The 82,905-nt window shown below is 41.9% G+C and carries 60 protein-coding genes and 1 pseudogene; 43 read left to right on the top strand and 18 right to left on the bottom strand.

Translation table 11 applies throughout. The features are described from left to right. Positions 1-467: 467 nt before the first annotated feature. Together AAEY97_RS17855 and AAEY97_RS17850 are read left to right on the top strand one after the other, a co-directional pair. Positions 468-1,484, top strand: coding sequence for a ComEC/Rec2 family competence protein (locus AAEY97_RS17855; protein WP_351000508.1), 1,017 nt, complete (start codon positions 468-470; stop codon positions 1,482-1,484). After that, on the top strand, positions 1,481-5,548 hold the full coding sequence (locus AAEY97_RS17850; RefSeq protein WP_351000506.1) for a hypothetical protein: 4,068 nt from the start codon (positions 1,481-1,483) through the stop codon (positions 5,546-5,548). Before AAEY97_RS17855 ends, AAEY97_RS17850 begins: the two co-directional genes overlap by 4 nt. Before the next feature lie 68 nt (positions 5,549-5,616). Here AAEY97_RS17850 and AAEY97_RS17845 read toward each other — a convergent pair. Further along, a protein-coding gene (locus tag AAEY97_RS17845; RefSeq protein ID WP_502959473.1) for an IS3 family transposase occupies positions 5,617-6,776 on the bottom strand; the annotation gives its coding sequence in 2 pieces (ribosomal slippage) (positions 5,617-6,503 and positions 6,503-6,776; 1,161 coding nt in all). 337 nt (positions 6,777-7,113) lie between these two features. Between AAEY97_RS17845 and yddG the strand changes: the two genes are divergently transcribed. Together yddG and AAEY97_RS17835 are read left to right on the top strand one after the other, a co-directional pair. Beyond that, positions 7,114-8,016, top strand: coding sequence for an aromatic amino acid DMT transporter YddG (gene yddG, locus AAEY97_RS17840; RefSeq protein WP_351000500.1), 903 nt, complete (start codon positions 7,114-7,116; stop codon positions 8,014-8,016). A gap of 176 nt (positions 8,017-8,192) precedes the next feature. Further along, positions 8,193-8,741 carry an HPP family protein gene (locus AAEY97_RS17835; RefSeq protein ID WP_101088546.1) on the top strand — a complete coding sequence of 183 codons (549 nt, stop codon included), beginning with the start codon at positions 8,193-8,195 and terminating at the stop codon, positions 8,739-8,741. Positions 8,742-8,925: 184 nt separating this feature from the next. Here the strand turns inward: AAEY97_RS17835 and AAEY97_RS17830 are convergent, their stop codons facing one another. Further along, positions 8,926-10,134, bottom strand: a complete 1,209-nt coding sequence (locus AAEY97_RS17830; protein ID WP_182744062.1) for an MFS transporter — start codon at positions 10,132-10,134, stop codon at positions 8,926-8,928. A 103-nt stretch (positions 10,135-10,237) separates the two neighbouring features. Between AAEY97_RS17830 and AAEY97_RS17825 the strand changes: the two genes are divergently transcribed. Together AAEY97_RS17825 and AAEY97_RS17820 are read left to right on the top strand one after the other, a co-directional pair. Further along, on the top strand, positions 10,238-11,026 hold the full coding sequence (locus AAEY97_RS17825; protein ID WP_350978372.1) for an AraC family transcriptional regulator: 789 nt from the start codon (positions 10,238-10,240) through the stop codon (positions 11,024-11,026). 365 nt (positions 11,027-11,391) lie between these two features. After that, positions 11,392-12,795: a methyl-accepting chemotaxis protein gene (locus tag AAEY97_RS17820; protein ID WP_351000496.1), complete on the top strand. Its 1,404-nt coding sequence runs from the start codon at positions 11,392-11,394 to the stop codon at positions 12,793-12,795. 294 nt (positions 12,796-13,089) lie between these two features. On the opposite strand, the gene AAEY97_RS17815 is transcribed toward AAEY97_RS17820, so the two are convergent. After that, entirely contained in the window at positions 13,090-15,225 is a 2,136-nt protein-coding gene (locus AAEY97_RS17815; protein WP_351000493.1) for a TonB-dependent receptor family protein, read from the bottom strand. Positions 15,226-16,126: 901 nt separating this feature from the next. Between AAEY97_RS17815 and AAEY97_RS17810 the strand changes: the two genes are divergently transcribed. From AAEY97_RS17810 to AAEY97_RS17800, 3 genes are all read left to right on the top strand, one after another. Next, positions 16,127-17,806 carry a glucan biosynthesis protein G gene (locus tag AAEY97_RS17810; protein ID WP_059746860.1) on the top strand — a complete coding sequence of 560 codons (1,680 nt, stop codon included), beginning with the start codon at positions 16,127-16,129 and terminating at the stop codon, positions 17,804-17,806. A gap of 11 nt (positions 17,807-17,817) precedes the next feature. Continuing rightward, positions 17,818-20,001: a glucans biosynthesis glucosyltransferase MdoH gene (gene mdoH, locus AAEY97_RS17805; protein WP_351000526.1), complete on the top strand. Its 2,184-nt coding sequence runs from the start codon at positions 17,818-17,820 to the stop codon at positions 19,999-20,001. A 272-nt stretch (positions 20,002-20,273) separates the two neighbouring features. Further along, positions 20,274-21,707 (top strand): MFS transporter, encoded by a 1,434-nt coding sequence (locus AAEY97_RS17800; RefSeq protein WP_351000489.1) that lies wholly within the window; start codon positions 20,274-20,276, stop codon positions 21,705-21,707. A gap of 19 nt (positions 21,708-21,726) precedes the next feature. On the opposite strand, the gene AAEY97_RS17795 is transcribed toward AAEY97_RS17800, so the two are convergent. Next, the gene (locus tag AAEY97_RS17795; protein ID WP_502959472.1) at positions 21,727-22,527 is read right to left on the bottom strand and encodes a sulfotransferase family protein; all 801 of its coding nucleotides are present in this window, start codon (positions 22,525-22,527) and stop codon (positions 21,727-21,729) included. A 233-nt stretch (positions 22,528-22,760) separates the two neighbouring features. Here AAEY97_RS17795 and AAEY97_RS17790 point away from each other — a divergent pair, with 233 nt between their 5' ends. From AAEY97_RS17790 to AAEY97_RS17775, 4 genes are all read left to right on the top strand, one after another. Further along, the gene (locus tag AAEY97_RS17790) at positions 22,761-23,867 is read left to right on the top strand and encodes a Fic family protein (RefSeq protein ID WP_351000486.1); all 1,107 of its coding nucleotides are present in this window, start codon (positions 22,761-22,763) and stop codon (positions 23,865-23,867) included. A gap of 115 nt (positions 23,868-23,982) precedes the next feature. Continuing rightward, positions 23,983-27,138, top strand: a complete 3,156-nt coding sequence (locus tag AAEY97_RS17785) for a DUF3427 domain-containing protein (RefSeq protein ID WP_351000520.1) — start codon at positions 23,983-23,985, stop codon at positions 27,136-27,138. Between the two features lie 305 nt (positions 27,139-27,443). Then, positions 27,444-28,178, top strand: coding sequence for a glycoside hydrolase family 19 protein (locus AAEY97_RS17780; protein WP_351000484.1), 735 nt, complete (start codon positions 27,444-27,446; stop codon positions 28,176-28,178). Continuing rightward, a complete protein-coding gene (locus AAEY97_RS17775; protein WP_162024103.1) occupies positions 28,168-28,644 on the top strand; it encodes a hypothetical protein in 477 nt (158 codons plus the stop codon). Before AAEY97_RS17780 ends, AAEY97_RS17775 begins: the two co-directional genes overlap by 11 nt. Before the next feature lie 413 nt (positions 28,645-29,057). Here AAEY97_RS17775 and AAEY97_RS17770 read toward each other — a convergent pair whose 3' ends face one another. The 3 genes and pseudogenes from AAEY97_RS17770 to AAEY97_RS17760 form a co-directional block, all read right to left on the bottom strand. Continuing rightward, a complete protein-coding gene (locus AAEY97_RS17770) occupies positions 29,058-30,374 on the bottom strand; it encodes an anaerobic C4-dicarboxylate transporter (RefSeq protein ID WP_351000481.1) in 1,317 nt (438 codons plus the stop codon). Between the two features lie 222 nt (positions 30,375-30,596). Beyond that, positions 30,597-31,804: pseudogene (locus AAEY97_RS17765) on the bottom strand (winged helix-turn-helix domain-containing protein). A 329-nt stretch (positions 31,805-32,133) separates the two neighbouring features. Then, entirely contained in the window at positions 32,134-32,997 is an 864-nt protein-coding gene (locus tag AAEY97_RS17760; protein WP_162024101.1) for a YicC/YloC family endoribonuclease, read from the bottom strand. Positions 32,998-33,174: 177 nt separating this feature from the next. On the opposite strand from AAEY97_RS17760, the gene rph reads away from it, so the two are divergent. Together rph and pyrE are read left to right on the top strand one after the other, a co-directional pair. Beyond that, on the top strand, positions 33,175-33,888 hold the full coding sequence (gene rph, locus AAEY97_RS17755) for a ribonuclease PH (RefSeq protein WP_011639245.1): 714 nt from the start codon (positions 33,175-33,177) through the stop codon (positions 33,886-33,888). A gap of 72 nt (positions 33,889-33,960) precedes the next feature. Further along, on the top strand, positions 33,961-34,602 hold the full coding sequence (pyrE, locus tag AAEY97_RS17750; protein WP_101088525.1) for an orotate phosphoribosyltransferase: 642 nt from the start codon (positions 33,961-33,963) through the stop codon (positions 34,600-34,602). Between the two features lie 84 nt (positions 34,603-34,686). Here the strand turns inward: pyrE and folE are convergent, their stop codons facing one another. The 6 genes from folE to coaBC all read right to left on the bottom strand — a co-directional run bounded on the left by folE (position 34,687) and on the right by coaBC (position 42,346). Then, positions 34,687-35,337, bottom strand: a complete 651-nt coding sequence (gene folE, locus AAEY97_RS17745) for a GTP cyclohydrolase I FolE (RefSeq protein WP_101088524.1) — start codon at positions 35,335-35,337, stop codon at positions 34,687-34,689. A gap of 178 nt (positions 35,338-35,515) precedes the next feature. Continuing rightward, positions 35,516-37,492, bottom strand: a complete 1,977-nt coding sequence (locus AAEY97_RS17740; protein ID WP_351000476.1) for an alpha/beta hydrolase family protein — start codon at positions 37,490-37,492, stop codon at positions 35,516-35,518. Between the two features lie 452 nt (positions 37,493-37,944). Then, complete coding sequence (locus AAEY97_RS17735; RefSeq protein WP_351000517.1) at positions 37,945-39,897, bottom strand: alpha/beta hydrolase family protein; 1,953 nt, start codon at positions 39,895-39,897, stop codon at positions 37,945-37,947. Between the two features lie 168 nt (positions 39,898-40,065). Beyond that, positions 40,066-40,659, bottom strand: coding sequence for a nucleoid occlusion factor SlmA (gene slmA / locus AAEY97_RS17730; RefSeq protein WP_011639240.1), 594 nt, complete (start codon positions 40,657-40,659; stop codon positions 40,066-40,068). Positions 40,660-40,694: 35 nt separating this feature from the next. Then, positions 40,695-41,153, bottom strand: coding sequence for a dUTP diphosphatase (dut, locus tag AAEY97_RS17725; RefSeq protein ID WP_351000473.1), 459 nt, complete (start codon positions 41,151-41,153; stop codon positions 40,695-40,697). Continuing rightward, the gene (coaBC, locus tag AAEY97_RS17720; protein ID WP_351000514.1) at positions 41,150-42,346 is read right to left on the bottom strand and encodes a bifunctional phosphopantothenoylcysteine decarboxylase/phosphopantothenate--cysteine ligase CoaBC; all 1,197 of its coding nucleotides are present in this window, start codon (positions 42,344-42,346) and stop codon (positions 41,150-41,152) included. Before coaBC ends, dut begins: the two co-directional genes overlap by 4 nt. Before the next feature lie 235 nt (positions 42,347-42,581). On the opposite strand from coaBC, the gene radC reads away from it, so the two are divergent. The 4 genes from radC (at position 42,582) to argA (ending at position 45,595) form a co-directional block, all read left to right on the top strand. Then, positions 42,582-43,259 (top strand): RadC family protein, encoded by a 678-nt coding sequence (radC, locus tag AAEY97_RS17715; RefSeq protein ID WP_101088520.1) that lies wholly within the window; start codon positions 42,582-42,584, stop codon positions 43,257-43,259. Between the two features lie 121 nt (positions 43,260-43,380). Next, entirely contained in the window at positions 43,381-43,617 is a 237-nt protein-coding gene (rpmB, locus tag AAEY97_RS17710) for a 50S ribosomal protein L28 (RefSeq protein ID WP_011639236.1), read from the top strand. Positions 43,618-43,623: 6 nt separating this feature from the next. Further along, positions 43,624-43,797 (top strand): 50S ribosomal protein L33, encoded by a 174-nt coding sequence (rpmG, locus tag AAEY97_RS17705; protein WP_011494790.1) that lies wholly within the window; start codon positions 43,624-43,626, stop codon positions 43,795-43,797. Between the two features lie 478 nt (positions 43,798-44,275). Then, positions 44,276-45,595 carry an amino-acid N-acetyltransferase gene (gene argA, locus AAEY97_RS17700; RefSeq protein WP_011639235.1) on the top strand — a complete coding sequence of 440 codons (1,320 nt, stop codon included), beginning with the start codon at positions 44,276-44,278 and terminating at the stop codon, positions 45,593-45,595. A gap of 114 nt (positions 45,596-45,709) precedes the next feature. Here argA and rarD read toward each other — a convergent pair whose 3' ends face one another. Continuing rightward, the gene (rarD, locus tag AAEY97_RS17695) at positions 45,710-46,618 is read right to left on the bottom strand and encodes an EamA family transporter RarD (RefSeq protein ID WP_101088519.1); all 909 of its coding nucleotides are present in this window, start codon (positions 46,616-46,618) and stop codon (positions 45,710-45,712) included. Between the two features lie 125 nt (positions 46,619-46,743). Further along, positions 46,744-47,208 (bottom strand): thioesterase family protein, encoded by a 465-nt coding sequence (locus AAEY97_RS17690; RefSeq protein WP_162024097.1) that lies wholly within the window; start codon positions 47,206-47,208, stop codon positions 46,744-46,746. A gap of 199 nt (positions 47,209-47,407) precedes the next feature. On the opposite strand from AAEY97_RS17690, the gene recQ reads away from it, so the two are divergent. Next, positions 47,408-49,255: a DNA helicase RecQ gene (gene recQ / locus AAEY97_RS17685; protein ID WP_162024426.1), complete on the top strand. Its 1,848-nt coding sequence runs from the start codon at positions 47,408-47,410 to the stop codon at positions 49,253-49,255. A 4-nt stretch (positions 49,256-49,259) separates the two neighbouring features. On the opposite strand, the gene AAEY97_RS17680 is transcribed toward recQ, so the two are convergent. After that, positions 49,260-51,107 (bottom strand): hypothetical protein, encoded by a 1,848-nt coding sequence (locus AAEY97_RS17680; RefSeq protein WP_351000468.1) that lies wholly within the window; start codon positions 51,105-51,107, stop codon positions 49,260-49,262. A gap of 521 nt (positions 51,108-51,628) precedes the next feature. Between AAEY97_RS17680 and leuA the strand changes: the two genes are divergently transcribed. From leuA to glpK, 6 genes are all read left to right on the top strand, one after another. Then, on the top strand, positions 51,629-53,197 hold the full coding sequence (gene leuA / locus AAEY97_RS17675; protein ID WP_351000465.1) for a 2-isopropylmalate synthase: 1,569 nt from the start codon (positions 51,629-51,631) through the stop codon (positions 53,195-53,197). Continuing rightward, positions 53,194-54,288, top strand: a complete 1,095-nt coding sequence (leuB, locus tag AAEY97_RS17670; protein WP_162024094.1) for a 3-isopropylmalate dehydrogenase — start codon at positions 53,194-53,196, stop codon at positions 54,286-54,288. The genes leuA and leuB overlap by 4 nt, the downstream gene beginning before the upstream one ends. Continuing rightward, entirely contained in the window at positions 54,288-55,700 is a 1,413-nt protein-coding gene (leuC, locus tag AAEY97_RS17665; protein WP_351000462.1) for a 3-isopropylmalate dehydratase large subunit, read from the top strand. Before leuB ends, leuC begins: the two co-directional genes overlap by 1 nt. 19 nt (positions 55,701-55,719) lie before the next feature. Next, the gene (gene leuD, locus AAEY97_RS17660) at positions 55,720-56,325 is read left to right on the top strand and encodes a 3-isopropylmalate dehydratase small subunit (RefSeq protein WP_351000459.1); all 606 of its coding nucleotides are present in this window, start codon (positions 55,720-55,722) and stop codon (positions 56,323-56,325) included. Positions 56,326-56,805: 480 nt separating this feature from the next. After that, positions 56,806-58,158, top strand: coding sequence for an outer membrane protein transport protein (locus tag AAEY97_RS17655; protein ID WP_101088512.1), 1,353 nt, complete (start codon positions 56,806-56,808; stop codon positions 58,156-58,158). Positions 58,159-58,360: 202 nt separating this feature from the next. Further along, positions 58,361-59,857, top strand: a complete 1,497-nt coding sequence (glpK, locus tag AAEY97_RS17650; RefSeq protein WP_101088511.1) for a glycerol kinase GlpK — start codon at positions 58,361-58,363, stop codon at positions 59,855-59,857. Between the two features lie 12 nt (positions 59,858-59,869). Here glpK and AAEY97_RS17645 read toward each other — a convergent pair whose 3' ends face one another. Then, positions 59,870-60,190 (bottom strand): hypothetical protein, encoded by a 321-nt coding sequence (locus AAEY97_RS17645; protein ID WP_101088510.1) that lies wholly within the window; start codon positions 60,188-60,190, stop codon positions 59,870-59,872. Positions 60,191-61,330: 1,140 nt separating this feature from the next. On the opposite strand from AAEY97_RS17645, the gene mraZ reads away from it, so the two are divergent. From mraZ to lpxC, 15 genes are all read left to right on the top strand, one after another. Beyond that, the gene (gene mraZ, locus AAEY97_RS17640) at positions 61,331-61,789 is read left to right on the top strand and encodes a division/cell wall cluster transcriptional repressor MraZ (protein WP_059746825.1); all 459 of its coding nucleotides are present in this window, start codon (positions 61,331-61,333) and stop codon (positions 61,787-61,789) included. Between the two features lie 25 nt (positions 61,790-61,814). Continuing rightward, positions 61,815-62,756, top strand: coding sequence for a 16S rRNA (cytosine(1402)-N(4))-methyltransferase RsmH (rsmH, locus tag AAEY97_RS17635; protein WP_101088509.1), 942 nt, complete (start codon positions 61,815-61,817; stop codon positions 62,754-62,756). Positions 62,757-62,770: 14 nt separating this feature from the next. After that, on the top strand, positions 62,771-63,085 hold the full coding sequence (ftsL, locus tag AAEY97_RS17630; protein ID WP_101088508.1) for a cell division protein FtsL: 315 nt from the start codon (positions 62,771-62,773) through the stop codon (positions 63,083-63,085). 11 nt (positions 63,086-63,096) lie between these two features. Next, the gene (locus AAEY97_RS17625; RefSeq protein WP_101088507.1) at positions 63,097-64,845 is read left to right on the top strand and encodes a penicillin-binding transpeptidase domain-containing protein; all 1,749 of its coding nucleotides are present in this window, start codon (positions 63,097-63,099) and stop codon (positions 64,843-64,845) included. Then, positions 64,829-66,322 carry a UDP-N-acetylmuramoyl-L-alanyl-D-glutamate--2,6-diaminopimelate ligase gene (gene murE / locus AAEY97_RS17620; RefSeq protein ID WP_351000511.1) on the top strand — a complete coding sequence of 498 codons (1,494 nt, stop codon included), beginning with the start codon at positions 64,829-64,831 and terminating at the stop codon, positions 66,320-66,322. Before AAEY97_RS17625 ends, murE begins: the two co-directional genes overlap by 17 nt. Then, entirely contained in the window at positions 66,319-67,707 is a 1,389-nt protein-coding gene (locus AAEY97_RS17615; protein ID WP_351000453.1) for a UDP-N-acetylmuramoyl-tripeptide--D-alanyl-D-alanine ligase, read from the top strand. Before murE ends, AAEY97_RS17615 begins: the two co-directional genes overlap by 4 nt. Beyond that, on the top strand, positions 67,708-68,790 hold the full coding sequence (mraY, locus tag AAEY97_RS17610; RefSeq protein ID WP_011639217.1) for a phospho-N-acetylmuramoyl-pentapeptide-transferase: 1,083 nt from the start codon (positions 67,708-67,710) through the stop codon (positions 68,788-68,790). 22 nt (positions 68,791-68,812) lie between these two features. Further along, positions 68,813-70,135 (top strand): UDP-N-acetylmuramoyl-L-alanine--D-glutamate ligase, encoded by a 1,323-nt coding sequence (gene murD, locus AAEY97_RS17605; RefSeq protein WP_351000450.1) that lies wholly within the window; start codon positions 68,813-68,815, stop codon positions 70,133-70,135. Further along, positions 70,125-71,339 carry a cell division protein FtsW gene (gene ftsW / locus AAEY97_RS17600; RefSeq protein ID WP_162024089.1) on the top strand — a complete coding sequence of 405 codons (1,215 nt, stop codon included), beginning with the start codon at positions 70,125-70,127 and terminating at the stop codon, positions 71,337-71,339. Before murD ends, ftsW begins: the two co-directional genes overlap by 11 nt. Continuing rightward, positions 71,339-72,442, top strand: a complete 1,104-nt coding sequence (murG, locus tag AAEY97_RS17595; RefSeq protein ID WP_335691877.1) for an undecaprenyldiphospho-muramoylpentapeptide beta-N-acetylglucosaminyltransferase — start codon at positions 71,339-71,341, stop codon at positions 72,440-72,442. Before ftsW ends, murG begins: the two co-directional genes overlap by 1 nt. Position 72,443: 1 nt before the next feature. Continuing rightward, complete coding sequence (gene murC / locus AAEY97_RS17590; RefSeq protein ID WP_101088501.1) at positions 72,444-73,901, top strand: UDP-N-acetylmuramate--L-alanine ligase; 1,458 nt, start codon at positions 72,444-72,446, stop codon at positions 73,899-73,901. Positions 73,902-74,022: 121 nt separating this feature from the next. Further along, complete coding sequence (locus tag AAEY97_RS17585) at positions 74,023-74,793, top strand: cell division protein FtsQ/DivIB (RefSeq protein ID WP_351000447.1); 771 nt, start codon at positions 74,023-74,025, stop codon at positions 74,791-74,793. Continuing rightward, a complete protein-coding gene (gene ftsA / locus AAEY97_RS17580; protein WP_101088499.1) occupies positions 74,790-76,025 on the top strand; it encodes a cell division protein FtsA in 1,236 nt (411 codons plus the stop codon). The genes AAEY97_RS17585 and ftsA overlap by 4 nt, the downstream gene beginning before the upstream one ends. 26 nt (positions 76,026-76,051) lie before the next feature. After that, positions 76,052-77,218 (top strand): cell division protein FtsZ, encoded by a 1,167-nt coding sequence (ftsZ, locus tag AAEY97_RS17575; RefSeq protein ID WP_101088498.1) that lies wholly within the window; start codon positions 76,052-76,054, stop codon positions 77,216-77,218. A gap of 210 nt (positions 77,219-77,428) precedes the next feature. Further along, positions 77,429-78,349 carry a UDP-3-O-acyl-N-acetylglucosamine deacetylase gene (lpxC, locus tag AAEY97_RS17570; RefSeq protein ID WP_351000444.1) on the top strand — a complete coding sequence of 307 codons (921 nt, stop codon included), beginning with the start codon at positions 77,429-77,431 and terminating at the stop codon, positions 78,347-78,349. Between the two features lie 4 nt (positions 78,350-78,353). On the opposite strand, the gene AAEY97_RS17565 is transcribed toward lpxC, so the two are convergent. Further along, the gene (locus tag AAEY97_RS17565; RefSeq protein ID WP_101088497.1) at positions 78,354-78,806 is read right to left on the bottom strand and encodes a DUF721 domain-containing protein; all 453 of its coding nucleotides are present in this window, start codon (positions 78,804-78,806) and stop codon (positions 78,354-78,356) included. Positions 78,807-78,833: 27 nt separating this feature from the next. On the opposite strand from AAEY97_RS17565, the gene AAEY97_RS17560 reads away from it, so the two are divergent. After that, a complete protein-coding gene (locus tag AAEY97_RS17560) occupies positions 78,834-79,733 on the top strand; it encodes a M23 family metallopeptidase (protein WP_101088496.1) in 900 nt (299 codons plus the stop codon). A 58-nt stretch (positions 79,734-79,791) separates the two neighbouring features. Next, positions 79,792-82,512, top strand: a complete 2,721-nt coding sequence (gene secA, locus AAEY97_RS17555) for a preprotein translocase subunit SecA (RefSeq protein WP_351000441.1) — start codon at positions 79,792-79,794, stop codon at positions 82,510-82,512. Positions 82,513-82,905 lie beyond the last annotated feature (393 nt).

Raw genomic sequence — 82,905 nt, 5'->3', positions numbered from 1 at the left:
TAAGAAGTCTGAAACAGAAACAAGAAATGCAGCTTAAAATTTAAGTAAAGAGTGCCAACTACCTTGAAAAACACCGGCAGTGGAGAAACTCAACTAACTGTCGGTGTGTATTTTAGTAGTCCTTTATGGCATAAGCTAGCATATGCAATATTATAGATTTTAGTCTCTAACGCCGTGGCCAAATTCTGTTGGCCACTACATCCTTACCTGATGATGTTTTATCTATTGGGTATGGGACGAAAATATTTGATACTATTAGTACTAAAAAATGGATTGAATGGATTTCACTTGAAGCGGATGATAAGTAAAAACATTTCTAATTATGATGTTGACTTAAGCTAGGATTAATGTGGGTTGCACTGAAACATCGATGTCAATAATTAGCAACATTCCAATACTTAAATGATCTAAGGCTCAAAAAGCGACCTGAGCAGTTTAATACTAACTAAAGGATTGAATAGGTAAAGATGGGATTGACAATAACTAGTTTTGAAGCACGATATGGGGATGCTTTTCTTATTGAAGAGCATGACAGTGGTATAAAGTTTCTAGTTGATTGCGGGTTCAAATTAACCTACCTGCATCACATAAAGAAGAAAATCAATTCAGCCTACTTCATTATTCTGACGCACTCCGATGAGGATCACATCAATGGCGCTTTTCCATTAATTCATGACTATCCTGAAAAATTTGCCTTAGATAGAATATACGTAAACTCCCCTGAATCTATACCGACTCCCAGAAATAATGGCGTAATATCTATACGACAAGCAAAAGATTTAGTTAATTTGCTACAAGAGAAAAAACTACCATTTGAAGGTCTAATTCAAGGACGGACTATTGAGGTCTCTAATAACCTATCGCTAGATATTATCTCTCCAACTCAAACTGAGCTAGATAGCTATTACGAGAAATATAATGACCATTTAGCTACAGTAAAAAAGAATACTAAGGGAATAAGCATATCCCTAAACTCAGTCACTAAGCCAATTCTTGAGTGGGCAAAAAAACCAGATTCATTCCCTAAAAAATCTGATGATATTGCTAATGCTAGCTCTATTGCTTTCATTCTCAATTTTAGAGATAAAAAAGTACTTTTTCTAGCGGATTCACATCCTGAAGTTATTTCAGATTATCTATTAAAGGAAGGTTTTAACTCTAAACAAAAAGCAGCATTTGACTTTATTAAGTTGTCGCACCATGGCAGTGCAAAAAGCATCTCAAAACAGCTACTAAACATGATTAGTTGTAATAACTTTATTATTAGTACAAACGGTGGTAAAGCAAGGAGTAAGCACCCTAGTGTTGAAACTATTGCCAAGTTAGCAACTTTGGTTGATAGAAATGGTAATGATGAAATTAATTTTTACTTTAATCACTCTATTTCATCTATTGAAACAAGAAACGGCCCTTTATTAAGTTCCGAAGAGCGCCTTTTATACAAGATAAATTACATTGAACAAAATGAGATTGAACTGTCATGAATCACCTAACATTTCTGCCCCACGCGGCTGTTCAAATTTCTAATGAATCCCACTATCTGGGAAGTGCTGTACTCGTTAGGGTTAAAAATGCATTTTATGTATTAACTTCTGCTCATGTCCCTTTTGGGGAAATGTGTGAGCAATATAGTGATGACCTTAGTTCTACATTAACTTATGAGTCTGAAAAATTTGGGAATTTAACGTTTATTAAAGAACTAGGCGATTTCGAAATATATAAGGCTCATGACATCGTTGCTATTGAAGTTGGTGTAAATAGCGATGACTTTCCAGAAATTCTTTTTACTAGTGATACTGATGAGCCAGCATTGGAATTTATATTTAGAGGCAGAGGTAAGGTTCAAAGCGGCAAGATCTACTCCGTAAAGCCTTGTTTTAAAAACGGAACTGCGGGCGAAGATATTCATATCGAGATACCAGAGAAAGACTATACTGATTTTCAAGGCGAAGCAGGGGCTGAGGTCTTACAGGGTTTGTCGGGTAGTGGCGTATTTATTCATGATAATGATTCAAGCGAAGCCTTTCTAACTTCAATAGTAAAGTCTGTAAGCGAAGATAATTTCGTTGGTGTTAATTGTACTTGTATATCCTTATTTAAGGAGTATTTAATCCCTGAAATAAACCTAACAGATTATGATTATTACGGAAGTGAAAAAAGCACCAGCTCTAAAAATAAATTAATCGCTTCGGCTACCCCAATAAATGTGGAAGAATTGACTCGTTCGATTTCAAAAAATTTGATGTCTCAATTTATACCATCTTCTCTATTAGGGAATTCAGATTTAGTTGTATCACGTATATCTAATTTCAGTGCAATCCAAGGTGTTCCGCTACCTACAGCAATCGCATCAAGAAATAGTTTAATTGACGGAATTACCAATTCCCTTAATAAATATGGCATAGCATGGTTATACGGCTCTGCTGGCGTTGGAAAAACAGTTTCGGCCAAAATGGCTGCAAAGCTTATAGGTGGAAATTGGTTTGGAGTCAATTTAAGAGGGTTAAATTCACAAGAAGTTTGCCAAGTACTAGCTAGCCCTTTAATTAATCTGTACAGCCATGAAATAAGTGGCATTCTAATAGATGACCTCGACTGTGCATGTGATTCGATAGTCTACGAGAAGTTAATTAGCCTTCAAAGCTCCTGTCAAAATGCTAACACCTTCCTGATTTTCACATCTTCAAAATCGATTGATGAAGACTTTATATTCTCAGCTAATCTTCCCCAGGATATTGAACAAAAAGTAGATGATTTTACTGAAGAAGATATTAAAGAAATTTTAAAGGCTCTTGGCGTGACAGAAGATTATTGGGCTCGCTATATATATATGTCATCAGGTGGAGGACACCCTCAATTAGTAATCGCAATGATTCAAAGTATGAAAAGAAGCAAATGGAGTATTGAAGAATTTCGAACCTTAAACTCTTTACGACAAAAAAATGAAACGGTAGAAAAAGTTAAGAAGAAAACAAGGGAACGGTTACTTCGTGAACTACCCGCTAGTGCAAGGGAACTTGTCGAGCGAGTATCTCTAATTACAGGTAGGTTTAACAGGCATCTGGTTCTTGATTTAGCATTATTATCCCCTAAAATAGCTGACGCAGGAATTAGCTTTGACCAACTCATAGGGTCTTGGATAGATCAGCATGAAATAGATCGCTTTTCTTTATCTCCTCTGTTATCAAATTTTGCTGTTGCAACACTAACCAGACAACAACAACAACAAGTTCAAAGTGAAATTGCGGACTCAATCCTCCGTACAAAAGTAATAGATCCAATTACAATGAATACTGCATTCGTAGCTGCATTTGCAGGAAAAAATACTGAAGCACTTGCACTTCTATGTTATCCAATTCTTACAACTGAACTTAGTGAACTTCAAATTATCGCCCCACATTTAATGATGTTTACTTTTTTTACTACAGACAATTCAATTTATATACATGACTCGAATGTAAATATTATGTTGAGAGGGGCTCAACTAATACTTTTAACGTGTTTTGAAGATAAAAAAGAGAGTTACTTAGAAACGTTTAACCGTTTTGAAATCGAAGCAGATAACTCTGATGCTCAAGAGACTGGCAGCTCGGTATTAGTACGTATAATGATCTACACAAAGCTTTTATTGTCCCAGCCTAAATTTGGAAATTTACCGAACTGGAGTTCAATAGTCATGAAGCTTAATGCTCTATTTAAAAATAAAGCAGAATTACTTCCTACTTCAATACCTCATAAAGAAATACCGACTGAAGTTGATGGTGTATCAGCTGTAAGCTTATTGATTGTTAATCAAATCTATCAAATTGAAACGATAGAAGCATTAACTCCATTATTTGAATTTGTTGATACATTGGACTCAGATACTAGAAAAGAGCTGTTCCAAACTATAGATCAAATTGATTTTGGGGTAGATGCTTTTGTGAGGGGGGCATGGTTACATGAGTATAAAAGAGAAACTATTGATTGCGAAAAGCATTCAGCTATATTCTCTGAACTAGAGCTTTTTGCAAATAAGTGGGGGTATGAGGAGCTAGCGTCAGTTTGCGTACAATTTGCCGCTATTATTTGGGATGAATCAGGAGGGCAAAAAGAGAAAGCTCTTGAGGTCATTGATTCTGGTTTGGCGAAGTATGGAGATTCAAATTTTTGCTTAATAAGAGCAAAAGCAAAAGTCCTATTTAGGGCAAAAGAATATGGTAAAAGTCTTTCTCTTTCAAATCAACTGATAGACTCGAATGCCCCACTTAATAATGTCGATAAAATATTTTTTTATCGGGATGCAGCTATTTGTGCAGAAAATGAGAGTAGTTACTCATTAGCAAGAAAGTATTATTTACTTGGCGCTTCCGCTAACAGAGGAAGGGAGTTTCTAGAAAATAAACCTATGCAAGTAGGTTTGAAAGCTGATGCAGCCTTAGCGAGTTGGCATAGTGGCAATAGAAAAGAGTGCATTCAAGATCTTGCAGAGGTGCTGTTTGAACTTAAAGAAATAGACCCTAAAAGCTCGTTACAAGCGGCTCACTGCCACGCAACATCTCGTCACATTTTGTTATGGCTTCAACAAGAAGCAACTAAAGAAAAGCAATTTGTACCTAACGGTGAAGAGGTCAGTATGTTTCCAGGAATCGTAAGTAACCCTGACCCTAGTATAGATATAGACAAGCAAAGGTTAACACCTATCGAAATGGCTTGGTACATGTTAGCTTCGATAGAGAGTTTTTGCTCATTAGATGTAGGTATATCTTCAAAGCTTTTAGTAAGTTTGGTTAATGGACCAATTGTAGAAGGAGAGTTTTTTTTAAGCTCTTCAAGACTTGATACGGCAATCATAAAACCAAATGGAGAGTTATTAGTTAACGCTTTGAAAAGCTTCGTGCCACATTTAAGTGATGTTTTAGCTAATGCAAGCGATAGAAATAAATCAATAGATATTAATTTCACATATCAAACACTACCAAAAGCAACCAAAGCCAATTTTGAACACCTTAGCGCTATAGTAGAGCAATACTTACTTAGCTTTGTTATCAGTTGTGCTCTACAAAATAAGTGGGATGAAGTCGATAAACTAGTTGAGTATATTTCAATAGAACCAGAAGTAGTTATTAGGACAGAATTAATTAGTATATTGGAAGGTAATGATATAGATACAAATAATGCATTATCTCATAACGCTAAATTATTGATGAGGTTTCGATACCAGCAATTTAGAACTCCTATAAATGTAATTGTTGGAGTACTTCACCGTACTCTAGTCGCCATTCAAATGAGTGTTGATATAAAGCAATCGAATTTAATATCTAGGCTGGCTTTTGAGTCATTAAAAGTTAACTGGTTAGCTTTTTGGGGGCAACAAAGACATTTACTAAAAAAACCTGAACATCACTTTGCTAGCATAAACAAAGCTCTTTCAGTGAAAGATTACTCTTGGCCTGAAAATGTTTTGTGTTTGATGAAAGCAATTTTACCTACTTTAGATGTTAGAGATGAGTTGGAAGTTAATAAGACTCTAGATAAATTACTATTAAAAGTTCGAGACAAAAAGTAAGCGGCCAAAGTAATCATCTGATTTGTTAATATAGAATATTGTAATGGTCAAGTATTTCTGGAGAGATTTTAAGCCGCTTTTTTTAACTCATTATATTTTTGATGTGGCGTCTTATAATCTATTGCTGAATGTCTGCGTTTGTAATTGTAGAACTGGATATATTGTTCAACCACACTGACTACAGAACTGTGATTGATAAAGGCTAAATGGTTCAATCTTTCAGTCTTTAAACTCCTAAAGAATCTTTCCATCACGGCATTATCCCAACAATTTCCTCTACGACTCATACTTTGTTCAATGCCTAAGTGCTTTAGCTTTTCTCTGAACACGTTAGCAGAGTACTGGCAACCCTGGTCTGAGTGAAACATCAACTCCTGTGTATTTGGCCTCTGACGTTGTATCGCGTTATTTAATGCCGCTGTCGCTAACGCGGCATTGGGTTGGCTTGATAAGGCATACCCAACGATTTCTTTCGTTCCTAAATCAAGTACGCAGGCTAAATAACTCCATCCTTGGTGTGATTTTATGTAGGTAATGTCACCCACCCAATGAGTGTTATAAGTCGTAGGGTTAAACTGCCGTTTAAGCAAATTGGGTGCGTAAACATGTTCGTCACCAGTGTTAGGATAGTAATGCTTTTTCTTTGGCCTAATCGCTTTTAATCCCAAATTTTTCATTACTGTAGCAATGGCGTAAACCCCGACTTTACACTCTAAATCTAATAAGTCTGCCTGTATTCGACGTTTGCCATACGTCGCATTTGAATCAGAGAAGGCTTGCTCTACAAATTGTATCAGAGTCTGTTTTTCAACGCTTTGTGGTATCGGTTTGTAATAAAAACTACTGCAATTGATCTCGAATACGCGGCACAACTCACTCATTCTAAAGCCTGGGTTTGCTTTCTTTACTTCGCGCATCATTTTAAGTTTTGATTGTCTCGAATGAAGAAAGCTGCAGCCTTTTTTAAGATATCATTATCCCTCATTGCTTGTTTTAGTTGGGCTTCTAGGAGTTGAATTCTTCGTTGGTCTTCAGTTAATGCTTTGGCATTTTCTGGGGTTTTACCGGCTAATTCAGCTTGGTACTGCACTTTCCATCGAGACACAGCAGATTTACCCGCACCTGACATATCTTCAATTTGCTTGTTCGTGTAACCCTGTTCGACCATCAGCTTGGCATATTCTAATTTTTGAAGAGGGCTGACAGTGATTTTCGTTTTTCTAATCATGATAAATACCTTTAAGATTTTGCTTATTTTAAGCTATAAATCTCTACAGTTTCATTAGACCATTACACAGACTCGCGACTTTATTCAGAGTCCTAGGGTCATCTGGTGATACAGATGGTTCACTCAAAGCGTTGAACAGCGCTTTATACGACTTCTCGTCGCACGTCCAAAAGTGAGTTACTAAGAGATACGCTTTCAGTTGTAATAAAATGACAATTCATAATTATAGTATCTAGGTGCAGTTCCGATTTGTCAGACTATGGGTACATTTTATGTCAGAGTATGGTTACATCTTTTCGGTAAGTTATTGAAAGCTGGAAGCTGCCTATGTCAGACTTTGCTTCCAGCGACAAAGTATACGTTTTATGGCGTTATTGCCATTTTGCTGTGGAGTACCGTCACGGCATTAATCCGCGATTTATCCGAATTATTTAGTCCCATTGCTGGTGCTGCAATGATGTATACCGTCAGTGCGTTATTTCTAATGTCGGTTATGGGAATACCCAAAATAAAAGATTACCCTAAACGATATTTATTTATCGGCGGCGGGTTATTTGTCACTTATGAAATCTGCCTCGCATTATCTTTAGGCATGGCCAATAGCCGACTTCAAGCAATGGAAATGTCGATTATTAACTACTTATGGCCTGCGCTGACGATATTGTTAAGCGTTATTATTAGTCGTAACAAAGTGAATGTTTTGGTTTACCCGAGTATTTTGTTGGCATTTACAGGTGTTGCTTGGTGTATTGCTGGCGACCAGGGTATTTCACTTAGTCTGTTGTTAAGTAATATTTCGGACAACCCATTAACCTATTCTATGGCCTTTTCAGCGGCATTTATTTGGGCGATTTATTGCGTAGTCACTCAAAAAATCAGTAACGGAAAAAATGCCATTACACTGTTTTTTAGTGCGACAGCGACAACGTTATGGATACAATATTTTTTAAGTAATGAACCCAGTTTACACTTCACCTTACCATCAACTTTTACACTATTACTTGCTGGTATGGTAATCGGCACCGGTTATGCTTTGTGGAACCAAGCCATTATTGGTGGAAATATTATATTGTTAGGCACCTTGTCATATTTTACCCCAGTGTTTTCGACCATGTTTGCTTCTGTTTATTTGTCGATTTCGCTCACGGGGTCATTTTGGCAGGGCGTAGCATTGGTCACATTAGGCTCTCTTATTTGTTTTTTAGTCACTAGAACCAAAAAACCGTCTTTATCTCATTAATATTCACATCATTAGATCATCACGAGATCACTAAAGTAGCATTACCTTATTTCCAAGAGGATTTTGGTTAGGTGTAATTGCAATTGTGTTTCTTTAGCGCTAATTTGCTGCTCGCAACCGTATTCCGCAGATCACACACTAATAACGCATCACTCTATTTCACTCGGATTAACATAATGAGATTCTATTTTACTCGCATGCGATCAAAGGATATTTGTCCTCCCAGGCAACCGCTTAAGAAAATTATTTGGTCATGGATTGGCGCATTTTGTGGTATATATTTAGTTGCAGGCTTAGCGTTTTATACGGCCGCGAATCCTATGGGGAGCATGTTTGTAATAGGGTCTTTTGGTGCGTCAGCAGTGTTGGTTTACGGTGCCCCCTTAGCGGAGTTTTCTCAGCCCCGTAATTTAATAGGTGGCAGCGTAATATCAGCGTTAATTGGTGTTGCAGTTTATCAAGTCTTTACTGATTATATCGTGCTTGCCTGCGCTTTGGCTGTATCACTATCTATTGCGTTAATGTACTTTACCAGAACCCTTCATCCGCCCGGCGGTGCCACAGCATTGATTGCTGTTATTGGTGGTGAAAACGTGCATCAGCTAGGCTTTCTTTATGCCTTAATGCCAGTTTTTTTAGGTACGGTATTACTCCTGATCGTCGCGTTAGTGGTCAATAACCTTTCCACAGACCCCAAGCGTCACTATCCTGTTTATTGGGTGTAAGCGTCCGGTGCGGTAGATACTCTGTCGTGACCGCAACTCGTTTATCTCAATGATTTATTTTTGAAGTGACCTACAACATTTTCGGCTTGACCTGATGTTGCTCAATATCGTTTTTCTCCAATGAAGTTTGCTTGATCGGGATAGTGATATTAAGTGTATAACTCAGTAATCAAGCCGTGTATTTCTAGTTAACCGACTTATGTAATGTGGTGTTTCTGCCGCCACCTAAACCACATAGTGCACACAGCACACCAGCAATCGCACATAACCATAATGGCGCATCCCAACTGCCTGTTGAAGTGTGCAACGCGCCCGCCACCATAGGCCCAACGGCTGCCAGTAAATAGCCCACACTTTGTGACATACCAGAAAGCGATGCGGCTTGGTGCGGATCATCGGTGCGTAAACTAATAAACGATAGTCCCAAAATAAAACAGGCCCCAGAGCAAAACCCCAGCATTAGTGTCCATACAAAAGCAAAGTGAGGCATGTAAAGCAGCCCAAGTGCACTGCCTGCACTGAGTAGTGCCAAAATAAAACTTAGCGCGCTTTGATCTTTTAATTTAGCCAGTAACGGAATTAATATTAAGCCAGGAAGTGCTGTCGCAATTTGAAAGGCACCATGATACGCCCCCGCTTCAACGGCCGAGTGGCCGGTGTCGGTCAATATGCTTGGTAACCACGTAATGATGATGTAATTCAGAAATGAGTTTAGGCCTAATAACAAGCTAATTTGCCAGGCTAGTAGATAGCGCCATACACTTTTCGAGGGTGCCGATTGATGTGCAGAATAAGTTGGTTTCGTGTGTTTACCCAGCTGAGCGCTCCACACAATTAAGCTGGCAACTGTGATGATGGCTGCCGAGCCCAGTGCCAGTTGCCAGCCTAAGCCATTGAGTTGACTAAGCGGAAATACCAGAGCCGAAAACCCACCTGATACCACTCCCATCGTGAGCACGTAGGCTGAGGTCATGAGCGCAATTTTAGTGGCAAAATCTCGTTTTATCAGACTGGGTAGTAACACGTTTGCAATTGCGATACCGACGCCAATAATGGCAGTACCAATGAGTAACATGGCTGATGAGTCGACAAATCGAGCTCCAATACCGAGCAATATCAGTATTAGCGCGGCAAACAAGGCATGTTCTAATCCTTGTTTTCGGGCAAAAAAAGCCGCCATAGGTGAAACAATCGCAAAGGCAATTAGTGGCAGAGTGGTTAAAAATCCAGCTTGAGATCCGCTTAGGCCAAAGTGACTAATAATTTGCTCCAGCACAGGAGCAATGCCGGTAAAAGGCGCGCGTAAATTAGCTGCAATAAGCAAAATTCCTATTACGAGTAATGCGCCAGAGAATCGAGACTGTGGTTTAGTATTGTCAGTTTGTAACGTCATTAGCTGCTTTAGATTTCACTTAATAATGGTTGCTAGTATAAAGATTTGTCGAACGATATAATTTAGAGATAGTGACATTAAATAACGAAAAACTGACAAAATTATGTTTGAAGCAATTGGCTGGGATGAAATAAAGAATTTTGAATATATGCCGCAACCCATTATTGCCAAGATAGAGCACGCCTGTGCCAGCCATGAGATCCCTTTACACACTCACCCTAAAGGCCAGTTAATTTTAGCTTTGCATGGTTATGTTACCTGTGAGGTATCGGCAAAAATGTGGATGGTGCCAACTCATAGCGCTATCTGGATCCCTGCAAATAAAGTTCACAGTAATCGCGCCTCAGATAATGCTGAGCTCTGTCATGTATTTATTGATGGCAGCATGCAAGGAATGCCGCAAAATACCTGTACATTGGCTATTACGCCTTTAGTTAAAGAGTTGATGTGCGCGCTTGCTGGTAGCGATCAGCATTATCGTGTAGACAGTAAAACCGCACGACTTGCACAGGTACTATTTGAGCAACTCATTGAGATGCCTATTCAACATTTAGACTTTGTTCTGTCTAAAAATGTGGTGATTCAAGCGATGAGCCAGCAATTGATAAATCAGCCTAACGATAGAAAAACACTGCCGCAATGGGCCAAACAATTTGCTTTAACAGAGCGTACATTGGCGCGACTTATCACAAAAGAAACCGGGATGACATTTGGCAAATGGCGCACTCAACTGCATATCATTATTTCACTACAAGCGCTTTCAGATAAACAGAGTGTGCAACAGGTGTCTGAGTTATTAGGCTATGAGTCGGTAAGCGCATTTATTACCATGTTTAAAAAAGTAATGAAAATATCACCGATGAAATACATGAACGAGTTAAATGCTTACTGATAATAAGTATGCACAAGTTGGCTAGGTGATTGTTATTTTGTGTTTAGCTATGTCGGTATTTATCTACATCTACATCTACATTTACTCCTTAACCAACAACGGTCGTCATACGACAACTTCAGCCGATTTTTTGAGCAAGGTTATCAATGTGTGATTTTTCAGTTGCATTAAGTGTCTTTTTTTCCGTTTTTTGCGTGATCTAGATGCCAGTTTTGTCATTTAGAAATACCTGCTAACGACAGTCATATATTATTTCTGATAATTGACCGAATGACGTGTTCTCTTATATCAATATTACCTGCTGAATAAGATAGGTGATGCGCCACTCTCGGTAATCACTGATCATTTTTATTGGAGATATCATCGTGAAACAAGTTGCATTTCGTTGGATAGATAAGTATTTAATTAACGTAAAATTACATGAAAATTTTCTTGTTCTTTTTTTTACGGCTGTGCTTGCCGTTGTTGTCATGGGCGTTTGTTTCGTCGATGCGGCATCTTCACAAAGAACAGTAGAAGCACAAAAACAAGTGGATGTGATTGCCAAATTGGCATCGGCGACTCAGCTATCTGCATCTGATTTGGCGCCCTTACTGCAAAATACAGCGATTAATATTGGCCGTAATACAGATATATCCGCACAGGTTTCAGGGCTGGACTATTCATTGAGTTATGTTGATGACACTAGTTTTCTGACTGGGTTAGGTTTATGGCACATCACTGCCATTAGCTTGAGTTTATTGTTGATGTTTGTTTGCTCTTATTATGTAAATACCTTCATCGGTGGCAGTCTATTCGATATTTATGGAGCATTGAGAAGGTTAGCCGAGGGTGACCTTGCGTCTCGCATTGGTTACACACCTGCTCGTAATGAATTTAATTTGATTGCAAGAACCGTTGATAGGGTCACAGAACGTGAACATCTGTTGGTGAAAACCACCCAGGAAGCGGTTGCTTTGATCCAACAAATTAGTGCTCAGTTACGTGTTCGTAGTGATGAAAATACTCAGTTAGCCAGCGTGCAGCAAGACCGTATTGATTCGTTAGCGAGCGCAACGGAAGAGATGGCGGTATCGATTCGAGAAGTGGCTAGCCACGCGCAAGAATCATCTACACAAATATCGCGCGCCACTGAGAAAACCACACAAGGCCAAGCTCAGATTAAAAAAACCTTGGTTGAGATTAATCAATTAGCAGGGGAAGTACGTGGTACCTCAGTTGCTGTTGCAGAACTTGATTCTAGCGCGACTGAAATTGGTGAGGTAATAGCAACAATTAATGCCATCTCTGATCAAACCAACTTGCTCGCCCTTAATGCCGCGATTGAAGCGGCAAGAGCCGGTGAGCAGGGGCGTGGATTCTCAGTGGTTGCAGATGAAGTAAGAACCTTAGCGGGTAGAACTCAAGCTGCTACGGTTGAAATTCAAAAAATTATTGAAACGCTGCAGACCAATAGTCGTGGTGTGATGAACGTAATGGCTAAAACGGTAAAAGAAGCTGAATCAAGTGAACAGCTAATGACAAGTGCAAGTCAAAATATTAATGAAATCGCAGAGCAAAACCAGCATATTTCGGACAGAAGCTTGGAAATTGCAGCGGCTGCCGAGGAACAAGGGGCTGTGGCTGATAATATTGCCAATGATGTCGATTCTGTTAGAAGTAGCTCTATTCGAGTGATGGAGCTAGTGAATATGACGGCAAAGGAAATCGAGAGTTTGAGCCGTCAGGCTGATGTGCTGGAAGAGTTGATGAAGGATTTGATTGTTTAACGTTTATTGGGCGGTGTTATTTAGATTGGCTGCATGCATGTGTGTTGCTAATCTTAAAGTGGCTGTAGTGGCCATCTAAATCTGCTCGGCGGCAATTCCGTTTCTATTTATCATTGATGAAAGAGCTGGATGTCCTCGTTTCGATAACCATTAAGACCATCAATACGACCATCAATACGATCATCAATAAAATAAAGCCTCAACATTTGTGTTAAGGCTTTATTTATATAACAGTTTTGTATGCGATGAATATGCTAGTCGAGATAACAATACTCATCTTAGCAACGTTGTCTATTAGAAGGTGTAACCGACATCTAAGCTCAGTGATCGTCCTGATGCAGGCACTCGTCCTGCAGGAGACACATCTAAGCCTCTAAAGTAGTATTCGTTATCAAATAGATTATTGACGGATAATCCCACTTTTAGGCCGTGATTATCTTGTTTGAAAAACTCAGTCCCAATATTGAAGTTAACCACGGTGTACGCTGGCACTTCACCCGATGTACCAGATACATTCTCTTCAACTGTGTTAGCCAGGTCGGCAAATGATTTGCTGTAATAAAATGCCATTAATCCTAAATCGACATCCTTAATACTGTATAAAGCGCTGGCAGAAAGTTGATGTTTAGACACATAAGCCAATTCGTTACCGGCAAATTCTCCATCAAGTTGTTCAGTATCTAAATAGTTGTAGGCACCCGTTAGAACCAGATCTGGTAGCGACATCGGTGAGTAAGTGCCTTCTAGCTCAATACCTTGATTACGAGTTTGGCCAATATTGACGAACAGACTAACGTCACCGTCGTACTCGATTTTATTTTCAAAATCGATACGGTAAGCGGCAATACTTAAATTACTGCGTTCTGTTGGGGTAAAGCGTACGCCTGCTTCATAGTTCCAAGATAGCTCTGATTCTAGAGTTTGATCTTTAGGCCATAATTGCGAAATCTGCGGGGTTCTCAATGAGCGTTGAGCATTAGTATACGCAAACCAATTTGAACTGAACTCATAACCCAAGGTGATGCCAGGAAGCCACTCGGTTACGTGATTATCTTGGCTATAATCTTGGCCAACATTGGTGAAGGTCATGCGCACATCTTCATATCTTATGCCAGGGGTAACCGAAAGTGTGTCGTCAAAGAATCCCACTTTATTACTCACATAATAGGCCATGGCATTGGTATCCATTTGCCAGTCACGCGGACGAGTTGCTGTTTGAGTCGATTTTTCTATGTGGTTTAGTTGGTAGCTAATGTCTTCATTAATATAACGAGCGCCGGCGATAATGTGCTGACTAATATCACCATCAATAAGCAGGCTTGCCGTTGGCTCAATGCCAAACACGGTAAAGTCGCGTGGAGAGTTACGCAGATGAGTAGCATCCTGGGTGGTATCACTCCAGCTAGTACCTAAATTACCGTCGGTGTCTTTGCTTGAGTCATAAAAATCCCACTGAAAATTACGTGAACTTTTATTACCAAATACTCTGAGATCAATCTCACCATAATCGATAACTTTCGAGTCATCGAGAACATGGCTGTATTTCAATGACACTCGTTTAGTATTGGCATTAAATTCATCATTAGGGCGTAGAGATTGCTCTCGATCAGCTTCATATGCGGGGGTATTTAAGGCACCTGGTAACTCAGAAAAAGCATCGTAATATTGCAGCGTGGCATCTAAGCTGTTTTGCCCATCGATATTCCATAGGGTCTTTAACATTAGGTTTTTAATGTCGGTTTCGGAGTGTTCACGAAACGATTCCCCTTTGGTGATGTTGCCATCAAAACGCATCGAAAAATCTTCATTTACTGCGCCGCCAGTGCTGATGTTGGTATCAAATAAGGTATTACTGTCACCAAAGAAGGTCATGCGTTCATTAACGCTAGTTTCCCAGTCGGTTGGGATTGACTTTGAAATGAGGTTAATCACGCCGCCAACGTTGTTAGGACCGTACTGAATCGATGCTCCGCCGCGTGCTACATCAATTCTATCTATCATGAATAAGGTGGCAGGGAATAATGACTGGCCGGTGTGCCCATATGGCGCAAGTGTCATTGGGATTCCATCGAGTAAGAGCTGGGCGTAGCCACTGCGGCTGCTGTCTAGGCCTCGTACTGATATATTAGGTAAAACCCCTGTTCCGGTTTCATCTTTAATTTTAATGCCAGGGACTTGCTGTAATGCGGTGTCAATTGACCTCGCTGCAGTGCGCTCTATTTGATCAGAGGTAATAATTGAGCGGTTACCGGTATACGTTTTTAAATCTGCAACTTCAGAATTGCCTAATAAGCTCCCCGTCACCACAATGACTTCAGGTTTGGCTTCAGTCTGACTTTTGTCGTCAGCAAATGCTGCCGAGCTAGCAAAACTGGCTGCAATGGCCACAGCAATGGTGGTCAAAGTGAATCTGGACTTTTCAGTTAACATGCATATTCCCTATGTTTCGTTTGGTCTGTTTTAAAGTGATAAGTTGGCTGTAAACGTGTTAAAGACTATTCCCCCGATCTTCAGTAATCCCGATCTTCAGTAATCTCGATCGTCAGCAATCAAAGATGCTTTGGTGTAAACAAGTGCGATGTTTAAGCGTTTTATCGATGGCGCAATATGGAGTGTTTTTTGGCGGGGGGAGAAAGGGCTGAATTTACGATTCCAAAAATAGTGTCTTGGTTACTTGGTGCTAACTTCAATGAGCTGGAGGTAAACATAATGGTCAAAACATATTTTTGGTATTGATTTTGATAATTATTCTCATTTGAGCTAAGGGCGTCAAGGTATGCATCAGTACTTATGGTGTTATTACTGTAGAACTCTCTGTTTCAATAAAGTTATTAAGATATATTTTTTAATTTAATCAATGTGATGGGGTATTTTTATTGGTTACTTTTGTGAATGTAAACTTTTAGTAAATAGTCAGTCAGTGTGAACTTGGCGTACTAAATGTCATTGATAGCAGGGCAATTCACTCATACTTGTTTTTATCCTAAATAGAGGGGATTCTCTTCGGCCTGTGTTTTAATAAATAATTGTATTTAAAGGTTATTAAATATTGAGGCTACAATTATTCTATTTGCTGTGACCTAAATCAATAACCTGTAAATGTAATGTATAACAACACGGTCGTTTTCGCTCTCCTTGTGTACTATTTGGATATATCAATAGATTAAAATGTTATAGCTGCTAATGAGATTTATTGATGAATACTTGTGCAAAATTTTGGCGTTCTGATATCGTTCGCGAAATAGAGCATAGGGTTGTGTACCAAGACATTTTGCCGCAATAACCGCTCTGAAACTCGCATATTAACGCTGTATTTTTTAGGTAGCCTATTATGGTTAGCTTACTGAGTTGCCGTACTTCGGCCTCATCTCACACTGTAAAAAAAGCGCTAACGCGTTTGTCGTTAGCCATGGCCGCAGGGCTTTGTTTTAATCTTGCAGCACAAGAACCCACACCACCCATTATTACCCCCACATCGCCTAGCGTAACCATACCGCTGCAAACTTATGCAGATGAACAAGCGATAGTGAAATCAGCTAATAACCTGAACACAGAAACCAAAGTGCGTTTTGCTAAAACGGCTAACTTTGACTCTGATACAGTGGTTAAAATTGCGCGTAAATTAGCGCAAAAACCGTATGTAGAACTTAAAGACCCATTACCCCCAGGGTTGGCTAAAATATCTTACGATGAATACCGCGATATTCGCTTTAAGCCAGAAGCTTCTATTTGGAAAGCCGAAGGTTTGCCATATCAAATGCAGCTCTTTCATCGGGGTTTTTATTTCCAAGACTTGATTGAAATTGCCTTAGTTGAAGGTAAACAAGCCAGCCATTTAGCCTACAACTCAGAGTTCTTTACTGCTGGTGATGTGTTGAGTCAGCGTTTGCCGACCCAAGATATTGGCTATTCTGGTCTACGCATCCATTATCCACTCAATAATCCTGCATATTTTGACGAGCTTATGGTATTCCAAGGAGCGAGTTATTTCCGCGCTTTGGGTAAAGGCAGCGATTACGGCTTGTCTTCAAGGGGATTAGCATTAAATACCGCAGAACCGGAAGGCGAAGAGTTTCCGATATTTCGTGCATTTTGGGTAGAACGTCCTAACACCGACAGTAACTTAATCGTGGTGCATGCCTTGCTAGACAGCCCAAGCGTGGCAGGGGCATATCGATTTTCTGTAAGACCTGGCGAAAACACCCATATCGATGTGGAAGCGACCTTATTTCCACGCGTGGATTTAGTTAAAGTCGGTTTAGCACCTAGTACCAGTATGTTTTTACATTCAATGAATGGTCGCCAAAACATCGATGACTTTAGACCAGAAGTGCATGATTCTGATGCGCTATTGATCTTAAATGGTCGCGGTGAGCGTTTATGGCGTCCGCTGGCTAATCCAAAGCAATTGCAAGTCAGTGCCTTTATGGACAACTCGCCACAAGGGTTTGGCTTAATTCAACGTGAACGTAGTTTTGATGCGTATCAAGATCTCGAAGCCCATTATGAGCGTCGCCCAAGTTTATGGGTAGAACCGGTCGGAAATTGGGGCGCGGGTGAGGTGGTGTTAACCGAAATTCCAACAGACTCTGAAATTCATGACAACATAGTTAGTTACTGGAAGCCTAAACAACCTATCGCAGCCGGTAGCGAGTTTCATTTTACTTATCGGTTAATTTGGGGCAGCGAGCCCGAAGTTGATGATGGCACTGTTATTGTGGCCCGTACCGCCAGTGGCCGCGCTGAAATCGCTAAAGCCACACCGAGACGTTTGTTTGTTATTGACTATCAAGTTAAAGAAGGCAATAACGATGAAATTCCGGTCGCCAAAGTGCAGAGTTCTGCGGGCGTTGTGACTAATGTGGTGGTGTCTCGTCAGCCTAAAACCAATGGTTATCGTTTGGCGTTTGAAATGGATCCACAAGATGCTGAATTGATCGAGCTACGTGCTGAGCTTAAGTTTACTGGCCCACGCGATGTCGAAACCTGGCTTTACCGTTGGACGCTTTAAGCATGAACATGATGCAGCCAGATGCTGACATTAGCACTGTCGACCCCACGTTGGTCGGTGGTGCAGCCATGCCGCTAGAGCGACCAAGCCCAATGGAAGCGCAAAGTTTACGTGCGTTGTCCGATGGTATGCCACGCAAGAGCATTATCGCCGATGGCGTAAAGTCAGACGGATTACGCCGTCTCTTAGTGGTTGGCAGCGCTTTTATCATGTCGGTTATGGCTATTTACGAGATGGTATCGGTGTTTAATGTCGGTGGAGTCACGCCACTTGAATACATCGTTTTAGTGTTGTTTGCGGTTAACTTTTGCTGGATTGCATTGGCATTTAGCGGCGGTATAGCCGGCTTTATTATGCTACTCAAAAAGCCCACGACAGAAACTGCCGAAAGCATAAAGTTGCATACCCGCACCGCGATATTAATGCCGACTTATAACGAATCACCCGATCGCGTTTTTGCCGCGGTCGAAGTGATGGCGATGGCATTGGTTGCATCGGGCGAAAGCCATGCGTTTGACTGGTTTATATTAAGCGACACGACCGATCCCGATATTGCGTTGGCAGAAGAGCAGGCATTTTTAATATTGCGTCACCAAGTGAGCAAAGATGCGCGGGTGTATTACCGCCGTCGGCGTAAAAATGATGCCCGTAAAGCCGGTAATGTGGCCGACTTTTGTAAACGCTGGGGCGCTCGATACGACCATTTGTTGGTGCTAGACGCCGACAGTTTAATGGAAACCCACACTATCGTTAGTTTGGCGAGACGGATGCAGGCAGATCCTGATGCCGGGCTTATCCAAACTATTCCGTATTTAATTAATGGCAATACCTTAATGGCGCGACTACAGCAATTTGCTGCGCGAATTTATGGTCCGGTAATTGGTACAGGTTTATCTTGGTGGACCCACAAAGAAGGTAACTTTTGGGGCCACAATGCCATTATCCGCACCCAAGCTTTTATGAGCGCCGCAGGGTTACCCAACCTTGCAGGTAGACCGCCATTTGGTGGTCATATTATGAGCCACGACTTTGTTGAAGCAGCCTTGATTCGACGTGCTGGTTGGAGCGTGGTCATTGCCGCAGACCTTCCAGGGTCTTATGAAGAATGCCCACCGTCTATTGTCGATTTAGCGGTGCGCGATCGCCGTTGGTGCCAAGGCAATTTACAACACTCACGGGTGTTGTTTAGTAAAGGATTACATTGGGTTAGCCGCTTACATTTACTCACGGGGATAATGGCTTATTTGTCATCGCCTTTTTGGTTAATGTTAATTTTGTCGGGTTTAATGCTGGCATTACAAGCGCACTTTATTCGCCCTGAGTATTTTACCGACCAGTTTTCACTATTTCCCACTTGGCCAGTAATGGACTCAGACCGTGCACTACGGTTGTTTTATATCACCATGGGCATATTGTTTGGTCCTAAAATCCTTGGGATCATATTGTTACTAAAAAATAGCATCATGAGTAAGCAATTAGGTGGCAGAGGCAAAGCCATTATTAGCGTGGTAGTTGAAGTGATATTGTCGGCACTGATTGCGCCAATAATGATGCTTATCCACTGCGGTGCTGTGATGTCTATTTTAGCCGGACGCGACAGCGGTTGGGCGCCACAACGACGTGACGACGGCAGTTTACCTTGGCTAACCCTGATTTATCGTCATCGTTGGCACATGTTAATTGGTGCGTTATTAGGTTACGCCGCAGTGCTTGATTCGCTTACCTTGTTGGCGTGGATGAGCCCAGCGCTAATTGGTTTGTGGCTTGCGGTACCACTTTCTGCCATGACAGGCTCAGAGCGATTTGGCTTATGGGTCAAGCACCTAAAAATATTGGCAACCCCGGAAGAGGTGTGTGCGCCGAAGCTGAGCCTAGATTCACAACAACGCCGTAACGAATACGTTAACGCCATTGCACAGCCGTGGACCTTATCAAGGCTATTGAAAGACTCAGAGCTAATGGATTTACATTTAGCCATTATTGACAAAAAGCCGCATCGTTTGCCAGGTTCAGCGGTTGAATCACTCGAAGCCATTACTCGGGTTAAAGTACAAGAAGCACAATGCCAGCATGACATTGTAAAGCTGTTTACCCGTCAAGAATTGGCATATTTACTGGGCAATCCTTTACTGCTAAAACAATTACAAAAGCTTCCTGAAGAGTTTGTTATCGAGGGCTTAGTGTCCTTCTGTTAGGTGGGTTTAATTTTTTGTAGATGTGCAGAAGCCCTGTCGGTTTATATCGACAGGGCTTTTGTGTTTAATAAGTTTATACCAGCACAGTGCGCACTTATGCTTACAATCACAATAGTGGATTATGTGATCGTCATAGATTGTTAGCTGGGCACTTATCAGCCATACTTTTAAACATTAACGCTAACTTGAAACGTCAATTTGTGGCGTTAATCCGTGACGTAAACCCATAACCCTAATCAGTTACTTATCAATGGCGTGCATTCATACCTCTTATGGCTTTAGAACATTCGTCTAGCAGCACTAATTCTTGTTCACGCAGTCGTGATAGATTGTCGTGGCTACGGTGTACCTTGCGCCGCAGCCAGCAAGAGGCGGTTGCATCGTCAACCATGACGGCCACCAGTGATAACTTTTTTAATGCTTATGCCATATTCTTAGGGGCTAGTTTAGGCCAAATGGGTTGGGTAACTGGCTTACCTCAATTGTTTGGCTCACTGGCACAACTGTTGTCTGTGTGGTTAGCAAGCCACTTTAGCCGTCGGCAATTTATTGTGGCATGTGCAGTGTTACAAGCCGTAGTCGTGTTAGGTATGGGCGCGTTAGCGGCATTTAGACCAGATAATGCAGTGTGGTTATTTATTGGCTTAGCGGTGTTGTATCAAGGGTTTATCAACCTAATCCAACCGCATTGGCGTGCCTGGATGGGCATGATTGTACCGCAACGCCGACGAGGTGCTTTTTTTGCTTCACGTACTCGATTAACCATGATGGCCTCGCTGAGTGTGTTCTTTGTCGGTGGCGGTATTTTAACCTTAACCGACTCAATAGAAATGGCATGGTTGGGTTTTAGTTTACTGTTTTCGATTGCGGCAATGGGCCGGTTTACTTCAGCCTGGTTATTACTGCAAATGCACGACCCCGAGCCTAGGCTCGCCAAAGCGTCTGGGGTGTTTAAACAAACATTTGGTAATTTCCGCGAAGCATGGAAAGACAAAACTTTCCGCCATTACAGTTTATTTGTTGCGGGTATGCAGTGCATGGTTGCCATTTCGGCACCTTTTTTTGCAGTATACATGCTGGAAGAACTGCATTTTACCTATTTTGAATTTGTGCTTTCTAGTGTGGCCTCTATTTTTACGCAGTTTATTACCTTGCGATTCTGGGGCCGATTTAGCGACCTATACGGCAATAGATTAGTGATGATCATCACCAGCTGCTTAATTCCCAGCTTGCCTTTATTGTGGCTTTTTTCCGACAACTATCTTTATATATTGGCGATTCAAGCCTTTTCCGGTTTAGCCTGGAGTGGCTTTACCTTAAGTACTGCCAATTACCTTTACGATATTCGACCTTTTCGCAGTGACTTTGCTATTTATGCTGCATTACAGGCAGCCTTGAGTGCGGGTTTTGTATTTGTCGGCGCGATGGTGGGCGGTGTAATTGCCTCGTATGCAGCAGATTTTCTCATCTGGACAGGTTTAAACGCTTGGTTAACCAACCCCATATTTTTGGTGTTTATGGTATCGACCACCATGCGATCGCTGGTGGCATTGTGGTTTATTCCGCGCTCAGTTGAACCCAAAGCGCGTCCAAGGCCGCAATTACTGACACTTATTTTCCGCATCCGTGGTTTTAATGCCATATCGGGGGTCAGTTTAGATTGGTTAACCGTTGCTAAGAAAAAGCGTTCTAAAAATAAAGACTAAGAAAGGATAACTAACAATACTAATCTAGGCGGTAATCAAAAAACTTACGTTTATCTGGTCCAGAAACATTAGCGCTAATTTTGTTGGGGTGCTTATATTCATCCCAACTGGCCACATTACGGCCAGTATTCAGTTGCGGAAAGTTAAGCTGTGGAAAGTTCAGTTGCGGAAAGTTTAGCGGCTGAGATTGAAGTTGTGGATATTGAAGCTGCCTAAATTCAGCCGTATCGGGCTTTGGTAAATTGATAAATTGCAGCAATTTAGCAAAGCTTCCTGTCACACTAATATCAATGGCAATAAAGTCATCTCGCCCTGCAAAATAACTGATTACTTGCTGCTGGTGGCGCTGATAACAGGCCGTTAAATGCGCTTCATCAAACACATCTTCAACTTGCCATATATCAAAGCAATGATTAAAGCTGCGCTTCATTACCGGATGAAAGCGGCCCTTATCTTTATCTAAATGCACTAGCATTCTACCCAGTAACATTTGCATCGACGGCAACCACTTATCTAACGGCCTATCTAAATAGACAAACTTAGCGTTGGGAAATAACTTATCTAATTGCTGATAATCACTAAAACACGGCGCATCAGATACCGCATCGGCCAACATAAACGCCTGCTTAGTAAAGGCTTGGTGGGCAACCGTTAACCCTTGCTCAAGCAGCGCCACACTCACACTGGTGGTGCCCGTACGCGGCAGACCAATAATAAATACTTTACTTGCCTGTTCATTTGCCACATTGGGTTTAGGCAAAGCGACTTGATGCTTAGAGGTTTGTGGCATTGTCGATACTTCAGTCAGCTTGGATGTCATTAATTACAGTCGCATAGGGTTATAGAAATTAAAGGTTATAGAGACAATAAACGATTATACCGAAATGCCTGCCAAGGTGTTATCGAGCTTGCTAATGGGAGCCGTGAGGCAATTAATCATCCTATTCGCCTCATATGGTGAGGCGAATAAATTGCTATTTGCCTCATGTTGTAAGTAGAATAGCTTGGTATGTGCATCAATACAGTATTTTAGTCAGCTAAACAGGGGTTAATATGTGGATTTGGCAACAGCAAGAATGGCCAGAGTTTGTATGGGATAATGCTCGTATAAGTGCACTATTGAGGCAAATTCAATTTAACCAGGGTTTGCTGCTGGGTAAAATAGGTTCTGAATCCGCTAGTCAATGGACACTCGATACCATGCTGGCCAATATCGTTTATTCAAGTGCTATTGAAGGAGAAAAGCTTAACGCATTTTCTGTACGTTCCTCTTTGGCGAATAAGCTTGGCGTGAGTGAAGAAAAACCTTATCCCACCACGACGCAAACTGATGGTTTAGCAGATATCACCTTAGATGCGCTACAAAACTGGCAACATCCGCTGAGTTTAACGCGGATTCTAGGTTGGCATTCAATGTTATTTCCAGAAAACCAAACGGGGTTTAATCCTGTTGTTGGCGGTAAGTTACGTGGTAATGAACCTATGCAAGTAGTATCTGGCCGTTTAGACAAACCTACAGTGCGTTTTGAAGCGCCTCCACGCAATACACTAGATCTTAACTTAACGCAGTTTTTTGAGTGGTTTAATCAATCGCGAAATCAACCTAATGTCGACCCGCTCGTGCGCGCAGCCATCACCCATTTGTGGTTTGTCACCTTGCACCCGCTTGATGATGGTAATGGACGTATAACGCGTTTACTCACCGACTTAGCACTCGCGCAAGCTGAGCATCGTTCTATTCATTTTTACACAATGTCAGTTAGTATTCTTGAGCGACGCAAAGCCTATTACGCAATATTAGAGTCTACCCAGCAAGGTGGCTTAGATATCACACCTTGGCTGCTGTGGTTTTTAGACACCTTAAATGACGCTATTCAACACACGCTCAATAGCATTGAGCAAACTACTGCTAAAACCCAATTTTGGCGTCGAGTGAACCAACGCTTACTCATTCCAGCGTTAACCACAGAACAAGTGAGAGTGCTAAATAGATTACTTGATGGTGACTTTAATGATGGGATCAGTAGTAGCCAGTATCAAAAAGTCGCTAAAGTCAGCCGCGCCACCGCCACCCGACATTTGGCTCAACTTGTGGATCAACAGTGTTTAGCCAAAACTGGCGCGGGCGGTAGAAGTACAAGGTATGTGTTGGTGCGCTAATTTAATCGTTGTTCTGTAAGCATTTTATTGATAAATAATATTATTCTTAGTCGTAATATGCACTTATTGCTATGGTATATTCTTAGTGTTTTCACTTTCAAAAGGCCTATCTGACATGGAACAAGTTGGTATTTATGAAAAGCTTATTACTCAACTGATAGATAAAAGCATCAATCGTGATGTGTTCTATTTAGGTGAGCGGCCATTAGAAAGCGCTGAGGCCAGTGTTTGGCTATCGAGGTTTTTGACCAAGATAATGGAGAGTGCCATTGGTGCAATCCCTAGCGGAGACAATCAACTCACAGAGCAAATCGGTTTGGCAAACAAGCTAGTGTTGTGGTTAAAAGATCATGTTCAAGATGATCAATTGATTACTGAAAACTTACTCGATAGTAAAGGCCGTATATTAACAGCGCTATTTGATAAAAAAAATCCCATAGCTACAGATTTTCCTGCGTTTACTAAAGCCATTTATCCGCTAACAGGATTAAGCCAAAGTGAACTTTTTTGTGGTAGCAACGCCGGAATTTCTTTAGACACAGAGTTAAAGCGCGAGATCCGCTCAGCAGACAAAATTTATTGGTTAGTGTCTTTTATTAAGTGGGCTGGCATTCGGATTTTTAAAAATGAACTTGAAGAGTTCACTCGAAGTGGCAAGACCCTGCGGATCATTACGACATCTTATATGGGGGCGACAGATGCTAAAGCAGTCGAGTTTTTAGCAAGCCTGCCAAATACTGAAGTTAAATTGAGTTACAACACTAAGCGCGAGCGTTTGCATGCGAAATCTTATTTGTTTTTGCGCAATACAGGATTTCATACCGGTTATATTGGGTCATCGAATTTATCGCATTCTGCGTTGACCAGTGGTCTTGAATGGAATTTAAAAATAACCACCCAAGAAATTCCTCATATAATCGATAAATCCCTCAACACCTTTGAGTCATATTGGCAATCCAGTGAATTTGAATTATTTGATGGCAATATTGAAGCTAAAAACAAACTTCATGAAGCATTGCGTGAGGCTAAAGGTAGTTATAGCGAAAGCAGCACCTTTCATTTTGATATAAAACCTTTTGCACATCAGCGAGAGATTCTTGAGCAGTTAAATGTTGAGCGTAGTATTCATCAGCGGTATAAAAATCTAGTAGTTGCAGCTACGGGCACTGGTAAAACGCTTATTTCAGCGTTTGATTTTGCCCGTTTTTATAAACTGCATCCAGAAGCTAATTTCTTATTCGTGGCTCATCGACAAGAAATTCTTAAGCAAGCATTGTCTGCGTACCGTGGTGTATTGAAGAATAATCAGTTTGGTGAATTGTGGGTTGCTGAGCACAAGCATAATAGCTACCGGTACTTGTTTGCTTCGATACAAAGCTTAAACCTGCAATTATCAAGCTTACCGCTCACCACTGATTTTTATGATTATATTGTGATAGATGAAGTTCATCACATTGCAGCCAGTAGTTATCGAGGATTATTAGCGCATTTCTCACCCAAGATTTTATTGGGGTTAACAGCCACGCCAGAGCGTCATGATGGGCAAAACATTCTGGATGACTTTTGTGGCGTAATAGCTGCAGAAATTCGTTTGCCCGAAGCAATCAATCAGCGCTATTTATGTCCTTTCCAATACTTTGCTATTGATGATGATACCGACCTTCGCAAAATTAAATGGCATCAAGGGCGATATGATATTGCAGAGCTAAGTCATTTATATACTCATAATGAACAAAGAGTTGTGCGCATTATTAGAAGCCTTAATGACACGGTCACTGACATTCGTCAGATAAAAGCTTTGGCGTTTTGTGTCAGCAAAGAACATGCAGAATACATGGCGAAGAAGTTCAACTTAGCCGGTATTAGTGCGGATGTGCTCACCAGTGATAATAGTCATGAGCGGCAACAAAAACGCCAGAGTTTAATCAGCGGTCATGTACACATTTTGTGTGTGGTGGATATTTTTAATGAAGGTGTCGATATTCCAGACGTTGATACATTATTGTTTTTACGTCCAACCGAAAGCTTAACCATTTTTTTACAGCAGCTAGGACGAGGATTGCGTCTAACCGATGATAAACAGTGCTGTACAGTATTGGATTTTGTGGGTAATTCTCGTGATGAATACGACTTTTCACAAAAGTTTCGCGCGCTGGTTGGTAAAACGAATCAATCGATTAAAGATGAGATAACCAATGACTTTCCTCATTTGCCATTAGGTTGTCGAATCGAGTTAGAAGAACAGACTCAGGCAATGATTTTACGAAATATTAGCCGTGCAACGATGAATGCTAGCAGGTTGCGACAGCTCATCAATAATTTCGAGCACCAAAGTACGCTTACCTTAAGCTTGGTTAATTTTTTACGTTTTAACCCAAATGTTAATTTAGAAGATATTTATAAGCTAAAAATGAGTTGGCTAGAACTCGTTGAGAGCGCAAATAGAAATCAAATAAATGAGCCAAATTTAGATACGAGTCTGGCTAAAGCCTACTATCGCGCGATAAATAATCATTTGTTCGCTTGCAGTTCTATCTCATATTTACAGTTTTTAAAGCAGCTAATTATCGATAATTTCAGCTTCGACGATACCAATGCAACTCAGCGCCAATTTGCATTAGCGTGCCATTATAACTTTTGGGATAAGTCGGGTGCCGAGCTAGGTTTTGCCAGCCTTACACAAAGTGTAGCAGCTTTGAGACATGCTCGATTACAAGCTGAACTCCTTGATGTCATATCGTTACTTATTGAGCGTATACATCATAATGAACTTGAAATGCATATACCTGCAATATCTTCTTTGAAAGTGCATTCAAGGTATACCAGAGAGCAAATACTCGCAGCCGGTGGCGCAAGTTCTTTTGACAGAAAATCAACCGCAAGAGAAGGCGTTTTAGTCCTTAAAGCGCTTAATGTTGAATTACTGTTTGTGACCTTGAAAAAGTCAGTCAAACAATTTTCACCAACCACCATGTACCATGATTACGCGATCAATGAGTCGCTATTCCATTGGCAATCTCAAAATAGCGCAAGACCCGAATATGGCAGAGGCTTAGGCTATATAGAGCATGAAAAAGAGGGCCGTAAATTGATTTTGTTTGTGCGCGAGCAAGCAAAAGATGAAAACGGCCGCACCATGGGTTTTGTCAATTTTGGTCTTGTGAAATATGTTAAACACTCCGGTTCACAACCGATGAATATAACCTGGAAGTTAATGACGCCTATGCCGGACGCTATGTGGCATGAAGCAGCAAAATTAGCAGTAGGATAAGCTAACCTTATCGTCCTCTTCTGCCGTTGAAAATAGGATGTTTTCGTCAAGCTCCATGGATGGGTTTACGGTGTATCGTTTTAGGAAACATGTTGATAATTGGGATATTTCGTATTAATAACTTCAATAGTATTTAAGTCGTATTAACTTTAGAGTGAAGATATTTGGGGGTTATTATTTGGGGTGTATTCAGGAATGCTTCGTCATTATTGAAGATTATATACTCAAATGTAATCCTGTCGTATCCTATTTAAATTAAAGTGGGTTTACAAATTATATGTAAATAGTTAGTACAAAAGGAATTGATGATGTCTATATATAAGTCTTCAAATAGAGTTGAAAATCAAACTCTGAGTTTATCGCACCTTAGAGCTATTTGGAAAAGTGAACACAATGTGAGCGATAAACTATTAAGTGAAGTGGCTGAAGAGTTGAATTATAACGTTAATAAGTGTCAACTTAATACAGAATTAAGAATGTGTCACTTTATCGCTCAAGTAATGCATGAAGTTGGAGGTAAATTCAACTTAGAGGAGAATCTTAATTACAACGAAATGGCTTTGATATCTATATTCTCACATTATGGACGAACTCCTTCTGATGCAAAAGATCACGCATATAACAAGGCTACTAATAAAAAAGCGGATATCGAAGCTATTGCAAATCATGCATATGCGAATCGAATGGGTAATGGCAGTGTAGAGTCTGGTGACGGCTGGAAATATAGAGGTAGAGGTATGCTTCAATTAACCGGAAAATCAAATTATATTTCAATGAAAACAAAGCATAATAACTTGTGGAGTGCAAGTGTCGATTTTGTCGCAACCCCCGATTTATTACTACAACCCAAATTTGCAGTAAGATCTGCTCTAATATTCTGGCTGGAACATCAGCTTTATAGAAAAGCAGATATAGGGGAAAGTCGAATGGTTACGGATAGTATTACTAAAGTCATTAATAGTAAGACAATAAGTTACAATGAACGTCATGATAATTTAACTGATTTATTAAGAAGAAAGGTATTTAAAGATGTTTTTTAATAAAGGCTTCTATTTTTTTATAGTATTTTTAACTTCATTTTCACTAAATGCAAATGAGTTCAGATTATCTGAGTGGACTGATCAAGAGTATTTGTTATATTCTCCCTCTGAAGGTGCTGCTGAAGTAATTATAAACCGTCAGGCGTCAAATGACTTACAGTTAATTGCTGTTATACATGCTAGGTGCGAAGGAATAGATTACAGAGTTCCAGTAATTAGGGGGTACTTTGAAACAGGTGTGAGTAGTGCGGAATATTTGGAGTATGTCATCTTCAAATATGAAGATAAGATATATTCACCAATAAAATCAATTAGTTCATATTATGTTATTCCAAGTGATAAAAGTGAGTCTGTAAAACCTCATTTTTTAGAGTTTGAAACACAAAATACGACAGGCGGTTTTTGTAAGTATATAAATAACAAGACCGAATATGACAATCCTATTTATATTCAAAGTGATAAATGACATTTTCAGCGTTTTTGATTCAAACTAATACTCAACGGCTCAACTTTTGTGGGGATGTTTGACATTAAATTCAGTATTGCTTTGAAGCAGACTTGTTCTAGCCTAGATATTTTCGCTTTTGCGATTGATCAGACAAGATCTTTTCTCCAAGTCTCATGGATGGGTTTACGACGTGTAGCAGAAGGCGATATGGTGGGCGGATTAACCCATGAACCTGTCGATAGCTCATCAGATAATTTTAGTTTTTTAGGTCTTCGTTTTTAGCTCTTCGGTCTTTAGGTACTCAATGATTAAAAACAAAAATGGCAGCCACGTTGGCTGCCATTGTTATTGATGCGAGTGACTTGTTTTAGTCAATTCACTAGCGGTTTATCACTTTAGTTCTTGGCTCAAAGCCAAATTACAAGCTAGGGCTAGTTAATCGCCATTGATATAAAGTAACCCACAAATGTTGCGGTTACTACGCCAATAAAGCCTGGAATAATAAAGCTGTGGTTGAGTACGTATTTACCAATGTGGGTGGTGCCGGTTCTATCAAAACTAATTGCGGCTAAATCGCTTGGGTAGAATGGGAAGAAGAAATAGGCATAACACGCTGGCAGTACACCAATTAATACTGGAGCTGGGATGCCGAGTGAATACCCCAATGGCAACATAATGGTTAATACCGCAGCCTGACTTTTTAAGAAGATAGACGACACAAACATCGCGATAGCAAATGTCCATGGATACACGCTGACAATGTCGCTTACCGCACTCACTAAATAGGTTTTATGGTGCTCAATAATGGTGTCACTCATCCATGCGATACCAAAAATGATAATGACCGCAGTCATACCGGCGGTAAACACGTTACTGGTGACAATTTTTTTCGGTGAGATATTGGTGGCGAGTAATATTACTCCACCGACTGACAACATCATAAATTGAATCGCTACCGACATGCTGACGCCAGCAGGTAGTATTTGCTTACTAAACATCGCCACCATGATAACGGCAAATATACCCAGTAAAAATACTGTTAAGCCTTTCTTTGCTGTCGATTCGGCCTGGGGTGTTTGCACCTCATCTGCTTTGGGGTCGGTTAATGCTTCACGAAACTCATCATCTGTTAAACGTGCCTGAAACTCTTCATCTTCATCTAAATCTTTACCGCGCTTTAAGCTCCAGGTACACGCTACTAGTAAGCCTGTTAGTGTGGCGGGAATGGTCACCATGAGTACATCAAGTAAGTTAATATCTAGATTATTATCAACGGCAGTGGCAAGCACTACTGCGGCAGCAGCAGCAATTGGGCTGGCAGTAATACCCATTTGTGATGCTACAGTTGCCATGGCTAATGGACGTTCTGGGCGGATGCCTTTTTTGTACGCCACATCGTAAATTACAGGAAGAAGGGGATAAACAGAATGACCCGTACCAACCAGAACGGTTAATGAATAGGTACATAGCGGGCCTAAAAAGACGATATGCTCAGGATGTTTACGTAATAGTTTTTCAGCAAACTTTACTAACAGCTTTAAGCCGCCAGTGGCCTCTAACGTCGCCGAAGCCGCCACTACGGCTAGAATAATTAACATTACACTGATAGGTGGCGCTCCTGGTGCAACGCCAAATACAAATGCGAGTACCGAAACACCTAACCCGCCCAATAAACCAAAGGCGATACCGCCATGGCGAATACCAACAAATATCACCGCTAATAACAGCAGCATGTGTATATAAAACATCGTGTTTTCTCCCCGCGTAGGTTTTTATGTAGGTTGTTATTATTTTTAGCCTTTTGAAGGTATCCCACTACATCTTTGGGGTTAGTGACGTAACTCAAGCTATTGAATTGGGTGTGATAATAAATGTTTAAAACGTGAACAACATTACATACCGCTGCATATATTGTGTTGCGTCACTTTTGTAGGGGAGGGGGAACTGTATTCGAAGTACAGAGTATGCAGTTAACTACCCTGTTGACTTGCTTTGAGTAACATTTTGGCAATCGTTTTATCGTTACATTGTATTAGCTGCCAACGCTGGCAGTTGTTGAATGTGCAGTAGTGATTAATGGCCTCGATTAACGCAGAAACAAAATGTGTTTTGTCATTTAATTCATCATGTTGGTTCGTCAATATTTGCGTTTCAATGTGCAGGTTTTGCAGTAACAAACATTGGTTTTTACGGTCGGCTTTTACATCCACGCGGCCAACAAAACCGTCACGCCATAGAATGGGCAGTGAATAATAGCCGAATTGGCGTTTAGCCTCAGGCACATACACTTCTATTTGATAATCAAACCCAAACCATTGCCTAAGCTTTTGGCGTTGAATGACTAAATTATCAAACGGATTAAGTAGCCAGACTTTATTGGGAATAGCAGTGGGTAAGGTGAGCGTAGGTTGGTAGAAGTAAACGTGTTGTGTATTGGCGCTGGGGTCGGTAAAGCTGGCGATATCACCTTGTTCGCACAGTTGCGCTAATGTTTGGCTGAGTAGAGGTTTAAGGCCTTTGCGTAAATATTGTATTTGCTGCAAATTACCAAAACCATGCGCCGATAAATAACGCTGAATCAAGTGTTGGGCAAATTCTGTATCGCTAGGCACTGTGGTGTCGGTATGCTTGGGTAGTACTCGCTCGGTTAAGTCGTACACTTTTTGAAACTTGTCGCGCCTAGCAACCATTAACTCGCCTTGCATAAACAACTGCTCAAGCGCTTTTTTAGCCGGTTTCCAGTCCCACCAAGTGCCATTTTTAGTGTCTGATTCATGGGTGAACTGACTGGCTTTTAATGGACCTTCGGCACTAATACGGGCTTTAACTTCACGCATGACTTTATGTTCTGGTTCAAACCAATGCTTACCACCTTGTTGTAATTGCTGTTTGCGGTACAGGCTAAAACGGTAGTCTTCAATAGGCAGATAAGCAGCCGCATGGGACCAGTACTCAAACACGGTTTTATCGCTCATTGCTGCATCTAACATGGTGGCAGAATATTCGGGTAGACGACTGTGTAATACATGATGATGCGCGCGTTCAACCACATTAATAGAGTCAATTTGCACATAACTTAATTGCTGGACAAGTTTTGGCAATGACTCCAAAGGCTGTAATAAACCTTCTGCTGCATATTGAGTTGGAGCCACTGTTTAGCTGAGTAGGGATTGGTCATTAAGCGCCCTATATTGAATGAGTAAACAAATTAAAACACGAGGATAAGTGCCATTGTAGGTCGAATTTTATAGTAGTGTACATCCCGCTGTTTATGATAGGTCTCTATAAATGACGGCGAGAGAATGTTGATATTTTCACACGCTTTAGCGTGTAAATCTCGCCTTAACGGTTATAGCGCATAAATTGTATTTTAACGGTTGCAGCGTGTAAGCCTGAGCTGTTTACTCATTAACATATTCAGCATTGGCTGAAAAATCCAAACCTAAAATCCAAAAAATTAAGCCCAGCAAATGCTGGGCTTAATGTTACTACGTCCAAGCTTTAAGCTTACTCGACGTTTTGGATCTGCTCGCGCATTTGCTCAATCAGTACTTTTAGCTCAACTGCAGCTGAAGTGATTTCTGCGCTGATTGATTTTGAGGCTAGGGTGTTTGATTCACGGTTAAACTCTTGCATCATAAAGTCTAGACGGCGGCCTTCGCTGCCACCTTTTTTTAGGATACGACGAGCTTCAGCTACGTGAGCTTCAAGGCGGTCCATTTCTTCGGCAACATCTTGCTTTTGCGCTAATAACACCATTTCTTGCTCGATACGGGCAGGGTCTAATTCACCAGCAATATCGGCTAAGCGGTTAGTTAATTTGTCGCGTTGATACTGCATTACCGTTGGCATGTGTTCACGCACAACCTTCACTTGCTCCATTACGCCGTCTAAACGGGTCAGTAGCATGTCTTTAATCGCTTCACCTTCACGGCCACGCGCTTCGATAAACTGATCGATAGCACTGTCGAACGCGATCATTAAATCGGCACCTACGCTATCCATATCTTGCTCTGCTGCGGATAGAACGCCAGGCCAACGCAGTATATCTGTTAGGCTGAGTTCGCCTTGTCCTGCCTCTTGTTTTAACCAGTTTGCTGCACTTAATAGCTGTTTGGCTAAATCTTGATTCAGTTGTAATTCATTACTGCTGTTGTCGGCGAGTTCATAACGTAAATTAACTTCGATTTTGCCGCGGTTAAGGCGTTTACGTAAGCGGTCGCGTAAGACAGGTTCAAAGCTGCGAAACTGCTCAGGTAGGCGCAGGTAGGTTTCTAAGTAGCGCTGGTTGACTGAACGGATTTCCCATGAGGCGGTGCCCCATTGTGCTTTGTGCTCGATACGAGCGTAGGCTGTCATGCTTTGGATCATGAAGTGTCCTGTTATGTTATTTACGCGAATGTGAGTTGATTATAGCCGTTTTAGCGGATGGGATTAAAGGATTAGTCGATAGATTTGTGGCTTATCGCTGCTTACCATGGCATCTAACGGCGTGAAGCTCTATAATATGGGCTCAAATATGATATGAATTCGACTACAGGACTTTTCATGCGCCCAAGTAACCGTACACCAGCTCAAACTCGCCCTATCACTATTACGCGTTCTTTTACTGCACATGCTGAAGGCTCTGTTTTAGTTGAGTTTGGCGACACAAAAGTATTATGTACAGCAAGTTTCACTGAAGGCGTTCCACGTTTTCTTAAAGGCCAAGGCCAAGGTTGGGTAACTGCTGAATACGGTATGTTACCGCGTTCAACTCACAGCCGCATGGACCGTGAAGCGGCTCGTGGTAAGCAGTCTGGCCGTACTCAAGAAATTCAACGTTTAATTGGCCGTGCATTACGTGCAGCTGTAGACATGAAGTTGTTAGGTGAAAACACTATCGTTATCGATTGTGATGTGATTCAAGCCGATGGCGGTACGCGTACTGCGGCTATTACTGGTGCTTGTGTGGCGTTAGTTGATGCGCTTAACTGGGCTCGCGGTAAAGGCATTATTAAAGCTAACCCACTTAAGTTTTTAATTGCTGCTGTGAGTGTTGGTATTTACAAAGGCGAAGCGATCAGTGATTTAGAATATATTGAAGACAGCGCTGCTGAAACTGACATGAACGTTGTGATGACAGAAACCGGTAAGATTATTGAAATTCAAGGAACTGCAGAAGGCGAACCATTTAGCCATGAAGAGTTGCTTGAGTTGTTAGTGTTAGCTAAAAACAGTATTCGCGAAATTGTCGATGTGCAAAAAGCGGCTTTAAGTTAATATGCTGTCGAAAAATGAGGACCGATTACGGTCCTTTTTTTTAATCTAAAATTTGATGAAAGAGGAATAACCGTGAAAGCCTATCAACGCGAATTTATTGAGTTTGCTTTAGCCCGCCAAGTATTACGTTTTGGTGAGTTTACCCTTAAATCTGGCCGTACGAGCCCGTACTTTTTCAATGCTGGATTGTTCAATACGGGTAAAGACTTAGCGCGTTTAGGCCGCTTTTATGCAGCAGCGTTAATGGACTCGGGCATTGAATTCGATTTGTTATTTGGCCCAGCGTATAAAGGTATTCCGATTGCGACCACGACAGCTGTTGCCTTGTGCGATCATCACGATGTGGATATTCCTTACTGCTTTAACCGTAAAGAAGCCAAAACCCACGGTGAAGGTGGCAGTTTGGTGGGCAGCGAGTTAAAAGGCAAAGTGATGCTGGTGGACGATGTGATCACCGCAGGTACCGCTATTCGCGAATCGATGGAAATTATTAATGCCCACAATGCTCAACTTGCGGGTGTGTTGATTGCATTAGATCGCCAAGAGAAAGGCAAAGGCGAGTTGTCGGCGATTCAAGAAGTTGAACGCGATTTTGGTTGTCAAATTGTGTCGATTATTAAGCTTGCTGATTTAATCAGTTACTTGTCTGAAAAGCCGGGTATGGAAGCAGAACTTGCTTCGGTTAGCGCTTATCGTGAGCAATACGGCATTTAATCTTATTCAGATTTAAACAAAAATGCAGCCCCTATATTATGAAATTAGGTGGCTGCATTTTTATTTGCGTGTTATTTACACACATTATTTTACTTGGTGTAAAAACTCGGCGCGGGTGGCGGGGTTTGATTTAAAAATACCGCCAAGTGCTGTAGTGGTAGTTGAACTGGTTGAGTCCATGACACCGCGAGATTTAACGCAGTAATGTACCGCATCCATTTTTACCGCAACGTCTTTGGTTTCAAGTAGGGTTTGCAATGCCACTAACACTTGTTGGGTTAGGCGCTCTTGTACTTGTGGGCGCTGGGAAAAGAAGCGCACGATACGATTGATTTTAGACAAACCAATAATTTTTGTGCGTGGCAAATAGGCTACCGTTGCGAAGCCATCTATGGTCACTAGGTGGTGTTCGCAGGTGCTGGTAAGACTAATGTCTTGTACTCGCACCATTTCATCAACACCCATTTTGTTTTCGATAACCGTGATCTTAGGGAAGTTTTCGTAATCAAGCCCTGAGAAGATTTCATCGACATACATTTTTGCAATGCGGCGTGGAGTATCAGCCAAGCTGTCGTCGGTTAGGTCGAGTGACATTAAGGTCAAAATTTCACGCATATGATGTTCAATTTTGACTTTACGTTGTTCAGGCGTGGAAGTTTTTGGCAACATCGGGGTTTCTAGCCCACGGTCTTTTAGTGCTGCTTGTACTTTTATTGCGGCTTCACTGAGTGCCATATATCCTCCAACTACTCGATATCACTGTTTATATGAGTGTACGTTAATACCCACTTGGGCGCCCGCTAAGGGACGAGGAGAATAACGCGATTTGCGCTAAATTAATACTGTAGGTAACAAAAAAGCCGACCCCGTTAGTCGGGTATCGGCTTTTTGTGGTTAAACGCTTAAGCGATATCTACTTTACGTTTAGGTTCTCTTTGATGAACTTAAGCATTTTGTCATAATACTCAGCCCGATTTTCATCGTTGTAGAAGCCATGACCTTCATCGTCTAATATCATTTTTTCAAATGGATACTCATAAGCTTTCAGCTTTCTCTCTAGTGCTTCATATTGCTCAATTGGCGCTCGTTCATCTTCACCGCCATGTACAATTAATAGCTTAGCTTTTAGCTTGTCGATATTTTCTGATGGTGACATAGCTTTCAGGATAGCGGCATCTTGACCAAGTGCTTTTTTCAAATAACTTAAGCCCATCCGGCGATCTGAAACATCACCTTTATGGAACATTAATGCTAGATCATATACACCAGCAAAACCTACTGCGCATTTGAATAAATCAGGTGCAAGAATCGAACTCTGGAGTGCGCTGTATCCACCAAAACTACCACCGACAATACAGATACGATCTTTATCGACTATGCCTTGTTCAATGACATAGTTAGTGGCATCAATAATATCGTATTGTATTTCAGCACCCCATTTCTTATATCCGGAAAATTCAAAGTCATCTCCATAACCACCAGAGCCACGGAAATTGACTTGTAAAACAGCAATACCTTCTTTTGCAAGCATTTGGTTTTGTGGATCAAATTGCCACCAATCTCGAATGCCATGTGGACCACCATGGGGGTTTACCACTAGAGGTAAGTTTTTAGCGTCTTTGCCTTTTGGCAACGTCAGATAACCGTGAATAGTTTGTCCGTCTCGACTAGTAAATTTAATCGGCTTAACTTCAGCCATATCATCTGGTGTTAACCATTCTCTTGCTGAAACTAAATATCCAAGTTTCATTGTTTCAGCATCGAAAGTGTAATAATCGCCTGGATTGCGATCATTAAAGGCAAACACTATCCACTTATTACCATTGCGAGTTTGACTGACTAAATGCACTTGATGGCCGGGAAGGGCTACTATTAAATCTTTTAGAATTTTTGCTTGTTGATTGTCTGGATTAACAAAGGCATAAGTTGGGTATTCTGCTTCATATTCAACCGCATAAAGTTCTTTTGATACTTCACTAATCCAAAGCTGACTAGGATCGACTAATTCATCTTTTATTAGCGATTTCTTGTCACCGGTGGTGAGGTTAACAGTATAAATACCCAGTGTTTGGTTGTTAACTCGCCCCGCGGCATAGATTATGTTTGGATCCTTGGTAAATGCCACTGGAGTAAAATCGTCTAGACCGAGATTAAGCTGATCAATATTAATCCAGTCGCCTGATTTATAATAAAAAGATTGTTCAATATCGTCTTTGTTTGTACCTTTAACAAGCCTAACTTCGCCATCGTGATCAGTAATAAATTGTGAATAGCTAATAGGCGCGTAGGTAATTTTTCGGCGTGTGCCTCTATAGACATCAACTTTAAAAACAATATGAAGGTTATCTGCTGTTGAAGTACTTCCAGCCCCCCAAGGCAGCGCTTGGACAAGCATGTATCTGTCATCATCTTGTAAAGGATCTAAAATAAATGCTGTACCGCGGTAAGGAGTTTTTTTCTTAATACTTGAGCCAGTTTGCTGTTCGTTATTTTCGTAGCCAAAAAGATATTCAGCTTGAGAACCATCAGCGTTTACCGCCATTAATTCACCGTAATACTGAGGATGATCATCCCAACCCTTTAGGTACTCTTTTTCAAACACAATACGGTCATCGTTTACCCATACATAATTTCCGACTTGGGCATTAGTACCAAATTGAATCGCATGGACAATTTTTAACGTTTTTGCATCTAAAATAATTAAAATGCGCTTGTCGTCATTGATCGTTTTTGCGCTGATATAGTCGCCATTTGGTGAGTATTTTACATTGCTGTATTCAGACGATTTACTGAACAGTTTTGCTGTTGTTAGTGTGTCCGATGCAAAAGATGATGTTATTAAGGCAGGGCAAAGTAATAAAGCCAAAGCGATAAGCTTGGGTAGTTTCATTGTACATCCTTGTTTGTTGTGTTTTTGTTTTTATTGTTGCCTATTTGTTTCTGGTGCAATTTTAAAATAAAAGAGTATTTATTTCAATCAAAGAAAGATTAAGTTGTATCAGTATTTTTATTCAGAAGAAACAACATGTGAGGTATAAAATGCGCAGCATAAATACAGTCCGTGTAATTAATGTTAAAAATGTAACGGTATTGTATTTAATTCAAGTGGTCGGAGCAATACGTACTCATTATTTATTCATTGAGATGAGGTGGAAATATGGACGTATATTACGACTTCCAATTTATGTTGATACCCGTTTGGTTGGCCTCTTTGCGCGGTTGAATTTGCTTGAAAGTCATAACGCAGGTACAAAAAAAGCCGACCCCGTTTGCCGGGTATCGGCTTGTTGATATAATATTTTTTAGCTCATTAGCTCATTAGCTCATTAGCTCATTAGCTCATTACGATTTAATGTTTAGGTTCTTTTTAAGAAATAGAAGCATTTTTTCATAATATTGGGCACGATTGTCATCATTGTAGAAACCATGGCCTTCATCATCCATCACCAGTTTTTCATAGGGATAATCATGTGCTTTAAGGGCTTTTTCTAGTGATTCTAGTTGTTCAATGGGCGCTCGTTCATCGTCACCGCCATGCACTAGAAGCAAGTTTGCTTTCAGCTTATCTACATTTTCTGAGGGAGACATCGCCCTTAGTACTTCACTATTTTGACCTAAAACATTTTTAAGGTAACTAGTACCCGAAGCACTATTTGCAATATCTCCTTCATCGAACATCAGTTCTAAATTATAAATCCCTGCAAAACCGATAGCGCATTTGAACAGATCGGGTTCAAGTATTGCGCTTTGCAATGCACTATAACCACCAAAACTACCACCAGAAATACAGATACGGTTTTTATCTACATAACCTTGCTCAATGACATAATGAGTGGCATCGAGAATGTCATATTGTACTTCTGAACCCCATTTTTGGAATCCAGCTTGTTCAAAGTTTTGTCCAAAGCCACCTGAACCACGGAAATTGACTTGTAATACAGCCATCCCTTGATTTGCTAGCATTTGGTTTTGAGTATTAAACCCCCATTCATCTCTTACTCCATGCGGACCACCATGGGGATTGACTACAAGAGGGAGGTTTTTCGCTTCTTTATCATAAGGTAATGTTAAATAACCGCTAATTATTTTACCGTCTCGGCTGGTAAAACTAATTGGCTTCACTTCTGACATTCGCGCTGGGTCGAGCCATTTCTTGGCAGAGGCTAAGTGTTGGAGTGTGATGGCCTTGGTATCAAATATATAATAATCACCGGGATTTCGATCGTTAAATGCCACCACGATGAGTTTTTCTGAATGAAGAGTTTCGCTAACAATACGAACTTGATGGCCAGGTAATGATGCGAGCAACTGCTTTAGCAATTTTGAATGACTGTCTTCTGGATTGACGAAAGCGTAAGACGGATAACCATTTTCAAATTCAACTGCATAGAGTTTTTTGGTAGCTTGGTTTATCCAGTAATTACTGGGATCACTTTTGTCATCTTTAATAATTTGCGTTTTTTCACCTGTTTCTAGATTGATTTCATAAATCCCTAAGGTTTCGCCTTTTACCCGAGCCGCTGCATAAATACTGTTTTTATTTGCGGCAAAAGATATTGGGTAGAAATCATCCAAATTGAGTTTGAGGTTATCGGTGTTAAGCCATTCGCGGTCTTGACGATAAAATACTTTTGTTATGTTGTTTTCATCTTCGCCTGCAACAAAGCGTACTTCACCATCGTGATCGGTTAAAAATCGAGAGTAACCTATAGGCGAAGTGGTGACTTTTCTGCGGAACCCTTTGTATAAATCTACACGGTATACCGTTTGTGATAATTCATAGTTTAAAGAATTAGACTCATTCCATGGGATTGCATTGACGAGCATATAGCGGTCGTCATCGGGAAGGGGATCTAAAATAAATGCCGTTGCTCTTATGGGGGTATTTTTCTTTAGATGTGAACCAGTTTGTTGCTCGCCGCTATTAAAACCAAAAAGGTAAGTTGCTCTTGAGCCATCGGCATTAACAGCCATTAGCTCACCATAATACAGCGGTACGTCACTCCAACCTTTTAAATATTCTTTTTGCAGTACGATTCTTTCATTATTGACCCAAGCGTAATTACCTACTTGGGCATTGCCAGGGAAAAATATCGCGTGATGTATTTGTTTTGTTTTTGCATTTAATATTAGTAGCTTGTCTTTACCATTATGTTTGGTTATTGCACTAATATAATCGCCTGTTGGAGATATTTTTACATTGCTAAATTCAGCCCCTCGGCTAAATAGTCGTGCAGTAGAAAGGCTTTCTGCTGCAAATGCATGGGTGAATAGGCCACCACAGACAAGTAACATAATGGTTAGGTATTTGGTGAAAATCATGAGACATCCTTGTTTAATCGTTCGTTCTTACTTCGTTTTTATGTGGTATAAATATTCGATCTGATACGGTTTAAGGGTAAAGGAAGAGTCAGTAGCATTGGCAGTAAAAGGACCGAACTAGCATCCTTTATTGATGCGATATTAACTTCTTAGCAATTGCTGTTGAATAAACGTCCACTGTTCATCAAAGTGTTGTGTTGGCTTTTGTTTAAACTCACTGCGGACAAATTGTGAAATACGTCCTTCAGCAAAGGCTAGCAACAAGTTAGCTAAAATAGCTTCATCGATATTAAAGCCTACGCCTTCACGCAAGGTTTTTTCACGTAGAATTTGTTTGATGTGTGTTTCTATTTTGGCAAATAATACGTCAATTCTACTGCGTAAACGCTCGTTTTCACCTAGCAAGGCATCGCCATTAAGCACCCTTGAGATGCCTGGGTTACGTTCAGAAAATACTAATAGCAGGTGTAATACCAACTGGCAGCGGGTCATGGTGTCTTTTTCTTCGTCCATGATGATGTTTAAGCGTGATAAAATCGCATCTTCAATAAATTCGATTAAGCCTTCGAACATCCGCGCTTTACTGGGGAAGTGTCTATACAGAGCAGCTTCTGACACGCCCACTTCGGCGGCGAGCTTTGCTGTTGTTATACGTTGACCTGGGCTGGTTTCGAGCATTTGTGCTAAGCATTGTAAAATATGCTCACGACGATTTATTTTAGGGCTTTCAGCCATTATCTGTTCCTTGGCTCAGTGACTACTTGAAAAGGTTATTTGGTGCCTGAATGACCAAAACCGCCTTCTCCACGATCTGAGCTATTAAACTCATCCACTACGGTAAACGTTGCCTGTACAACGGGTACAAACATCAATTGGGCTAATCGATCGCCAATTTCGAGAGTAAATGGTTTATCACTTCTGTTCCAACATGACACCATTAACTGTCCTTGGTAATCGGAGTCAATTAAGCCGACTAGATTACCCAAAACAATGCCATGTTTATGGCCCATGCCTGAGCGCGGTAAAATCACAGCGGCAAGGCCTGGGTCTGCCACATGAATGGCGATACCTGTTGGAATCAATACAGTTTGACTTGGCTCAATGACCATTGCGGTGTCGATCATGGCACGTAAATCCATGCCTGCGCTACCGGGTGTCGCATAAGCTGGCAATGGGAATTCACTGCCTATACGTGAGTCGATAATTTTTAGTTCAATGGGTGTTTTCATGATTTTTTTAATTGTTTTTCTATCAATGTAAGTAATTGGCGCGCCAGTGTCAGCTTGTCTGTTGCGGGCAGTTGTTGGCTGCCGTCTTGCCAAAATACCTGTAGTGCATTGCTATCGGCATTAAAGCCTAAGCCTTGAATAGAAACATCATTGGCGGCAATCATATCAAGCTTTTTGCGTTGAAGTTTGCCACGGGCGTATTGCTCTACATCGTTGGTTTCTGCTGCAAAGCCTACAGTAAATGGACGAGGAGTGTGCTGAGCTACCGTGGCTAAGATATCAGGATTCCGCACTAGCGCAAGTTGCATTTGTTCAGCCGATTTTTTTATTTTTTGATCTGCAACGTCAGCAATTCGATAATCAGCTACTGCGGCGCAACCAATAAAAATATCATGTTGTTCAACCTGTTCCATCACAGCATCAAGCATTTGTTGTGCTGAACTCACATCAATGCGTGTAACACCTGCTGGGGTGGCTAGATTAACCGGACCTGAGACTAATGTGACGGTAGCGCCCATTTCCACAGCTGCTTGGGCTATAGAGAAACCCATTTTTCCTGAGCTGTGGTTGGAGATATAGCGCACTGGGTCAATCGCTTCACGCGTTGGCCCTGCGGTAATGAGTAACTGATGACCTTGTAATATCTTGGGGCCAAAAAATTGTATCAGTTGTTCTGCCATCACCACGGGTTCTTGCATTCTGCCAGGGCCGACTTCACCGCATGCTTGATTACCTGAGGCGGGTTGCCAAATGGTAAAGCCTTTACGGGCTAAATTAGCCATGTTTTCTTGGGTCGCAATATTTTGGTACATTTGCTGGTTCATTGCAGGGCAAACAATGACGGGGGCGCTGGTCGCTAAACAGGTTGTTGTTAACAAGTCATCTGCCATGCCGGCATTAATACGTGCCATTAAATTTGCCGTAGCAGGTGCAAGCAATACAACATCAGCCCAACGAGCGAGTTCGATATGACCCATAGCCGCCTCTGCTGCGGGATCGAGCAAATCTGAGGCTACTGGATGGCCTGAGAGCGCTTGTATGGTTAATGGGGTGATAAACTCCATCGCGCTCTGAGTCATGATGACACGCACGTCTGCGCCACGCTCTTTTAATCGGCGGATCAAGTCTGCACTTTTATATGCGGCAATACCGCCACCAATTCCGAGTAATACTTTTTTATTTGTCAGCATGATGCACATTATCCGACTCAAACCTAATTGCGGCTAACAATATCACAAACCTATGACAATTTGCGCAGATCCAATCTCAAAAATATCGACCATACTGTGTAATCAATTCGAACTCTATTTTTGAAAAAGACAACAATTCGTTATTGGTACTGTGCTTGCTGATTCTGTGTTGTTTTTGTTATTCAGAGTCGACTTAATGCGTTTAATGGCATTGCCACATTGAATATAAGGGACATTCATGGGAATTAAAGATTGGCCTCAAGGAGAAGGACCGCGAGAAAAATTATTGCTCAAAGGTGCAGGGCATCTTTCGGATGCAGAATTGCTTGCGGTGATATTACGTAATGGTCTGGCAGGGCAAAATGCGGTCGATTTAGCCCGAAACATGATTAATCAGTTTGGTGGTTTGCGCAGTTTACTGAGCGCACCTAAAAGCCAAGTATGTAAATTAGCCGGTGTTGGGCCGGTAAAATATGCTCAATTACAGGCTGCAGCGGAAATTTCTAAGCGAATTGCCCATGAAAATCTACAAAGAGGGCAAATTTTGACAAATCCTGATTTAACTCGGGACTATTTAATGAGACAATTGGCAGACCGATCCTATGAAGTGTTCGCCTTACTATTGTTGGATACCCAACATAGAGTCATTCAATTTGTAGAATTATTTCGTGGCACCATCGATTCTGCTTCTGTTTATCCTCGCGAGGTTGTAAGCCTTGTTTTGGAGAAAAAAGCGGCAGCGGTAATCGTGTGTCACAATCACCCGTCTGGCATTGCAGAGCCAAGTCAGGCTGATCGGCGAATAACTGAGCGAATAAAAAATGCATTGGCAACCATAGATGTTTCTTTGTTAGATCATATGGTTGTAGGTGATCAGGAGATAGTCTCCTTTGCCGAGCGTGGGTGGATTGTATAAACACTGCTTGATCTTCTATGGTCAATCGTGTATAAAATGCGCCCTCTTTGTGCCTCGGGCGACGGCCATACGAGGCACATTAATGCTCGAGCGTTAAAAATTTGTTTTGGAGAAGATTGACATGTCAAGAGTATGCCAAGTAACTGGCAAGAAGCCAATGGTTGGTAACAACCGTTCGCACGCAAAAAATTCGACTCGTCGTCGTTTTTTACCTAACCTACAAAACCACCGTTTTTGGTTAGAAGAAGAAAAGCGTTTCGTGCAATTACGTGTATCTACTAAAGGTATCCGTATTATCGACAAGAAAGGTATTGAAGTGATTGTTAAAGAACTTCGTGCCCGTGGCGAGAAGGTATAATAGAAAATGGCTAAATCTAAAGGTAATCGTGAGAAGATCAAATTAGTATCTAGTGCTAAAACTGGTCACTTCTACACTACTGAAAAGAACAAGCGTAACATGCCTGAAAAAATGGAAATCAAGAAATTTGATCCAGTCATTCGTCAGCACGTTATGTACAAAGAAGCTAAAATCAAGTAATTGATTTTTGATTCTTAAAAAAGCCCCTTAATTGGGGCTTTTTTTATGCCTGTTTGAAAATAGTCTATACTGAATCGAACAACAATCAGCTGAGTAAACACCGTTAGTCAGGTTCTGAATTTAGTCTATACAGCAGTTGTTTATGTCACGAGGTACATGGCTAATGTCATTGGATTTTATTGAGCCATTTCCGCATGGTGATATCGCCATTATGTTGAAATATTGCTATACAGATGTGATGCAAATATCATAATTAAATGCGTAAAGTATTATTAACGGCTAAAACAAGCTAACTTTTTGGCTGTAATGATTTTTTCATAATAAATTGAGACACTGTGTTTTACTTAAAGTGAAATAAAATGCTTTAAAAGTGAATTAAAATGCAATACCATTCTTTTTTGATACAGCAAACAGTCATGTGGCATTTATTGTCATCGTCATTAATGAACATCAAACCTATACCGAGGTGAATTTGCCCGTGAGAACCACTGAATTAGTTGATGGATTTCGTCATTCTGCACCCTATGTTAATGCTCATAGAGGTAAAACTTTTGTCGTTATGTTGGGTGGTGAAGCATTAGCGCACCCACAATTCCGCGGTATTTTAAATGATGTGGCTTTGTTGCATTCACTTGGGATTGAGGTGGTATTAGTTTATGGAGCAAGACCACAGATTGATGCAGGTTTAAAGGCGGCTGGAATTGAACCGGCATATCACAATGGTATTCGTATTACCGATGATGAAACCCTGAAGATTATCAAGCAGGTTGCTGGGGCGACTCAATTTGATATTACTGCTAGGTTGTCGATGAGCTTGGGCAATACGCCAATGCAAAATGCGCAAATAAACCTTGTGAGTGGTAATTTTGTTATTGCACAACCATTAGGTGTAGATGACGGTGTCGATTTTTGTTTAAGTGGCAAGGTGCGCCGTATTGATGCGCAAGGCTTACGTCGTCAATTAGACAATAACGGTATTGTATTAATGGGGCCAATTGCCGCTTCTGTTACAGGTGAAAGCTTTAACCTGACCGCTGAAGAAGTTGCGACCCAAGTAGCGATTAAGTTAAAGGCCGATAAGATTATTGGTTTTAGTGATACCAACGGCCTTATCGGTAAAAATGGTGAAGTGATTGCCGAGCTGATGCCGGACGATATTGAAGAAATGCTTAAGACGATGGCTGTAGATGACCATACTTCAGTTGGCACCGTTGCATTCTTAAAAGCCAGTATTGAAGCATGCCGCCGAGGTGTACCTCGTTGCCACTTAGTCAGTTATTTAGAAGATGGTGCGTTACTGCAAGAGTTGTTTTCACGCGAAGGGATTGGTACCCAAATTGTTACTCAAAGCGCCGAACGTTTACGTAGGGCGACTATTAGCGACATAGGCGGTATCTTAAACCTTATTCGCCCATTGGAAGAGCAAGGCATTTTGGTGCGTCGCTCACGCGAGCAACTCGAGATGGAAATTGAACAGTTTATGCTGGTTGAGCGCGACAACTTAGTGATTGGTTGTGCAGCTTTGTATCCGTTTGAAGAAGACAATGCGGGTGAGTTTGCGTGTTTAGTGGTTCATCCTGATTATCGCGATGCTGATCGTGGTAGCATTTTGCTTAATAACATTATTGGCCAAGCTCGCGTGCGTGGTTATTCACGTCTATTTGCGTTAACGACCCGTAGTATCCATTGGTTTTTAGAGCATGGCTTTAATATTGTTGATGTTGAAGAACTGCCTAATAAGAAAAAACAGCTGTATAACTATCAGCGTCGTTCAAAAATTCTTGCGTTAGATTTGTAGAAGTAACAAGGCCGTTAACACATAAAAAAGCCGGATGAGTATAAAATCATTCGGCTTTTTTGTGGGTGAAGCATCAGTGCTTTGAGTGACTTCATTTTCCCATTGTAGAGCTTATTATGCTGACGCTTTGGCTAAGGCGTTACGTCGTTGACGTTGCAATATCATGTCGCCAACAAAGATAACTAACGCGCCCCAAATAAATCCAAAGGTAATGCCTTTTTCGATATCAAACGGTTCATTAAACAGTTTTACCGCCAAGATGAACATGATACTTGGGCCAATATATTGGAAAAAACCTAAAATCGAAAATGGAATTCTGACAGCGGAACCAGCAAAACACAGTAACGGAATCGTTGTGACAATACCCGCAGCGACTAGGAGTAAATTGAGGTCGAGAGTGTTGGTTAGCATGCTCGTTGTCGAACTGTCTAAGGTGATGAATAGATAACCCAGAGCGATAGGTAACAAGATTGCTGTTTCGACTAATAAACCTGATTTTGCGTCAATATTAACTTTTTTGCGCAGTAAACCATAAAACCCAAAGCTGGCTGCCAAGGCTAATGATAAAAGCGGAATAGAGCCAAAAGAGATCAACTGCACTAGTACTCCTATACTGGCCAACGCCACTGCAACCCATTGCAATTTTCGCAAGCGCTCACCCAGAAATACCATTCCCAATAAGACGTTAAACAGCGGGTTGATAAAATAGCCTAGGCTAGCATCGAGCATGTGGTCGTTGTTGACTGCCCAAATAAAAATCAGCCAATTAGCGGCAATTAATATTGAGGTGATCAGCAATATTAATAATTGCTTGGGCTGTTTTAAAATCAAACGTAAACGGCTAAATCCACCAATAAATTGCATCAAAATAACCATGAATATAAATGACCAAATGACACGGTGCATTAATATTTCGGTGGCAGGGACATGATGTAATAACTTGAAATAAAGCGGGGCAATACCCCAGATGGTGTAGGCGCAAATGGCGAGAAGCACCCCTTTACGATATTCTAAATCAGGCATAGTAAGTCAACAGTGGGGAGAACTAAAAGTGAGGGCGATTGTAGGTCGCCCCCTAGAATGACACAAGTGCTTAAGCGATTTCTTTTATCGCTAGAGTGTCAGTTATATATTGCGATAATGACCGTTTAGCCCACCATATATGTGCCAGTCCCAAATGCGATGTGAACACCTTGTTCATTGTGTAATTCCATCCGGCAAACGGATACACGATTACCAGAGCGAATAACCGTGCCAGTGCCAGTGAAGATTTCACCCCGACCGGGACGTAAAAAGTCGACCCGCATATCAATAGTGCCTAAGGTGGTTAAGCGTTGTTGTAATTCTTCAAGAGTCCAATCTTCTCTACTGGCAACTAGCCCAGCAAATACCGTCAGTCCGCCGACAACATCAAGTAATGTCGCAGTGACACCACCATGAAGAATATTTTGATGAATATTGCCGATAAGTTCGGGTTTCATTTTTATCACCACTTCAACCCCATTGATGTCGTAGTGTTTGATATCTAAACCGAGTAAATTATGAAATGGAACATGTTGATCAAAAATATCAGCAACTTGCTGTAAAGCTTGAGTTTGAATAGATGTGGTCATGAGCAATCCTTGTCGTTTTATTCTTATTATCGTTGTTATTTATAGGGGAGACTTTCTGCCATAGAGTATTTAATCTAACCCTAAAGTGGCGTCGACTCAATCATCTATCTTGGATGAAAACAACGCAAAGGTGTTTTGGTTCAAGACATCTGTGGCTCAGTGCTTTAAAATGAGTGCCCTTTGAATGATGATGTTGTTAATGGATACTCCGATTTCGACCAATATTGCGTCCTCAGATGTGTTGACGACAGAGCAAGATGTACTTGCAGCGAGCTTGCAGCAAGTTTTTGGTTATCGTGCCTTTCGTGAAGGGCAGCGAGAAGTCATTGAGCAAAGTTTACAGGGCCAAGATACCTTAGTGATTATGCCTACCGGTGGCGGCAAAAGTATGTGCTATCAATTGCCTGCTATTGTGTTGCCTGGTGTGACCGTGGTGGTGTCGCCATTAATTTCGTTAATGAAAGACCAAGTCGACAGTTTACTGCAAAGTGGTGTGTCAGCTGCTTATCTCAATTCATCTTTACCGCGTGAGCAAAGTGCTGAGGTGTTACGTAAATTACATGCTGGTGAGATTAAATTGTTGTATGTCTCTCCAGAGCGACTTTTGCGTCCTGATTTTATTGAGCGTCTGCAATCGGTTGATATTTCAATGTTTGCAGTTGATGAAGCCCATTGTATTAGCCAATGGGGCCATGATTTTAGACCTGAATATGCGGCATTAGGGCAGTTAAAAGAATATTTTCCTTACTTACCTTTAATGGCCTTAACTGCGACTGCAGATCATGCTACGCGTTTGAGTATTTGCGAGCGCTTAGGGGTAACCCCTTATACCTTGTTGTCCAGTTTCGATCGTCCAAATATTCGCTATACCGTGGCAGAAAAACTCAATGCGGCTAATCAATTACGTCAGTTTCTAACTATTCAAAATGGCACTAGTGGGATTGTGTATTGCAGCAGTCGTCGTCGAGTTGATGAGGTGGCCGAGCGTTTACGCTTACAAGGATTTAATGCTCAAGCATACCATGCCGGTTTGAGCCAAGAAGAGCGTGGTAACGTTCAAGATAAATTTCTAAAAGATCAAATCGATATTGTGGTGGCTACGGTGGCATTTGGCATGGGGATTAATAAATCTAACGTACGCTTTGTGGTGCATTACGATATTCCTAAAAGCATTGAAGCTTATTACCAAGAAACAGGCCGTGCAGGCCGCGATGGTTTAGATGCAGAAGCTTATATGTTATTTGATCCTGCCGATATAGGCCGGGTTAGGCATTTGATTGAGCAATCTGAACCTGGGCCTCAACAACAAGTCGAATTTCATAAATTGCATACCATGGCAGCATTTGCTGAAGCGCAAACGTGTCGTCGCCAAGTGTTGTTAAACTACTTTGATGAAGTGGCCTCAAAACCTTGTGGTAACTGTGATATCTGTCTTGATCCACCCAAGCGATATGATGGTACTGAAGATGCGCAAAAAGTACTGTCTTGTATTTATCGTTTACAGCAACGTTTTGGTATCCATCATGTAATTGAAGTATTGCGCGGTTCAAAAGCGGCCAACATAGTGGATAGAGGCCATGATAAGTTATCGACATGGGGCATTGGTAAAGATAAATCAACTGAGTTTTGGCTCAGTGTTATCCGCCAATTAATTCATTTAGGTTTGATGAGTCAGGATATTACCCGCGGCTCTGCAATTAAGCTTAACCCTGCCGCAAGACCAATCCTTAAAGCTGAGTTATCGCTAATGTTAGCGGAACCTCGGATTCAATTGATTGATGTAAAGCGCAAACCCAATGGACGTGCACCGCAACAGTATGATCGTAAGTTGTTTGCTCGGTTAAAATTACTGCGTCGCGAACTGGCTGAGAAAAATGACATTCCACCCTATTTAGTCTTTAACGACGCAACACTCGCAGAGATGTGTGCGATGCTGCCCACAAGCCCTGGCGAGATGCTCGCGGTAAATGGTGTTGGGCAGATTAAGCTTGACCGATTTGGTGGCGAATTTTTAGATGAAATTTCTGATTATTTGACCAAAGGTTAGTGGTTTAGTTTTCATCAGGAGAGCTGTTTTTCTCTTGAGGTTTTATTTTATTCAATTGATTTAAAACTGCTTTTTTAACGAGTACTTCAAAAGTATCAAGTTGTTGTAAACTCGCCATACCAATATTTACTTTGAGCTCGGATTTCCATTCACCAAGTACTTGCTCTATTTGGGTTATGACTCTTGCCGCCCCCACTAATGATGCGTGTGGCAAGATAATAATGAGTTCATTAGTATTATGCCGAAACAATTGGTCTTGCTCTCTAAGTGTGTTTTTGAGCCGCGGAATAATAAAGGGTATATCCTCAATATTGTTATTACTGATATTAATCAGTAGCATACTTAATTGATAGTGCCCTTGTTTGGCATTATCTAACATATTGTCTATACGGTGCTGCTGGCTTTCTTCTTGAGCATTCACATTATTGAGTCGCTGTGGTTTACGGGCCAAAAATAGGACTAATCCAACAGACAGTAACAAAATCATTAAGGCGGTAATGGTTAAGTTTTGATTGATGTTACTGACAGGTTTCTCTGGTGGTGTACTGGCTTCACTTTGTGCTGTTATTCTGGCCTTATACTGCATAAAGTGAGCATTGTTTAACTTGGCTGCGGCTTGCTTAGCGGCATCAAAACGCTGCACCTGAAATTGATAAGCCGATTCAAATTGATTTTGTTCGGCGTAGTATTGGCTGATTATCTGGTTAAACTCTTCTAAATCCGAGAATTGTTCAAGTTCAGTGGCTTGCTCAATAATTTCATTCAGCAATGACAATGCCTGGTTGTCTTTGTTTTGTGCAAAATACACTTTGGCTAATGTACGTTTGATGCGCATGACATAAATAGGCTCTTGGTATTTAGTAAACAGTTCTATGCTTGATAATGCGAGTTTTTCGGCGATGTTGTAATCACCAACATACAAATGAATTATCGCAAGCAAAGCATATTGGTTGGCCGAATCTCTTTCAGAGTCTATATTTGCACTGACATTTTCTGCCTTATTTAAAAAATATAGTACTTTGGCTTTATCATTTAGCGCTATGTTTATAAGTGCTAAATTGAGAGTTACTGTAGATTTTATTTTTCCAAAAAAAGAAATATCTTTATAGGCTAATTCGGAAAAATGTAATGCTTCTTCATACTCTCCCATGGAGAAAAAAACATTTGAAATTTCCGATTGGATGTATGAGATAGGTAGCAAATACCAATGCTGAAATTGGTTTTGTGCTTCACCATAAATATCTAACGCAAAACGCAAGTCTTCAATGGCCGAATTATAATTTTCTAGGCTAGTATTTTGCCTACTTCTGGCATAAAGGCTGTTTACAATAGCTTGTGTTTCAGAGTAACGCTTGGCTAAACGTAGCGCTTCTTCGGTGAGTTGTTGTTCTTGTAATGTGTTGCCAAGACTCTGATGTGCAATTGCTTGGCATTGTATGAAGTAAGGGCGAGCTGTGTCATATTTAAACTGTCTGGCATTACTCTCACCTTGCTTTGCCAAGACAATAGCTTGATTAAACTCACCAAACTCCAATAAATTAAAACAATGTAACAATGTTAAGCGCAGAGCATCGATATTGGCTAATGGTTGTTTAGCGTGTTGTTGTTCGAGTGAATCAATGAGTGTTTTGGCGTCTGCAGATCTTTGAGTATTAATATTACTGATCACATCGAGTTGTTTTCGAGCGCTCAGTTGTTGAGTTTCGGCAATGATATCGACTGAGAGTAATAAACGTTGCGATGGTTGAGCAAAAACTGCCGTAGTCGCTAAATATAGTGTGAGGCCAAAGATAAAACCAAAAATGCGACTAAAGTTATATTCAATACTCTTTTTCGACAACATCATCGTCATATATCTACTTAACATGGGGTGATAGCAGTATACGATTATTTATATCCAGATACATAAAAATATAATCGATGCAGCAACTTAGATTGATGTTTATTTGCACTTTGAGAGGTAAGTTCATTAATTGAAAGCGAATCAATATTGGCTGATAATGTCGCTGGTTAACTGTAATGAAGCACTAGTACGCTATCATCTTTTTCACGTTGACCAAATTAGGGTTGACACAGACGGCTGGTCGCGTTACATATTAGGCATAGACATATTTTGTACGTCAATCATTTAGCATAATTAGTTATTAAAAGTGAATACTAACGTCATGAATACACAATCAGCTTTACTCGGACTCCTTCTCCTCTCACGCATATCCTGCGCGGAGTCCTTTGTGTTACATGTAAAATAATTCATTAAACATACACAAACCCCGCGCTAATTGTCGCGGGGTTTTTTTTTAGCCCTTTTGAAATGAAGCCGTTGTGTACCTCGCAGCTAATTCAAATAAACATGATGGTCGATGGAGAAATTCGATGTCCAATAGAGTCATAATCTTTGATACTACCTTACGTGATGGTGAGCAAGCATTAGCAGCCAGTTTAACCGTTAAAGAAAAGCTACAAATTGCGTTGGCTCTAGAGCGTTTAGGTGTAGATGTAATGGAAGTGGGTTTTCCTGTTTCTTCTCCGGGCGATTTTAAATCGGTGCAGACCATTGCTAAAACCATTAAAAACAGCCGTGTGTGTGCGCTATCTCGTGCACTTGAAAAAGACATCGATGCTGCAGCCCAGGTTTTGTCGGTTGCCGATCAATTTCGAATTCATACCTTTATCTCTACTTCGACCATTCATGTTGAAAGTAAATTAAAGCGCTCTTTTGATGATGTATTAGAGATGGCCGTTAATGCGGTTAAATACGCCAGACGATTTACAGATGACGTTGAGTTTTCATGTGAAGATGCTGGTCGCACACCAATCGATAATTTATGTCGTATGGTTGAGGCGGCGATTAAAGCCGGTGCTCGTACCATTAATATTCCTGACACCGTAGGTTACACAGTGCCAAGCGAGTTTGGTGGCATTATTCAAACCTTATTTAATCGGGTTCCTAATATCGATCAAGCCGTTATCTCGGTTCATTGTCATGATGATTTAGGCTTGTCGGTGGCCAATTCAATTGCTGCAGTTGAAATGGGCGCCCGCCAAGTTGAATGTACCATTAACGGTATTGGCGAGCGTGCCGGTAACTGTTCGTTAGAAGAAATCGCCATGATTCTTGCAACTCGCAAAGATTTGTTAGATTTAGACTGTGGTATTAATGCCAAAGAAATTCACCGCACCTCATCGCTAGTGAGTCAATTATGTAATATGCCGATCCAAGCCAATAAAGCGATTGTGGGAACCAATGCATTCTCTCATTCATCGGGCATTCATCAAGACGGTATGCTTAAAGCCAAAAATACTTACGAGATCATGACTCCAGAAAGTATTGGCTTAAACCGTAATAACTTGAACATGACTTCACGCTCTGGTCGCCATGTGATTAAACATCGCATGGAAGAAATGGGTTACCAACAAACTGACTATGACATGGACAGTCTTTACGAGCAGTTTTTGACCTTAGCAGATAAAAAAGGCCAAGTGTTCGATTATGATTTAGAAGCATTGGTATTCATGGAGTCGCAAGCGCAAGATGACGATAAGTACCAGCTTCAGCACATGATGGTGCATTCTGATTCGACTGAAGGTGTCGCCACTGCCACGGTACGTATTGCGGTTGATGGCAACGATATTACTGAGGCTGCTACGGGCAATGGTCCTGTTGATGCGGCTTATAATGCTATTGCACGCGCAACAGAGCGTAAAATTAATATCACTAATTACAAGTTAAGCGCGAAAGGCGAAGGTCAAAATGCGCTTGGACAAGTTGATATTACCGCAAAATATAATGAACAAATGTTCCACGGCGTTGGTTTAGCCACAGACGTCGTCGAAGCATCAGCTCAAGCGTTAGTACATGTGATGAACTTAGTGTACCGCGCAGATAAAGTGGCTGACTTTAAACAACAGATCCATAAAGAAAGGGAGTTAGGCGGCGTATGAGTTATCAAATAGCAGTTTTGTCGGGTGATGGTATTGGTCCTGAAGTGATGGCTGAAGCGCGTAAAGTGCTCAGTGCTGTTGAGACACGTTTTGGGCTGGATATTCAATACACCGAATTTGATGTCGGCGGTATTGCCATTGATAACCATGGCTGTCCTTTACCTGACGCGACTTTAAAAGGCTGCGAAGCCGCGGATGCGATTTTATTCGGCAGTGTCGGTGGCCCTAAGTGGGAAAATTTGCCACCAAACGATCAACCTGAACGCGGCGCATTATTGCCATTGCGCGGACACTTTGAGCTATTTTGTAATTTACGCCCAGCCAAATTACATGACGGCTTAGAGCATATGTCACCGCTTCGTAGTGATATATCAGCCCGTGGTTTTGACGTGTTGTGTGTCCGTGAATTAACTGGTGGTATTTACTTTGGTAAGCCGAAAGGGCGCCAAGGTGAAGGAGATGATGAAGAAGCCTTTGATACCATGCGTTATAGCCGTCGCGAAATTAGTCGTATTGCTCGTATTGCTTTTGAAGCCGCGCGTGGACGTAAAAATAAGGTGACTTCGGTAGACAAGGCCAACGTGTTAGCCTGTTCAGTATTATGGCGCCAAGTGGTAGAGGAAGTTGCTAAAGACTTTCCGGATGTCACTTTAGAACACATCTATATTGATAACGCGACTATGCAGCTATTACGTCGCCCTGATGAGTTTGATGTGATGTTATGTTCTAACTTGTTTGGTGATATTTTATCAGACGAAATTGCCATGTTAACTGGCTCTATGGGGTTATTGTCTTCGGCAAGCATGAATAGCTCTGGTTTTGGCTTATTTGAACCTGCCGGTGGCAGTGCGCCAGATATTGCTGGCCAAGGTATTGCTAATCCGGTAGCACAAATTTTATCTGCTGCATTAATGTTACGTCACAGCCTAAAGCAAGAAGAGGCGGCAAGCGCTATTGAACGTGCAGTGACAAAAGCATTGGCAAGTGGTTATCTAACCGGTGAATTATTGGCTGCAGACAAACGCAGCGAAGCTAAGTCGACAGCGCAAATGGGTGACTTTATCACCCAGGCAATAAAGGAAGGTGTGTAATGGCCCAAGTGACAGGTAAAACCTTATATGAAAAAGTGTGGGACTCACACATTGTTGCCAGCCCAGAAGGTGAAGCGCCAGTTGTGTATGTTGATCGTCATTTAGTCCATGAAGTCACATCACCACAAGCATTTAGCGGTTTAAAAGTGGCTGGGCGTAAACTCCGCGCGCCACAAAAAACCTTTGCCACAATGGACCACAATACCTCAACTCGCAGCGCCAGTTTAGATGCGTTAAGCCCAATGGCGCGTACTCAAGTTGAAACACTGGCACAGAATTGTAAAGAGTTTGGCGTGCGCTTGTATGATATTCACCATCCTAATCAAGGCATTGTTCATGTAATGGGGCCAGAGCTGGGGATTACCTTACCCGGTACTGTGATTGTGTGTGGAGATTCTCATACCGCGACCCATGGTGCGTTTGGTGCGTTAGCATTTGGTATTGGCACATCTGAAGTTGAGCATGTTTTGGCAACCCAGACACTACGTCAGTTAAAAGCCAAGAATATGAAAGTTGAAGTGCGTGGCAAAGTAACTGATGGCGTGACGGCTAAAGATATCGTGTTAGCTATTATCGGTAAGCTCGGCATGGATGGTGGTACAGGATACGTGGTTGAGTTTTGTGGTGAAGCCATTGAAGCATTAACCATGGAAGGCCGCATGACCCTATGTAATATGGCCATTGAAATGGGCGCTAAAGCTGGCATGGTTGCGCCTGATGAAACCACATTTAACTATCTTAAAGGTCGTGAATTTGCGCCTAAAGATGCAATGTGGGAACAAGCTGTTGCAGCATGGTCTGAGCTTAAATCTGACGCAGATGCTGCGTTTGATGTTGAAGTGGTATTAGATGCCGACGATATTGCGCCGCAGTTAACCTGGGGCACTAACCCTGGTCAAGTCGTTGCGATTGATGGTGTAGTACCTAATCCAGAAACTGAAACCAACAGCACCAATCGCACCAGTATGATTAAAGCATTAGAGTATATCGGCCTGACGCCGGGCACTAAGATGACTGACATTAGCATTAATAAAGTGTTTATTGGTTCTTGTACTAACTCGCGTATTGAAGATTTACGATCCGCTGCTGTGCACGCTAAAAACCGTAAAGTTGCAGAGGGTGTTGTGGCGATTGTGGTACCCGGTTCTGGCCAAGTGAAGTTACAGGCAGAGGCAGAAGGTTTAGATAAAATCTTTATTGAAGCTGGTTTTGAATGGCGTTTACCAGGTTGCTCGATGTGTTTAGCGATGAATGATGACCGTTTAGAAGCTGGCGATCGTTGTGCATCAACCAGTAACCGTAACTTCGAAGGCCGTCAAGGTCGTGGTAGTCGTACTCATTTGGTGAGCCCTGCTATGGCAGCCGCTGCAGCAGTAGTTGGTCACTTTGTTGATATTCGCAAACCTTACTAAACCGAGAGAGGAGATAAACATGCAAGCATTTACTGCCCATACCGGTTTAGCGGTAGCCATTGATAGCGCTAATGTCGATACCGATCAGATTATTCCTAAGCAATTTTTGTCTAAAGTCACCCGTGACGGTTTTGGTGTGCACTTATTTCATGATTGGCGTTACTTGGATGATGCAGGCGATCAGCCTAATCCTGATTTTGTACTTAATCAGCCTCGTTTTAAAGGCGCTTCTATTTTATTAGCACAAGAAAACTTTGGTTGTGGATCGTCGCGCGAGCATGCGCCATGGGCACTAGCCGATTTTGGCTTTAGAGTGATCATCGCGCCGACGTTTGCCGATATTTTTTACGGTAATTCGATTAATAACGGTCTGTTACCCGTTAAATTAACATCGGCACAAGTACAACAATTAATGGATGAAGTGGCTGCCAATGAGGGAGCAAAAATTACCGTTGATTTACAAGCTCTCACAGTTACGTCACCTTCAGGAAGTGTGTTTGATTTCACTATAGTGGAGTCTGCTCGACATAAGTTATTGAATGGTCTTGATGCGATTGGTTTGACGTTGTCATTTGAACAACAAATCAGTGATTATGAAACTCACATACCTGCCTGGTTCGCATAATCGGCTATTTCGGAATGTTTGAGAGTACCGTTTAAATAGCATGAACTATAAATTAACAACCTCTTGATGATGTCATCAAGAGGTTTTTTTGTTTTTAATTGTAAACGTTTTTATGTCACTATTTTGTAATATAAGTACTGGGTGGACTTATTTTAGATGAATATCGTTAATTATTTAAGCTTACTAGCGTGCTATGTAAAGTTATTTAACCTAATGTTTTTAAATGATAAAAAATAACTTTTCCTTATGTAATGTTAAATCGGTTTACAGCTATACCGCTTTTAGTTTCTTTTTTATAGCAGAAAATTAAAAGTTTGATCATGATCACAATTTTAAATTCAATCACTCACTTCTTGTTCCGTCTCTTTACGCAGTTGCAAAGCTTTTTTGGATCAGTACACTGGCGGCTTCATTTAAATCGAGTTTTTGCTCTATAAAAGTCGATTTATGCAGTTTGAAACTAAGACACAGAGAATCATAATGAAAAAAACAGTGTTAACACTGGCGATTAGCGCCATTGTATTTGGGGCAACAACTCAAGTGAACGCGGCAGGTTTTCAACTTGCAGAATATTCAGCGACAGGTTTAGGCCGTGCATTTGCTGGTGAAGCGGCTATTGCAGACAATGCGTCAACTCAAGCGCGTAATCCAGCCATGCTAGCTTATCTAGAAGGCCGCCAAGTATCAGCGGGTGGCATTTATGTTATGCCAAATGTTGATGTGGTTGGTGATGTCGGCATTTCTTCACCGTTATTAGGCTCAGAGCCATTAGTGATTGGTGCTGACGCATATGATGTTGCTGATAATGCATTTGTGCCAAACTTTTATTATTCAAACCAGTTGAATGATCAATGGACTTGGGGTCTAGCGGTTAATTCAAATTATGGTTTAGCAACAGATATTCCGGTAGCGGATGCAGCGGCTATTTTTGGCAGTAAAACCTCAATTACCACTGTCGAGTTTAATCCCAATGTTGCTTTCCGCATTGATGACTCATTCACTGTAGGTGCTGGCTTACGTGTTGTGTACGGTGAAGGTGAAGTTAGTGCAACCGCTCCAGGTTGGATTGATGCGATTAAAGCTAATCCTAATTTACCTGCAAGCATTAATGCACGCTTACCTTCAGGTGGTACAAATTTAAAGTCAATGGAAGGTGATGATGTTGGTTATGGGTGGAAAGCGGGCGCGAGCTGGCAAATTAACTCAGCTAACCGTATCGGTTTGGCTTATCACAGTAGTGTCGATCTTAAATTAGACGGTCATGTGTCTGGTGTGGCTTATAACGGTGGTCAAAATATTGAAATAGAAGGCTACTTACCTATTGAGTTACCTGCATTTGCAGAACTTGCTTCTTATCACCAGTTAACCGAAAACTGGGCAATGCATGCCAGTGTTAATTGGACCGAATGGAGTGTGTTTGAGCAACTAGTGGCGTATTTCCCTGGTGATGTTAAGCCAGTAGGTGGCTTAGAGTCAGACGTAGTAAAAGAAGAGAACTTTAAAGATAACTGGCGTTATGCGCTTGGTACCACCTATACCCTTAATGACCAGTGGACATTACGTGCAGGTATGGCATTAGATACAACTGCGGTTGATGATCAGCATCGCACCACGACCATTCCAGATTCTGACCGTTTATGGTTCAGTGTGGGTACCGGTTATCAAGTCTCTAAAAACTTGAATGTTGATGTGGGTGTGACTTACATTCGCACTTATGGTGACGCACCCATTACAGAGACTCAGGGCCTACAAGATCTTGCAGCGGTTAGCTTCACTGGTGAAGCCACCGGTGATGTATGGTTAACAGGTGTGCAGTTAAGCTATAAGATGTAATAAGCTCTGCTAGTGTTGATATTTAAGGCCTCGCAGTTGCGAGGCCTTTTTATTTCTGATCTACAGTAAAATGATGAGGTTTTCTGTGAACGGGTGACAATTACTTGCATTAATTTTATATGTCGATGTACGATGTCACATCGGCTTATTAAGCAGATAAATCATATAAAAATAATAATGACAAAATGATATAGGAAATCAGATGGTTGCAAAAAAATACATTGTCGCGTTAGATCAAGGCACTACAAGTTCTCGTGCCATTGTGTTTGATCATCAAGCGAATATTGTCGCCGTGGCACATCGTGAATTTACTCAACATTATCCGCAAGCGGGGTGGGTAGAGCATGATCCGATGGAGATATGGTCTTCACAAAGTTCAGTTTTGGTTGAAGTGCTAACTCGCGCGGGCATTAGCCGTCATGATGTTGCCGCGATAGGGATTACTAATCAACGCGAAACCACGATTGTCTGGAACAAGCACACAGGTAAGCCGGTATGTAATGCAATTGTATGGCAATGTCGCCGCAGCCAGGCAATATGCCAACATCATAAAGCACAAGGTGCTGAAGATATGGTGCGCCAGAAAACTGGGCTGGTACTAGATCCATATTTTTCGGCGTCAAAAGTTGAGTGGATTTTAAACAATGTTGAAGGCGCTCGTGAACAAGCCGAAGCCGGTGATTTATTGTTTGGCACCGTTGACACCTGGTTGGTGTGGAAACTCACACAAGGTGAAGTCCATGTGACCGAACCGACTAATGCATCTCGGACCATGTTATTTAACATTCATGACCAGCAGTGGGACCAAGAGTTGCTTGATCTGTTTAACATCCCTCGGGCAATGTTACCTGACGTGAAACCGTCTTGCGCAATATACGGCTATACCGAATTGGCTGGCAATCATGTTCCTGTGGCGGGCATGGCTGGCGATCAACAATCGGCGTTATTTGGCCAATTGTGCATTGAGCCTGGGATGGCTAAAAATACTTATGGCACAGGGTGTTTTTTGTTAATGAACACGGGTGACAAAGCGGTAGAGTCTACCCATGGGTTATTAACGACCATTGCTATTGGCGCTGATACAAAGGTGAATTATGCCCTAGAAGGCTCGGTATTTATGGGCGGCGCGGTCATTCAGTGGTTGCGTGATGAGTTAGGTCTTATTGCCGATGCTTGTGACACCCAATATTTTGCCGACAAAGTAGACGACACTAATGGCGTTTACTTGGTGCCTGCATTTGTGGGTTTAGGTGCGCCTTATTGGGATGCCGATGCCCGAGGTGCCATTATTGGTTTAACCCGGGGAGCCAATCGGAATCATATTATTCGCGCAGCATTAGAAGCAATTGCATACCAGTCTCGTGATGTGCTTGATGCTATGAGCAAAGACTCTAATGTACCGTTAACACAAATTCGAGTGGATGGTGGTGCGGTAGCGAATGACTTTTTAATGCAATTTCAAGCCGACATTACTGGGGTAACGGTTATTCGTCCGCAAGTAACAGAAACCACTGCGATGGGAGCTGCATTCCTCGCTGGCTTGGCTGTTGGTGTATGGAAGTCGACCGATGAATTAAAAACCATGCTGTCTACCGAGCGGGAGTTTACCTCAACAATGGATATAGAGACTCGTGCAACCTTATATAAGGGCTGGCAGAAAGCTGTATCTCAAGTGAGCCCTAATGGTGACGTTGGGTAAACGAAGTAAATATTACACTTCAATATCAATAAGCTGACTAGCGGTTTCTCCCCGAGTGGAGAATCGCTTATCCGTTTTCATTCGCCTCATTCGACTACCTAGATTTTTTTTCTCATTAACCGTTCTAGGTTTGGCGCGTCTTTCTTGACGTGGCGCTTCCTGCCGTTGAATCGGCATTTTATGAGTAATGCTGGGGGGTAATTGTGACTGAGGTGCCTCGTGGCTGTCTGCACTTATCGCACTGGTATGTTTGACTTGTTCAACAATCCTCTTACGCTCACTCACTGCCTGTACAGGTCTAGCTAGCATGGCATAAATGCTGTCGATACTCATGTTGCTCTCCTGTGACGGTGAAATGAAGTTGGATGTTTATCATCATAACTGTTTATCGGCTTAATTTGATTAAAATTTAATCTTATTTAGATTTTGGATCGTTTAATTACCTCTTTCATACTCTTGGTTGACTGGCTCCCTGTTGGTATGGGTGTTATCAATTATGCTCATTTCATTATTTTTATCAGTTATTCAATGATGTACCAAGGGCAATAGAATAACGTTAACGTCGCGATATTTTCCCATTTACGACCTCTAAAGGCGTATTTCCGCGTCAATAGCTTATCTATTGCCTATTAATGCAACGAAGTTAACAGGACACAGCGTTGAGCAGATCGATATCGCTGTAGCGTAATTTCTTAAGTGATAACACTGCTTTTAACTGTTTATTGTTGAGTCATCATCACCGTACATCCCATTAAGGCATTAAGAATAATTAACTGTGATTGCGAGATGAATTGATAAAATGCTTGCCCTCAACATGCAGGGTTAATGTTATACACCGTGATGTTCTGCAATCGATTTTTGGTCGTTAATACTTAGCCATTGATGCTTAGTAATCGATGTTTAGCAGTTGAGGTTTAGCAGTAATCTAATGATCAAAAGTTGTTTTAGCAGTGTTATTTAGCAGTGTTATTTACCTAAGCAATTTACCTGTGCAATACGATACAGCAAGGTGAATAGAGAGGTGTTTTCGCCTCAATAATACTGATATTGAAGATGCTCGACAGGCATAAGCATAAAATAAAGAGCTTTTTTAAACGTAGAAAATCGACTCAGTCGACTATTTGTTGATTTTTAATGTGCTTAAAATTGAGCTGTTGAGCAATATTACGAGGTAAAGATGGAGCATTCGAACGATTAAATAACATTAATTAAAAAGATCGCGAGTCTATTTTAGCCGATAAAGTGACCGTTATGTCTCTGGTTTAACTCATTTACCCTGATTTTTAGCTGTTTTCCTATGACAGCTCTGTCATTCATCCCGCTTGATATTAATTTGCTGCTAACCCGCTTGGGGTCTGGATTTAATATATCTGTCCATTGCTTGACAACACTTGCATAGAGTCCCTAAACTTAGCATTTGTGGGAAGAAGTGGATCATTGTGGATCAAATGACAACATTAAGGGCTAAATAACGTGTTTCGTGGTGCCAGTGCAATCAACATGGATGCTAAAGGGCGGATCGCTATTCCAGCGAGATACCGTGATGCGTTACGTGTGGAGCATGCCGGTACTGTGATTATGACCGTTGATATTGACGCTGCTTGTTTGTTGATTTATCCGTTACATGAATGGGAGCAGATTGAAGCAAAGCTAAGATTGCTTTCTGATACCGATCCACTTGAGCGTTCCTTTAAACGAAAATTACTAGGTCACGCACAAGATTGTGAACTAGACAGCCACGGACGTATTGTGATTCCGCCGGCATTGCGAAGTTTCGCCAGTTTAGAAAAGAAAACCATGCTGGTGGGCTTACTGAATAAATTTGAATTATGGGAAGAGAGTGCTTGGCAGCAACAAATGGATGATGGCAATGCGCTCATTCAAAGCCAAGATTTAGCCAGCAATGAACGCTTGGCACACTTTTCACTGTAATGACCAAAAAGGTTAGAAGAACCCAATGAGCCAAGAGTTTGCCCATTTATCAGTATTATTGAATGAGACCGTTGATGGTCTCAATATCCAAAGTGATGGCATCTACATTGATGGCACGTTTGGCCGAGGTGGGCATTCGCGTCATGTATTAAGCCATTTAGGCGAAAATGGTCGTTTAATTGCAATTGATCGTGATCCACAAGCCATTGAAGCTGCAAAACAGTTTGCTGATGATCCACGTTTTCAAATCGTACACGGTGGCTTTGGTCAATTAGCTGAGTATGTCGAGGAACTTGGGTTAACCGGTAAAATTAATGGTGTATTGCTTGATCTTGGCGTGTCGTCACCACAATTAGACGATGCTGAACGTGGCTTTAGTTTTTTACGTGATGGCCCGCTCGATATGCGCATGGACAATAGCCAAGGGCAAACTGCGGCGCAGTGGATAGCGCGTGCAGAAATTGAAGATATGGCATGGGTATTTAAAACCTACGGCGAAGAAAAAAATTCGCGCCACATTGCACGTTGTATCGCTGCCGATCGCGAAAAAACACCTTTTTTGCGTACCAAAGATTTAGCCGATTTAATCGCGCGCATCACTAAAAACAAAGAGCGTAATAAGCATCCTGCAACGCGGGTGTTCCAGGCTATTCGTATTTATATTAACAGTGAATTAGAACAAATCGATCAAGCACTTGAAGGCGCATTAGCAGTATTAGCACCCCAAGGACGTCTATCGGTGATCAGTTTTCATTCGTTAGAAGACCGTATGGTTAAGCGTTTCATTCGCCGCCATAGCCAAGCTGAAAGCGTGCCATATGGATTGCCTATCATGGAAGCAGAGCTTAATAAATCGCGCAAATTAAAGGCGGTTAGTAAGGCACTAAAGCCTTCTGATGCAGAATTAGAGCAAAATCCACGTGCGCGTAGCTCAGTATTACGAGTTGCCGAACGTCTGGATTATTAACCACTGAGGGTAATGTGAGCCAATCACCATTAAATTTGCCTCGGATTGTGTTACATGACATTTGGCACCACAAGTGGGTATTGCTGTTGAGTATTTTGGTTGTGATGAATGGCGTAGCCGTCGTTTATACCAGCCATGTAACACGTAAGTTGATTACTCAATGGGATCAACTTCTACAAGAGCAAGATCGCTTAGATATTGAATGGCGAAACCTATTATTAGAAGAACAATCGCAATCAGAGCACAGTCGTGTGACTCGGATGGCAACCAAAGAATTAAATATGTCTCGGCCGCTTCCTAAGGAGGAAGTTATCATTCGAGTCCAGTGAGCATAGGGAATATGGCTAGACAAGCAAAGCAAAAATTAGGTCACGAACTTATTCCATGGCGTTTATACGTTGTGGTGGGGTTCGTTTTGTTATTATTTTGCAGTCTAGTTGCACGTGCGGCCTATATTCAAATTATTGAGCCAGATAAACTGCGTCACGAAAGTGATATGCGCACATTACGCACAACCAGCAATCAAGTTCAGCGAGGCTTAATCACCGATCGCAATGGCGATATGCTCGCGGTTAGTGTTCCTGTGCGAGCTGTGTGGGCTGATCCTAAACATGCTCATGATCAAGATGCATTTAAAGACATGCGACGTTGGCAAGCTCTTGCTGATGTTCTGCAGGAACCTGTCGATGTATTGGTCAGGAAAGTCAAAAACAATCCTAAAAAGCGCTTTGTATATCTTAAACGTCAAGTGACCTCTGCTGTTGCTGACTATATTGAGCAGCTTAAAATTGGTGGTATTTACCTTAAATCAGAATCCCGTCGTTACTATCCTGCTGGTGAAACGGCTGCACAGTTAATTGGTATCACTAATATCGATGATGTGGGCATTGAAGGCATCGAAAATACTTATAATACTTGGTTAACAGGAACACCTTCTAAGCAAAAAGTACGTAAAGCCCGTGATGGCAGTGTGGTTGAGCGTTTAGATATCGTGCAAGAAGGCGAAAGCTCTAACGATTTAGTGCTCAGTATCGATCAACGTATTCAGCAGTTGGCATATCGTGAATTGAAACGTGCGACAGAAGTATACCAAGCGACTTCAGGGTCTGTGGTGGTCATCGATGTGACCACTGGCGAAGTGCTAGCGATGGTAAATACGCCTTCATATAATCCCAATGCCCGAGATAATTTACAGCCTCACCGTATGCGTAATCGTGCCTTAACTGACACATTTGAACCCGGGTCTACTATTAAACCTTTTGTTGTTGCAGCGGCTCTAGATTCTGGCACAGTGAAAGTAAATGAATTGATCTCGACATCACCAGGGTGGATGCGGATTGGTGGACGTCAAGTTCGCGATTCGAATAACTATGGTGACATGACGTTAGCCAAAATTTTGGTTAAATCGAGTAACGTGGGCATTAGTAAGCTGTCCTTGTCTATGCCTGTTGAACAATTACTCGGTACATACCAATCCATGGGATTAGGTAATTATTCGGGGATTAATTTAACCGGTGAAAGTGCCGGATTAATTCATAATCGCCATCGTTGGTCTGACTTTGAACGCGCCACCCTGTCTTTTGGTTATGGCTTTACCGCGACACCATTACAAATTGCACGTATGTACGCCACGCTAGGCAGTGGTGGAATACTTTATCCAGTATCGATTTTAAAACTGAGACAGCCACCTAAAGGCGAGCAGGTTATTTCAAATAAAGTCGCCTATGACGTAATGGAAATGCTCGTTGGGGTGACTGAAACGGGAGGCACAGGAACCAAAGCACATATTGATGGTTACCCCGTTGCAGGTAAATCAGGTACAAGCCGTAAAGCCGTTGCTGGGGGGTATGGCGATGATTATGTCGCTTTATTTGCTGGTGTAGCTCCGGTTCATAAACCACGCTTGGCTATTTCAGTTGTGATTAATGAACCCAAAGGCGACAAATATTACGGTGGCGATGTTGCCGGCCCTGCTTTTGCTAAAATAATGTCAGGTGCTTTGCAAATGCTTAATGTAGAACCAATTTCAGAGCAGGAGGCTGTTCATTTGGCCACTGCGCGAGGAGCGCAGAATAATGTTATTAAATGATTTATTAGCGCCGTGGTTCCATTACTCTGGCCGCGAATCCATTAATGGGTTAACACTAGACAGCCGTGACGTAGAACGTGGCGGTTTATTTGTGGCGTTACCTGGTCATAAAGTCGATGGTCGAGTATTCATTCCTCAAGCGATTAACGCTGGAGCAACGGCGATACTGATCCATACCGATAATCCAGATGAACATGGCATCGTCGATCGTCTTCAATATACTGTGCCATTAGTGTTTTTTTGCCAACTAGGCCGCCAATTGTCGGCCGTTGCTGCTCAGTTTTACTTATCCAATAACCAATCGTTATCTTTGATTGGAATAACCGGTACCAATGGCAAAACTTCTGTAAGCCAAATTATTGCTCAAATTGTCCATTTACTTGGCCATCAAGCCGCTGTGATGGGCACATTAGGTAATGGTTTGTGGGGCCAACTTGTTGATAGTGGCAATACGACTGCTGATGCAATAACGGTTATGCGCCAGCTTAGTGAGTTTGCTGCTAAAGGGGCTGAACTGTGTGCTATGGAAGTGTCTAGCCATGGTTTAGTACAAGGACGAGTAGAAGCGGCACCATTTGAGATAGCAGTGTTTACTAATTTAAGCCGTGATCATCTAGATTATCACGGTGATATGGATTCTTACGCTGCGGCTAAAAAACGCTTATTTCAATTTCCTAGTGTAAAACATGGTGTGATTAATATTGATGATGCCGTGGGCGAGAAATGGTTGACCCAACTTGAGAATGAAAAGAATAAGTCATTCAGCATTCATGGTAATTCTGCTGCCGACTTTTACTGTGATGCCATTGAATATCATGATGCAGGTGTCACCGCGACATTGCATTTTGTCGAGATTAATAGTGGGCTTCCTGTAAGTGTGCAGCTTGACTCGCCGCTATTAGGTGCATTTAACTTGTCTAACCTAGTGGCAGCAATAGCTGTGCTGTATTTACAGGGCAAGCCAATGGCATCTATTTTGGCGGTGCTGCCGTTGTTGGTTCCTGTTGCGGGTCGTATGGAGCGTTTTTCATCTACTAACAGCGCGACTTTGGTTGTTGACTATGCCCATACTCCAGATGCAATTGAGCAAGCGTTAAAAGCATTAAGATTGCACTGCAAAGGAACTCTGTGGTGTGTATTCGGCTGCGGTGGCGATCGTGACAAAGGTAAACGTCCTTTGATGGCACAAGCCGCTGAGCAATATGCAGATAAAGTGATGATCACAAGTGACAATGCCCGTAGTGAAGATCCACAAACCATTATTGACGATATTTTACAGGGTATTAGTCAGCCTCAAAACGTGCTTACTCAAGTAGACCGTATTGAAGCCATTACCCATGTTGTTGCATTGGCACACGTTGACGATATTGTACTGCTTGCTGGCAAGGGGCATGAAACCTATCAAGAAGTGGCAGGACAACGTATTGATTATGATGAACGCGCCTTAGCATTCAAGTTGTCTCAGGAGGCATCATGATTAGTGTCACTATGTCGATATTAGCCCAGCATCTTAATGGCACCCTACACGGCCAAGACGGAGTGATTACGAGTGTCAGTACTGACAGTCGCAACATTCCAGCTCAATGTTTATTTATCGCGTTAAAAGGCGAGCGTTTTGATGGCCATGACTTTGTTGATACTGCGATTAAAAATGGTGCAGCAGCACTGTTGGTCGATCATCTATTAGTCGACCATCCTTTTGCCGCCGATATTGCGCAAATTGTAGTTGCCGATACCCAAAAGGCTATGGGCAAGATGGGAGCGTTTGTGCGCCAAACCGTGGCGCCTATTTGCGTCGCGTTAACGGGGTCAAACGGCAAAACCAGCGTTAAAGAAATGCTGGCCACTATTTTATCTCAACATCACCAAGTGTTATTTACCGCCGGCAATTTTAACAACGAAATTGGTGTGCCGTTAACTTTGCTACGGTTAAGTAAAGGTGATGAATATGGGGTATTTGAACTTGGCGCAAATCATCGTGGTGAGATCGATTACACCTCGTCGTTAGTGCTGCCTCAAGTCGCGTTAGTGAATAATGTCGGCAATGCTCATCTTGAAGGATTTGGTTCGCTGGAAGGTGTTGCTCAGGCTAAATCTGAAATTTTTAATCATCTTGCTCAAGATGGCACGGCGATTATTAATGCTGACGACAAGTTTGCAGACTTTATGCTGCAACAGTCGCAAGGGCACAAACACCTGCGTTTTAGCCGTGAAATGAATGTCGATGCCGATGTTACCGCAACAGACATAGTGGCAGATGCCAATGGTTGTTATCGGTTTACATTAACCTTTGATGGACAGCAAGAAGTGGTGCAATTGCCATTGGCGGGTCTGCATCAAGTGAGTAATGCTCTGGCTGCAGCATCTATGTGTATTGCTTTAGATATATCGCTTTACGACATCGCACAAGGCTTTGCTTTGCTTAAACCGGTAAAGGGTCGTATGCAGCCCCATGAGCTTGGTCGAGTGTTATTAATTGATGATAGCTATAACGCTAATCCAACGTCAGTAAGTGCGGCGATTAATTGGTTGCAGCAACGTGATGGATATCGTTGTTTAGTGCTGGGAGATTTAGGCGAATTAGGCGACAATGCTGCCCCTTTGCACGCCAGCATTGGATTACAGGTTAAAAATGCAGCCATAGAGTCGCTATTTTGTTGCGGCCAGTTGTCGGCAAATACCAGTGAAGCATTTGGCAGTGAACACTTTTGTGCTCAAGAGCCATTAATCGTGGCATTGCAAAAACAGTTAACAAGTACCAAAGGTAATATCACCGTTTTAGTTAAAGGTTCCCGCAGCGCCGCTATGGAGCGAGTTGTGGACAGTTTATTAGATGCCTTTGGGCGTGGGGAGTTAGTGTAGATGCTGGTTTATCTAGCCGAGTATTTAACCCAATTTTATAGCGGGTTTAACGTTTTTTCATATGTAACGTTCCGGGCTATTTTAGGCTTGTTAACTGCATTGGTGTTTAGTTTGTGGTGGGGGCCGATTTTAATTAAGCACCTGCAAACGCTGCAAATTGGTCAAGTCGTTCGTGATGACGGTCCAGAATCGCATTTCAGTAAGCGTGGAACACCGACAATGGGCGGAATTCTTATCCTTGCGGGCATTTTTATCAGTGTGCTGCTGTGGGGCGACTTATCTAATCGTTATGTATTAGTCACTTTATTTGTACTAGCCAGTTTTGGTGTCATTGGTTTTATTGATGATTACCGTAAAGTGGTTAAGAAAGATTCTAAAGGCCTAATTGCACGTTGGAAATACGCGCTGCAGTCAATTGCCGCTTTAGTGGTTGCAGTGTATTTGTATAGCTCATCAACCATGGTTGGCGAAACACAATTAGTTGTGCCGTTTTTTAAAGATATTATGCCGCAACTGGGCTTTATGTTTATTTTATTAGCTTACTTCACCATTGTGGGTGCCAGTAACGCAGTGAACTTAACCGACGGCTTAGATGGTTTGGCGATTATGCCAACCGTAATGGTTGCGGCTGCGTTTGCATTAATCGCTTACTTATCTGGTCATGCACAATTTGCCAGTTATTTGCACCTACCTCATTTACCGTTAGCCGGTGAATTGGTGATTGTGTGTACGGCTATGGTCGGTGCAGGTTTAGGTTTTTTATGGTTCAACACCTACCCAGCACAAGTGTTTATGGGCGATGTAGGCTCATTAGCGTTGGGTGCTGCATTAGGTGTGATTGCTATTTTGGTTCGCCAAGAGATTTTATTAGTGATCATGGGTGGCGTGTTTGTGATGGAAACGGTATCGGTGATATTGCAGGTGGGTTCGTATAAGTTACGTGGTCAACGAATTTTCCGTATGGCACCTATTCATCATCACTATGAGTTAAAAGGGTGGCCAGAGCCGCGTGTAATCGTGCGTTTTTGGATTATCTCGTTGTTTTTAGTGTTACTGGGTCTCGCGACTCTAAAATTACGCTAAGTAATTAATCAAGGTCAGTATTATGCAAACTCAATATACGCACATTGTTTTAGGCTTAGGGGCAACAGGGCTCTCGGTCGTGCGTTTTTTAGTGTCTAAAGGCATTAAACCTTTAGTGATGGACAGTCGTCGTCATCCGCCGGGTGCAGATACGTTGGCACAAGAGTTTGCCGATATTGAATTATTGGCTGGCGGGTTTGATTGTCGTTATTTAGTTCAGTCTAGCCAAATTATCATCAGCCCTGGTGTGCCAATCGATACGCCTGAAGTGCGTGCAGCATTGGACATGGGAATTGAAGTGATTGGTGATGTCGAGTTATTTGCTCGAGAAATAGCAGACAAAAAACCTTGCGTTGTCGGTATCACTGGATCAAATGGTAAATCTACGGTGACGACATTAGTGTACGAAATGCTGTTAGCTGCCGGAAAATCGGTGGCGATTGGCGGTAATATTGGCACACCAGCGCTGGATTTATTACCTCAGAATGCAAACTTTTACGTACTTGAACTATCGAGTTTTCAACTTGAAACAACTCATTCATTAAATTGTATCGCGGCAACGTGTCTCAATGTTAGCGAAGATCATATGGATCGCTATAGTGACTTAAATACTTACCGCGAAGCAAAATTACGCTTATACCCACAAAGTCGCTTTGTGATGTACAACCGTGATGACGAGTTAACTTATCCGTTAGAGCCAATGAATCAAAATAATTTTGGTTTGGATGTGCCAGAAGGCGATGCATGGGGATTAAGTGATGGCAAGATTTTCCATGGTGACAGTGAAATTATTAATTTAATTGATGTGACCTTAATTGGTAGCCATAACCATGCAAACTTATTAGCTGCAATGGCATTAGCCGATGCTTGTGGTGTCGGTAAAGAGGCCATGATAGAAGTGGCTAAAACCTTTGTTGGTTTAAGCCATCGTTGCGAACTGATTGCCGTTAAGCAAGGTGTGTCGTATATCAATGACTCTAAAGCGACCAATGTTGGCGCGACAGTTGCCGCGCTAGAGGGACTTAATTCACACTTAGGTGATTTGTATTTGATCGCCGGTGGAGACGGTAAAGGCAGTGATTTTAGTCCGCTTATAGAACCGTTGAGCAATATTACCCAGCTTATTACCTTGGGGCGAGATGGACGCAAAATTGCCAAATTAAAACCAGGCACTATTGAAGTGACAACGATGGCAGAGGCCGTCGCCAAAGCCGCTGAATTAACATCGTCTGGTGACATAGTATTATTGTCGCCAGCATGTGCAAGTTTAGATATGTATAAGAACTTTATGGCTCGCGGTGATGATTTTAGACAGTGTGTGGAGTCGTTAGCCGATGGCGAATAACGAGCAGCAACTTAGCTTGTTTAAACGGGGCCTTAATTGGACTTTGCCCTCGTTATTATCAGATGACCATACACCGGGTATGCCGTTATACGACCGTAGCTTTCTAGTCGCGATTGTCGGCTTAATGTGTTTTGGCTTTGTTATGGTGATGTCTGCTTCAATGCCTGAAGCGACCAAACTGACTGGCGACCCGTTTTATTTTATGTATCGCCATGTGCTTTACCTTGTTGGCTGCGTAGTGATTGCTTTCGTGGTACTGAAGTTTGAAGTCAGCTATTGGGAAAAAAACAGCGGCATGCTGATGCTAGCGGTGTTGGTATTATTGATAGCAGTACTGTTTATCGGTACTTCGGTTAACGGTGCTCGTCGTTGGTTGTCTATCGGTCCTATTAGGATCCAAGTCGCCGAAATGGCCAAGTTTGTGTTTATTGTATACATGGCAGGTTACCTAGTACGTCGTCATGGTGAATTACGCGAAAACCGTAAAGGCTTCTATAAACCGATTGGGGTTTACGGTTTGTTCGCAGTATTGATTTTGTTACAGCCTGACCTAGGCACCGTGGTGGTGTTGTTTGTGTGTACGGTAAGCTTGTTGTTTCTGGCTGGCGCGCGCATTACAGACTTTATGGTGTTGATATTACTTGGCGTAGCGACCTTCGTATTACTGGTGCTATTCGAACCCTACCGTATGCGACGTGTGACCTCGTTTATGGATCCGTGGGAAGACCCATTTGGCAGTGGTTATCAGTTGACGCAGTCCTTAATGGCTTATGGCCGAGGCGATTGGTTTGGTCAGGGTTTAGGTAACAGTATTCAGAAGCTGGCTTATTTACCTGAGGCACACACTGATTTTATCTTTGCTGTTATCGGTGAGGAGCTGGGGTTTACCGGTATTATGGTGGTGTTATGCACATTATTTTTTATTGCTATACGTGCGATTAGATTGGGTAATTTATGTTTAAAAATGCAGCGCCCTTTTGAAAGTTATGTCGCCTATGGTGTTGGTATTTGGATTTGTTTTCAGACCGTAGTTAACGTAGGGGCCAGTATTGGTATGTTACCAACCAAAGGGTTAACCCTACCGTTTATTAGCTATGGTGGCAGTAGTTTGTGGATTATGACTGCTGCGGTGATGTTGCTTGTTAGGATAGATCATGAACGTCGAGTTAGTTTGGTGCAAGCCGTACAAGGGAGAACCAGTTAATGAACAGTAATATTAGTCGTTCTCCTAAGATATTAATTATGGCTGGCGGTACGGGTGGTCATGTTTTTCCTGCACTTGCAGTGGCGAAGTATTTAGCGGAGAAAGGTTGGCAAATACGTTGGTTAGGTACTGCCGACCGAATGGAAGCGCGTTTAGTGCCTCAACACGGATTTGATATTGAATTTATCGATATTAAAGGTGTGCGTGGTAATGGGCTTATACGTAAGTTAGCGGCACCATTTAAAATTATCCGTTCAATTATTCAAGCCAAAGCGGTAATTGATGATTTTCAACCCGATGTGATTCTAGGCATGGGCGGTTTTGCCAGCGGCCCGGGCGGAGTGGCCGGAAAATTGTCAGGTATTCCTGTCGTGTTGCATGAGCAAAATGCGATTCCAGGATTAACCAATAAGTTGTTATCTAAGATTGCCAAAAAAGTGTTGTGTGCATTCCCCAATACCTTTACCAGTAGCGTCGCTAATGTTGAGGTTGTGGGTAATCCCATCCGCCAAGAGCTGATTGAGTTAGGCGCACAAATTAAAACACCGCAAGCCGATGCGTTAAGAGTATTGGTGGTAGGTGGCAGTTTAGGTGCCAAAGTATTGAATGATGTCATGCCTGCTGTCGTGGCTCATCTGAGTAAATATCATTCTCTGACAGTTTGGCACCAAGTGGGCAAAAATAACCAAACAACAGTAAAGTCGAGTTATCAACAACTTGGCCAATCAGACAGTGTCAATGTTGCAGAATTTATTGATGATATGGAAGCCGCTTATCGTTGGGCCGATGTAGTGGTTTGCCGCTCGGGTGCCCTTACAGTGTCCGAACTGGCAGCCGTGGGTTTACCGAGTATTTTAGTGCCGTATCCTCATGCAGTGGATGATCATCAAACAGTGAATGCATCAGTACTTGTTGATGCTGGCGCAGGATTTTTATTACCACAAACCATTTTAAATGCAGATAACCTTGCTGAGAAATTGCAGTTATTTGCTGAAAATAGACAAGAACTAGCCCAAATGGGTCATAAGGCAAGAGGCGTAGCGGTATTAGATGCGACTCAACGAGTAGCAGATATTTGTGCCTCATTTGCGAGAAAGGGTTGAAATGACTAAGACAGAAAGATACGCACAGCTTCGTAGCATGATCCCTGAAATGAGACGGATTAAGCGCATTCATTTTGTTGGCATCGGTGGTGCCGGCATGGGTGGTATTGCGGAAGTGCTTGTAAACGAAGGTTATCAAATAAGCGGCTCAGATATCGCTATCAATAGCGTAACTGAGCGTTTGGCGAGTCTTGGCGCAAAAATCATTATTGGCCATCAGGCCCAAAGCGTTGAACAGGTTGATGTTGTTGTCGTTTCGACTGCCATTAACCCGCAAAATCCTGAGATTATTGCCGCTAAAGAATTACGTATTCCGATTGTACGCCGTGCAGAGATGCTGGCTGAGTTAATGCGCTATCGTCATGGTGTTGCGATAGCCGGCACTCATGGTAAAACCACCACGACGAGCTTAATTGCCAGTGTATATGGTCAAGCTGGCCGTGATCCAACATTTGTGATTGGTGGTTTGCTTAATAGCGCAGGTACCAATGCACGCCTAGGCACCAGTCGTTACCTTATTGCTGAAGCAGATGAAAGCGATGCAAGCTTTTTGCATTTGCAGCCAATGGTCAGTGTGATCACCAATATCGAAGCCGATCACATGGATACCTATGGTGGCGACTTTGAGAAACTGAAAACCACTTTTATCGATTTTTTACATAATCTGCCGTTTTATGGCGTCGCAGTAATGTGTATTGATGATGAAGTGATCCGCGAAATTATGCCACGTATTGGCCGCCAAGTTGTGACCTATGGTTTCAGTGAAGAGGCTGATGTCCAGGCGATTAATTTTGCACAAAATGGTCACCAGTCAAGCTTTACGGTTAAGCGTCATGGCAAAGATAATGTTGATATTGTACTTAATTTGCCAGGTGAACATAACGTTCTTAACGCTTTAGCCGCGATTGCTGTCGCCAGTGAAGATGACATCGATGATAGTGCGATTGTACAAGCACTTGCAGAGTTTGAAGGTATAGGTCGTCGTTTTCAGCATTTAGGTGAATTTGAAACACCTAATGGCAGTGTCATGCTCGTGGACGACTACGGCCATCATCCAAGTGAAGTATTAGCAACGATTAAAGCAGCGCGAGCAGGTTGGCCAGACAAGCGTTTAGTGATGGCATATCAACCGCATCGTTACAGCCGTACGCGCGACTTATATGAAGACTTTGTCGATGTATTGTCGCAGGTAGATTGTTTATTATTATTAGATGTTTATGCAGCGGGTGAAGCTCCTATCCCGGGTGCCGATGGGCGCGCTTTATGCCGTTCAATTAGATTACGAGGTCAAATAGACCCTATTTTTGTCGCCAGTCCAGATCAACTAGCGGCAGTTTTACCTGATGTGTTGCAACATGGGGATTTATTTATGACCCAGGGTGCGGGTAATATTGGTGCTTTATCGAAAGAATTAGCTCAGAATAATTTGGGTTGTAAAGTGCTTGTAGAAGAGCAATAAAGTGATTGATTTTTCACCAATTATTGTGTGTGAAAATCGAGCTTTAAACCTTATGAATTGGTCTATATAATGACCGATCTTTTGGAGTTAACTCCGGAACAACGTCAGAGGCGGATTTAAGGTGTCGTGGAGCGATAAAGGGCGGCAACTAAAACATAAATTAGCTCGTGTTAATTGGTATTTTTGCACTGGTGTAGTGTTTTTATGCAGTGTGCTTGGCACCGTTGTTTGGGGTTGTGTGCAACTACACGAGTTGTTAAACGATGCTGATGCATTGCCTATTGAAGCGGTTGCTATTAAAGGTGAGCGAATTTATACCACCGATGACGAAATTAAAAATGCATTACAGTCATTAATGCAAAGTAGTTTTTTTAGCGCAGATGTGGTGGATGTACAAAAAGCATTAGAAGCATTGCCGTGGGTTTATCATGCATCAGTAAGACGAGAATGGCCGGCAAAGTTTAAGGTTACCTTACAAGAACAACAAGCTGTAGCGCATTGGAACGAAGTGTCTTGGCTTAATATTAACGGTGAGGTTTTTGATGCGTTTGCGCATTCAGAACATGATGCCTTACCCAAGTTATCTGGCCCAGAAGGGACAGAAATAGAAGTATTGACCAGCTACCAGCAGTTAGATGATTTATTGACAATAAACGAGTTTAAGTTGATCAGTTTACGCTTAAGTCCTCGCCATGCGTGGCATGCTGTACTGGCTAACGGAATTGAAATAGAGCTTGGGCGAGAAGATAAAATGTCACGGATACAACGCTTTATTAATGTGTATCCAACTTTGAAGCAAAGTGAAAAACCAATTGCGACCGTTGATTTACGTTACGATACCGGGTTCGCCGTAGGTTGGGATGATTCAAAAAAGAGAGTCGACAATAAATGACCAAAAATCAGGAAAGAAACCTCATCGTGGGGTTAGATATAGGGACATCCAAGGTCGCAGTGATCATTGGTGAAGTATTACCTGATGGTGAGATTAGTGTCATTGGTTTAGGTAATCATCCTTCTCGCGGCATGGATAAAGGCGGCGTGAATGATCTCGACTCTATAGTGCGCAGTGTGCAACGGGCGTTAGATCAAGCCGAGTTAATGGCTGATTGCCAGGTTTCATCGGTGTACTTAAGTATTTCGGGTAAACATATTGCCTGCCAAAATGAAAATGGCATGGTGTCGATTAACGACGAAGAAGTCACCCAAGAAGACGTCGATAATGTAATCCATACCGCACGCTCGGTTAAGATCCCGACAGAACGTCGTATTTTGCATGTATTGCCGCAAGAGTATTCAATTGACGTTCAAGACGGCATTAAGAGCCCAATTGGTATGTCGGGCATGCGTATGGAAGCCAAGGCTCATATTGTTACCTGTGCTAATGATATGGCCAAAAACATTACTAAGAGTGTCGAGCGTTGCGGTTTAAAAGTAGATGATTTGGTATTTTCGGGCATCGCTTCTGCAGACTCTGTACTCACAAATGATGAGAAAGATTTAGGCGTGTGTATTGTTGATATTGGTGGTGGCACAACCGATATTGCTGTATATACCAACGGCGCATTACGTCATTGTGCAGTTATTCCTGTAGCGGGTAACCAAGTCACAAGTGATATCGCCAAGATATTCAGAACACCGTTGACGCATGCCGAACAAATTAAAGTGCAGTTTGCCAGTGCCAGAAGTTCTACGGTAAGCCGTGAAGACAGTATTGAAGTACCGTCAGTGGGTGGTCGTCCTTCACGTAGCATGTCACGCCATACTCTGGCAGAAGTGGTAGAGCCAAGATATCAAGAATTGTTTGAGCTTGTGCTTAAGCAGTTACAAGATAGCGGTCTAGAAGATCAAATTGCAGCAGGGATTGTGCTTACTGGAGGAACGTCCTCGATATCGGGTGCCGTTGATATTGCTGAAGCAACCTTTGGTATGCCAGTTCGTGTCGCATCACCGCTACCAGTAAAAGGGTTATACGAATATGTTGATCAACCTATTTATTCAACAGGAATAGGGTTGCTTCATTATGGCGCAAGACGAGTCATCGAACGACAGTTCGAACGACCTGAGCGCCAAGGGGTTACCAGCTTTTTGAATCGGGTCAAAAGTTGGTTTAAGGGTGAATTTTAATAACGCAGACAAATGGAGATCAGACAATGTTTGAGATCATGGATACACATTCAGACGAAGCGGTGATTAAAGTCATCGGCGTCGGTGGCGGCGGCGGAAACGCGGTCGAACATATGGTAAAACACAGCATCGAAGGTGTTGAATTTATCGTTACCAATACAGATGCACAAGCACTACGTAAATCAAGTGCTGGTTCAACTATTCAGCTTGGCCGCGACGTGACTAAAGGTCTCGGTGCGGGCGCAAACCCAGATGTGGGCCGTCAAGCCGCTGAAGAAGACCGCGAGAATATTCGTGCTGCAATTAAAGGGTCTGACATGATCTTTATCGCTGCCGGCATGGGTGGTGGTACCGGTACTGGTGCTGCTCCTGTTGTGGCAGAAATTGCCCGTGAAGAAGGTATTTTAACCGTTGCAGTTGTGACCAAGCCTTTTCCTTTTGAAGGTAAAAAGCGCATGGCCTATGCAGAACTTGGTATTGCCGAGTTAGCTAAACATGTGGATTCGTTAATTACGATCCCCAATGAAAAGCTATTAAAAGTATTGGGTCGTGGTACTTCATTGCTTGATGCTTTTGCTGCAGCTAACAATGTATTACTTGGTGCTGTTCAAGGTATTGCTGAGCTAATTACTCGTCCTGGTCTAATCAACGTCGATTTCGCCGATGTGAAAACCGTTATGTCCGAAATGGGTAATGCCATGATGGGTACCGGTGTTGCTCGTGGTGATGATCGCGCTGAAGAAGCTGCAGAAGCTGCTGTGGCTAGCCCATTACTTGAAGATATCGACTTAGCCGGTGCGCGCGGTGTGTTAGTTAACATTACTGCAGGTATGGATATTACTATCGAAGAGCTTGAAACCGTGGGTAACCACGTTAAAGCTTATGCATCTGACAATGCAACTGTTGTAGTCGGTGCTGTCATTGATCCTGAAATGAGCGATGAGTTACGCGTAACTGTAGTTGCTACAGGTATCGGCGCAGAGAAAAAGCCAGACATTCAATTAGTGTCTAAGCCTGTTGCTCGTCCAGAACCTGTTGTAATAGAGCCGCGTCCAGAACCTGTTGATGAAGTGATGACACAACAAAGTTACGCTGCGCCAAAAGGTAATGCTGTTCCGCAGCCTCAACCTGTACAGCGTACTGATGCTGACTATCTTGATATTCCGGCATTTTTGCGTAAGCAAGCTGATTAATACACGGATAAAACGTTATGTTTTTGCGTGATTAATGAGCGAAGTGTGCGAAAAAGGTTATTTTGCAAGCAGGTTTATACATTTACTCTGTGTTTGGCGTTTTTTTTGTGAAAAGCTAAATTTATGGTAGCATGTTGTACCAGTTATGCATGATAGCCTAAGGCTATTTTTGCAACTATTTGTTTAATATTGATATTTATGGGCGACTGAATGATTTTTCAAAGAACTGTTCAACAAATGGTGAAGAGCACTGGGGTCGGATTACATTCCGGCAACAAAGTGACTCTATGCATTATGCCCGCACCAGTGAATACAGGGATTGTACTAAAACGTACCGATCTTAGCCCTGCTGTGTCTATCCCAGCCAAAGCTGATATGGTTCGTGAAACAACAATGTGTACCGCCCTTGTAAACGATGCTGGGATTAGAATATCAACCATTGAGCATTTGTTTGCGGCACTTGCCGGCTTAGGCATCGATAATGCAATTATCGAGGTCGATGCACCAGAAATCCCGATTATGGATGGCAGTGCAAGCCCATTTGTGTTCTTACTGCAAAGTGCAGGAATTAAAGAACAAGCTGCAGCTAAAAAATACCTAAAAATCATCAAACCTGTGCGTGTTGAAGATGGCGATAAATGGGCTGAGTTAAAACCTTTTAAAGGCTTTAGAGTTGATTTTAGAATTGACTTTGATCATCCAGAAATTGCTCGTAGTCAACAACACATGGTGATGGACTTTTCGACATCAGCGTTTGTGAAAGACATTAGTCGTGCCAGAACATTTGGTTTTATGCGAGATATTGAATACCTACGAGCGAATAATCTAGCACTAGGTGGCAGCATGGAAAATGCCGTTGTACTTGACGAATATCGTGTATTAAACCCTGATGGTCTGCGTTATGAAGACGAATTCGTTAAGCATAAAATCCTCGATGCATTTGGTGACTTATATGTTGCTGGTCATGCCATCGTCGGCGAATTTTCAGCTTATAAAACTGGTCATGCGTTAAACAACCAACTTGTGCGTGCATTACTTGCTCAGCAAGATGCGTGGGAGTTGGTAAGCTTTGATAAAGAGGCTGATGTGCCTGTCAGCTTCATGGTTCCAGGTGCGTTAGCGCACGTTTAATCAGTTAAGATTGCCTATTACGGCTGGCTAATGCAGCCAGCCGTTTTAGTTTTTCACCTAAAGAACCATCAACATGTGCAGCTAATGCTTCAATATGTTGTGCTGCAGTGGTGCTGATCACATTTTGATTAGGTTGAGATTGTGGTTTTGCTAAGGCAAGCCCAGGATTGACTTTCACCTCTATAGCGGTAAGCATCGGAAGTGTGTCAGTTTGAAGTTGTTTTAATAGCTTCTGCTTTTGAAAGTTTATTCTTGCAGCCCATGCTGCAGATGTCGTTTCAATAACAAGAACACCCTGGCGGATATTAGCAACTTTTAGCTGCTCTGCCACAGGACCATTTAACGTCTGTTTGACATAACGATTCAGATTATTAAGTAGTTCTGCTTTCTCGGCCAGTTCAGGCAGTCTCCCAGACAAATGAACTAAATTGCTGAGATCTTGAGGGGGCTTTTTCATATGATAATAAGATGGCTGAATTAGGCTATGAGTGTAACAGTTTTTATCCAAGGTCGAAATGGTGTAACGCGCTGGCAACCTAGTAAGCGTTGGTTACTCCTACCTATTATTCTGATGGCCACTGGCACAGGAATATATCAATATAGCACTGAGCGTTTTGCTAACCAACAAGCGAAAGTTGATGAAAATAAACAGCTTCGCCAACAGCAAAAGCAACAAGTGGTAGAACTCAAAACTGCAACAGAAACCCAGCTGGCAACTTTGGTTGCTCATGTGGCAAAAATGCAGGCCAAAATCACCCGACTTGAAGCCCTAGGGCAGCAAGTAGCGCAAAATAACCTCCTTGATGACCAATTTGATTTCTCTACAGAAGTTGGTATCGGCGGGTTAAGCGAAATCGGCAATGGTGTCGAATTAAGCCAGCTTATCGATGAAATGAATAAGTTGGCGTCTAGAATTGATAATAATAACGTTCAGCTATCACTACTTGAAACAGTAGCATCTAATCTCCATATAGATGAAGAGCGTTATATATCAGGGCGGCCAATCGATAAAGGTTGGTTATCTTCGCCCTATGGTTTACGAAATGACCCTTTTAGTGGCCGACGAACAATGCATAAAGGTATTGATTTTGCCGGCAAAGAAGGGGCAGATGTTACAACTACTGCTGCAGGCGTTGTAACATGGTCAGGAAGCATGCTTGGATATGGTGAGTTAGTCGAAATAGATCATGGTAATGGTCTTCGCACTCGCTATGGACATAATAAATCTCTGTCAGTAAACGTAGGTGACGTCGTTGCCAAAGGCGATAAAATTGCCAGTATGGGAAGCACAGGCCGTTCAACCGGCCCCCATGTGCATTACGAAGTGCTGCGTGGTAAACAACAAATAGATCCACAGAAATACGTTTACCGCAAAGCAAGTTAATAATATTAACGGTTAATGCGCTCAAATGAGCCAAACCTACAACAGATAAGTGATTAAGATGTTAGGCAAACTACTGACAAAAGTATTCGGAAGTCGCAACGACCGCACCCTGAAAAATCTTGGAAAAATTGTTATTCAAATTAATGCATTAGAAGCTGATTACGAAAAGCTATCTGATGAAGAACTCAAAGCAAAAACGACAGAGTTCCGCACACGTTTAGAAAATGGCGAAACCTTAGATAACATCATGGCAGAAGCATTTGCTGTTGTACGTGAAGCATCAAAGCGTGTGTTCGACATGCGTCCGTTTGATGTTCAATTACTCGGCGGCATGGTTTTAGACAGCAATCGTATTGCTGAAATGCGAACCGGTGAAGGTAAAACTCTAACGGCAACTTTGCCAGCTTACCTTAACGGCATAACGGGCAAAGGTGTTCACATCATTACTGTGAACGATTACTTAGCCACACGTGATGCTGAGAATAACCGTCCATTATTTGAGTTTTTAGGTTTAAGTGTCGGAATTAACATTGCTGGCTTAGGTTCATTCGAAAAGAAAGAAGCCTACAATGCAGATATTACCTACGGTACTAATAATGAATTTGGTTTTGACTACCTTCGCGACAACATGGCGTTTTCTCCACAAGAGCGCGTTCAGCGACCATTGCACTATGCCCTTATTGATGAAGTCGATTCAATTCTAATTGATGAAGCCCGTACACCATTGATTATTTCTGGTGCGGCAGAAGACAGCTCTGAATTATACGCCAAAATTAATTTATTGATCCCAAGTCTCATCGCTCAAGACAAAGAAGACACCGAAGACTATGTTGGTGAAGGTGACTATAGTATTGACGAAAAGGGTAAACAGGTTCATTTAACTGAACGTGGTCAAGAAAAAGTTGAACAGCTATTAATTGAAAAAGGCATGTTAGCCGAAGGTGACTCGCTCTATTCTGCGACGAACATTTCGTTATTGCATCATGTTCATGCGGCACTTCGCGCCCATACCTTGTTTGAAAAAGATATCGACTATATTGTACAAGACGATGAAGTTATTATTGTCGACGAACATACAGGCCGTACTATGCCTGGTCGTAGATGGTCAGAAGGCTTGCATCAAGCTGTCGAAGCCAAAGAAGGCGCTAAAATCCAGAATGAAAACCAAACTCTGGCTTCTATCACTTTCCAAAATTATTTCAGACAGTATGAAAAGCTTGCCGGTATGACAGGTACAGCAGATACCGAAGCATTCGAATTCCAACATATCTATGGTTTAGATACCGTTGTTGTTCCTACAAATCGCCCAATGGTTCGTAAAGATATGGCCGACTTGGTCTATCTTACCGCGCCAGAAAAATATGCAGCGATTATTAAAGATATCGAAGGTTGTCGTGAACGTGGCCAACCGGTATTAGTGGGTACTGTCTCTATTGAACAATCAGAACTACTTAACTCATTATTGAAAAAAGCTAACATTCCGCATAGCGTGCTCAATGCTAAGTTCCATGAAAAAGAAGCAGAGATTGTTGCTCAAGCCGGTAGTTTAGGTGCTGTGACTATTGCAACTAACATGGCTGGCCGTGGTACAGATATCGTATTAGGCGGTAACTGGAACATGGAAATTGAAGCGCTATATAATCCAACGGCAGAACAGAAAGCTAAGATTAAAGCTGACTGGAAAATACGTCATGATGAAGTGCTTGCTGCAGGTGGTTTGCACATCCTAGGTACAGAACGTCACGAATCTCGTCGTATCGATAATCAGTTACGCGGTCGTGCTGGTCGTCAAGGTGATGCGGGTTCTTCACGTTTTTACTTGTCGATGGAAGATAGCTTAATGCGTATCTTCGCTTCAGATCGAGTATCTGGCATGATGAAAAAGCTCGGTATGGAAGAGGGTGAGGCTATTGAGCATCCTTGGGTATCACGTGCTATTGAAAACGCTCAACGTAAAGTTGAAGCTCGTAACTTTGATATCCGTAAGCAATTGCTCGAATATGATGATGTCGCTAACGATCAACGTCAAGTTGTCTATGCACAGCGTAACGAGCTAATGGATGCTGAAAGTATTCAAGACACTATCCAGAATATCGAACAAGATGTGATAAGTGGAATTGTCGATCAATATATTCCACCGCAATCACTTGAAGAACTTTGGGATGTACCGGGGCTTGAACAACGCCTTGGTAATGAATTTGGCCTAAAGCTAACAATTCAAGAATGGTTAGATCAAGATGATAATCTGCATGAAGAAACGTTACGCGAACGGATTCTAACGTCATGGAGTGAATTATATAAAGCTAAAGAAGAGATGGTCGGTGCACAAGTATTACGTCAATTTGAAAAAGCGGTAATGCTGCAAACACTAGATGGACTCTGGAAAGAGCACTTAGCTGCCATGGATCACTTACGCCAAGGTATTCATTTACGCGGTTATGCACAGAAAAATCCAAAGCAAGAATATAAGCGTGAATCGTTTGAATTATTCCAACAATTGCTTGAAACACTGAAAAATGACGTGATAAGTGTACTGTCTAAAGTGCAAGTTCAAGCGCAGTCAGATGTTGATGAAATGGAGCAGCGTCGCCGCGATGAAGACGCAAAGATTAAACTGGCTTATCAACACGCAGCAGCAGAAGCATTAAGTGATACAGCAGATCAACAAATAGAAGCGCCTAAAACAGTCATCCGTGAAGGTGAGAAAATAGGCCGTAACGATCCGTGCCCATGTGGTTCAGGACAAAAGTACAAACAATGTCACGGTAAACTCAGTTAACTCTCTGTTCACTATTGATGTTAGATAAAAAAAGTAGCGATTATTCGCTACCTTTTTTGTTTCTGGGATAATAAAACTGACTGATAAACTCACCCTTTGTGGATAACTTTGGGGGTAAATAGTGGGTATCATGTAGTTAAGTGCTCAAATGAATAAAAGATCATAAAAAGATCATTTTTTTGCACAAAAGCGCTTGCACTAAATCTTAAGCTGCCTATAATGCGCATCCACTGACACGGCATACAGCGAAAGCGAAAATCGGTTAGCGTTATTAACAACTATTTAGTGGTGTTGGTAACAGGCGAAAAGAAGTTTGAAAAAACACTTGACGCAATAAAGGGAATGCGTAGAATACGCAGCCCAAGCCAACGACCTAGCGTCTGACGGCGATGT

The organism is Shewanella sp. TB7-MNA-CIBAN-0143, from assembly GCF_040310065.1.
Taxonomy (GTDB): domain Bacteria; phylum Pseudomonadota; class Gammaproteobacteria; order Enterobacterales; family Shewanellaceae; genus Shewanella.
This window is presented reverse-complemented; position numbering and strand designations above follow the sequence as displayed.

Coding starts and splice junctions, on each gene's coding strand:
- ftsA (WP_101088499.1), top strand. CDS start 74,790: ATGACCAAAAATCAGGAAAGAAACCTCATCGTGGGGTTAGATATAGGG.
- dut (WP_351000473.1), bottom strand. CDS start 41,153: ATGAAAACACCCATTGAACTAAAAATTATCGACTCACGTATAGGCAGT.
- leuC (WP_351000462.1), top strand. CDS start 54,288: ATGGCCCAAGTGACAGGTAAAACCTTATATGAAAAAGTGTGGGACTCA.
- AAEY97_RS17850 (WP_351000506.1), top strand. CDS start 1,481: ATGAATCACCTAACATTTCTGCCCCACGCGGCTGTTCAAATTTCTAAT.
- AAEY97_RS17815 (WP_351000493.1), bottom strand. CDS start 15,225: ATGTTAACTGAAAAGTCCAGATTCACTTTGACCACCATTGCTGTGGCC.
- mdoH (WP_351000526.1), top strand. CDS start 17,818: ATGCAGCCAGATGCTGACATTAGCACTGTCGACCCCACGTTGGTCGGT.
- secA (WP_351000441.1), top strand. CDS start 79,792: ATGTTAGGCAAACTACTGACAAAAGTATTCGGAAGTCGCAACGACCGC.
- radC (WP_101088520.1), top strand. CDS start 42,582: ATGGGAATTAAAGATTGGCCTCAAGGAGAAGGACCGCGAGAAAAATTA.
- AAEY97_RS17810 (WP_059746860.1), top strand. CDS start 16,127: ATGGTTAGCTTACTGAGTTGCCGTACTTCGGCCTCATCTCACACTGTA.
- murD (WP_351000450.1), top strand. CDS start 68,813: ATGCAAACTCAATATACGCACATTGTTTTAGGCTTAGGGGCAACAGGG.
- AAEY97_RS17830 (WP_182744062.1), bottom strand. CDS start 10,134: ATGACGTTACAAACTGACAATACTAAACCACAGTCTCGATTCTCTGGC.
- leuD (WP_351000459.1), top strand. CDS start 55,720: ATGCAAGCATTTACTGCCCATACCGGTTTAGCGGTAGCCATTGATAGC.
- rpmB (WP_011639236.1), top strand. CDS start 43,381: ATGTCAAGAGTATGCCAAGTAACTGGCAAGAAGCCAATGGTTGGTAAC.
- AAEY97_RS17795 (WP_502959472.1), bottom strand. CDS start 22,527: ATGACATCCAAGCTGACTGAAGTATCGACAATGCCACAAACCTCTAAG.
- rsmH (WP_101088509.1), top strand. CDS start 61,815: ATGAGCCAAGAGTTTGCCCATTTATCAGTATTATTGAATGAGACCGTT.
- glpK (WP_101088511.1), top strand. CDS start 58,361: ATGGTTGCAAAAAAATACATTGTCGCGTTAGATCAAGGCACTACAAGT.
- AAEY97_RS17655 (WP_101088512.1), top strand. CDS start 56,806: ATGAAAAAAACAGTGTTAACACTGGCGATTAGCGCCATTGTATTTGGG.
- folE (WP_101088524.1), bottom strand. CDS start 35,337: ATGGCACTCAGTGAAGCCGCAATAAAAGTACAAGCAGCACTAAAAGAC.
- AAEY97_RS17615 (WP_351000453.1), top strand. CDS start 66,319: ATGATTAGTGTCACTATGTCGATATTAGCCCAGCATCTTAATGGCACC.
- AAEY97_RS17760 (WP_162024101.1), bottom strand. CDS start 32,997: ATGATCCAAAGCATGACAGCCTACGCTCGTATCGAGCACAAAGCACAA.
- AAEY97_RS17770 (WP_351000481.1), bottom strand. CDS start 30,374: ATGTTTTATATACACATGCTGCTGTTATTAGCGGTGATATTTGTTGGT.
- rarD (WP_101088519.1), bottom strand. CDS start 46,618: ATGCCTGATTTAGAATATCGTAAAGGGGTGCTTCTCGCCATTTGCGCC.
- AAEY97_RS17785 (WP_351000520.1), top strand. CDS start 23,983: ATGGAACAAGTTGGTATTTATGAAAAGCTTATTACTCAACTGATAGAT.
- ftsW (WP_162024089.1), top strand. CDS start 70,125: ATGGCGAATAACGAGCAGCAACTTAGCTTGTTTAAACGGGGCCTTAAT.
- AAEY97_RS17565 (WP_101088497.1), bottom strand. CDS start 78,806: ATGAAAAAGCCCCCTCAAGATCTCAGCAATTTAGTTCATTTGTCTGGG.
- AAEY97_RS17775 (WP_162024103.1), top strand. CDS start 28,168: ATGTTTTTTAATAAAGGCTTCTATTTTTTTATAGTATTTTTAACTTCA.
- murG (WP_335691877.1), top strand. CDS start 71,339: ATGAACAGTAATATTAGTCGTTCTCCTAAGATATTAATTATGGCTGGC.
- AAEY97_RS17690 (WP_162024097.1), bottom strand. CDS start 47,208: ATGACCACATCTATTCAAACTCAAGCTTTACAGCAAGTTGCTGATATT.
- murC (WP_101088501.1), top strand. CDS start 72,444: ATGACTAAGACAGAAAGATACGCACAGCTTCGTAGCATGATCCCTGAA.
- slmA (WP_011639240.1), bottom strand. CDS start 40,659: ATGGCTGAAAGCCCTAAAATAAATCGTCGTGAGCATATTTTACAATGC.
- rph (WP_011639245.1), top strand. CDS start 33,175: ATGCGCCCAAGTAACCGTACACCAGCTCAAACTCGCCCTATCACTATT.
- AAEY97_RS17680 (WP_351000468.1), bottom strand. CDS start 51,107: ATGACGATGATGTTGTCGAAAAAGAGTATTGAATATAACTTTAGTCGC.
- AAEY97_RS17740 (WP_351000476.1), bottom strand. CDS start 37,492: ATGAAACTACCCAAGCTTATCGCTTTGGCTTTATTACTTTGCCCTGCC.
- leuB (WP_162024094.1), top strand. CDS start 53,194: ATGAGTTATCAAATAGCAGTTTTGTCGGGTGATGGTATTGGTCCTGAA.
- AAEY97_RS17735 (WP_351000517.1), bottom strand. CDS start 39,897: ATGTTACTTGTCTGTGGTGGCCTATTCACCCATGCATTTGCAGCAGAA.
- lpxC (WP_351000444.1), top strand. CDS start 77,429: ATGATTTTTCAAAGAACTGTTCAACAAATGGTGAAGAGCACTGGGGTC.
- ftsZ (WP_101088498.1), top strand. CDS start 76,052: ATGTTTGAGATCATGGATACACATTCAGACGAAGCGGTGATTAAAGTC.
- AAEY97_RS17790 (WP_351000486.1), top strand. CDS start 22,761: ATGTGGATTTGGCAACAGCAAGAATGGCCAGAGTTTGTATGGGATAAT.
- leuA (WP_351000465.1), top strand. CDS start 51,629: ATGTCCAATAGAGTCATAATCTTTGATACTACCTTACGTGATGGTGAG.
- recQ (WP_162024426.1), top strand. CDS start 47,408: ATGGATACTCCGATTTCGACCAATATTGCGTCCTCAGATGTGTTGACG.
- rpmG (WP_011494790.1), top strand. CDS start 43,624: ATGGCTAAATCTAAAGGTAATCGTGAGAAGATCAAATTAGTATCTAGT.
- AAEY97_RS17800 (WP_351000489.1), top strand. CDS start 20,274: ATGGCTTTAGAACATTCGTCTAGCAGCACTAATTCTTGTTCACGCAGT.
- AAEY97_RS17855 (WP_351000508.1), top strand. CDS start 468: ATGGGATTGACAATAACTAGTTTTGAAGCACGATATGGGGATGCTTTT.
- mraY (WP_011639217.1), top strand. CDS start 67,708: ATGCTGGTTTATCTAGCCGAGTATTTAACCCAATTTTATAGCGGGTTT.
- AAEY97_RS17825 (WP_350978372.1), top strand. CDS start 10,238: ATGTTTGAAGCAATTGGCTGGGATGAAATAAAGAATTTTGAATATATG.
- AAEY97_RS17560 (WP_101088496.1), top strand. CDS start 78,834: ATGAGTGTAACAGTTTTTATCCAAGGTCGAAATGGTGTAACGCGCTGG.
- AAEY97_RS17625 (WP_101088507.1), top strand. CDS start 63,097: ATGGCTAGACAAGCAAAGCAAAAATTAGGTCACGAACTTATTCCATGG.
- AAEY97_RS17780 (WP_351000484.1), top strand. CDS start 27,444: ATGATGTCTATATATAAGTCTTCAAATAGAGTTGAAAATCAAACTCTG.
- AAEY97_RS17835 (WP_101088546.1), top strand. CDS start 8,193: ATGAGATTCTATTTTACTCGCATGCGATCAAAGGATATTTGTCCTCCC.
- AAEY97_RS17645 (WP_101088510.1), bottom strand. CDS start 60,190: ATGAGTATCGACAGCATTTATGCCATGCTAGCTAGACCTGTACAGGCA.